At 73.2% G+C, this 115343-nt stretch carries 94 protein-coding genes and 5 pseudogenes (1 of these 99 cut by a window edge); 48 read left to right on the top strand and 51 right to left on the bottom strand.

What is annotated here, in order from left to right; genetic code table 11:
* On the bottom strand, positions 1-367 hold the start of the coding sequence (locus ACIGZJ_RS26220) for a response regulator transcription factor (protein ID WP_396459513.1). It extends 494 nt beyond the left edge of the window; 367 of the gene's 861 nt are visible here — the first part of the coding sequence; its start codon is at positions 365-367; the stop codon falls past the left edge of the window.
* Between the two features lie 155 nt (positions 368-522).
* Positions 523-783 (bottom strand): annotated as a pseudogene (locus ACIGZJ_RS26215) (SAM-dependent methyltransferase); the annotation flags it as partial.
* A 325-nt stretch (positions 784-1108) separates the two neighbouring features.
* Here ACIGZJ_RS26215 and ACIGZJ_RS26210 point away from each other — a divergent pair.
* Entirely contained in the window at positions 1109-1465 is a 357-nt protein-coding gene (locus tag ACIGZJ_RS26210) for a PRC-barrel domain-containing protein (protein WP_396459512.1), read from the top strand.
* A gap of 499 nt (positions 1466-1964) precedes the next feature.
* Positions 1965-3326 carry a cryptochrome/photolyase family protein gene (locus ACIGZJ_RS26205; protein WP_396459511.1) on the top strand — a complete coding sequence of 454 codons (1362 nt, stop codon included), beginning with the start codon at positions 1965-1967 and terminating at the stop codon, positions 3324-3326.
* A gap of 145 nt (positions 3327-3471) precedes the next feature.
* Here ACIGZJ_RS26205 and ACIGZJ_RS26200 read toward each other — a convergent pair whose 3' ends face one another.
* Positions 3472-3885 carry a GNAT family N-acetyltransferase gene (locus tag ACIGZJ_RS26200; protein ID WP_396459510.1) on the bottom strand — a complete coding sequence of 138 codons (414 nt, stop codon included), beginning with the start codon at positions 3883-3885 and terminating at the stop codon, positions 3472-3474.
* Between the two features lie 208 nt (positions 3886-4093).
* Here ACIGZJ_RS26200 and ACIGZJ_RS26195 point away from each other — a divergent pair, with 208 nt between their 5' ends.
* The 3 genes from ACIGZJ_RS26195 (at position 4094) to ACIGZJ_RS26185 (ending at position 5730) form a co-directional block, all read left to right on the top strand.
* Entirely contained in the window at positions 4094-4492 is a 399-nt protein-coding gene (locus tag ACIGZJ_RS26195) for a lipocalin/fatty-acid binding family protein (protein WP_053648780.1), read from the top strand.
* A 72-nt stretch (positions 4493-4564) separates the two neighbouring features.
* Positions 4565-5245, top strand: a complete 681-nt coding sequence (locus tag ACIGZJ_RS26190) for a transposase (protein WP_396459509.1) — start codon at positions 4565-4567, stop codon at positions 5243-5245.
* Positions 5246-5328: 83 nt separating this feature from the next.
* Positions 5329-5730: a hypothetical protein gene (locus tag ACIGZJ_RS26185; RefSeq protein WP_396459508.1), complete on the top strand. Its 402-nt coding sequence runs from the start codon at positions 5329-5331 to the stop codon at positions 5728-5730.
* 60 nt (positions 5731-5790) lie between these two features.
* On the opposite strand, the gene ACIGZJ_RS26180 is transcribed toward ACIGZJ_RS26185, so the two are convergent.
* Both ACIGZJ_RS26180 and ACIGZJ_RS26175 read right to left on the bottom strand, forming a co-directional pair.
* Positions 5791-7065, bottom strand: coding sequence for an MFS transporter (locus ACIGZJ_RS26180; RefSeq protein ID WP_396459507.1), 1275 nt, complete (start codon positions 7063-7065; stop codon positions 5791-5793).
* Positions 7066-7067: 2 nt separating this feature from the next.
* Positions 7068-8009, bottom strand: a complete 942-nt coding sequence (locus tag ACIGZJ_RS26175) for a RimK family alpha-L-glutamate ligase (protein WP_396459506.1) — start codon at positions 8007-8009, stop codon at positions 7068-7070.
* A 286-nt stretch (positions 8010-8295) separates the two neighbouring features.
* Between ACIGZJ_RS26175 and ACIGZJ_RS26170 the strand changes: the two are divergent.
* Positions 8296-8704, top strand: a pseudogene (locus ACIGZJ_RS26170) (transposase); the annotation flags it as partial.
* The gene (locus tag ACIGZJ_RS26165; RefSeq protein WP_396459505.1) at positions 8701-8997 is read left to right on the top strand and encodes a barstar family protein; all 297 of its coding nucleotides are present in this window, start codon (positions 8701-8703) and stop codon (positions 8995-8997) included. The pseudogene ACIGZJ_RS26170 and the gene ACIGZJ_RS26165, both read left to right, overlap by 4 nt.
* Positions 8998-9339: 342 nt before the next feature.
* On the opposite strand, the gene ACIGZJ_RS26160 is transcribed toward ACIGZJ_RS26165, so the two are convergent.
* The 7 genes from ACIGZJ_RS26160 to ACIGZJ_RS26130 all read right to left on the bottom strand — a co-directional run bounded on the left by ACIGZJ_RS26160 (position 9340) and on the right by ACIGZJ_RS26130 (position 17998).
* Positions 9340-9732: a winged helix-turn-helix domain-containing protein gene (locus ACIGZJ_RS26160; RefSeq protein WP_396459504.1), complete on the bottom strand. Its 393-nt coding sequence runs from the start codon at positions 9730-9732 to the stop codon at positions 9340-9342.
* On the bottom strand, positions 9729-10562 hold the full coding sequence (locus tag ACIGZJ_RS26155) for a hypothetical protein (protein ID WP_396459503.1): 834 nt from the start codon (positions 10560-10562) through the stop codon (positions 9729-9731). The genes ACIGZJ_RS26160 and ACIGZJ_RS26155 overlap by 4 nt, the downstream gene beginning before the upstream one ends.
* Before the next feature lie 178 nt (positions 10563-10740).
* Positions 10741-12861 (bottom strand): xanthine dehydrogenase family protein molybdopterin-binding subunit, encoded by a 2121-nt coding sequence (locus ACIGZJ_RS26150; protein ID WP_396459502.1) that lies wholly within the window; start codon positions 12859-12861, stop codon positions 10741-10743.
* Positions 12858-13853, bottom strand: coding sequence for an FAD binding domain-containing protein (locus ACIGZJ_RS26145; protein WP_396459501.1), 996 nt, complete (start codon positions 13851-13853; stop codon positions 12858-12860). The genes ACIGZJ_RS26150 and ACIGZJ_RS26145 overlap by 4 nt, the downstream gene beginning before the upstream one ends.
* Entirely contained in the window at positions 13850-14416 is a 567-nt protein-coding gene (locus tag ACIGZJ_RS26140) for a (2Fe-2S)-binding protein (RefSeq protein WP_396459500.1), read from the bottom strand. The genes ACIGZJ_RS26145 and ACIGZJ_RS26140 overlap by 4 nt, the downstream gene beginning before the upstream one ends.
* 236 nt (positions 14417-14652) lie before the next feature.
* Positions 14653-16290, bottom strand: a complete 1638-nt coding sequence (locus ACIGZJ_RS26135) for an amidohydrolase (protein WP_396459499.1) — start codon at positions 16288-16290, stop codon at positions 14653-14655.
* 97 nt (positions 16291-16387) lie between these two features.
* Positions 16388-17998, bottom strand: coding sequence for an APC family permease (locus ACIGZJ_RS26130; RefSeq protein WP_396459498.1), 1611 nt, complete (start codon positions 17996-17998; stop codon positions 16388-16390).
* Positions 17999-18113: 115 nt separating this feature from the next.
* Here ACIGZJ_RS26130 and ACIGZJ_RS26125 point away from each other — a divergent pair, with 115 nt between their 5' ends.
* Positions 18114-18815 carry a TetR/AcrR family transcriptional regulator gene (locus tag ACIGZJ_RS26125; RefSeq protein ID WP_396459497.1) on the top strand — a complete coding sequence of 234 codons (702 nt, stop codon included), beginning with the start codon at positions 18114-18116 and terminating at the stop codon, positions 18813-18815.
* Between the two features lie 37 nt (positions 18816-18852).
* On the opposite strand, the gene ACIGZJ_RS26120 is transcribed toward ACIGZJ_RS26125, so the two are convergent.
* Together ACIGZJ_RS26120 and ACIGZJ_RS26115 are read right to left on the bottom strand one after the other, a co-directional pair.
* Positions 18853-19329, bottom strand: a complete 477-nt coding sequence (locus ACIGZJ_RS26120; RefSeq protein WP_396459496.1) for an ATP-binding protein — start codon at positions 19327-19329, stop codon at positions 18853-18855.
* A 165-nt stretch (positions 19330-19494) separates the two neighbouring features.
* Entirely contained in the window at positions 19495-20313 is an 819-nt protein-coding gene (locus tag ACIGZJ_RS26115) for an arylamine N-acetyltransferase (RefSeq protein WP_396459495.1), read from the bottom strand.
* A gap of 447 nt (positions 20314-20760) precedes the next feature.
* On the opposite strand from ACIGZJ_RS26115, the gene ACIGZJ_RS26110 reads away from it, so the two are divergent.
* Entirely contained in the window at positions 20761-21978 is a 1218-nt protein-coding gene (locus ACIGZJ_RS26110; protein WP_396459493.1) for an alpha/beta fold hydrolase, read from the top strand.
* 144 nt (positions 21979-22122) lie between these two features.
* On the opposite strand, the gene ACIGZJ_RS26105 is transcribed toward ACIGZJ_RS26110, so the two are convergent.
* Entirely contained in the window at positions 22123-23898 is a 1776-nt protein-coding gene (locus tag ACIGZJ_RS26105) for a choice-of-anchor A family protein (protein WP_396459492.1), read from the bottom strand.
* A 190-nt stretch (positions 23899-24088) separates the two neighbouring features.
* The gene (locus ACIGZJ_RS26100; RefSeq protein WP_396459491.1) at positions 24089-24904 is read right to left on the bottom strand and encodes a maleylpyruvate isomerase family mycothiol-dependent enzyme; all 816 of its coding nucleotides are present in this window, start codon (positions 24902-24904) and stop codon (positions 24089-24091) included.
* 304 nt (positions 24905-25208) lie between these two features.
* Here ACIGZJ_RS26100 and ACIGZJ_RS26095 point away from each other — a divergent pair, with 304 nt between their 5' ends.
* The 3 genes from ACIGZJ_RS26095 (at position 25209) to ACIGZJ_RS26085 (ending at position 29245) form a co-directional block, all read left to right on the top strand.
* A complete protein-coding gene (locus ACIGZJ_RS26095; RefSeq protein ID WP_396459490.1) occupies positions 25209-26654 on the top strand; it encodes an endonuclease/exonuclease/phosphatase family protein in 1446 nt (481 codons plus the stop codon).
* Positions 26655-26668: 14 nt separating this feature from the next.
* Positions 26669-28645: a phosphocholine-specific phospholipase C gene (locus ACIGZJ_RS26090; protein ID WP_396459489.1), complete on the top strand. Its 1977-nt coding sequence runs from the start codon at positions 26669-26671 to the stop codon at positions 28643-28645.
* 126 nt (positions 28646-28771) lie between these two features.
* Positions 28772-29245 carry a VOC family protein gene (locus tag ACIGZJ_RS26085; protein ID WP_396459488.1) on the top strand — a complete coding sequence of 158 codons (474 nt, stop codon included), beginning with the start codon at positions 28772-28774 and terminating at the stop codon, positions 29243-29245.
* A gap of 61 nt (positions 29246-29306) precedes the next feature.
* Here ACIGZJ_RS26085 and ACIGZJ_RS26080 read toward each other — a convergent pair whose 3' ends face one another.
* Both ACIGZJ_RS26080 and ACIGZJ_RS26075 read right to left on the bottom strand, forming a co-directional pair.
* A complete protein-coding gene (locus ACIGZJ_RS26080; RefSeq protein WP_392938384.1) occupies positions 29307-30563 on the bottom strand; it encodes an aromatic acid exporter family protein in 1257 nt (418 codons plus the stop codon).
* A gap of 156 nt (positions 30564-30719) precedes the next feature.
* On the bottom strand, positions 30720-31460 hold the full coding sequence (locus ACIGZJ_RS26075; RefSeq protein ID WP_396459487.1) for a polyprenol monophosphomannose synthase: 741 nt from the start codon (positions 31458-31460) through the stop codon (positions 30720-30722).
* 393 nt (positions 31461-31853) lie between these two features.
* Between ACIGZJ_RS26075 and ACIGZJ_RS26070 the strand changes: the two genes are divergently transcribed.
* On the top strand, positions 31854-33821 hold the full coding sequence (locus ACIGZJ_RS26070) for an amino acid transporter (RefSeq protein WP_396459486.1): 1968 nt from the start codon (positions 31854-31856) through the stop codon (positions 33819-33821).
* Positions 33822-33848: 27 nt separating this feature from the next.
* Here the strand turns inward: ACIGZJ_RS26070 and ACIGZJ_RS26065 are convergent, their stop codons facing one another.
* The 5 genes from ACIGZJ_RS26065 to ACIGZJ_RS26045 form a co-directional block, all read right to left on the bottom strand.
* A complete protein-coding gene (locus tag ACIGZJ_RS26065; protein ID WP_396459485.1) occupies positions 33849-34118 on the bottom strand; it encodes a GlsB/YeaQ/YmgE family stress response membrane protein in 270 nt (89 codons plus the stop codon).
* 106 nt (positions 34119-34224) lie between these two features.
* On the bottom strand, positions 34225-35421 hold the full coding sequence (locus tag ACIGZJ_RS26060) for an ABC transporter ATP-binding protein (protein ID WP_396459484.1): 1197 nt from the start codon (positions 35419-35421) through the stop codon (positions 34225-34227).
* A gap of 71 nt (positions 35422-35492) precedes the next feature.
* Positions 35493-36326 (bottom strand): carbohydrate ABC transporter permease, encoded by an 834-nt coding sequence (locus ACIGZJ_RS26055; protein ID WP_392938372.1) that lies wholly within the window; start codon positions 36324-36326, stop codon positions 35493-35495.
* Positions 36323-37321, bottom strand: a complete 999-nt coding sequence (locus ACIGZJ_RS26050) for a carbohydrate ABC transporter permease (protein ID WP_396459483.1) — start codon at positions 37319-37321, stop codon at positions 36323-36325. The genes ACIGZJ_RS26055 and ACIGZJ_RS26050 overlap by 4 nt, the downstream gene beginning before the upstream one ends.
* Positions 37318-38607, bottom strand: coding sequence for an ABC transporter substrate-binding protein (locus tag ACIGZJ_RS26045; RefSeq protein ID WP_396459482.1), 1290 nt, complete (start codon positions 38605-38607; stop codon positions 37318-37320). Before ACIGZJ_RS26045 ends, ACIGZJ_RS26050 begins: the two co-directional genes overlap by 4 nt.
* Before the next feature lie 308 nt (positions 38608-38915).
* Between ACIGZJ_RS26045 and ACIGZJ_RS26040 the strand changes: the two genes are divergently transcribed.
* From ACIGZJ_RS26040 to ACIGZJ_RS26015, 6 genes are all read left to right on the top strand, one after another.
* A complete protein-coding gene (locus ACIGZJ_RS26040) occupies positions 38916-42038 on the top strand; it encodes a phosphocholine-specific phospholipase C (protein WP_396459481.1) in 3123 nt (1040 codons plus the stop codon).
* Positions 42039-42183: 145 nt separating this feature from the next.
* Complete coding sequence (gene zapE / locus ACIGZJ_RS26035; protein ID WP_396459480.1) at positions 42184-43257, top strand: cell division protein ZapE; 1074 nt, start codon at positions 42184-42186, stop codon at positions 43255-43257.
* A gap of 178 nt (positions 43258-43435) precedes the next feature.
* Positions 43436-43801, top strand: a complete 366-nt coding sequence (locus ACIGZJ_RS26030) for a hypothetical protein (protein WP_396459479.1) — start codon at positions 43436-43438, stop codon at positions 43799-43801.
* Between the two features lie 145 nt (positions 43802-43946).
* Positions 43947-44342 carry a hypothetical protein gene (locus ACIGZJ_RS26025; protein ID WP_396459478.1) on the top strand — a complete coding sequence of 132 codons (396 nt, stop codon included), beginning with the start codon at positions 43947-43949 and terminating at the stop codon, positions 44340-44342.
* A gap of 144 nt (positions 44343-44486) precedes the next feature.
* A complete protein-coding gene (locus tag ACIGZJ_RS26020) occupies positions 44487-46604 on the top strand; it encodes an MMPL family transporter (RefSeq protein WP_396459477.1) in 2118 nt (705 codons plus the stop codon).
* 60 nt (positions 46605-46664) lie between these two features.
* On the top strand, positions 46665-47177 hold the full coding sequence (locus ACIGZJ_RS26015) for a MarR family winged helix-turn-helix transcriptional regulator (protein WP_396459476.1): 513 nt from the start codon (positions 46665-46667) through the stop codon (positions 47175-47177).
* 47 nt (positions 47178-47224) lie between these two features.
* On the opposite strand, the gene ACIGZJ_RS26010 is transcribed toward ACIGZJ_RS26015, so the two are convergent.
* Entirely contained in the window at positions 47225-49129 is a 1905-nt protein-coding gene (locus ACIGZJ_RS26010) for a hypothetical protein (RefSeq protein WP_396459475.1), read from the bottom strand.
* Between the two features lie 137 nt (positions 49130-49266).
* Positions 49267-50772 (bottom strand): SDR family oxidoreductase, encoded by a 1506-nt coding sequence (locus tag ACIGZJ_RS26005; RefSeq protein WP_396459474.1) that lies wholly within the window; start codon positions 50770-50772, stop codon positions 49267-49269.
* A gap of 369 nt (positions 50773-51141) precedes the next feature.
* Between ACIGZJ_RS26005 and sigK the strand changes: the two genes are divergently transcribed.
* Both sigK and ACIGZJ_RS25995 read left to right on the top strand, forming a co-directional pair.
* Positions 51142-51726, top strand: coding sequence for an ECF RNA polymerase sigma factor SigK (gene sigK, locus ACIGZJ_RS26000; protein ID WP_396459473.1), 585 nt, complete (start codon positions 51142-51144; stop codon positions 51724-51726).
* Positions 51723-52505, top strand: coding sequence for an anti-sigma factor domain-containing protein (locus ACIGZJ_RS25995; protein WP_396459472.1), 783 nt, complete (start codon positions 51723-51725; stop codon positions 52503-52505). Before sigK ends, ACIGZJ_RS25995 begins: the two co-directional genes overlap by 4 nt.
* Positions 52506-52574: 69 nt before the next feature.
* Here the strand turns inward: ACIGZJ_RS25995 and ACIGZJ_RS25990 are convergent, their stop codons facing one another.
* The gene (locus ACIGZJ_RS25990) at positions 52575-53474 is read right to left on the bottom strand and encodes a DNA/RNA non-specific endonuclease (RefSeq protein ID WP_396459471.1); all 900 of its coding nucleotides are present in this window, start codon (positions 53472-53474) and stop codon (positions 52575-52577) included.
* A gap of 243 nt (positions 53475-53717) precedes the next feature.
* On the opposite strand from ACIGZJ_RS25990, the gene ACIGZJ_RS25985 reads away from it, so the two are divergent.
* Together ACIGZJ_RS25985 and ACIGZJ_RS25980 are read left to right on the top strand one after the other, a co-directional pair.
* Positions 53718-54392, top strand: a complete 675-nt coding sequence (locus ACIGZJ_RS25985) for a CBS domain-containing protein (RefSeq protein ID WP_396459470.1) — start codon at positions 53718-53720, stop codon at positions 54390-54392.
* A 133-nt stretch (positions 54393-54525) separates the two neighbouring features.
* Positions 54526-55176 (top strand): beta-glucanase, encoded by a 651-nt coding sequence (locus ACIGZJ_RS25980; RefSeq protein WP_392938334.1) that lies wholly within the window; start codon positions 54526-54528, stop codon positions 55174-55176.
* A gap of 78 nt (positions 55177-55254) precedes the next feature.
* Here the strand turns inward: ACIGZJ_RS25980 and ACIGZJ_RS25975 are convergent, their stop codons facing one another.
* Both ACIGZJ_RS25975 and ACIGZJ_RS25970 read right to left on the bottom strand, forming a co-directional pair.
* The gene (locus ACIGZJ_RS25975) at positions 55255-55644 is read right to left on the bottom strand and encodes a hypothetical protein (RefSeq protein ID WP_396459469.1); all 390 of its coding nucleotides are present in this window, start codon (positions 55642-55644) and stop codon (positions 55255-55257) included.
* 796 nt (positions 55645-56440) lie between these two features.
* Entirely contained in the window at positions 56441-56851 is a 411-nt protein-coding gene (locus ACIGZJ_RS25970) for an organic hydroperoxide resistance protein (protein ID WP_392938330.1), read from the bottom strand.
* A 122-nt stretch (positions 56852-56973) separates the two neighbouring features.
* Between ACIGZJ_RS25970 and ACIGZJ_RS25965 the strand changes: the two genes are divergently transcribed.
* The 3 genes from ACIGZJ_RS25965 (at position 56974) to ACIGZJ_RS25955 (ending at position 59178) form a co-directional block, all read left to right on the top strand.
* Positions 56974-57453 (top strand): MarR family winged helix-turn-helix transcriptional regulator, encoded by a 480-nt coding sequence (locus ACIGZJ_RS25965; protein WP_396459468.1) that lies wholly within the window; start codon positions 56974-56976, stop codon positions 57451-57453.
* A 337-nt stretch (positions 57454-57790) separates the two neighbouring features.
* Positions 57791-58396: an RNA polymerase sigma factor gene (locus ACIGZJ_RS25960; protein WP_396459467.1), complete on the top strand. Its 606-nt coding sequence runs from the start codon at positions 57791-57793 to the stop codon at positions 58394-58396.
* Positions 58393-59178, top strand: coding sequence for a hypothetical protein (locus ACIGZJ_RS25955; RefSeq protein ID WP_396459466.1), 786 nt, complete (start codon positions 58393-58395; stop codon positions 59176-59178). The genes ACIGZJ_RS25960 and ACIGZJ_RS25955 overlap by 4 nt, the downstream gene beginning before the upstream one ends.
* Before the next feature lie 147 nt (positions 59179-59325).
* Here the strand turns inward: ACIGZJ_RS25955 and ACIGZJ_RS25950 are convergent, their stop codons facing one another.
* Positions 59326-59736 carry an SHOCT domain-containing protein gene (locus ACIGZJ_RS25950; RefSeq protein WP_396459465.1) on the bottom strand — a complete coding sequence of 137 codons (411 nt, stop codon included), beginning with the start codon at positions 59734-59736 and terminating at the stop codon, positions 59326-59328.
* 213 nt (positions 59737-59949) lie between these two features.
* On the opposite strand from ACIGZJ_RS25950, the gene ACIGZJ_RS25945 reads away from it, so the two are divergent.
* Complete coding sequence (locus tag ACIGZJ_RS25945) at positions 59950-60843, top strand: RNA polymerase sigma-70 factor (protein ID WP_396459464.1); 894 nt, start codon at positions 59950-59952, stop codon at positions 60841-60843.
* 51 nt (positions 60844-60894) lie between these two features.
* Positions 60895-61668 carry an SDR family oxidoreductase gene (locus ACIGZJ_RS25940; protein ID WP_396459463.1) on the top strand — a complete coding sequence of 258 codons (774 nt, stop codon included), beginning with the start codon at positions 60895-60897 and terminating at the stop codon, positions 61666-61668.
* Between the two features lie 40 nt (positions 61669-61708).
* Here the strand turns inward: ACIGZJ_RS25940 and ACIGZJ_RS25935 are convergent.
* The 4 genes and pseudogenes from ACIGZJ_RS25935 to ACIGZJ_RS25920 form a co-directional block, all read right to left on the bottom strand.
* Positions 61709-61834 (bottom strand): annotated as a pseudogene (locus ACIGZJ_RS25935) (MFS transporter); the annotation flags it as partial.
* A 114-nt stretch (positions 61835-61948) separates the two neighbouring features.
* Positions 61949-63373 carry a non-reducing end alpha-L-arabinofuranosidase family hydrolase gene (locus ACIGZJ_RS25930; RefSeq protein ID WP_396459462.1) on the bottom strand — a complete coding sequence of 475 codons (1425 nt, stop codon included), beginning with the start codon at positions 63371-63373 and terminating at the stop codon, positions 61949-61951.
* Positions 63374-63473: 100 nt separating this feature from the next.
* On the bottom strand, positions 63474-64946 hold the full coding sequence (locus ACIGZJ_RS25925) for an endo-1,4-beta-xylanase (protein WP_396459461.1): 1473 nt from the start codon (positions 64944-64946) through the stop codon (positions 63474-63476).
* 517 nt (positions 64947-65463) lie between these two features.
* Entirely contained in the window at positions 65464-66489 is a 1026-nt protein-coding gene (locus ACIGZJ_RS25920; protein WP_396459460.1) for a LacI family DNA-binding transcriptional regulator, read from the bottom strand.
* A gap of 157 nt (positions 66490-66646) precedes the next feature.
* Here ACIGZJ_RS25920 and ACIGZJ_RS25915 point away from each other — a divergent pair, with 157 nt between their 5' ends.
* The 5 genes from ACIGZJ_RS25915 to ACIGZJ_RS25895 all read left to right on the top strand — a co-directional run bounded on the left by ACIGZJ_RS25915 (position 66647) and on the right by ACIGZJ_RS25895 (position 73529).
* Positions 66647-67942, top strand: coding sequence for an ABC transporter substrate-binding protein (locus ACIGZJ_RS25915; RefSeq protein ID WP_396459459.1), 1296 nt, complete (start codon positions 66647-66649; stop codon positions 67940-67942).
* Between the two features lie 11 nt (positions 67943-67953).
* Positions 67954-68892, top strand: a complete 939-nt coding sequence (locus ACIGZJ_RS25910; protein WP_396459458.1) for a carbohydrate ABC transporter permease — start codon at positions 67954-67956, stop codon at positions 68890-68892.
* On the top strand, positions 68892-69710 hold the full coding sequence (locus tag ACIGZJ_RS25905; protein WP_392938301.1) for a carbohydrate ABC transporter permease: 819 nt from the start codon (positions 68892-68894) through the stop codon (positions 69708-69710). Before ACIGZJ_RS25910 ends, ACIGZJ_RS25905 begins: the two co-directional genes overlap by 1 nt.
* Positions 69707-72079 (top strand): glycoside hydrolase family 3 N-terminal domain-containing protein, encoded by a 2373-nt coding sequence (locus tag ACIGZJ_RS25900; protein WP_396459457.1) that lies wholly within the window; start codon positions 69707-69709, stop codon positions 72077-72079. Before ACIGZJ_RS25905 ends, ACIGZJ_RS25900 begins: the two co-directional genes overlap by 4 nt.
* Before the next feature lie 61 nt (positions 72080-72140).
* Positions 72141-73529 carry a PHB depolymerase family esterase gene (locus ACIGZJ_RS25895; protein ID WP_396459456.1) on the top strand — a complete coding sequence of 463 codons (1389 nt, stop codon included), beginning with the start codon at positions 72141-72143 and terminating at the stop codon, positions 73527-73529.
* A gap of 108 nt (positions 73530-73637) precedes the next feature.
* On the opposite strand, the gene ACIGZJ_RS25890 is transcribed toward ACIGZJ_RS25895, so the two are convergent.
* On the bottom strand, positions 73638-75803 hold the full coding sequence (locus ACIGZJ_RS25890) for a glycoside hydrolase family 9 protein (protein ID WP_396459455.1): 2166 nt from the start codon (positions 75801-75803) through the stop codon (positions 73638-73640).
* A gap of 653 nt (positions 75804-76456) precedes the next feature.
* Here ACIGZJ_RS25890 and ACIGZJ_RS25885 point away from each other — a divergent pair.
* From ACIGZJ_RS25885 to yjfF, 4 genes are all read left to right on the top strand, one after another.
* Positions 76457-77440 (top strand): ABC transporter substrate-binding protein, encoded by a 984-nt coding sequence (locus tag ACIGZJ_RS25885; RefSeq protein ID WP_396459454.1) that lies wholly within the window; start codon positions 76457-76459, stop codon positions 77438-77440.
* Positions 77441-77538: 98 nt separating this feature from the next.
* A complete protein-coding gene (locus ACIGZJ_RS25880) occupies positions 77539-79062 on the top strand; it encodes a sugar ABC transporter ATP-binding protein (protein ID WP_396459453.1) in 1524 nt (507 codons plus the stop codon).
* Complete coding sequence (locus ACIGZJ_RS25875) at positions 79059-80150, top strand: ABC transporter permease (protein WP_396459452.1); 1092 nt, start codon at positions 79059-79061, stop codon at positions 80148-80150. Before ACIGZJ_RS25880 ends, ACIGZJ_RS25875 begins: the two co-directional genes overlap by 4 nt.
* Positions 80147-81118: a galactofuranose ABC transporter, permease protein YjfF gene (gene yjfF, locus ACIGZJ_RS25870; protein WP_392938286.1), complete on the top strand. Its 972-nt coding sequence runs from the start codon at positions 80147-80149 to the stop codon at positions 81116-81118. Before ACIGZJ_RS25875 ends, yjfF begins: the two co-directional genes overlap by 4 nt.
* Positions 81119-81210: 92 nt before the next feature.
* On the opposite strand, the gene ACIGZJ_RS25865 is transcribed toward yjfF, so the two are convergent.
* From ACIGZJ_RS25865 to ACIGZJ_RS25840, 6 genes and pseudogenes are all read right to left on the bottom strand, one after another.
* Positions 81211-81690: a substrate-binding domain-containing protein gene (locus ACIGZJ_RS25865; RefSeq protein WP_396459451.1), complete on the bottom strand. Its 480-nt coding sequence runs from the start codon at positions 81688-81690 to the stop codon at positions 81211-81213.
* An 89-nt stretch (positions 81691-81779) separates the two neighbouring features.
* Complete coding sequence (locus tag ACIGZJ_RS25860) at positions 81780-82694, bottom strand: carbohydrate ABC transporter permease (protein WP_396459450.1); 915 nt, start codon at positions 82692-82694, stop codon at positions 81780-81782.
* A 17-nt stretch (positions 82695-82711) separates the two neighbouring features.
* On the bottom strand, positions 82712-83713 hold the full coding sequence (locus tag ACIGZJ_RS25855) for a carbohydrate ABC transporter permease (protein ID WP_396459449.1): 1002 nt from the start codon (positions 83711-83713) through the stop codon (positions 82712-82714).
* A gap of 146 nt (positions 83714-83859) precedes the next feature.
* The gene (locus ACIGZJ_RS25850) at positions 83860-85161 is read right to left on the bottom strand and encodes an extracellular solute-binding protein (protein ID WP_396459448.1); all 1302 of its coding nucleotides are present in this window, start codon (positions 85159-85161) and stop codon (positions 83860-83862) included.
* Positions 85162-85567: 406 nt separating this feature from the next.
* A pseudogene (locus ACIGZJ_RS25845) lies at positions 85568-85783 on the bottom strand (substrate-binding domain-containing protein); the annotation flags it as partial.
* Between the two features lie 142 nt (positions 85784-85925).
* Positions 85926-87383: a GH1 family beta-glucosidase gene (locus ACIGZJ_RS25840; protein WP_396459447.1), complete on the bottom strand. Its 1458-nt coding sequence runs from the start codon at positions 87381-87383 to the stop codon at positions 85926-85928.
* 361 nt (positions 87384-87744) lie between these two features.
* Here ACIGZJ_RS25840 and ACIGZJ_RS25835 point away from each other — a divergent pair, with 361 nt between their 5' ends.
* Positions 87745-88767 carry a LacI family DNA-binding transcriptional regulator gene (locus ACIGZJ_RS25835; RefSeq protein WP_396459446.1) on the top strand — a complete coding sequence of 341 codons (1023 nt, stop codon included), beginning with the start codon at positions 87745-87747 and terminating at the stop codon, positions 88765-88767.
* A gap of 273 nt (positions 88768-89040) precedes the next feature.
* Here ACIGZJ_RS25835 and ACIGZJ_RS25830 read toward each other — a convergent pair whose 3' ends face one another.
* From ACIGZJ_RS25830 to ACIGZJ_RS25805, 6 genes are all read right to left on the bottom strand, one after another.
* Entirely contained in the window at positions 89041-90792 is a 1752-nt protein-coding gene (locus ACIGZJ_RS25830; protein WP_396459518.1) for a glycoside hydrolase family 6 protein, read from the bottom strand.
* A gap of 44 nt (positions 90793-90836) precedes the next feature.
* The gene (locus ACIGZJ_RS25825) at positions 90837-92393 is read right to left on the bottom strand and encodes a cellulase family glycosylhydrolase (protein WP_396459445.1); all 1557 of its coding nucleotides are present in this window, start codon (positions 92391-92393) and stop codon (positions 90837-90839) included.
* Positions 92394-92651: 258 nt separating this feature from the next.
* Complete coding sequence (locus tag ACIGZJ_RS25820; protein ID WP_396459444.1) at positions 92652-92852, bottom strand: hypothetical protein; 201 nt, start codon at positions 92850-92852, stop codon at positions 92652-92654.
* A 391-nt stretch (positions 92853-93243) separates the two neighbouring features.
* A complete protein-coding gene (locus tag ACIGZJ_RS25815; protein WP_396459443.1) occupies positions 93244-94029 on the bottom strand; it encodes a hypothetical protein in 786 nt (261 codons plus the stop codon).
* On the bottom strand, positions 94026-94556 hold the full coding sequence (locus tag ACIGZJ_RS25810; protein WP_396459442.1) for a SigE family RNA polymerase sigma factor: 531 nt from the start codon (positions 94554-94556) through the stop codon (positions 94026-94028). The genes ACIGZJ_RS25815 and ACIGZJ_RS25810 overlap by 4 nt, the downstream gene beginning before the upstream one ends.
* A gap of 131 nt (positions 94557-94687) precedes the next feature.
* On the bottom strand, positions 94688-95743 hold the full coding sequence (locus tag ACIGZJ_RS25805) for an expansin EXLX1 family cellulose-binding protein (RefSeq protein ID WP_396459441.1): 1056 nt from the start codon (positions 95741-95743) through the stop codon (positions 94688-94690).
* A 569-nt stretch (positions 95744-96312) separates the two neighbouring features.
* Between ACIGZJ_RS25805 and ACIGZJ_RS25800 the strand changes: the two genes are divergently transcribed.
* Both ACIGZJ_RS25800 and ACIGZJ_RS25795 read left to right on the top strand, forming a co-directional pair.
* Positions 96313-96915 carry a carbonic anhydrase gene (locus tag ACIGZJ_RS25800; protein WP_396459440.1) on the top strand — a complete coding sequence of 201 codons (603 nt, stop codon included), beginning with the start codon at positions 96313-96315 and terminating at the stop codon, positions 96913-96915.
* Between the two features lie 135 nt (positions 96916-97050).
* Complete coding sequence (locus ACIGZJ_RS25795) at positions 97051-98538, top strand: SulP family inorganic anion transporter (protein ID WP_396459439.1); 1488 nt, start codon at positions 97051-97053, stop codon at positions 98536-98538.
* A gap of 190 nt (positions 98539-98728) precedes the next feature.
* Here the strand turns inward: ACIGZJ_RS25795 and mmsB are convergent, their stop codons facing one another.
* The 3 genes from mmsB to chvE form a co-directional block, all read right to left on the bottom strand.
* Positions 98729-99964, bottom strand: a complete 1236-nt coding sequence (mmsB, locus tag ACIGZJ_RS25790) for a multiple monosaccharide ABC transporter permease (RefSeq protein WP_396459438.1) — start codon at positions 99962-99964, stop codon at positions 98729-98731.
* A gap of 3 nt (positions 99965-99967) precedes the next feature.
* Positions 99968-101515 carry a multiple monosaccharide ABC transporter ATP-binding protein gene (gene mmsA, locus ACIGZJ_RS25785; protein WP_396459437.1) on the bottom strand — a complete coding sequence of 516 codons (1548 nt, stop codon included), beginning with the start codon at positions 101513-101515 and terminating at the stop codon, positions 99968-99970.
* A 127-nt stretch (positions 101516-101642) separates the two neighbouring features.
* Positions 101643-102737 (bottom strand): multiple monosaccharide ABC transporter substrate-binding protein, encoded by a 1095-nt coding sequence (gene chvE / locus ACIGZJ_RS25780; protein ID WP_396459436.1) that lies wholly within the window; start codon positions 102735-102737, stop codon positions 101643-101645.
* A gap of 1349 nt (positions 102738-104086) precedes the next feature.
* Between chvE and ACIGZJ_RS25775 the strand changes: the two genes are divergently transcribed.
* From ACIGZJ_RS25775 to ACIGZJ_RS25755, 5 genes and pseudogenes are all read left to right on the top strand, one after another.
* Entirely contained in the window at positions 104087-105118 is a 1032-nt protein-coding gene (locus ACIGZJ_RS25775) for a LacI family DNA-binding transcriptional regulator (RefSeq protein WP_396459435.1), read from the top strand.
* Positions 105119-105429: 311 nt separating this feature from the next.
* Complete coding sequence (locus tag ACIGZJ_RS25770) at positions 105430-107127, top strand: ribulokinase (protein WP_396459434.1); 1698 nt, start codon at positions 105430-105432, stop codon at positions 107125-107127.
* Entirely contained in the window at positions 107124-107792 is a 669-nt protein-coding gene (locus ACIGZJ_RS25765; RefSeq protein ID WP_396459433.1) for an L-ribulose-5-phosphate 4-epimerase, read from the top strand. The genes ACIGZJ_RS25770 and ACIGZJ_RS25765 overlap by 4 nt, the downstream gene beginning before the upstream one ends.
* Positions 107793-107803: 11 nt before the next feature.
* A complete protein-coding gene (araA, locus tag ACIGZJ_RS25760) occupies positions 107804-109312 on the top strand; it encodes an L-arabinose isomerase (protein ID WP_396459432.1) in 1509 nt (502 codons plus the stop codon).
* Positions 109313-109483: 171 nt separating this feature from the next.
* A pseudogene (locus ACIGZJ_RS25755) lies at positions 109484-110510 on the top strand (aldose epimerase family protein).
* A 55-nt stretch (positions 110511-110565) separates the two neighbouring features.
* Here ACIGZJ_RS25755 and ACIGZJ_RS25750 read toward each other — a convergent pair.
* Positions 110566-110958, bottom strand: a complete 393-nt coding sequence (locus tag ACIGZJ_RS25750) for a hypothetical protein (protein ID WP_396459431.1) — start codon at positions 110956-110958, stop codon at positions 110566-110568.
* Positions 110959-111096: 138 nt separating this feature from the next.
* On the opposite strand from ACIGZJ_RS25750, the gene ACIGZJ_RS25745 reads away from it, so the two are divergent.
* Positions 111097-111429, top strand: coding sequence for a hypothetical protein (locus ACIGZJ_RS25745; protein WP_396459430.1), 333 nt, complete (start codon positions 111097-111099; stop codon positions 111427-111429).
* A 236-nt stretch (positions 111430-111665) separates the two neighbouring features.
* Here the strand turns inward: ACIGZJ_RS25745 and xylA are convergent, their stop codons facing one another.
* Positions 111666-112838, bottom strand: a complete 1173-nt coding sequence (gene xylA, locus ACIGZJ_RS25740) for a xylose isomerase (protein WP_396459429.1) — start codon at positions 112836-112838, stop codon at positions 111666-111668.
* A gap of 96 nt (positions 112839-112934) precedes the next feature.
* Here xylA and xylB point away from each other — a divergent pair, with 96 nt between their 5' ends.
* Together xylB and ACIGZJ_RS25730 are read left to right on the top strand one after the other, a co-directional pair.
* Complete coding sequence (gene xylB, locus ACIGZJ_RS25735; protein WP_396459428.1) at positions 112935-114365, top strand: xylulokinase; 1431 nt, start codon at positions 112935-112937, stop codon at positions 114363-114365.
* 12 nt (positions 114366-114377) lie between these two features.
* Positions 114378-115343: ROK family protein (locus ACIGZJ_RS25730; protein WP_396459427.1), on the top strand; the 966-nt coding region annotated here is incomplete at its 3' end.

The following is a 115343-nucleotide window of genomic DNA, read 5'->3' as shown; positions in this document are numbered from 1 at the left end:
CGGCCTGCAGTCCGGCGACCCGGTCGGCGGGTTCGTCGAGGGCGGAGAGCATCAGGACGGGTATGTCGTCGCCGCGCGCCCGCAGCGTCCGACACACCTCGGCGCCGCCGATACCCGGCATCGACACGTCGAGCACCAGCACGTCGGGTGCCGACTGCGGGGGAGTGGCGGAGACCGCCGGGAGCAGCCGGTCGAGCGCCGCCTCGCCGTCCTCGGCGAGGGACACGCTGAAGCCGCTCAGCCGCAGCCCGCGCTCCAGGGTGCGCCGGATCGCCGCGTCGTCGTCCACCACCAGGACCCGACCGGCGGTGCTGCCGGTGCCCCCGCCCGTGGGCCCGGCTCCGGTTCCCGACCCGCTCCCGTACATCGGCGCCTCCTCGCATTCGGGCCGCCGACTCTCTCACACCCGTGCCGGGCACCCGGCAGAGGGGCGCCGGCTGGAGCGCAGGCGGGGACGGTGACCGGACCGACCGCCGACCGGGGCCCCGACCGACCCGCCGCGCCGCCCGGCCGCCGCTCCGCTCAGCCCTTGCGCGCCACGGCGCCGTACATGCTGACCCGCTCCGCGCCCGGGCCGGGCGCGTCCTCGGGCCGCCAGAGCGGGACGGTCACCACGCCGGGCTCCAGGACCTCCAACCCGTCCAGGAACGCCCGCACCTGCTCCCGGCTGCGTCCCACCAGCGGGGCGGTGGCCCTGTTGTACACGCCGGTGACCCGGTCGCGGACCTCGGCGGGGATGAAGTCGGCGGTGCCGTGCGACAGGATCAGGTGACTGCCGGCTGGATTGGGTGCCTTCTCGTGGTTGACGTACCTTCAGCGGCCTCCAGCGGCGTCGGTTTCCGTTCCGTTCACGCTTAGGAGGGCTCTCGATCCGGATGTGTGTTCGGGTGACTCAAGGTAGCCTCCTGCTTGCACTGTGCGCACGCGATTTTTCCGCTTTCACCCGATCCGGTGAACGGGGCCCATCGGGCGGGCCGGGCCCGCCGGTCGCAGGATGGAGATGCTCGCGGCACGTGCGGACACGGCATCTGCGGACACCGCACCCGTGGACGCGTCACCTGTGGCCGCGGCACCCCTGGACACGACAGCCGGACATTGGGAGGTCGCGGTGATCGCTTCCGCTGACATCAGGGAGTGGCGGGGCCAGTCCGTGGTCGACGAGAAGGGCCACCGGATCGGCTCGCTGGAGGCCGTCTACGTGGAGACCTCCAGCGACGAGCCGTTCTTCGCCACCGTCACGGTCGGCCTGCCCTTCCAGCACCGCCTGGTGTTCGTGCCGCTCGACGGCGCGGTGGTCGGGCCCGGCTATGTGAAGGTGCCCTTCCCCAAGGGCCAGGTCAAACAGGCACCGTCGATCGGCACCGACGACGTCCTCCCCGCCGAGGACGAACCGGCGGTGTTCGCCCACTACGCCCTCACGTACGCCGTGGGTTCCGGCGGCGAGCGCAGGCTCGCCCGGCGCTGACGGCCACCGGACCCGCGCGCCGCCCGGAGGACCCCGTGCCGCCCGGCCCCCCGGCCCGCCGGAGACCCGCACTGCCGGAAACCCCCACCCCCTGTGCGGCCATTCGGGTGAACCCGCCTCGCATCGACATCCGCACGCCCTTGGCCTCCGAAGAGTCGGTGTCCGCCACCCGGCGCTGTGGGAGGCGCCGAGGCGGGCGCAGGGCGGGAGCGCACCCCTTGTGTCGGCGCCCCCGCCCCTCCCCACCGCCCCGAACCAGGCTCCGCTCCGCCGCCCCGACCGCCGCGGTACCAAGACCCACCAGCCCACCTCCCCTCACACCCATCCGTACCGCCCGCAGCTCCGAACACCCCCGGACCGCGCCGACGGCCGCGCGTCGACCCGGCGCGCCGCACGCCCGCGCAGCGCTCCGAAATGGGAGGCTCGCCCCTTCCGCCAGCCGCCGACCGCCGTTGCCATCCTTTCCATAGCGACCACCACGACCCCCGGGCCACCACTGATGACCGTTGCCATCGCCCTGCTCACCCAGGACCTGCGCCTGCACGACAACCCCGTGCTGCGGGCCGCCGCCGACGCCGCCGACCAGGTCGTGCCGCTCTTCGTCCTCGACCCGGACGTCGCCGCCACCGGCTTCGCCCCGCCCAACCGCGCCGCCTTCCTCGCCGACTGCCTCACCGACCTGGACACCGCACTACGCGCCCTCGGCAGCCGACTGATCCTCCGCGCCGGACCGGCCCCCACCGCCACCGCCCGCCTCGCCGCCGAGGTCGACGCCGTGTCGGTGCACGTCGCGGCCGGCGTGAGCGCCTTCGCCCACCGCCGCGAACGGGCCCTGCGCGAACTCCTCGGCGGCCGCCTGCACGTCCACGACGGCTCGCTCACCGTGGCGGTGCCCGGCGCCGTCACCCCCGCCGGCAAGGACCACTACGCCGTCTTCACCCCGTACTTCCGCGCCTGGCAGCAGGCCCCGCGCCGGACCGTCCAGCGCGCCCCCCGAGCGCTGCACACCCCCGAGGGCATCGCCGGCGAACCCGTTCCCACCGCCGTCCCCGACTCCCCGGCCCTGCCGAAGGGCGGCGAGCGCATCGGCCGCCAGCTCTGGAAGGGCTACGCCCTCGACCAGTACGACGAACTCCACGACGACCTCGCCGCCGACGGCACGTCACGCCTCTCCCCCTACCTGCACTTCGGCTGCCTCTCCGCCGCCGAGCTGGTCGCCTCCGCCGAGCGGCACGGCGGCAGCGGCGCCGAGGCGTTCGTCCGACAGCTGGCCTGGCGGGACTTCCACCACCAGGTGCTCGCCGCCCGCCCGGAGGCGGCCCACCACGACTACCGCCCCCGCGGCGACCGCTGGTCCACCGCACCCGGGGGCGAGCCGCCGCTTGACCCCCCGGACGACGAGGAGTGCGAGGCCTGGCGCCAGGGCCGCACCGGCTTCCCGCTGGTGGACGCGGGCATGCGCCAACTCGCCCACGAGGGCTGGATGCACAACCGCGCCCGGCTGGTGACGGCCTCCTTCCTCGCCAAGTCCCTGTACAAGGACTGGCGGATCGGAGCCCGCCACTTCCTGCACCTGCTGGTCGACGGCGACCTGGCCAACAACCAGCTGAACTGGCAGTGGGTGGCCGGCACCGGCACCGACACCCGGCCGAACCGGGTCCTCAACCCGCTCACCCAGGCCGACCGGCTCGACCCGGACGGCGCCTACGTACGCCGCTGGGTCCCCGAACTCGCCGACCTCCCGGGCCGCACCGCCCACCGCCCCTGGCGCCTGGACCGCACGCCCCCCGACTACCCCGCCCCGATCATCGACCCCGACACGATCTCCACCCGGCTGCGCCGCGGCCGCGGCCTCGACTGAATCCCGCCCGGTTGACCGGCCGCTTGATCCGGCACGGCGACTCAGCCTGCAGAGACGACCCGCTCGACAAGCCGGACGGACGGCCGCATCCGAGCCCGCAACCAAACTGCTCGACCCAGTCGCCAGATCTACGAGGGGAGTCCACTCAGAGCCGCATGAGGCCAGCGGCGGTCGGCCGGAAGCCGCACTGGCCGTAGAAGGACTCCAGGTGCGGCTCGTAGTCGACGTGCAACCACTCGGCACCACGCGCCTTCGCCTCCTCGGCGGCCGCCTGCACCAGCCGGATCCCGAGCCCCTTACGGCGCTCCTCCGGGTGCACGGTCGTGTCCAGAATGAACGCGTGCGCGCCCCCGTCGCCGACGACGTTGACGAACCCGACCAACCGGCTCCCTCGACGCGCCGCGATCCAGGCCAGACTCCGCGACAACATCGGTGCGAACGAGGTCGGACGATGGCCCGGCCACGACGCACTGAACAACTCGTTGAGCTCGGCGTCCGTCAGATCAGGACACGCCACCAAAACCTCGTCGCCGACCTGCGACGAACCACTGATCACCATGCCTGACAGCCTGCCACGCACCCACGGCTGTGATCATCCCCCCGCCACGATTTCCAGCGGAGCGGCGCTAGAAGGCTGATGAAGATCGTGCCCAGGTCGATCCTTGGAAAACCCCTCCTTCCGCTGACCTGCGCCTCTAACGTGATCAACGACGGCCGCGCGCCTTCCGCGCGACGATTCCACACATCAGGACGGGAGCGACACAACCATGGGCAGTGCCTCGGGCAAGTACGAGTTGGCCAGCAGTGATGACAACTACGACGCCTACCTCAAGGCGATCGGCGTGGGCCTGATGCAGCGCAACCTCGCGCTGAAGGCCAAGCCGACCGAGGAGATCACCGAGGTCTACGGCCGCTACACGTTGAAGACCCTCACCGCGCTGAAGAACACGGAGATCAACTTCGTTCTCGGGGAGGAGTTCGACGAGGAGACGTTCGACGGCCGCAAGGCCCGCACCACGGTGACCCAGGACGGGGACAAGTTCGTCCAGGTGCAGAAGTACGGCGACGTTGAGGCCACGATCGTGCGGGCCTTCGCCGACACGAGCATGGAGGTCACCTACTCGGCCAAGGGCGTGACCTGCGTCCGGAGCTTCCTCCGGCTCTGAAAGCCTGGTGGGTCGGGGATCCCCGACCCACCAGGATCAAGGTCCGCGCCGCGCCAAACTCGGCTAGGACTGATGAAGATGTGGGTTCTGGCCCTGCCGCGTGAGTGGTGGGGTCAGACTCGTTTCGTGGCGATGGGGGAATGGGCCGGGGAGACGGTCGGGCCGGATGTGTGGGAGACCTGCCGGGATCTGATCCCGGCGGCGATGTTCGCGGACCTGTACCCCTCCGCGAACGGTAGCCCCGGTATGCCGCCGCAGATGCTGGGCGCCGCGATCACGTTGCAGGCCCTGCACGGACTGTCAGACCTCGAGACGGTCCAGGAACTGCGCTGTGATTTGCGGTGGAAGGCCGAGTGCGGGCTGGGCCTGAACGACACCGCGTTCGACCCGTCGCAGCTGGCCTACTTCCGCCGCCGGCTGGCCCGCTCCGCCCGGCCGAACCGCCTCTTCGACGCCGTGCGCGACATCGTCGACGCCACTGGGGTGCTCAAGGGCAGGCCCCGTTTCCTCACGGACCGGCTGGACGGCTTGGGCGACGCACCCCGCCCGGGCCGGGAGCGGACGGTCATCGACGAGCAGGTCGCCGAGCTGGTCCGGATGACGCTGGAGACGAAGCCGAAGGCCGATGAAGATCTTGCTGACACTGCGGGCAGCGTGTCGGCGGCACGTGGCGTAGCTGTGGGCGGCCCCGGTGGCCGGCAGCCACGGAGGGTGCTTGTGTGGGTACGAAAGGTAGCTGTGGGGGATTGCTGACGATGGGATCTTCGATGCGACGGCTGTCTGCTGGTGCTCGTTCTGCTTGTGCTCTGGCTCTTGCCGGGGCGTTGGGTGTGGTGGTGCTGGCCGTGCCGGCGGGCGCGGCCACCGGCAACACGTGCGGTGGTGCGGTCTCGGACTGGGTCGGCGAGAGCGAACTCGACAAGGCGTTCGAGGGGAGTGTGACCTTGCCGGGCGGGTCGACCCGGGCCATCTCGATCGCGCCGCAGGCTCTGGGGAGCACGCTGGTGAGGACGGAGGTGACGGCTTCGGCCGATGAGTCGCGTGCGGCGGTGGGGAACTTCGTCCTGCGCATCAACAGCCTGGGGCGCGGGCAGATCACCTTCCCGACCTACGCGGGGGAGAGCGGCGTCACCAACGGGACGCTCTGCCCCGTTGGCACCCGGGTCACCAAGATCACGGGGAAGGTCTCCACTGCCGGGGTCGAGGGCAAGCTCGACTTCACCGCCTCCCGGACCTGACCCCGGGGCGCTGACGCGTCCGGGCACCGGCCCTGCCGGCGTGCGGCTCCTCGGAGCCGGTCACGCCGGCAGGGCCGCGGTCGTGGTGGGCCGGGTCTTGGGGCGTCGGCCGAGCAGTACGCCCGTCCCGACGGCGGCGAGCGCCGAGACGGTGCCGCCGAGCAGGAGTCCGTAGCGCGGGCCCGCCGCCTGGCAGAGCCAGCCGATGCCGGGTGCGGCCAGCGGGGTGGTGCCCAGTGAGGCGAGCATGTAGAGGCCCATGACCCGGCCGCGCAGCGCGGGGGCGACGGCGAGCTGCAGCCGGGCCTTGGCGGCCGTCATGAAGAGCAGCAGCGCCGCTCCGGTCGGCACCAGCGTCATGGCGAAGGCGCGGAAGTCGGGCATCAGGCCGCTCGCGGCCTCCAGCGTCCCGAAGGCGAGCGCGTAACCGGCCGTGCGCCGCCATCCGCAGGGGCGCGTGCGGGCGGCGAGCAGTGAGCCTGCCACCGCGCCCACGGCGAGCGCGGTGGAGCCGATGCCGAAGGCGGTGTCCGGGCAGTGGAAGACCTGGGCGGCCATCAGTGCGGTGGTGATCTGGAAGTTCATCCCGAAGCCGGCGACCAGGGCCACCAGCACGAGTGTCAGGCCCAGCTCGGGGCGCTCGCGCACGTACCGCAGCCCGGCCCGCACCTGCCGCCCGGTGCCTGCGGGGGCCGGTGCCGGGCGCAGCGCGCGGGTGTCCATGCGCAGCAGGGTGGCCAGGACCACGGTGTAGGAGAGGGAGTTGAGGGCGAAGGCCGGGGCGGCGCCGAAGGCGGCGATGACGGGGCCGGCGAGTGCGGGGCCGGCCACTCGGGCGAGGTTGAGCACCGCGCTGTTCAGCGCCAGCGCGCTCGGCAGGTCGTCGGGCTCGACGGCCTCGGCGATGAAGGCTTGCAGGGTGGGCTTGTCGACGACCATGGTCAGGCCCAGCGCGAGGCAGAGCGCGTAGACGGTGCCCAGGGTGGCGGACCCGGTGGCGGTGAGCAGGGCCGCGGTGAGGGCGAGCGTGCCGTGGAGGGTCTGGGTGAGCAGCAGCAGCCGGCGTTTGGGGAAGCGGTCGGCGAGCGATCCGCCGCAGGCGCCGAACAGCAGTATCGGCAGCAGTTGCAGGGCGGTGGTGATGCCCAGCTGTGTGCCGTCGCCGTGGGACAGTTGCAGGACGAGCCAGCCCTGGGCGATGTTCTGCATCCAGGTGCCGGTGTTCGACACCGCCTGGCCGATCGCGAGGAGGCGGTAGTTGCGTCGGCGCAGCGGCGCGAGGGCCGATGTCCGCGCGGGTGGGGTGGGTGCGGAGGGTGCCCGGGGGTGGGACATCGCTACACCCGGGCGGTCAGCCTGGCCACGCAGGCGGCCACGACGGCCGGGGTGACCTCGCTCATGTGCTCGCGCCAGCCGACGTTGGCGTTGACCTCGCAGATCGTGAACCCGCCGTCCGCTTCGAAGAGCAGGTCCACGCCCGCCACCGCCAGGCCCAGCGCCTGGGCGGCACGGACGGCCAGTGCCTCGCCCTCGGGGTGCAGGCCGGGGCAGAGCACGGAGGTTGCGCCGAGCGCCAGGTTCGACCTCAGCCCGCCGTCGACGGCGGAGCGGACCTGGGCCGCGACGGCCCGGCCGTCGACCACCACCACCCGCAGGTCGCGGCCGTGCGAGTGGGAGACGTACCGCTGGAACAGGTACGGCGACTCCGCCCTGAGGCTGCCGTGGACCTCCAGCAGCATCCGGGCGTCGGGGGCCAGGAACACCTGCCCGCCGCGCTGGCCGCGCACCGACTTCACCACCGACGGCACGGAAACCCCGGCCGCGATCACGTCCTCCAGCCCCGCGTGCGCGTAGCTGCGGGTGTCGGGAACGGGAAGACCCGCCAGGGCCAGTTGCTGCAGCTGCCAGAACTTGTTCACCCCCGCCAGCACCGCCTCCAGCGGGTTGAGCAGTACCGTGCCCATCGCGACCAGATGACGCAGCAGCGTGCCCTCCCGGTCGGTGCTCAGACTCGGGGACGCCAACCGGGCGTAGACCACCCCCGGTGCCTCCAGCAGGCAGCCGCCCAGATCCCGCAGGGTCAGCCTGCCACCCTCGATCCCGAGCAGCAGCTCGTCGGTGCGCCACACGGCGAACCGACCGGGCAGCGCATCCCCAAGAGCCGTGGTGAGGCCGCCGACGATGCCGTTCTCCAGCAGCCCCGGACCGGTCAGCAACCAGCACTGGTCGCCTGTCCGGCCGCCGAGCCGTCGCCGCGCCGGGGCATCACTCACCGTCACCGCAGCAGCTCCTCGCCTGGCCGTACCGACAACCCTGCGATGCTGACACCCGACACCCGGCAGGGCCGGGCATTGGGCCGGACAGCGGCGCGCCACGGTGACCACCGGACCCGGGCAGCTTCCGCTGCGACAAGTAGGCAGCGCCCGCGCGTGTCCGCCGGTGCCACCGCTTCGTCGTGCCGCGACGGGCGGGGCCTCTGCCGGCACACGCGGGACTTCGCCGGCCGATCACGTGACGCCACGCCCGCTGGGGGCAGCCACCGCGCCGGAGTGGACTGCCGGCAGTTTCAGACCGTTGCTGGAGAAGATCCGGGTGCGCGGCCCGGTCGGCCGGCCGCGCACCCGGCCGAACGCGGTGGCCGCCGACCTTCACCTCCCATTGGGCCTACTCCTCGAAGGCCAACCGCGCCTGCCTGCGCAGACGCGGGATCATCGCGGTGATCCCAGAGAAGGCGGACCAGACGGCCAACCGGAAACGGAAGGGCTCTGCTGGCGGTCGACCGGTCACCTTCAATCCCGACCGCTACAGGCAGCGCAACCACGTCGAGCGGTGCTTCCAGAAGATCAAGACCTGGCGCGGCCTGGCCACCCGGTACGACAAAAGCCCGGAAAGCTACACGGCAGGCCTGCACCTTCGCGGATCAATCATGTGGTTGAAGTCCCTGACTCAGCTCCTAGCTAGTCTGCTGCGATGACGAACAACGAGTTGGTCGTTGACCTCCGAGGCCGACCGGTCGAATCACTCGACGACTTCTGGGACGCGGTCGCCGGGCCGTGCGGGCTGCCGACCTGGTTCGGCCGGAACCTGGACGCGTGGGCGGACACGATCGGGGCCCGTGGCATCTCGGAGGTGATCGACAGCCACGAGCTCCTGGTCGTGCACGTCGACGAACGGGGGCTCTTCGCGGGGAGCCGCCCGGACGCCCGGGCCCTGGCCGACACCTTCGACGGTGAGCGGAACCGGCTCGTCGTCCACGCGGTGGCCTGAGGGGCCCGTCCGACGCCCACCGTCTGCGGCGGTTCAGCCGGACGCGGGCACCTGGTCGCGCGGCTCGCGCGGAGGCCGCTCGTCCGCACGGGGAGGCGCCCACTGGGCCCAGGCCGGTTGGATACCGGCCGCAACGGCCGGACGGCGCAGCGGATCGGGCGCCGAGACATCGGAGACACACCCGGGACGGCCGGTCGCGCACGCTGTCGGTGAGGGTGTGGGCCGCCCGTCGGCGGCCGGCTCGATCGGCGGGGCAGGCCGCGGTGCCGGAGGTGATCGGGGAGGCGGTGCCGTCGGCGGTGGCCCGGAAGGCCGGGCCGTCGGGGGCTCGCGGCCCGGCCGTCACGCCTCGGACGGGTCCGGCGGCGGCCGGCGGGAGTCCAGGCGCTGGACGAGTTCGCGCAGTGCCCGCAGCTCCCGGTCCAGGGCCTGGGCGCCCGGGGCGGTGAGGGTGACCCAGGTCCGCGGGCGGCGGCCGGCGTAGCCCTTGGCGACCGCGATCAGGCCCGAGTCCTCCAGTACCTTCAGGTGGCGGGAGAGGTTGCCGTCGGTGACGCCGAGCTGTCCCTTCAGGAAGCCGAACTCGACGCGGTCGGCCTCCCGGGCGATGGTCAGGACTCCGAGCCGCACCCGCTGGTGGACGGTGTCGTCCAGCTCCTGGGTCGGGTGCCGGCCCGCACTCCCGTCCTTGTCCTCTGCGCCGCCCCGTCCCTCGGGCGCGTCCACTGCGTTCATGCGCCGACCGTACTCGACGCGCCGGGGCGCACCGCGGCCCGGCGGCGGGCCGCCGCCAGCCGGGCCAGCCCGGCGGACAGCAGGATCGCGGCGAGCAGGAACGCCTTCAGCTGCGGGCCCGCCGACCACCCGGTGTCGGCCGCCCGCACCCACGGGATCCAACCGCTGTCCCAGGAGGCCCCCAGGTAGGCGGAGAGCAGCGCGGTGTGGGCGAGCGCCGCGCCCGCGACGACCGGGTCGCGCTCGACCAGTCCGAGAACCAGCAGTCCGATGCCCACGGCGTACCACGGCGAGGCGTAGGAGTTCTCCAGCAGGGCGATCGTGAACGGCTGGTCCCGCAGGACGAGCAGCGCGAGCAGTCCCAGCACGATCACGGCGGCGGCGCCGAGGGCGGCGGCGATCCAGGAGGTGCGGCGGGGCACGATACCCCGTTCCTCGCCGCGCAGCCGGTACCAGCGGGCGAGGGCGAGCCAGGCCAGCGGGAGCACCGCGAACCAGATCCCCCAGCCGGCGAAGCGGAGCGTCGCCCCGTCGAACTCGCCTGCCAGGCAGGGGGCGTCCGGCGCGTGCGGGACGCAGAGGCCGGTCAGTTCGGCATAGGCGAAGGCCGGGTAGGAGCCGATGCTGCGCGCGTTGGCCCCGAAGTTGAACGCCTGGTGGGCGAAGGGCACGGCCGCCAGTCCGAGCAGGCCGAAGGCCAGCAGGGGCACCCCCGAACCCCCGAGCCGGGTGCGGGCCCGGGCGCGGAGCCCTTGTGCGTCGGCCAGTAGTTGTGCCGGACCGGCCTGGCCGCCGGGCCCTGTGGTGATGCTCGTGTCGGACGTTCCCATGACCCACCCCTTGCCTGTCGCGCCGGGGGCGCCGTCCGCGACGCCGCCCGGGGCCGTGCCCCCGACAGCGTCTGGGACGGCACCCCGAACGGCACCCTGAACAGCGCCCGCAGCGGCGCCGAGAAGACGGGCGCTCCCCGGCGCCCGGGTTAACTTTGCATCGCAAAGTACATGGCGGTCAAGAGTTGATGGTGTGGCAAAGTCCATCCGGGACGGGCAGTTGCGCCAGCAGGGACTCCGGGCGTACCGGAAGCTCTCGTACCCGCACACCGGTGGCGTGGTGGACGGCGTTGGCGATGGCGGCGGCGGTGCCGACGATGCCGATCTCGCCGATCCCCTTGGCGCCCATGGGGTTGAGCCGGGTGTCGTGCTCCTCGATCCAGTACGCCTCCACGGCGGGCACGTCCGCCTGGACGGCCACGTGGTACGAGGCCAGGTCGCGCTCCGCGTGGTCCCCGAACTCCGGGTCCAGAGTGCTGTGTTCGAGCAGCGCCATGGAGAGCCCCATGATCATCCCGCCGACGAGCTGCGAGCGCGCGGTGCGGGCGTTGAGGATCCGACCGGCCGCGAACACCCCGAGCAGCCGGCGCACCCGCACCTCCCCGGTGTCCACGTCCACCGCCACCTCGGCGAACTGGGCGCCGAACGCGTGCCGGGCGAACTCCCGCCCGGCCCGGACGGCCTCGGCGGTGTCCGCGCGGTGGCACAGCCCCTCGGGCGGGATCGGCCGGCCGCCCCGGGCGGCCAGCTCGGCCCGCAGTCCGGTGCAGGCCTCGTGCACCGCCCAGCCCCAGGACGCCGTCCCGGCCGAACCGCCCGCCATCGGGGCCCGCGGCAGGTCGCTGCGCCCGATCTCGACGGTGACCCGGTCGAGCGGTACGGCCAGCGCCTCGGCGGCGACCTGCGCCAGCACGGTTCGGGCGCCGGTGCCGATGTCGGTGGCGTTGGTGCGCACCAGGAAGGTGCCGTCGGGGCGGGCGATCGCCTCGGCGCTGGACGGGCCGACGAGGACGGGATAGGTCGAGGCGGCGACCCCGCTGCCGATCAGCAGGCGGCCCTCCCGAGCCCGGCCCCGGGCGCGGTGGTGCCGCCAGTCGAAGCGGCGGGCGCCCTCGCGCAGGCACTCCACCAGGTGGCGGCTGCTGAACGGGCGGCCGCTGTCCGGTTCGGCGGGCGGCTCGTTGCGGATCCGCAGCGCGACCGGGTCCACGCCGCAGGCCTCGGCGAGTTCGTCCATCGCGCACTCCAGGGCGAACATGCCCGGGGCCTCGCCGGGGGCCCGCATCCAGGACGGGGTCGGCACGTCCTGGCGCACCACCCGGTGGGTGGTGCGGCTGTGCGGCGAGGCGTACATGACGCGGGCGGGCACCGCGGCCTGCTCGACGAACTCCCGCAGGGTCGAGGAGCGGGTGGTCACCTCGTGGGAGAGCGCGGCGAGTTCGCCGCCGGCGGCGGCGCCGAGCCGGACCCGGTGCACGGTCGGCGCCCGGTGTCCGGTGAGGGCGGACAGTTGGGAGCGGGGGAGCGCGAGGCGTACGGGCAGGCCGGTCTCGCGGGCGGCCATCGCGGCCAGGACGACGTGCGGGCGGGCGGTGCCCTTGCTGCCGAAGCCGCCGCCGACGTGCTCGCTGACCACCAGGACGTCCGCGGGGTCGAGTCCGAAGAGCGCGGCCAGGGACTCCTGGACGGTGGTGGTGCCCTGGCTGGAGTCGTGCACGGTCAGCCGCCCGCCGGCCCACTGCGCGGTCGCGGTGTGCGGTTCCATCGGGTGGTTGTGCAGCGGGCCGACCCGGTAGGTGCGGTCGATCCGGACGACGGCCCGGCGGTAGGCGGTGTCGAAGTCGCCGCGCTCGCGGACGGCCGGGTGGCCGCCGTTGGCCAGCTCGGGCGTGTACAGGCCGGGGTGGTCGTCGGTCAGGACGACGTCGTGCGGCTCGGCGGCGTAGCCGATTCCGACCGCCTCGGCGCCGGCCCGGGCGTCCTGCACGGTCCGGGCCACCACCAGGGCGGCGACCTGGCCGCGGTGCGCGATCCGGGGGGACTGCAGCACGGCCAGCGTCGGGTCGCCGTCCTCGGGGAGGCGCAGGACGGGGGCGTTGCGGTGGGTGAGCACCGCAAGGACGCCGGGGAGCGCCAGGGCGGCCTCGACGCGGACGGCCGTGATGTCGCCGCGGGCGATGGTGGCCGGTACGGGCCAGGCGTGGGCCAGCCCGTCGGGCAGGTGGTCGCCGGCGTAGCGGGCCGCGCCGGTGACCTTCTCCCAGGCCTCCAGCCGGACCGGGGCGGGGGCGGTGCTCATCGGGTCTCCTGGGCGTCGGTGAGCCGGACCAGCTCGCGCACCGCCAGTCGGCGGGCCAGTGGCAGCTTGAACGCGTTGTCGCGCAGTGGCCGGGCGGCGGCCAGCTCGGCGTCCAGCGCCAGGCCGAACGCCTCCTCGTCGGCCGGGCCGCCACGCAGCGCGGCCTCGGCGGTCAGCGCCCGCCACGGTTTGGGGGCCAGGGCGCCGAAGGCGAGCCGGACCGTCTCGACCCGGCCGTCCCGGACCGCCAGCAGTGCGGCGAGCGAGGCGGTGGCGAAGGCGAAGGAGGCGCGGTCGCGGACCTTGCGGTAGACCGAGCGGACGGCGGCCGGCGGCGGGGGCAGCTCGACGGCGGTGATCAGTTCGGCGGGAGCCAGCTCGGTGTCGAGGTCGGGGGTGTCGCCGGGCAGCCGGTGGAAGGAGGTGAGCGGCAGCGCGCGGTCCCCGTCGGGGCCGGTCAGGTGCAGGACGGCGTCCAGTGCCACGAGCGCCACCGCGAGGTCGGACGGGTGCGTGGCGACGCAGTGCTCGGAGGTGCCCAGCACGGCGAGGTCCCGGTGGACGCCGGTGCGGGCGGGGCAGCCGGAGCCCGGCCGGCGCTTGTTGCACGGCTTGGTGACGTCCTGGAAGTACAGGCAGCGGGTGCGCTGGAGCAGGTTGCCGCCGGTGGTGGCCACGTTGCGGAGCTGGCCGCTGGCGCCGGCGAGCACGGCCTGGGAGAGCACCGGGTAGCGGTCGCGGACCAGCGGGTGGGCGGCGAGGTCGCTGTTGCGGACGGTCGCGCCGATCCGCAGACCGCCGCCGGGCGTGGGTTCGATCCGGTCGAGCGGCAGGCGGGCGATGTCCACCAGCAGCGCCGGCCGCTCGACGCCCAGCTTCATCAGGTCGACCAGGTTGGTCCCGCCGGCCAGGGCCCGGGCGTCCGGCGCGGCGGCGAGCAGGGCGACGGCGGACGCCACGTCGGCGGCCCTGGTGTAGCCGAGCGGCCTCATCCGGCGGCCCCCGCCCGGCCGTCCTGCACCTGTCGGACGGCCCGGACGATTCCGCCGTACGCCCCGCAGCGGCAGATGTTGCCGCTGAGCAGTTCGCGGATCGCCGCCTCGTGGGCGGCCTCGTCGGGACCCCCGCCCGGGCCGACGGCGCCCGCGTCCGTGCCCGCGCCCGTGCCCGTCTCGGCGAGTTCCGCCAGCAGGCCGACCGCCGAGCAGAGCTGGCCCGGTGTGCAGAAGCCGCACTGGAAGGCGTCCTGCTCGACGAACGCCCGTTGCAGGGGGTGCGGCCCGTCCGGCCCGGCCAGCCCCTCCACGGTGGTGACCGCGGCGCCGTCCTGGGCGACGGCCGGCAGCAGGCAGCCGTTGACCCGCCGCCCCTCCACCAGCACGGTGCAGGCGCCGCACTGGCCGTGGTCGCAGCCCTTCTTGGCGCCGGTCAGGCCGAGCTGTTCGCGCAGGACGTCCAACAGGGTGGCCCGGTGGTCGACGGTCAGGGTGTGCGGCCGGTCGTTGACCGTCAGCGCGATGGCGCTGCTGGTCGGCACGGTGTCGGTGGCGTTCATGCGCCCACGCATTCCACCCCGGGCCCGCCCGGACACCCGGGGGCCGGGAGGACCACCGTTTGGCCGCAGGCCCGACCGGGCCGTGGGCGGGCCGGATCGTGGCACCGGTAGGGCCCCGCCCCCGGGGTGACCGGAGGCGGGGCCCGTGCTGGCCCGAGAGGCTCGTGGCCCCGGAAGGCCATGGCGGGCCGGTGACCCGACCGCCCGCCCCGGCGGCCGAATCACCGCCCCCGGGGTCAGGCGGCGGAGTACACCAGCCGCCCGCCCACGTAGGTCTGCTCGACCCCGGCCGACGCGATCTCCGCGGCCGGCGCGGCGAAGAGGTCGCGGTCGAGCACCACCAGGTCGGCGAGGTTCCCGACCCGCAGGCTGCCCGCGTCGTCGAAGCCGTTCACATGGGCCGAGCCGGCCGTGTAGGCGGCGATGGCGGTGGCCAGGTCCAACCGCTGCTCGGGCAGGAACACCCGGCCGTCGGTCGCCTCGGGCTCCATCCGGTTGACGGCCACGTGGATGCCGGCGAGCGGGTCCGGGCTGCTGACCGGCCAGTCGCTGCCCGCCGCGAGGGTGGCCCCGGCGCGCAGCAGGTCGCCGAAGGGGTACTGCCAGGCGGCCCGCTCGGGGCCGAGGAAGGGGATGGTGAGCTCGTCCATCTGCGGCTCGTGGGCGGCCCAGAGCGGCTGGATGTTGGCGATCGCGCCGAGCCGGGCGAAGCGCGGCAGATCGCTCGGGTGGACGACCTGGAGGTGGGCCAGGTGGTGCCGGGTGCCGCGGTGGCCGTTGGCGGCGCGGGCGGCCTCGACGGCGTCCAGCGCCTCGCGCACCGCGCGGTCGCCCAGTGCGTGGAAGTGCACCTGGAAGTCCAGCGCGTCCAGCTCGGTGACGAAGCCGCGCAGGGCGTCCGGGTCGACGAAGCTCAGGCCGCTGTTGGCGGTGGCGCAGCCGCAGCCGTCCAGGTAGGGGCTGGTGAGCGCGGCCGTGAAGTTCTCGGCGATCCCGTCCTGCATGATCTTCACCGCGCCGGCCCGGAACCGGCCTGCGTTCAACTCCTCCCTCCGGGCGACGAGTTCGGGGATCTGCTCGGCGCCGCGGGAGCGGTCCCACCAGAGCGCCCCGATGACCCGGGCGGTCAGTGTGCCGGCCCGGGCGGCCGCGAGGTAGGCGTCGGAGGGGTCCGGCTGGCCGTTGAACTCGCCGAGCAGGGCGTCCTGCCAGCCGGTGACGCCGAGCGAGTGCAGCAGGTGCTGCGCCCGGAGCAGCCCGGCCAGCCGGTCGGCGGCGCTGGTCGGCGGGACGTGCCGGGAGACCAGGGCGGTGGCGCCCTCCTGCAGCATCCCGCTCGGGGTGCCGTCCGGCTCGCGCTCGATCCGGCCGTCGGCGGGGTCGGGGGTCTCCCGGGTGAGGCCGGCGAGCTCCAGGGCGCGGGTGTTCGCCCAGGCGCCGTGGTGGTCGCGGTTGACCAGGTAGACCGGGCGGTCGGCGACCACCGAGTCGAGCAGCTGCCGGGTCGGCAGCCCGCCGTCGAAGCTCTCCAGCGACCAGCCGCTGCCGGTGATCCAGGGCCGGTCGGGGTGGGCGGCGGCGAACCCGGCGACGCGCTGCAGGTAGTCGCCGACCCCGACCGTCTCGCTGAGGTCGCACTCGGCGAGCTCCGTCCCGCCGTAGACCGCGTGGACGTGCGCGTCCTGGAAGCCGGGGATCAGCAGCCGGCCGGCCAGGTCGACGACCTCGGTACCGGGGCCGATCAGCTCGCGGACCTCGTCGTGTCCGACGGCGGTGATCCGCTCGCCGGTGACGGCGAGGCTGCCGGCGCGGGTGCGGGCCGGGTCCCCGGTGTGGACGGGACCGTTGGTGAAGACCAGGTCGGCCTTGGGCATGGGTGGTGCTCCTGGGGGTGTCGGTGGCCGGTGCGCGGCGGGGGTGGGGCCGGTTCGCGGCCGGGGTGCGTTCGGTGTGCGGTGCGGTGCGATCGGCCTACCTGGCGCCGCGGGGGCCGGAGCCGCCGGGGTCGGTGCCGATGCGGGCCCCGACCGCGGCCCCCGCCCCGACGCCGGTGCCGGCCCCGACGGCGAACGCGGTGCCGAGCGCGGTCGCGGCCTCGGCGGCCGGGGTCCGCAGGAAGTACGGGGACCGGCGGTACCAGCGGGCCCAGGCGGCGGCGACCAGGCCGGTGCCGATCATCAGGACCGGTACGGCCAGCTGGAACCAGCCGTTGTCGGCGGAGAGCTCGAAGTGGTCGGCGGAGTCGTAGCACGTCCAGGCGAGGTAGCCGCCGACGGTCAGCAGGACGGCGGCGCCGACCAGCGGGGCGACCACCGCGCGCAGCCCCTCCAGCGGCGCGGTGCGCAGCAGGTGCCGGAAGCGTACGGCGGCGGCGAGGGCGACCAGCGCGTAGTAGAGCGCCACCACGATGCCGATCGCGTTGACGGTGGCGGAGATCAGGTCGTTGACGGTCGGGATGACCAGGGAGAGCACGGCGAGCACGACGGCCGCACCGGTGATCAGCATGGTCCCGGCGGCGGGGGTGCCGTGCCGGGGGTGGATCCTGGTCCAGACCGGGCCCAGCGTGCCGTCGCGGCCCATCGCGTACATCCCGCGGGCGGTGGGGATGACGGAGGCCTGCAGCGAGGCCGCCGCCGAGAAGGTGAGCGCGACCAGCGGCAGGGCGGCCAGCGGCTGGTGGGCGATCCGCTCGCCGAAGTAGGTCAGCCCGTGCGCCCCGTTGTCCGCCAGCTCGTCGAGGGGGAGCACCCGCTGGAACGCGGTGCCGGCGAGCAGGAAGAGCAGCAGCATCGAGATCAGGGCGATGAACCCGCCGCGGGAGGCGTCGCGCGGGTTGCGGACCTCCTCGCCGACGCTGAAGACCGACTCGAAGCCCCAGTAGCAGAAGACCGCCAGCACCATGCCCTGGGCCAGCGCCGCGAACGAGGGGATGCCGAACGGGTTGAACCACTCCAGCGAGAACGGCTGCCCGCCGACGAACAGGCCGTAGCCGCAGAAGCCGAGCAGGACGGCGTACTCGAAGACCAGCAGGTACTTCTGCAGCCGGGCCGCGAGGTCGAGGCCGCGGACGGCGACCAGGGCGGCGGCGATCAGGACGCCCAGCCCGAGCAGGGTGGACTGGAGGGTGGAGTCCGCGTCGAGCCGCAGGCCCGCCAGGGTGCGCAGGCCGGCCTGGTCGGCCAGCTGGATCAGCGCGGAGCCGGTCACGGTGGTGGTGTAGGCCATGAACACCACGGTGCCGACGGTGTTGACCCAGCCGGTGAGGAAGCCCAGCCAGGGGTTGAGCACCCGGCCGACCCAGGTGTAGCTGCTGCCGGCGTCGGGTTCGACGGCGTTGAGGCGCCCGTAGGCACCTGCGATGCAGAGGACCGGGAGGAAGGCCAGCAGCATGATCGCCGGCAGGTGCAGGCCGACCACGCCGGCCATCAGGCCGAGCCCGATGCCGATACTGCTGGTGGCCGCCGTGCTGGAGGCGGCGAGGACGATGCCGCCGCCGACCCCGAGTGACCTGCGCATCGCGCCGGAGGAGTCGGACACGCCTGTTCTCGGGGTGTCGCCGGGGTCCTTGACCGTCGATGCCAACGGATCACCGCCTTGATCGTGGGGGGGATGAGGGGTGTCGGCCGTGCAGGCCGTGGCGGCCATGAAATCGTCGACCCCTTCACACGTCAATGGTGTTGTCATAAGCTCCCGGGTCATGACGGAACGCGTGGTGCCCGAACCGCAGCGGCGGCGCAGGAAACCGACCAAGCAGGGCATGGTGCTGTCCGAGCAGGTCATCGTCGAGACCGCGCTGCGGCTGATGGGCCAGCACGGGGCGGCCGCGCTCACGGTCCGCCGCCTGGGAGCCGCCCTGGGCGCCGATCCGAGTGCCCTCTACCGGTACTTCCGCAACACCGACGACCTGCTGCTGGCCATCGCCGACGAGCTGATCGGCCGCGCCCAGCAGGGCTGGTGCTCCACCGGGGACTGGCGCGCCGACCTGCGCGACATCGGGATGCGCATCCACACCGCCTACCAGGCACACCCCCAGGCCGCGATGCTCGCCGCCTTCCGGACGACCGGGCGGGACAACGAGGTGCGGGCGGTGGAGAGCATCCTCGGGGTGCTGCGCGGCGCGGGCTTCCCGGACGAGGAGGCGGTGCGGATCTACCACGCCTTCGTTGACCAGTCGCTGGCCTTCGCGGCCCAGGACGCGGCCGCACTCGCCCTGCCGGCCCCCGCCCTGGCCGCCGACGCCGGGGTGTGGCGGGTCCGCTACGGCCGCCTGGGGGCCGACACCCACCCCAATATCGCCGCCACCGCCGGCCTGTTGATCGCGGACATGCGCGGCAGCGGTTACCCGTTCGCGCTCGAGCTGCTCCTGGAGGCCGTCGCCGCCCGGCGGCTCGCCCTCTGAGCGACCACCGGCGTACCAGGTCGCCCGGGTCGGCCGGTCAGCCCGCGGGGGCCGGCCGCCGGGCGTCGACCTCGGCCCAGACCGCCTTGCCCCGGGCGTGCCGCGACGCGCCCCAGCGATCCGAGGTCCGCTGCACGATGAACAGGCCGTGGCCGCCGGCCCGGCCCGGCCGGTGCGGCAGCCGGGGCTCGGGCAGGGCGGCTGCGCCGTCGCTCACCTCGATCCGCAGGCGCTCGGCGGAGGCGTCCAGGACGAGCTCCAGCGGGCCGCCGCCGTGCACGACCGCGTTGGCCACCAGCTCGGCGACGAGCAGCACCACGTCGTGGACGACAGCCGGGCCGGCGCCGTCCTGCGGCGCCGGCCACGACCAGTCGGCCAGGGCCTGCCGGGTGAACGCACGGGCCCTGGTCACCGGCGTCGGGAGGCCGGCCAGGGGCAGCCGCCGGCGCCGCCCGGCCGGCCGCGGGCCGACGTCGCAGCGGTGGTCGTCCACGGCACCCCGGCCCGTCCTCATCTGCGGTTCACCTCTTCACACTGGTCGCGGTGGCATGGTGTCCGATCGGATGCCCGGGCGGCGCCGGGTTATTCCTGCGGAGGGGCCTCCGCGGCCGCGACGGCGGCTGCGGCCCCCGCCTGCGGTCCTGCCCGGGGCAGGCTCGGGGCGCGCTGCGCCGGGGCGTCAGCCCGCCGCCACCGGCAGCCGGTCCAGCTCGATGCCGAACACCGACCGGTAGGCCTCCAGTGCGCCGGCCTCGCCCAGCTCGCGCTCCTCCCGGTTGCCGTCGGCCGCCGTCCGGATCAGCCTGGTCCCGCTGAGCGTGACCCGCCCGCCGTCGGCGGTCGGCAGCGAGCAGGTCGTCGACCGGGTGAAGTGCGAATCCGGCGAGGTGGTCTGCCACCAGCAGGTCGGTACGAAGTCGGCCAGCGCGTAGGGCCGCAGTCCGAGCCGGTACTCCGGTCGGCCGTCCATGGCCACGTCGAGCTCGTCGCCGTACGGGGTGAGGGTGAACACGTCGGCGCCGTCGGACTGCTCCCCGTAGGCGTGCAGGCGCAGCGGCCGCAGGCTGAACCGTCCGAACCCGACGTCGACCAGCCACGGCTCGTCCAGGTCGACCCGCAGCGCCAGGTGGTCGAACGGCGGACCGGCCTTCGCCCCGTCGAACACCCGGGCGGCGAGCAGCGCCACCCGGAAGCCCAGCGCCCGCAGCAACTCGGCGAAGGAGCCGTTGAGTTCGTAGCAGAATCCGCCGCGGCGACGGGTGACGACCTTCTCGAAGAGCGCCCCCGGCTCCAGCACCAGGGGCTCGCCCAGGTGGATGCTCAGATTCTCGAAGGGCACCGATTCCAGGTGCGCGCGCTGCAGGTCCACGAGGGCCGCGAGGTCGGCCCGCCCGGGCCGTGCGGCGCCGATCCTGGCCAGATAGGCATCGACCTGACGGCTGGTCAGGCCGTCGGCGGGCGTCGGGGTCGACGGAGATGTGTGATCCACACCGCCCATTCCACCACCGCCGGGGGCCGCCCGCCCATCGGCCGATCGACCGAGGCCGGGTCGGGCGGGAGTCGGAGGCCCCGGGGTGGCGGGCGGGCAGACCGGCGCCGTCGCACACCGCGCGGTGTGGGGCGGGCACTTGGCGGGAATCCTTGGCATGCACGCCTGGACACTCACGTCGACCGCGACCGGTACCGAAGTGACCACCGAGGAGTCCCGGGCGGGCCTGCCGGTCGAGGACGACCCGGAGGAGCACACGGGCCGTCCTCGAAGGCTCGGCCCGGGCCTGGCTCGACGCCCTCGAACACGCCGCCGGGCGCACTGGCCGCTGCGTCGCGTCCGGGACCACCCACCCGACGATATCCGCGAGTTCGACGACCCCGGTCGCGCCCGCTCGCGCCCGGACCTCTCCCGCCGGCCTGCCCGCGTGATCGATCCCGCACCGAGGAGACCCCCATGAAGCCCCTGTTCTTCGCGGACGACCCGCAGTTCTGGTTCGAGACCCTGCGGGCCCTGGGCCACGCCGCGTACGGCGGTGCCGAGCCCGGCGAGGTGCTCGCCACCGCCGAGCGCATCACCGCGGGCGACTACGACAGCTGGTACGACGAGTGGTCCGCCACCGCCGCCCACACCGCCCAGGCCGGCGCGATCGCCCTGGCCGCCGGCCACCCGGTCACCGCGCGGGACGCCTACCTGCGCGCCAACAACTACTTCCGCGTCGCCGAGTTCTTCCTGCACGGCGACCCCCGCGACCCGCGCATCGCCACGGCGTACGAGCAGGCGGTGGACGCCTTCCAGACGGCGGCCGAGCTGTTCGAACCGCGCGTCCAGCAGGTCGCGATCCCCTTCGAGGGCCACCTCCTGCACGGCTACTACTACCGGGCACCCGGCGACGCGCCGGCACCGGCGGTCATCATGCACAACGGCTTCGACGGCTCCGCCGAGGAGATGCACTTCTTCGGCGCCGCCGCCGCCCTCGAACGCGGCTACCACGTCCTCACCTTCGACGGTCCGGGCCAGCCGTGGGCACGCTTCCGGGACGGCCTGCCGTTCCGCCCGGACTGGGAGAACGTCGTCACGCCGGTGCTCGACTGGCTCGTCGCCGGACACCCCGAGGTCGACCCCGGGCGGGTCGCCCTGCTCGGCCTCAGCATGGGCGGCCTGCTGGCGCCCCGGGCGGCCGCGTTCGAGCACCGGCTTGCCGCCGTCATCGCGGTGGACGGGGTCTACGACCTGGGCGAGGTCAGCCGGGCACTGCTGCCCGCACTGACGCCCGAGCAGGCCGAGGCGAGGCTGCGCGCCGAGGAGGCGCCGGAGGTGGACGCCGCCATCGAGGCCCTGATGAAGGTCAACCCGACCGTCCGGTGGGCGGTCACCCACGGCTCCTACGTGATGGGCGTGCAGACGCCCCGCCAGTTCGTCGCCGCGTACCTCGACTACTCGCTGGCCGACGGCATCGCCGAACGCATCACCGCCCCGACCCTGGTCTGCGACGCCGAGGAGGACCTGTTCTTCGCCGGGCAGGCCCTGCGGCTCTACGAGCACCTCACCTGTCCCCGGACGCTGCTGCGCTTCACCGTGGCCGAGGGCTCCGGCGCGCACTGCCACGCGGGAGCGCAGCGGCTCGCCTTCGGCCGGATCTTCGACTGGCTGGACGCCGTCGTCCGGCCCTGACCCCGGCCGCCGCGGCCTGCGGTGGCCGCGGCCGGGCGTGCGACAGCGGAGCTCCCGCGGTGAGGGCGTCCAGGAGGGACGGACCTCGTCCGCGGCAGCTCCGCTGTTCACCGGACGGTGCTGTCAGACCGTGTCAGACACGGCTCAGCAGTCGTCGCGGTCGCGCTTGTTGGTCAGGGTCACGGTGACGCAGTCATCGGCGTCCAGCGTGTACGGGCCGGTCACCGCGTTGTGCGGGAGCTGGTAGCCGGGGGGTGCGGCGGTCTCCCGCAGGTAGTAGTCGCCGCTCTGCAGGTGGGTGAAGGCGCACCCGCCGTCCGCCCTGGTGGTGCAGTCGGACCCCGTGTCGGTGTCGGGGTTCGGGCCGGAGGTCTGCAGGCCGGGGACACCGTTGGTCTCCCGCCAGAGCTGGAACTTCGCGCCGCCCAGCGGCTTGTCGGTCCAGGCGTCCTTCTTGGTCAGGTGGATCGAACCGCCGGCCGGCGGCTTCGGCGACGGGCAGTCACGGGCCGTGATCTGGATTCCGGTGGTGGCGTTCTGGGGGGTGAGGATGAGGGGGCCGAAGACGGGGTTGGCGGGGAGGTCGTAGCCGGTGGGCGGGGTGGTTTCGCGCCAGTAGTAGGTGCCGGTTTCGACGGTGCGTCGGCAGATGCCGTCGGCGGGGGTGGTGCAGGTGGCGCCGTTCCGGGTGTCGGGGTTGATGCCGGTGGTCTGGAGGCCGGGGATGCCGTTGGTCTCCTGCCAGAGTTCGAAGACGGCGCCGGGGAGCGCGGCTCCGGTGTTGGCGTCGGTCTTCAGCACCCGGACCTCACCCGTCACCGGGGTGGTGCCGCAGGTGGGGAGGTCGCCGTTGAAGGGCCACGAGTGGAACTCCTGGCCGCCGCCCCCGACCGGGAGGCTGGTGTGGGTGAGCGAGCCGGTGGTGAAGAAGCGGCCGTTGACACCCGCGAGGGTGACCGTGGTCAGCGAGGCCTGCTCGCCGATCAGGAAGCTGCCCTGGAACTGGCCGGTGCCGGCCAGGGTGACGGCGGTGGAGTCGGGGAAGTTCCACAGCAGGTGGTCGCGGTAGGCGTTGAGCGGGTCGTCGGTGTCGTTGATGCCGCCGCTGTAGGTGTTCAGGGCCCGGGCGGCGCCGAGCACGTTGACCAGGATCGTGGCGCCCGAGGGGATGTTGGCGAAGACGATGCCCTGCTGGCCGCCGGTCGGGCCGGTGAGGTCGAAGTCGACGTTGAACACCTGGAGGGCCGAGGCGCCGTCGCCGGTGAACAGGGTCTGTCCGCCCTGGTTCACCGCCGTGCCGGTCGGCGTGCGAGGCATGCCGTTGACGCGGGCGTAGCAGTCGGACGCGGCGGTGAGCTGGTCGCGCAGGCCGCTGTAGGGCTGGACGGCGTTGGCGTCGGTGACCAGGGTGCCGGTCACCGTGCCGCTGACCGCGCCGGCGTGCCGGACCACACCGCCCTCGGCGACCAGGCTCTGCCCGGGGGCGATGGTGATGCCGCCGCCGGTGGTGAGGAAGTCGGCCCCGTCCGGCGGGGGGACCCGGGAGCCGACGCCGGCGATGCCGATGTTGTAGATGGAGCTGACCCCGGCCTCCTTGGCCTGGGTGAAGCCGTCGAGGACGACCACCCGTCCTTCGGCCTCGGCGGCGCGGCCGGTGACCAGGAACTGGTTGCCGACGAAGATGTTGACGCCGTTGTCCCGGCCGGCGAACGGGCCGTTGTTGATCGAGCTCGGGAACGGGTCCGGGCAGCTGCCCGGGACGCACGGCCCGAGGCCGCCGGGCAGCGGTGCGGCCACGGCCTGGACGGCGCCCGGCCCGAGGGCGAGGACCGGGACGAGCGCCGAGATCACGGTGCAGGGGAGGGCCAGTGCTCCGGCGCGTCGGCGGACGCGGGTGAGCAGCCGGTTGAAGGAAGCCATAGTCGAAGCGTCCGGCAGTCTGTGCGAATCGGGTCACCGGTGGACTGCCTGCCTACGCTGATGCGGTGACCGGGCGTACCCGCTCAGACCAACCGTCACCTGGGCGGCGGACAAAGGCGGACAAAGGCGGACAACGGCGGGCAGTTGCGGCCGGGGTGGCCGCCGCTGCCGTACCACCCCGGCCCGGCCGCTACGGCGCCTTGAACAGCAGCGGGAACCCCAGCGCGAGCCAGGGCCGGCGGCCCCAGGCGAGGACCTTGCCGCGGGCCAGCGCGGCGAGCGGGTTGCACCGGCCGAGGGCGAGCAGCAGGAACGCCACCGGCTCGGTGAGGATCGTGCAGTCGGGCCGGGCGGCCGGCCCGGGGGAGACCTCGACGGCGCCGTCGCGGAAGGTCACCGTGAAGCGGGAGCCGCCGCGCAGCCGGAGGTCGTAGCAGGCGGTGTGGCCGGCGGCGGAGCGGGCGTCGAGGACCCGGGGCATGGCGGTCATCAGGAACGGCAGGGTCAGCTCCACCCGGTGGCGGTCGACCATGTGCGGCCGCCGCAGGGCGACGGCCAGGTCGTACCCGTGGCCGAGGATGTGGGTGAGCAGGTACGAGGCGAACGTGTCGAGGTCCATCGGCCCGAGCGGGGTGAGCACCGGCTCCGACGCCGCCCGGTCGGCGCAGGTCTCGGTGAAGGCGCGGGCGTGCCGGACGATCGCCTCGGCGAGCACCGCCGGGTCCCGCTCGGGGTAGGCGGCCAGGGCCACTTCGTTGGCCGCGGCCAGGCTGCCCGGCGTGCCGTCCCCGTAGGTCTGCTGCCCGCCCGCGGCCAGGTCGGCCATCAGCTCGTTGACCAGGGCGAGATGGGCGGCGGCCTCGCCCACGGTCCACTGGGCGCCGGGGATCGGCGCGCCGGTGTCGGGGAGGTCGCGGAGCAGCGCCGCGGTGTCCTCGGCCGCACCGATGACGGCGTCGAGGAGCGCGGTGTGCACGGAGTCCAAGGGGACCAGGGGAGGGGTCATGGAGGTGAATCGTGGACCAGTCCAGCCCGGCTGTCCAGGGCGCGGGCAGCGCCCGGACGGCGCTCGGACGACGCCCGGGCGCCAGGTCGGTCCGGTGTGGCGGGTCGCCGAGTTCCCGAACCGCCCGATGTCCCGTCATGCGTCGTTCATGTCCCGGTTGCTGGCTTTCGGATGAATTGGGGCGCCCCCAGTTGTACAGCCAACTGTGGGAAGCCAACCCCTCAACCTCCGTGACCAGCCGCGGACGGAGCCCGGCCCCCGACCCCCCGCGGACCGGCTCCCGAGCGCGGCGGACAGGACAACCGTGGCCGCAGGCAGCGCCCTGACGCTCTCCTCACCCGCCAACCCCGCCGAAGGCGACCGCCTCACCTTCCACTGGAGCACCGACGCGCCCGACGCCAAGAACTGGGTGGGCATCTACGACGGCACCCGCCAGCCCGGCACCGGCTCCTCCCTGCTCTGGAAGTACACGCCGGGCGCCTCCGGTGACGTCCAGCTCGACACCTCCGCGCTCACCGGCGGCCCGTACACCGCGTACCTGCTGGCCAAGGACGGCTACGGCGTCCTCGCGCAGACCGCCTCGTTCTCCTTCCGCCCCAAGCCGGCCGTGGTGCGCCCGCACAGCGCCGTCGACGCGCTCACCGCCACCCCCGTCGCCCCCGGTGCCGCCGTGTCCGTGAAGCTCGGCGGACTCTGGTGCCGCCCGGCCGGGAACCCGGCGGGCACCGCGTCCTTCCGCAAGATCAGCGGCCCGGCCTGGGCCGCCGTCAGCGCGGACGGCCAGGTGACCGGCACGGCGCCCGCCACCGCGCCGAAGAACCCCGAGACCCTCGTCGTCGGCGTCAAGGACGGCGCGGGCGCCACCGACACGGTGACCGTTCAGATCCCGGTCGTCGACCCGGCCGCCCCGCTGCGGCTGAAGGCCGCCGCCTGGAACCTCGCCAACGCGGGCGCCGCCTTCACCGACGCCCGGGAGAAGCAGCTGCGGGTGGTGCTCGCCCAGGGCCTGGACGTCCTCGCCCTCCAGGAGACGGCCGGCGCCGCCGCCCAGGAGCTCGCCGACGCGCTCGGCTGGTACGCCTACCAGAGCGCGGGCAGCGTGGGCATCCTCAGCCGCTACCCGCTGAGCGCCGTCACCCCCGTCACGGCCGCGCTGCCCGCGGGCGGGGCCACCGTCCAGCTGCCCGGCGGCCGGACCGTCCGGTTCTGGGCCGCCCACCTGGACGAGGCCGACTACGGGCCGTACGCCGTCCAGGACGGCCGGAGCGCCGCCCAGGTCGAGGCCGCCGAGCGGGCCTCCGCCCGGTTCCGGCAGGCCGAGGCACTGGCCGCCGCGATCAGGGCGGACGCCGCCGGGCGCACCCCGGTGGTCCTGGCCGGCGCGCTCTCCTCTCCCTCGCACCTTGACTGGACGGCCGCCACCGCCGCCGCGCACGGCGGGGTCGGCCCGCTCGCCTGGCCGGTCACGACGGCCCTTCAAGGCGCCGGGCTGACCGACAGCTTCCGCGAGGAGAACCGCAACCCGGTGAAGGCCCCCGGTGCCACCTGGTCGCCGGTCCGCAAGCAGCGCGGCGCCAAGCCCGAGCCGCAGGACCGCATCGACTACGTCCAGTACACCGGCCCGCTGAAGCTGGTCGAGGCGCACACGCTCGTCGCCGACTGGCCGGCCACCGGAGCCGACCCGGACGCCGTCGCCGCCAACCAGTGGCCGTCCGACTGCGCCGCCGCCGTCGCCACCTTCCAGCTCTGAGAGGTCCGTTCCCCATGTCCGAGCTCTCCCGCCGCACCTTCGTCGGCGCCACCGCGGCCGTCGGCGCCGCCGCCCTGACCGGCCTCCCGGCCACGCCGGCCACCGCCGCGCCCGCCGCCGACCGGCTCACCGGCACCATCAAGGACGTCAAGCACGTCGTCGTCCTGATGCAGGAGAACCGCAGCTTCGACCACTACTTCGGCACGCTGAACGGCGTCCGGGGCTTCGGCGACCGGCAGGCGCTCCAGTTCCCGGACGGCACCGACGTGTTCCGCCAGCCGGACACCGGGCGCAGCGACGGCGGTGCGATGCTGCCGTACCGGATGGACACCGCGAAGTACAACGCGCAGAACGCCGGCGGCCTCGCGCACGACTGGGCGACCGGCCACCAGGCGATCAACAACGGCGCGATGAACAAGTGGATCGCCGCCAAGGGCGAGCGCACCATGGGCTACTTCACCCGCGCCGACATCCCCTACCAGTACGCGCTGGCCGACGCCTTCACCCTCTGCGACGCGTACTTCTGTTCGCTGGCCGGTCCGACCGACCCCAACCGCCTCTACCTCTGGACGGGCACCGCGGGTCCGGGCCGGGACGGCACCACCGGCCCGTGGATCGACAACACCCCCGTCACCGACAACCCGGTGGCGGACTGGACGACGTACGCCGAGCGCCTCCAGGCGGCCGGCGTCTCCTGGCGGGTGTACCACAACCCCAGCAAGGACGACCGCACCGGCGACTACGACGACAACGCGCTCTCCTACTTCAAGCAGTTCCACAACTTCCCCACCACCGACCCGCGTTACGTCAACGCGATGACGAAGTTCGACCCGGCCGCGTTCGACCGGGACTGCAAGGCCGGCACCCTGCCGACCATCTCCTGGCTGGTCGCGCCCTACCTGTTCTCCGAACACCCCACCGCCAGCCCGGACTACGGCGCGCACTGGGTCAACACCGCGCTGCAGTCGCTGATGTCCAACCCGGCGGTCTGGCAGCACACCGTCTTCCTGGTGATGTACGACGAGAACGACGGCTACTTCGACCACATGGTCCCGCCCACCCCCGAGCCGGGCACCCCCGAGGAGTTCACCCAGGGCCGGGCCATCGGCCTCGGCAACCGGGTACCGCTCTGGGTCGCCTCACCCTGGTCGCGCGGCGGATACGTCAACTCCCAGGTCTTCGACCACACTTCGGTCCTACGTTTCATGGAGCTGGTCACCGGCGTCGCCGAGCCCAACATCTCGGCCTGGCGCCGGGCGGTCTGCGGCGACCTCACCAGCTGCTTCGACTTCTCCTCCCCCGACTACTCGATCCCCGGGCTCCCCGACACCGTGGCCCTGATGGCCAGGGCGGACGCGGGCACCAAGCTGCCCGGCGTCCAACTCCCCGCCCTCGGCGCGCAGTCCATGCCCCTCCAGGAGCGCGGCGAGCGCCCGCACCGCCATCTCCCCTACCAGCCCTGGGCCGACGTGGAGGTGGACCGCAGGACCGGCAAGGTCACCTGCACCATGACCAACGACGGCACGGTGGCCTTCCCCTACACCGTCTATCCGAACATCCTGCTGCCGTTCGCCGGCACGCCCTACACCGTGGCGCCCGGGGCCACCGCGGGCTACGTCTGGGACGCCGCCCGCACCAACGGTCGCTACGACTTCACCGTGCACGGCCCCGACGGCTTCGTCCGCCGCTTCGCCGGCACCGTCATCCGCGACGGCCAGGACGGCCAGAACGACATCGGGGTGCCGATCGTGACCGCCGATCTGAGCAACTCCTCCCGGCTGACCCTCCAACTGGTCAACGACGGCCTCACCGACCTCGGCTTCACCGCCGCGCCCAACGACTTCGCCGGCACCGCCCAGACGGTGTGGGTCAAGCCGGGCAAGCAGGTCAACCTGGCGTGGCCGCTGGACCGGCAGGGCCGCTACGACGTCGTCGTGACGGCCGGCACCGGTCTGCGCTTCACCCAGCGCTACGCAGGCTGGGTGCACTGACGCGGTGCACCGACACGCTGCACTGACACGGTGTCCTGACCGCAGGCCGCGGCCGGGGCGCCGAACCGGTGACCCCCGGCCGTGGCGCCACCGCCCGGCCGGGGGCCCGCCGCTACCGTCGGCTCCATGCAGAACATCACCCCATGCCTGTGGTACGACGACCAGGCCGAGGAAGCCGTCCGCTTCTACACCTCGCTCCTCCCCAACTCCCGGATCACCGGGATCACCCACTACGGCGACGCTGGCCCCGGTACCCCCGGAAAGGTCCTGACCGTCGCCTTCGAACTCGACGGCCGGCCGTTCGTCGCCCTCAACGGCGGCCCGCTGTTCCCGTTCACCGAGGCGGTCTCGCTCCAGATCGAGTGCGACGACCAGGCGGAGGTCGACCGGCTCTGGAGCGGGCTGATGGAGGGCGGCGGCGAGGAGAGCCAGTGCGGCTGGCTCAAGGACCGCTGGGGCTTCAACTGGCAGGTCACCCCGCGGGTGCTGCTCGACCTGGTCGCCGACCCGGACCGGGCCAAGGCCGACCGGGTCTTCGCCGCCATGATGCAGATGCGCAAGATCGACATCCAGCAGCTGCTCGACGCAGCCCGGGGCTGACCGCCTCGGCCCGCCCACCCGTCCGGCCCGAGGGGTCCGGGGGTGCGGCGGGTCCGGCCGTTCAGCCTCGCCGGCGCCGCAGCCAGGAGGGCCGCAGCCGGTCGGCCCGCAGGCGCTCGCCCCGGGCCAGCCGGCGCAGCCGGGCGAGCCGGGTGAACCGTTCCCGGCTCGCCACCGAGGCCCGGTCCAGCTCCTCCATCAGCCGCCGGCCGCGGTGCTCGAGGTCCAGCTCGTCGAGGATCCGGTCCACCTCGGCCAGCAGCGCGCCGTGCAGCTGCCAGGCCTCCGGATGCTCCTGCACCCGCCGCAGCAGCAGCTGGGCGACGTTCTCCCGGCTCGCCCAGGCCGCCGCCAGCTCGGCGGTCAGCCGCTGCTCGGCCTCCTCGGCGTTGCGGCTCACCTGCGTGGTGACCAGCACCGCGAAGCTCACCAGCGCACCCCCGATGTGGCCCAGCAGCTCCTCCAGCGCCACCGCCACGTCCGGCGGGAACAGCCGTTCGCCCGGGGCGCGCCGCTTGGCCAGGTCGGTCAGCGAGCGGGCCAGTACCCGGATCACCACCACGCAGATCTCCAGCGTGTCCAGACCGGTCCGCAGCACCAGCCGGGAGAGCAGCCCCTCGCTGATCCGGGGGTTGAACCGCAGGCTGTCCTCGGCCTGCCGCAGCGCCCCGTCCACGTCCGCGATGGCCTGGTCCAGCCGGCGGGCCTCGTGCAGCCGCTCGGCGGCGCGCTCCACCGGGGTGGGCCGGCCCAGCTCCTCGGCGATGCCCAGCAGCAGGTGACGGGCCCGCCGGGCCAGGTCCTCGATCGACTCGCCCGCCGTGTCCACCCAGACCGGCGGGGCGAACAGCAGGTTGAACAGCAGGCCGACGACGGCGCCGATCAGCGTCTCCAGCACCCGGTCCCAGGCCTGCGAGGCCACCTGGGTGACGCCCAGGATGAGCATGGCGCTGATCGCCACCTCCTGGACGAACTCGTCCACCCGGACGAACTGGCCGATCGTCAGCGAGGCCAGGATGATCAGCCCCAGGCTCCACCAGGACAGTCCCATCACGGAGCTGAACCCGATCGCGATCAGCACGCCCACCACCACCGAGTTGACCCGGCGGATGCTGGTGGTGAGCGTCGAGTAGAGCGTGACCTGGACGACCAGCAGCGCGGTGAGCGGCGCGGTCAGCGGGGCCGGCTCACTGCTGAGCTGCAGTGCCACCGCGTAGGAGAGGGTCGCGGCCACCGTGGCCCGGATCGTCTGGACGACGGCGGGCTCCCTGGCGCCGCGGCGCACCGTGGCCGAGAGGGACTCCGGGAGAAGGGACATGCCGCCCTTCTTTCCCCACCGCCGCCCTTCACACCGCCGAACCGCCGGACCGGCACCCGAATGCCCCCACCCGGACCCACCCGGACCCACCCGGATCCGCCGGGCCCGCCGGGCCCGCCGGGCCGACCCCGGCCCGCCCGGACGGACAGGCGGCCGCTACGGCTTGCGGCGGCCGTCGCGCAGCAGCTTCCAGGGCGCGAGCGCCGACTCGACCTGCACCCCGAGGCTCATCTTGGACGCGCCCTTGATCCGCTCCTCGAAGCGGATCGGAACCTCGCGGATGGTGTGGCCCCGCTTGACGGCGCGGTAGTTCATCTCGACCTGGAACGAGTACCCGTTGCTGTTCACCGAGGGCAGGTCGATCGCCCGCAGGGTGTCGGCCCGCCAGGCCTTGAACCCGGCGGTGGCGTCCTTGACCCCGAGGCTGAGGATCGTGTTGACGTAGAAGTTCGCCCAGGCCGACAGCGCCTTGCGGTGCCAGGGCCACTCCGCGGCGGTCGAGCCGCCCGGGACGTAGCGGGAGCCGAGCACCACGGAGGTGTCGCCCTCCAGCAGCGTCTCGATCATCACCGGGACGACCGAGGCCGGGTGCGACAGGTCGGCGTCCATCTGGATCACCACGTCGGCGCCCTCCTCCAGGGCCCGGGTCATGCCCGCGATGTAGGCCCGGCCGAGGCCGTCCTTCTCGGTGCGGTGCAGCACGCCGACCGTGCCCGGGGACTCCGCCGCGAGCTTGTCCGCGACCTCGCCGGTGCCGTCGGGGGAGTTGTCGTCGACGACCAGCAGATGCAGGTTCGGCAGCGTCAGCTCCGCGAGCAGAGCCGCGAGAGTCGGCAGGTTCTCCCGTTCGTTGTACGTGGGTACGACGACAACGACCTTGGGGGAGGCCTCTACCATGTTCAATCCCTCGCGCGATTTCCAGCCGGGCCCGCGACAGCGGCGCCCGTGCCCTGTAGGACAGTTGTCCACTTCGGTCGTGGAAGTCTAGCGGCGGTCCGCGCACGTCCGTTCAGCGGCTCCGCCCCGACCGGGCGCGGGCCTCCGCTGGGCCGTCCGGGGCAGCGGACGGGTGACGCGCACCCGGTACCTGCGGTGCTCGCGCGCCACCGGCACCCCGCTCGCATAGCCTGCGCTCGGACGGCCGTCCCCCACCCCCCCGCGGCCCGGCAGCCGGCCCGGCAGCCGGCCCGGCACCGAGGAGGGGGGCCGCGGAGCGGATGGCCGGCAGACCGGCGGTCCGGGCAGACCGGCAGACCGCCGGACCCGGCAGACCAGAGGACAGGGGAGTACGTGGGCTCGTCAGCTTCGGCCGCACCAGGGCCCGCGCCGTCGGCCCGTCAGCGCCTGCGGGCCTGGCTGCTGGAGGGCCTGGTCGACCTGGCCAAACAGCACCCCGGCCCGCACGCGCAGGCCCCCGCGCACAAGGGCCAGCGCTGGTGGCGGGTGATGTGCCTGACCGGCCTGGACTACTTCTCGACCCTCGGCTACCAGCCTGGCATCGCCGCCCTGGCGGCCGGTCTGCTCTCTCCGGTGGCGACCATCGTGCTGGTGGTGGTCACCCTGCTGGGCGCGCTGCCGGTGTACCGGCGGGTGGCCCAGGAGAGCCCGCACGGCCAGGGCTCGATCGCCATGCTGGAGCGGCTGCTGTCGTTCTGGAAGGGCAAGCTGTTCGTCCTGACCCTGCTCGGCTTCGCGGCCACCGACTTCATGATCACCATCACCCTGTCGGCCGCCGACGCCACCGCCCACCTGGTGGAGAACCCGCACCTGCACAGCGCCCTGACCGGCCGGCAGGTGCTGATCACGCTGGTCCTGGTCGCCCTGCTCGGCGGGGTGTTCCTGAAGGGTTTCAGCGAGGCGATCGGCCTGGCCGTCGGCCTGGTGGCGGTCTACCTCAGCCTGAACGTGGTCGTGGTCGTGGACGGCCTCTGGCACGTCCTGCGCGACCCGGACCTGGTCACCGACTGGACGAGCGCGCTGACCGCCGAACACGGCAACGTGGTGGCGATGATCGGCGTGGCCCTGGTGGTCTTCCCGAAGCTGGCGCTCGGCCTGTCCGGCTTCGAGACCGGCGTCGCGGTGATGCCGCACATCGAGGGCGACCCGGACGACACCGAGGAGCGCCCCACCGGACGGATCCGCGGCGCCCGCCTGCTGCTCACCACCGCCGCGCTGATCATGAGCGTCTTCCTGATCACCACCAGCTTCATCACCACCCTGCTCATCCCCAAGGCCGCCTTCGAGCCCGGCGGCCCGGCCAACGGACGCGCCCTCGCCTACCTGGCCCACGAGTACCTCGGCAACACCTTCGGCAGCATCTACGACCTCTCCACCATCCTGATCCTCTGGTTCGCCGGTGCCTCCGCGATGGCCGGGCTGCTCAACCTGATGCCCCGCTACCTGCCCCGCTACGGCATGGCACCGGACTGGGCCCGCGCGGTGCGCCCGACCGTGCTGGTCCTCACCGGCATCGCCTTCCTGGTCACCTGGATCTTCGACGCGAGCGTGGACGCCCAGGGCGGCGCGTACGCGACCGGCGTCCTGGTGCTGATCAGCTCGGCCGCCATCGCCGTCACCATCGCCGCCCGCAAGGCGGGGCAGCACCGCTGGACCGCGGCCTTCGCCGTCATCGCGGCGGTCTTCCTCTACACCACGGCCGTGAACATCGCCGAGCGGCCGGACGGCGTCAAGATCGGCGCCTGCTTCATCGCCGCCATCATGCTGCTCTCACTGCTCTCCCGGCTCAAGCGGGTGTTCGAGCTGCGCGTCACCGACGTGTTCCTGGACGTGGTCGCCGAGCGCTTCGTCCGCGACTACGTCCACCGCCCGATCAGGCTGATCGCCAACGAGCCCAACAGCCGCGACCTCGCCGAGTACCGCGACAAGGCCCGGCAGATCCGGGAGGACAACGACATCCCCGCCGAGGACGACCTGGTCTTCGTCGAGGTGACCGTCCTGGACCCGTCCGACTTCGAGGCCGAACTGCGGGTCCGCGGCGAGGTGCTGCACGACCGCTACCGGGTGCTCTCGCTGGAGAGCTCCAGCGTGCCGAACGCACTGGCCGCGCTGCTGCTGGAGGTGCGGGACGTCACCGGGCAGCAGCCGCACATCTACTTCGAGTGGACCGAGGGCAACCCGCTCGCCCAGTTCCTGCGGTTCTTCCTGTTCGGCCACGGCGAGGTCGCCCCCGTCACCCGGGAGGTGCTGCGGGAGGCCGAACCCGACCGCACGCTGCGCCCCCGGGTCCACGTCGGCTGAGCGCCGCGGGGCGCCGCCCGGTCCGGTCTACCGGCTGGGGTGGGATCTGCTCCAGGCGGGGGCGACGAAGGCCACCAGGGCGACGGCGAAGCCGAGCTGCAGCGCGTGGCGGATCCAGTCGATCCCGCTGGTGTGGGCGACGCCGATCCAGCCGGCGACCGCGTTGCCGAGCCAGGCGCCGGCGGCGCCGAGCAGCATGGTCAGCCACCACGGGATCGACTGCGGCCCGCGCAGGATCAGTTTGGCGAGCAGACCCAGTACGAAGCCGATGAGCAGAATCCACAGGAGCTGGAACATCGCGGTCGACCTTTCCGTGGGCGGGGCGCCGGCCGCACAGGGCGCGGCCTCCCCATGATCGCCCCAATCGGCCGAACGGGCACGTCGGGAGCGCGCCGGGTGCGGCTCAGCTGCCCGGGTGGGTGAGGTTGGCGCCGGTGGCCGGGTCGAAGACGTGCAGCCGGTCGGTGTCGAGCCACAGCTCCAGCGGCGAGCCCTCGGCGGCCCGGGTGGCGGTGCCGATCCTGGCCACCACCTGCCGCCCGCGCGCGCCGGTGTCCGCCGCCCCGCTGTCCACCGCGAGCTCCGCCAGGCCGCCGGCGGCCGGTACCGCCTCGCCCTCCACCGTGAAGTGCACGAAGACGTCGGAGCCCACCGACTCCACCACCTCGATGTCGACCGTCGCCGTCCGGCCGCGCTGCGGGCGGCCGGTCTGCGGGGGCGCGAGCAGCGCCGCGTCCTCGAAGTCCTCCGGCCGGACGCCGACCACCAGCCGGCGCGGCGCGTCGGCCCGGGCGAGCCGCCGGCGGGCCCGGTCGTCCAAGGGCAGGTCGCCGAGGGCGGTGCGCAGCACGTCCTGCTCCAGCGAGGCGTCCAGGAAGTTCATGCCCGGCGAGCCGATGAACCCGGCGACGAACAGGTTGACCGGCTCGTCGTACAACTGCTGTGGCGAGCCGACCTGTTGGACGACGCCGCCGCGCATCACCACCACCCGGTCGCCGAGCGTCATCGCCTCGACCTGGTCGTGGGTGACGTAGACGGTGGTGGTGCCGAGCCGGCGCTGCAGCCGGGAGATCTGGGTGCGCATCTGCACCCGGAGCTTGGCGTCCAGGTTGGACAGCGGCTCGTCCATCAGGAAGGCCTTGGGGTCGCGGACGATCGCCCGGCCCATCGCGACGCGCTGGCGCTGGCCGCCGGAGAGGTTGGCGGGCTTGCGGTCCAGGTGCTCGGTGAGGTCCAGGATCCGGGCCGCCTCCTCGACCTTGGCCCGGACGACGGACTTCTCGGTCCTGGCCAGCCGCAGCGCGAAGCCCATGTTCTCCCGGACGCTCATGTGCGGGTAGAGCGCGTAGCTCTGGAACACCATGGCGATGTCCCGGTCCTTGGGTGCGCGGTCGTTGACCACCTGGCCGCCGATCCGCAGGGTGCCCGCGGTGATGTCCTCCAGGCCCGCGATCATGTTGAGGGTGGTGGACTTGCCGCAGCCCGAGGGCCCGACCAGGATCACGAACTCGCCGTCCGCGACGGTCAGGTCGATGTCGTGGACGGCGACCGAGCCGTCCGGGTAGCGCTTGGTGATGCCGTCGAGGACGATCTCGGCCACGCTCTGCCTTCCGCTCTGCCCGCCGGGGGCGGGCTCCTCCGGTGGACCCGCGGTGCGGGTGCCGGGTCTGTCTAGCCCTTGACCGCGCCGGCGGTCAGGCCGGCCACGATGCGCCGCTGGAACAGCAGCACGAACACCACGATCGGCACCGTGATCACCACGGCGGCCGCGGCGATCGAGCCGGTCGGCTGCTGGAACTGCGAACTGCCGGTGAAGAAGGCGATCGCCGCCGGGACGGTCCGGGCCGCGCTGGTGGAGGTCAGCGAGATGGCGAACAGGAAGTCGTTCCAGCAGAAGATGAAGACCAGGATCCCGGTGGTGAACACACCCGGCGCCGCCAGCGGCGCGATCACCAGCCGGAACGCCTGGGCGGGGGTGGCGCCGTCCACCTTGGCGGCCTTCTCCAAGTCCCACGGGATCTCCCGGAAGAAGGCCGACAGGGTGTAGATCGCCAGCGGCAGCGAGAAGGTCATGTACGGGATGATCAGACCGGGCCAGGTGTCGAAGAGGCCGAGCACCCGCTCGATGTTGAACAGCGGTGAGACCAGCGAGATCGGCGGGAACATCGCGATCAGCAGGGACATCCCGATCAGCAGCCGCTTGCCGGGGAAGCGCAGCCGGGCCACCGCGTAGGCGGCCATCGTGCCGAGCACCACGGCGATCGTGGTGGCGATCACCGCGATGCCGATCGAGTTGACCAGGGCGCGGGTGAACTCGGAGGTCCGGAAGATGCCGCGGTAGTTCTCCAGCGTCCACACCCGGGGGACGAAGTTCCCGTCGGAGAGCGTGCTCGGGTCCTTGAAGGAGAGCGCGGCGATCCACCAGACCGGGAACAGCGCGTACAGCACCACCAGCAGGTTGACCACGGCCCAGCCGCTCGCGGCGCGGGTCTGTCGGGCGGTCATCGGCGCTCCGTTTCGCCACCGGGCGCCGAGGCGCCGAACACCGTGATGAAGACCAGCGCGATGGCCGCCACGCAGAGGAAGATCAGCACCGAGATCGCCGAGCCGATGCCCAGGTTGAGGGCCGTGAACAGGTTGTCGTAGCCGAGGATCGACACCGAGCCGGTGTTGTTGGAACCGCCGGTCAGCACGTAGATGTTGTCGAAGACCCGGAACGCGTCCAGGGTGCGGAACAGCAGGGCGACCAGGATGGCCGGCTTCATCAGCGGCAGCACCACCAGGCGCAGCCGCTGGCCGAAGGTCGCGCCGTCCACCATCGCGGCCCGGACGGTCTCGCCGGGCACCAGCGCCAGCCCGGCCAGCAGCAGGAGGGCCATGAACGGGGTGGTCTTCCACACCTCGGCGAGGATGATCAGCCCGATCGCCTGCCAGTGGTCGGTCAGCGGCGCACTGCCCTCCGGCAGCAGGGCCGCGAGGTAGCCGGTGCCCGGGGTCCAGGCGTACTGCCAGGAGTAGGCGGCGACGACGGTGACGATGCCGTACGGGACGAGGACGGCGGTGCGCACCAGGCCCCGGCCGAACACCGCCCGGTGCATCACCAGGGCCAGCGCCAGGCCGAGGACCAGCTCGATCGCGACCGAGACCGCCGTGATCACCACCGTCACCCAGAGCGCCTGCCACCAGTACGGGGAGGACAGCACGGCGGCGTAGTTGGCGAACCAGACGAACCTGGCGTCCTGGGGGAAGCGCAGGTCGTAGCGCTGGAGGGAGAGGTAGACGGCGTAGCCGACCGGGTAGGCCGTCACCGTCGCCATCACCAGCACCGCCGGGGCGCAGAGCAGCCAGCCGAGCCGGCGCTCCTGGCGGGAGCCCGCGGAGAGCGCCTTCGGCGCCGCCCGGGCGGGGGCGGACGGACCGGCGGCGGGCGGGCCGCCCGTGGGCGGCCCGCCGGTGGGTGGGCCGCTGTCGGACGGCCCGGTGTCGGACGGACTGGTCACGGGATCAACCCCTTCGAGCCGAGCGCGTCCCTGAGCCGCCCGTCGAGCGAGGAGACGGTGCTCTCCGGCCGGACGGCCGAGGGCGGGGAGAGCGCGTGCGAGATGGCGATCGAGACGTTCTGGTAGGCGGGGGTCTGCGGGCGCACGGAGGCGGTGTCCAGGGCCGCCAGCACATCGGCGGCGAAGGGGTAGCTCGCCGTCAGCTCGGCGGCGGTGTACAGGCTGCGCAGCGAGGGTGGCAGACCGCCCTTGAGGGCGTTGACCAGCTGGTTGTCGCGGTTGCGCAGGCAGAGCGCGGCCTCCTGGGCGAGCTCGGGGTGGCGGCTGTAGGCGCCGACGGCGAGGTCGATCCCGCCGATCGTGACGGTCGCCGGGCGGTCGGCGGTCACGGCCGGGTAGGGCGCCCAGCGGAAGTGCGGGAGGAGGTCCGGCCGGTTGGCCTTCATGGACGGGTAGACGAACGGGTAGTTGAGCTCGAAGGCGGCCGTCCCGGACTCCATCGCCAGGCGGTTCTGGTCCTCCATCTGGTTGGCGAGCGAGGGGTCGGCGGCGGGGGAGTGCGCCAGGTCCCTGATCACGCCGGCCGCGGCGACCGCGGGCGGGCCGAGCGAGGGGGCGGTGGCGTCCGGGGTGAGCACCGACCCGCCGGCACTGGTCACCAGGGTGTTGAACCAGACCGTCAGCCCCTCGTACTGGGCGCCCTGCACCTCGACGTAGTGCGGCCTGCCGGCCTGGGCCAGGGCGTCCGCCTGGGCCAGCATCTCGGCCCAGGTACGGGGCGGCACGGGCACCAGGTCGTCGCGGTACCAGAGGAGTTGGGTGTTGGAGTTGTACGGGGCGGCGTACAGCCGGTCCTTCCAGGTGGCCGTCCGGACGGCGGCCGCGAGGGTGTCGGCGGTGGCCTGCTCGCGCATCGCGCCGGTCCACTCGCGGATCCAGCCGGCCTCGGCGAACTCGGGGGCCCAGGTGACGTCCAGGCCCATGATGTCCACGCCCGCGTCGTGCGCGGCCAGCCGGCGCACGAGCTGCTGGCGCTGGCCGTCGGCGGTGCGCGGCAGCCTGTCGTAGCGGATCGTGTAGCGGCCGCCGGAGGCCCGGCCGCAGGCGTCGGCGGCCTGCTGGAGGGCGCCGGAGTCGTCGGGGAAGTTGTACCAGTCGAGGGTGGCGGGGCCGGTCGACGCCCCGCCGCTGCCGCAGGCGGTGAGCGCCAGTGCCAGCACCAGCGCGAGCGCGGCGGTCCGGACGGTCCGGCGGGGACTCCTGCGGCTGCTGCGTCTCCTCGGCATCTCACTCCTGAACTCGCCGTCCGCACGGCCGGATTCGGGGCCCTGAGGCTGGACACGCTAGGGGGTCGTCCGGGTGCGGAGTGTGACCAAGGGTGCGACACGCTGGGCCGCACCCGGGGAGGGTGACCTCGCGGTCGGCCGGTCCATCGTCACCCGACCGTGAAGATGTCCATACAGCTTCGGGTCGACGGCCCGTCACCGACCCGCCATCCAACACCCGGGCGCCGTCCATCTGGGCCACGTACACATAACTGGTCTGGGCCACCTCAGCCCCCGCCCAGCGCCCGTGACCAAGGAGCCACCCCCCGATGAGCCCGATGCCCGAACTGTCGCGCCGCACCCTGCTCGGCGGCGCGGCGGCGGCCGCCGTCCTGTCCGCCCTCCCGCTCAGCGTGCGCGAGGCGCTGGCCGCGCCGGCCCGCCCCGGCAAGCTGGCCGACATCCAGCACGTCGTGGTGTTCATGCAGGAGAACCGCGCGTTCGACCACTACTTCGGCACGCTGCCCGGCGTGCGCGGCTTCGGCGACCGGACGGCGGTGCGCGGGGTCAACGGGCGCTCGGTGTTCCACCAGCCCGACCCGGGCCGCAAGGAGGGCCACCTGCTGCCCTTCCCGATGAACGCCGCACACACCAACGCCTACCAGCAGGGCGCCCCCGCCTTCGGCTTCGTCGACTCGATGAACGCCTGGAACGACGGCCGCGCCGACGGCTCGGTCACCCGCCGCTCCAGCGGCTGGCTCGGCCAGGGCTACTACGAGCCCGCCGACATGCCCTTCTACCACGCGCTGGCCTCGGTCTTCACGACCTGCGACGCCTACTACGCGTCGGTCCAGTGCAACACCAACACCAACCGCGAACACCTGATGACCGGGACCAGCGGCGGCACGGTGCGGGACACCCCGGTGACCGACAACACCGAGATCCCCGGCGGCTACGAGTGGACCACCTACGCCGAGCGGCTGCAGAAGGCCGGGATCAGCTGGAAGACCTACCAGGCGCTGGACAACTTCGACGACAACGCGCTCGCCTGGTTCACCCCCTTCGTCAAGTCCAAGCCGGGTGAGCCGCTCTACGAGCGCGGCATGCGCGCGGTCGGCGACCCGGCGAAGAAGAACGACCCCTTCGCGATGGGCGACGCCCTGGTCGAGGCGTTCACCGCCGACATCCAGGCCGACCAACTGCCCCAGGTCTCCTGGCTGATCGCGCCCGCCGCGCTCTCCGAGCACGCCAACTACGCCCCGCCGAACGGCGAGCACCTGACGGCCCGGCTGCTCGCCGCGCTCGCCGCCAAGCCGGAGGTGTGGGAGAAGACCGTCTTCATCCTCAACTACGACGAGCACGGCGGCTTCTTCGACCACAACCTGCCGCCCGTTCCGCCGCTGGCCGCCGGGCGCGGCAAGTCGACCGTCTCCGTGGACGGCGAGGTCGTCGTCCGGGTCTCCAAGGGCGGTTCGACCTACCACCGCGTGGTGAGCCAGGACGGCAAGTACCGGGTGAAGGCCGCCGACGGCTCGCTCACCTGGTCCGACACCCTGCCCGCGGGCGAGACGGTCGTCTCCGGCCCGTACCCGATGGGCCTGGGCGTGCGCGTCCCGATGGTCGTCGTCTCGCCGTGGACGCGCGGCGGCGTGGTCGACTCCACGGTCTACGACCACACCTCGGTGCTGCGCCTGCTGGAGCAGCGCTTCGGCGTCGAGGAGCCCAACATCAGCCCGTGGCGGCGCGCCGTCACCGGCGACCTCACCAACGTGTTCGACTTCTCCGGCCGCGACCCGCTCTGGCCGCAGCTGCCCGACACCAGCGGCAACCGGCAGAAGGTCGTCGACACCGGCAAGCTGCCCGCGCCCACCGTGCCCAACCCGCAGGTGTTCCCGCAGCAGCAGCGCGGCACCCGGGCCGCCCGGGTCAGCCCGTACAACCTGCTGGTCAAGCCGAGGCTGAAGGGCGACGAGCTGACCCTCGACTTCATCAACCAGGGCCGCCAGGGCGCCGTCTTCGCGCTCTACCCGGCCCCAGGGTCGGCGCCGCGGTACTACACGGTAGGCGCCAAGAGCCGGATCTCCGACGTCTGGAAGGTCGGCGCCGAGGGCTACGACCTGCGGGTGCACGGCCCGAACGGCGCGCTCTGGCACCTGCGCGGCGACGCCGCCTCCGCCTACGAGGTCTCGCTCTCCGAGGAGCAGAACGGCAAGGTGCTGGAGGTGGACGTGATCAACCGCTCGCGCACCGCCCAGACCTTCCTGGTCGGCGACCTCGCCTACGGCGACGGGCTGCGCGAGGTGCGGGTCGCGGCCGGCGACGACAAGACCGTCAACGTGAAGGTCGGACCGGAGGGCTGGTACGACGTCGCGGTGGGCGTCCGCGGCGAACTCGGCTTCCGCCGCCGGATCGCCGGGCGCTTCCCGTGGGACGGCGAGCACCTGCTGACCGACCCGGCGATGGGCCTGGCCGACCCGCTCGCCCTGGACGTCACGCTCAAGGCCGCCTCCACCACCATCGACGAGGCGATCCTGCTGCCCGGCCGCCCGGCCCGGGTCGCCGCCCGGTTCACCGCGACCGCCGCGCTGACCGCGATCGAGGCGCAGCCGGCCGTGCCGGCCGGCTGGACGGTCACCGCCGTCACCCCGCCGCCCGCCTCGCTCGCCGCCGGCGCCACCGCGACCGCCGAGTGGGAGGTCACCCCGCCCGCCGTGCTGCCGGACGGTGCCACCCACCGGATCCTGGTCACCGCCCGCGCGTCGGCCGGGGACCGCTTCGCCCTCGCCGACGGAGAGATCGCGGCCCGCACCGCCCCGGTGATGGCCGGTCACCTGCTCGGTGAGGACTTCGAGTCGCTGGCCGGCGCGCTGCAGCCGATCGGCGGCGTCCTCGGCTGGACGCCGCAGGCCCCGCAGGGCTGGTCGGTGGTCAACGCCCCCGGCATGCCGCAGGGCACCGTCCGGCTCCAGGGCTGGACCTTCCACACCAAGCGCGCCTGGTCCACCCCGGCCGGGCAGGACCGCGGCAACTTCGCCCGGGGCCTGGGCATCCTCGCGGTCGCCGACCCGGACGACTGGGACGACACCGGCGCGCCGTCGGGCAAGGGCAGGTTCGACTCCACGCTGGTCTCGCCGGTGGTCCAGATCCCGGCCGGCACGGCCACCCTGCACCTCGGCTTCGACTCGCACTACCGCCAGGAGGCCCCGCAGAAGGCGGCCGTCACCGCCGTGTTCGACAACGGCACCGAGACCCGCCTCGTCTACTACAGCAGCGACGCCACCGGCAACGACAACGCCGGCAAGGACGTCCAGAACACCTTCGTCACCCGGCAGTTCGCCGTTCCGGCGGGCGCCCGCTCGGTGACGCTGAAGTTCCGGATGTTCGACGCGGGCAACAACTGGTTCTGGGCGGTCGACCACGTCCGCCTGGACGTGCGGCCGATCGCGGGCTGACCCCCTCCGTCGGGTTCCGTCGAGGGACGGGGCCCGGCGGACGGGCCCGGCTCTCCCCGGTTGCTCCGGCCATGATGTGATCTGCTGTCAGCAGTGATCATCCGATGGTCGGGGCGGCCGGGTGGCCGGACGGGGGAGTGCGGGGATGTCGGCGGATTTCGAACGGGCGGCACGGCGGGACGGCCTGGTGCTGGACGAGGGGCAGCAGGCGGTCGCGGCCAGGCTGGCGGAGCTGGGCGAGGCCCTGGCCGCGGTCGGGGAGCCGGGCCGGCGGCGGTGGTTCGGCCGGGCGCGGGCCGAGCCGGTGCGCGGGGTCTACCTGTGGGGCTCGGTCGGGCGCGGAAAGAGCTGGCTGGCCGACACCCTGTTCGACACGGTGCGCGTGGACGGCAAGCGGCGGCTGCACTTCCACGACTTCTTCCGGCAGTTCCACGCCGCCTACGCCCGGCACCGGCACGAGCCGCGCGCGGGCGAACTCGCCGTCGCGGAGCTGCTGGGGGAGAGCCGGTTCCTCTACTTCGACGAGTTCCACGTGCACGACGCGGGCGACGCGATGCTGATGGGCCGGGTCGTCGAGGCGCTGCTGGCGCGCGGGACGGCGCTGCTGGCCACCTCCAACTACCCGCCGGCCGGCCTGCTGCCCAACCCCGTCTTCCACCAGATGTTCGAGCCGACCATCGCGCTGCTGGAACGCTCGCTGGACATCGTCGAGCTGACCGGCGGCCGCGACTACCGGGCCGCCCGGGACCCTCAGGCGGCGCGCTCCGGCTTCGCGGCCGGCCGCTACCTCTGGCCGGGTGACGAGCGGCAGCTCGCCGACGAGGGGCTGCGCCCGCCGGCCCCGGCCGAGCGGCGGACCGTCCCGGTCGGCCACGGCGGGGTCGAGGCCCTGGCGGTCCGTGAGGAACTGCTCTGGTTCGACTTCGCGGCCCTCTGCGACCGGCCGAACTCGACCATCGACTACCTGACCCTCGCCGACGGCGGACGCCCCTGGGTGGTCTCCGGCCTGCCCCGCCTCGCGGACGCGGGCCGCGACGCCGCCCAGCGCTTCGCCAACCTGGTCGACGTGCTCTGCGACCGCGGGGTGCGGCTCACCCTCGTCGGCGGGGCGCCACTGGCCGAGGTGCTCTCGGGTGACGGGCTGCCGCAGGACGTCAACCGCACGGCCAGCCGGCTGTCGCTGCTCGCCCAGGACGCGGCCCCGGCACCCCGGCACTGAACCGCCGCCGGCCCCGGACCTGGACCCGGGCGCGGGTGCCCGGGGCCGGGCTCTGCAAGGGGGAGATTCGCGCCGGGCGCCCGGTTGATCGGGCCGGAAACCCACTGTGCGCTGACGGCCCGTCACGAAAGGATTGCGTTGGCGCGGACATGCCGCGCCGGTGAGAGGAGCTGATCCCGTGACCCGTCTCCGGAACGTGGCCCTGACCCTCGGCTGTGCCGCCGCGGCCCTGACCCTGTCGATGACGACCGCGCAGGCGGCGCCGGGCGACACGACCGCGATCTGCGCGAACACGCTCACCCCGAGCGGCTGGGCCGACGTCCAGTGGTGGAACGACTACGGCTGCGGCTCCGGCTTCAACCCGAACATGAAGCGGATGATGCAGCTGACCGGCTACCCGGTCGGCACCGTTGTCAACGTCTGCGCCTCCTCGCTGCCGCCCGCCGGATGGCAGGAGGTCAGCACCTTCTACAGCGCCGGCTGCCGCTACTCCGCGGTGCCCAGCTTCAACAACAACTCCTGGCAGATCAAGCGCGTCTACTGACGGCCGCTCAGCCGGGTCGGCCGGGCGGGCGGCCGGATCGCCCGGATCGCCCGCCGCGGCGATCCGGGCGATCCGCCCGGGAGGACCCGTCCGCCCCGGGCGTGGCTCCGAACCACCGGTGCCACCGACCCGGGAGACTCCCCCCATGCACCCGCCACTGCTGCGCCTGACCGGCGCCGCCACCGCCGTCTACGGCCTCGCCGTCACCCGGCGCCCCGCCCTGCTGGCCGCGCCCTCCGGACTCAACGGCCCCGACGGCGCGCTGCCCGCACCGGTCGCCGCCTGCCTGCGCCCGCTCGCCTTCCGGGACGCCGCCTGCGGTCTGGCCATGCTCCTCGCACCCGACGACTCCGCGCTGCGGACGGCGACCCTCCTGCGGATCGCCGCCGACCTGGGGGACGCCGCCCTGCTGGCCACCGTGCTGCCGAAGCGCCGACACCGCGTCATGGCGGTGTCGGTCTCCGTCGGCTGGGGCGCGCTGTCGGTCGCCGGGCTGCTCCTCGGTCGCAAGCGGCCTACCACCGGGACCGATGGGCCGTGACGTGCGGTGGCACGCCGCGTCCGGCAGCTCCGGTAGCCGAGGCGACCGACGGCTCGCCGGGTACCTCCCTCACGGGATCTCTCAATCATTGAGAGATATGATCCGGCTGTCCGTCACCCGCCCCGCTACGAAGGGCGCTCCACGATGCTCACCGGCAGCCCCACCGCCCGGCGCCGCACCCGGTTGCTGATCCCGCTCGCCCTGCTGGTCGTCTGGCTCGGCCTGGGCGGCGCCTTCGGCTCGTACGCGGGCAGGCTCTCCCAGGTCTCCACCAACGACCGGGCCGCCTTCCTGCCGCGCAGCGCCGAGTCCACCGAGGTCGCCCGGCTCGGCGAGGGCTTCCAGACGGTCGGTGCGCTGCCGGTGATCGTGGTCTGGGAGAGCCGCGGCGGCGCCGTCGGCGCCGAGCAGCGCGGCGCCGCCGAACGGGCGCTGCGCGCGGCCGCCGGCCTCCCGGGCGCCACCGGACAGGTGTCGCCCGTCGTCCCCGCCGCGGACGGGCGGGCCCTGCAGGGAGTCGTCCAGCTCCGCTCCGACCTCGGCCGTGCAGTGGGCGACAGCATCCGGGACATCCGGCAGCTGGCGCAGCAGGTGCCGGACACCACCGTCGGCCTGACCGGGCCGGCCGCGATCGGGGCCGACCTCGGGAGCGCCTTCGCCGGGATCGACGGACTGCTGCTCGGGGTCGCCCTCGGCGTGGTGCTGCTGATCCTGCTCGCCGTCTACCGGGCGGTGCTGCTGCCGCTGCTGGTGATCCTCGGTGCGGTGTTCGCCCTCGGGATCGCCTGCGCGCTGGTCTACGTGCTGGCCGACCACGGCGCCGTCCGGGTGGACGGCCAGGTCCAGGGCCTGCTGTCGATCCTGGTGATCGGCGCGGCCACCGACTACGGCCTGCTGCTCTCGGCCCGGTTCCGCGAGGAGCTGCACCTGCACGGCGACCGCTACGCGGCGATGCGCACCGCCTGGCGGCAGTCCGTCGAGCCGATCGCCGCCTCCGGGACGACGGTCGCCCTCGGTCTGCTCGTGCTGCTGCTCTCCGACCTGACCAACAACCGGGCGCTCGGGCCGGTCGGTGCGATCGGGATCGGCTGCGCGGTGCTCTCCGCGCTCACCTTCCTGCCCGCCGCGCTGGTGCTGCTCGGCCGGGCCGCGTACTGGCCGGCCCGGCCCGCCGCAGACGGCAGGGCCCCGGTGCACGGCGTGTGGCGGCGGGTCGCCGCACTCGTCGGCCGGCGGCCCCGCGCGACCTGGGCGGCGAGCCTCGCGGTGCTCGCCGCCCTGGCGGCCTTCGCGCCCGCCCTGGACTCCGGCGGGGTGCCGCAGACCGAGCTGTTCATCAAGGAGCAGCCCTCGATCGTCGGCCAGCGGCTGCTCTCCGCACACTTTCCCGGCGGTTCCGGGAACCCGGCCGTGGTGGTCGCCTCGGCCGACCACGCCGAGGCCGTCGCGGTGGCCGCCGCCGTCCCCGGGGTCGCGGGCGTGCGTCCGTACACCGGCGGCGCGCCCGGCGGACCGCCGAAGGTGGTGGACGGGCGGATCCGGCTGGACGCCACGCTCGCCGACCCGGCCGACAGCGACGCGGCCGTCGCCACCGTGCGGCGCCTGCGGGCCGCGGTGCACGCCGTCCCGGGGGCGGACGCGCTGGTCGGCGGGTACACCGCGCAGCAGGGCGACACGAGGGCCACCGCGGAGCGCGACCGGGCGCTGATCGCGCCGGTGGTGCTGCTCTGCATCCTCGCCGTGCTGGTCCTGCTGCTGCGCTCGCTGCTCGCCCCGGTCCTGCTGGTGGCGACCGTGGCGCTCTCCTACCTGGCCACGATCGGGGTGAGCGCGCTGGTCTTCCCGCACGTGTTCGGCTTCAGCGCCACCGACCCCTCCGTCCCGCTGTACGGGTTCGTGTTCCTGGTGGCGCTCGGGGTGGACTACAACATCTTCCTGATGACGAGGGTGCGCGAGGAGTCGCGGCGGGTCGGCACCCGGGAGGGCGTGCTGCGCGGGCTGACCGCGACCGGCGGGGTGATCACCTCGGCCGGGGTGGTGCTCGCCGCGACCTTCGCCGCGCTCGGGGTGATCCCGCTGGCGTTCCTCGCCCAGATCGCCTTCATCGTCGCCTTCGGCGTGCTGCTGGACACCCTGCTGGTGCGTTCGCTGCTGGTGCCGGCGCTGGTCCGCGACCTGGGCGACCTGGTCTGGTGGCCCGCCCGGCCGCGCCCGGTGACGGTGCGTCCGCCCGCTCCCGAGCCGGTGGGCGATCATGTCTGAGCCGCCGCCCCGGTTAGGCTGAACGGGTAACAGCGCCGTACTCGACCGGAGAAGGTGACCTTGTCGGAGCAGTCGGAGCAGGAACCGCACCCGACCCCGTCGGCTCCGGGGCCGCCCGGGACCAGGACGCTCGGCGGACTCCTGCAGGGCCTGGCCTCCGAGATGAACCTGCTCGGCCACGGCTTCGCCGCCGCCAGCGGGCTGCACGCCACCGACGTCCAGGCGCTGCTCGCCGTGATGCGCGCCGGGTCCGGTGGGCCCGGCGACCCGGGCGGGATCACCCCGGGCCGGCTGCGGGAGGAGCTCGCCCTCACCTCGGGGGCGGTCACCGCGGTGCTGGACCGGTTGGAGCGGGCCGGGCACATCCGGCGCAGCCGGGACGCGGTGGACCGGCGCCAGGTGCTGGTGCACTACCAGCCCGGGGCCGGGCGGATGGCCGCCCAGTGGTTCGCGCCGGTGGCGCAGCGCACCGAGGCGGTCCGCGGCGAGTTCACGGTGGACGAGCTGGACGCGGTGGCGCGCTTCCTCGGGCGGATGACCGGTGAGCTGGAGGACCTGCGCCGCTCGCGCTGAACCGGGGGCGCAGGCCTACCCCGGCCGGCTTCCTGCCCGGCGGCCGCTCAGCGCATCGGCGTGATCCTGCTGCCGCCGTCGAGTACCGCCTCCACGCCGACGGTCGCGCGGGCCGGGCGCTCCACGGCGAGGGTGCGGTCCGGGGTGGGGCGGTCGGTGGACCAGTCCGGGCCCTTGACGGCGATCCTGGTCACCCGGCGGCTGCCGGCGGCGAGCAGGAACTCCGTGCCCTGCGGGGAGCGCCACCAGGTGAACCCGACGGTGTCCTGTTCGAACCGGCTGCACGCCCGCCCCGGTCCGCCGCCGGTGCGCTGCGCAGTCCGGGCGCCCGGCAGCAGCACGGCGCCCATGGCGCTGCCCTCGCCGTTCCAGCGGTCGGCCCGCAGGCAGACCCAGGACGCCGCGCCCGCGTTCTGCGGGAGCTGCTGCACGGCGAAGGCCCACAGGTTGAGCTGCTTGACGCCCGGCGTGCCGTCCGGCACCGTGCAGCCGCCGCGGGCCCAGGCCTGCAGCGCGTCCGGCCCGACCGCCTCGCGCGGCTCGCGCGGCGGCTGGGTGCGGTCCGGCGGCGGGGTGTAGGTGAGGTGGGCGGGGACGAGCCCGCCGAGGTCGGCCAGCAGGAAGGCGTGCTTCTCGGCGACGACGGGGGAGGAGCGCAGCTGGAGCACGGTGGCGCCCCGGCAGTCCGCGAGCGCCCCGACGGGGACGGCGGCCGTGACGCCCTCGGCGCGGTCCAGCGGCTTGGCCGGTGCGTCCGGCTGGTCGATCCGGCGGGTCTCGGAGCCCTCGACCCACGGCGCGAGCAGGTAGCGGGCGGCCGTGCCCTGACGGCGCAGCACCACCGCGGCCGCCGTGGTGACGTCGGAGTCGTCGGCCCGGGCGAGGTCCAGCCCGCCGCCGGGCCCGTCCGTGAAGCGGGCGAGGCGCTGCCCGTCGTACAGCACCACCACGGCCGTGCCGTCGACCGTCCCGGCGAACAGCAGCTGCGGCGGCCCGGCGGGCGGCGCGACGCCCGCCCCGGCCTCGGCCCTGGTCTGCGGACCGGCCTGGGCCCACGCCGCGAGGGCGCGGCCGAGCAGCGCGCCGTCCGTGCGGCGGTCGCCCCGGGCGGGCCAGGCGGCGAAGCCGAGCCGGGCCGTGTGCTGCCACTGGTCGGCGGCCACCCGGACCAGCCCCGCCTGGTCCGCCGCGGTGCCGGACGGCGGGGCGGGGAGCGGGTGGCGGGCGCCGGTGGCGGGCGCGCCGCCGTCCGAGCCGGCCAGTACGGCGGCTGTGGTGGTGAGCGCCAGCGCGGCGACGGCGAGCGAGGCGCCGAGGGTGCGGCGGCGGCGCAGCAGGTCGGTCGGCTGGACGCGCACCGCGCAGGGGTCGAAGGCGGGGAGCTCCGGATCGGGGCCGGCGGACAGCCGGGCGGCCTCGTCCACGTACTGGTCGGGGTACGCCACCCCGGCCTGCTGCAGCACCCCGGCGGCCCGGCCCGCCGGCAGCCGGTCGACCGTCAGCAGGGCGAAGGCGGCCCGGCCGGGCGGGTCCAGCGCGGCCAGCGCGCGGTCCAGGGCCGCGTCCTCCTCGCCGCCGCCGGGGGTGAACAGGCGCAGCCCCCAGACCCGCGGTGCGAGCAGCCGGTGGACCGGCCGCGGCCGGAGCACGGCCCGCAGCACCCGCAGCCGCAGGGCGGCGTACACCGGGTCCTCCTCGGGCTCCGGCGGCCCGTCCGCCCGCGGCCGGTCCGCCCGCAGGCCGTCCGCCCTGGTCCAGCGGGACGGCAGGGACCGCTGGACCACCGCGTGCGCGGCCAGCACCCGGCTGTGGCGGTCCCGGTCGGCGGGCAGCGCCAGGTAGGCCAGCCGGACCAGTCGGCGGTAGTGGCGGACCAGGGCCGCCTCGGCCCGCGCCACCGGACGCACGGACCCGGCCCGCTGCGGTGATCCGCCGCCGGTCTGTCGCGCCAACGGGACCTCCCCTGATCCGTGAGTTGAGTGATGGCGGACAGTCCAACGAGTCGATCATGTGATGGTTGCGCCGTCCGGGGCGCGCGTCGGGCCCGGGCTCGGAGCGCGACGTCGGGACCCGGCGTCGGGGCGCGGGCTCAGGACGCCGGCTCGGCCAGGGCGCGCTCGCTGATCCGACGGGACATCCCGCCGAAGACCACGGCGTGGAACGGCGCGACCGCCCACCAGTAGGCGTGTCCGGCCAGCCCGTGCGGGTGGAACAGCGCCCGCTGCCGGTAGCGGGCGCCGCCGCGCCCGTCCGGGGCGACCGACAGCTCCAGCCAGGCCAGGCCCGGCAGCCGCATCTCGGCGCGCAGCCGCAGCAGCCGGCCCGGCTCGATCTCCTCCACCCGCCAGAAGTCCAGCGAGTCGCCGACCCGCAGCCGCTCCGGGTCCCGTCTGCCCCGGCGCAGGCCGACGCCGCCCGCCGCCCGGTCCAGCCAGCCGCGCAGCGCCCACGCCAACGGGAAGGAGTACCAGCCGTGCTCGCCGCCGATGCCCTCCACCACCCGCCACAGCCGCGCCGGATCGGTCTCCACCGCCCGCTCGCGGACGTCCTGGTAGAGGCTGCCGCCGGCCCAGTCCGGGTCGGTGGGCAGCGGGTCGCTCGGCGCTCCCGGCAGCGAGGCGGACGACCAGCGGGTCGCCACCTCGGCGTCCCGGATCCGGCGCAGCGCCAGCCGCACCGCCTCGTCGAAGCCGGTCGGCCCGCCCGGCGGGTCCGGCACGTAGCGGGCGATGTCGTGCTCGGAGCAGACCACCTCGTGCCGCAGCGACTCCACCAGCGGCCGGGCGAGCCCGTTCGGCACGGGTGTCACCAGGCCCACCCAGTGGCTGGACAGCCGCGGCGTGAGCACCGGCACCGGGACGATCAGCCGGTGCGGCAGCTCGGCGACGGCGGCGTAGCGCTCCATCATGTCCCGGTACGTCAGCACCTCCGGCCCGCCGATGTCGAAGGTCCGGTTCACCTCCGGCGGCAGCGACAGCGCCCCGGTGAGGTAGCGCAGCACGTCGCGGACGGCGATCGGCTGGATCCGGGTGCCGACCCAGTTCGGGGTGACCATCACGGGCAGCCGCTCGGTCAGGTACCGGAGCATCTCGAAGGAGGCCGAGCCCGACCCGATGATCACTGCGGCGCGCAGCTCGGCGGTCGGCACCCCGCTCGCGCGCAGCACCCGGCCGACCTCGGCGCGCGAGCGCAGGTGCGGCGACAGCTCCTCCTGCGGGACCCCGGCCGGGGTGAGACCGCCCAGGTAGACGATCCGGCGGACCCCGGCCCGGGCCGCCGCCTCGCCGAAGGCCTGCGCGGCCGCCCGGTCGGTGGCCTCGAAGTCACGGCCGGTGCCGAGCGAGTGCACCAGGTAGTAGGCGGCGTCGATCCCCGCGAAGGCCCCGGTGAGGGTGTCGGGTCGGGTGACGTCCCCGGCGGCGGCCTCCACCCGGGCCCGCCACGGGTGGTCCCGCAACCGCCCCGGGTCGCGGGCCAGGCAGCGCACGGTGTGCCCGGCGGCCAGCAGCTCCGGGACGAGACGGCCGCCGAGGTAGCCGGTGGCGCCGGTGACCAGGCAGTTCAGGGCGGCGACGGGGGTGTTCGGGCTGTCCATGGCCGCTCCAGGGGCGCGTCGGGGCTGGTCGGGTGGACGGCCGCGCCCGGTCGGTCCGCCGACCCTCTCGCAGGATGCCGGGCGGGCGGCCGGGGTGCACCTCGGGGCCCCAGGCCCGGCGCGGCGCCGGCTGTGCGAGGCTGCGCCCGGCAGTGCGGCAGCGGCCCGGACCGTGGCAGCAGCCCGGACTGCGGCCAATCCGGCGGGGCACCGGCTCCGAACACCCGGTGCCCACGCCCGTACGACCCCCCGGTGCGCACCGCCGACCGGGGCGCTGGAGGACCGCATGTCAACGAACCGCCCGCCCGGGAGGCGGCCCGCCTGCCCCCGCCGCCGGGCCCGCGCCCTCCGTCACCGGGGGGCGCCGGCATGAGCAGCGTGGTGCACCTGGCCGCGCCGCAGCGCCGCGGACCGGACCTCAAGGAGCTGGTGGCCAGAACGGCGTTCGGCGACCAGGACGCGTTCGCGGCCCTGTACGACGCCGTGGCCGGCCAGGTGCTGGGGCTGATCCGCCGGGTGCTGCGCGATCCGGCGCAGTCCGAGGAGGTCGCCCAGGAGGTGATGCTGGAGGTCTGGCGCACCGCCGCCCGCTACCAGCCGGACCGCGGTGAGGTGCTGGCCTGGGTGCTGACGATGGCGCACCGCCGGGCGGTGGACCGGGTCCGGGCCGCGCAGGCCGCGGCCGACCGGGACCAGCGGGCCGCCGCCAAGGCGCACACCCCGGTCTTCGACGAGGTCGTCGAGCAGGTCGAGGGCCGACTGGAGCGCGAACAGGTCAGACGCTGCCTGCGGATGCTCACCGAGCTCCAGCGCGAGTCGGTCACCCTCGCGTACTACCGCGGCTTCTCCTACCGCGAGGTGGCCGACCTGCTCGCCACCCCGCTCGGCACCGTCAAGACCCGGATGCGGGACGGCCTGATCCGCCTGCGCGACTGCCTGGGGGTGGCGTCATGACCATCGCACCCGATCTGCACACGCTCACCGGGGCCTACGCCGCCCACGCGCTGCCCGCACCCGAGCGGGAGGCATTCGAACGCCACCTCGCCCAGTGCGGGGCCTGCGCGCAGGAGGTGGCGGAGTTCGCCGCGACGCTGGCCAGGCTCGGCGCCGCCGAGGCCGTCACCCCGCCCGCGGCGCTCAGGGCCCGGGTGCTGGCCGGGATCGGATCCGTACGACAGCTCGCCCCGAGCGGCCCGGCCCCGGACGGCACCGCGCCCACCGGGCGGACCGGGTGGCGCGGCCGACGCGGCCGGCTGCCGCGCCGGTGGCCCGGGCTCGGCCTGGCGGCCTCCGTCGCGCTCGCCCTTGCGCTCGCCGCCGCGCTCGGCGGCCTCGCCGTGCAGCAGCACGACCAGGCCCGGCAGGCCAGATCGCAGACGGCCCGGCTGCAGGAGCAGCAGGCGGCCCTCGGCGCGCTGATCACCGCCCCCGACGCCCGGACGGCCACCGCGGCCTCCGGGACCGGCGCGGGCGCGGTGATCTGGTCGGAGAGCAGGGACCAGGCCGGGTTCCTGGCCACCGGGATGCCCGCCCTCGCGGCCGGCCGGACGTACCAGCTCTGGTTCGACGACGAGGGCACGATGCGACCGGCCGGGCTGCTCCCCGGTGGCGACGGCGCCGTCCTGCTGACGGGCGGGATCAGCGGCGCCGCGGGCGTCGGGGTCACCGTCGAACCGGCCGGCGGCTCGCCGCACCCGAGCGGCCCGCCGGTGATGCTCCTGCCGTTCGGCTGACGGCTCCGCCGGGTGGACGATCCGGCTGACGGTCCCGCCTGCCGGTCCGCGCCCGCGACCGGCGGCGGGTCAGCCGCCCGCGCCCAGCACGATGTCCTCGTGCCGCTGAAGCTCCCGCCAGCGCCCCGGCCCCGGCTCCCCACCCGGGGCCGGGGGCGCCGGAACGGGCGGGGCCGGCAGCCGGTCGACCGCCGGGAGCGGACCCAGGTCGAGGCCGGAGATCTGGGCCACGTCGTGCACCGGCACCTGGAACGTCCGGTACGCACCCAGCGGCGGCGGCTGGTCGGCGGCCTCAGCCGCGGCCAGCGCGGCGGCCGAGTCCGGCAGGTCCGGGCTCTGGTCCAGCACGTACGCGGTGGAGGCCAGCGCACCGTCCTGGAGGAAGCCCGTCACCTTCCAGAACGCCAGCGGGATCTGCACCCCCCGGTACCGCGGGTCGTCCGGCCGCAGCACCGGGCCGGTCAGCACGACCAGCCGCCGGTCGGACTGTGCCGCGTTGGCCAGCAGGTAGTCCTCCAGGCCGGCCCAGAGCAGCTTGCCCTGGTTGAAGGCGGAGTGCTGCGGGGCGGCGTTGGTGAAGTGGAAGGTGTCGGCGTTGGCGGTGCGGACGTCGGCGTCGGCGCCCCAGACCGGGTCGAGCCGCCGGACCAGGTGGCCGCGGTCGAAGTCGTTGTCGGCGTAGAGCTCCTTGCCGGCCTGCTGCGCCTTCGGGACGCGCGGGTCCAGCCGCCACTCGCCATCCCGGTGGAGGTCGACCAGCTGAGCGCCGTCGATCGCCACCGCCGTCGCGGCGGCCAGCCTGCGGTCGGGTCTCAGCAGTACCGTGAAGTGCGTGTACGGGAGCGCGATCACGGCGATGCCCGGGTCGACGGGGAGCGGCAGCGGGACGACCGGCCCGAGGAACGCGGGGTCGTATCCGGCCCGCCCGTCCAGGTGTTCCGGAGCGGGTTCGGGAGAAGGGGTTGCCATGTGTCGATCTGTACCGGCCGTAGGCCCGGCGCGCCGCCGCGCCTACGCCGTCCGGGCGGCGGGGCCGACGGGTCCGGCGGGTCCGGCCGGGGTGGGCGCCGGGGGCCGGTCCGTGTGGTGCGTGTTCCCCGGCAGGGCCGTTGGTCCCGGGGATCCGGCCCCTTGGCCTCTGGCGGCGCCAGCGCCGGCGGGGGATGCTCCAGGGACCCGGCCGGACGACAGGTGCCCGGTCGGACGACGATCGTGGACGAGGTGAACGGCGTGCACCATGCCAACGTCGAATCGGTGATGACCAGCCCGGTGGTCGGGGTCGCCCCCGAGACGGGCTTCCGGGAGATCGTCGCGCTGCTGGCCGAGTACGACATCACCGGTGTCCCGGTGCTGGACGCCGACGGGCGGCCGCTCGGGATCGTCTCCGAGGCGGACCTGCTGCGCACCCTGGCCGCCCAGGAGGACCCGGGCAGCCTGCTGCCGGCCCCCGAGCTGCCGCAGAGCGGCCCGGACGGCGCCGTCACCGCCGCCGACCTGATGACCGGACCGGCCGTCTGCACCACGCCGGACGTCAGCGTGGTGGGCGCGGCCCGGCTGATGAGCCGGCACGGCGTGAAGCGGATCCCCGTCCTGGACGAGGAGGGCCGGGTGTTCGGCATGGTCAGCCGCGGGGACCTGCTCCGGGTGTTCCTGCGTGAGGACCGGGTGATCCGGCGGGAGATCGTCGAGGAGGTGCTCGGCCGGATCGAGGGCGTCAGCCCGGCGGAGGTCGGGGTCGAGGTCGACCAGGGCCGGGTGGTGCTCAGCGGGACGGTGCCGGAGCCGCACCTGGTGCCGATCGTGCTGAACCTCTGCCGCTCGGTGGACGGCGTGGTCTCGGTCACCGACCGTCTCGGCGGCAGCGGCGCTCCGGTGCCGGTGGCCTGACCCGGCGCGCGGCGCCGGGCCCGCGCGGATCCGGAGGGTCCGGTTCGCATACTGCGCAGCGTGGCGGGTAAGTGACCCTGCGTGTGCACCGGCGTCGGGCCGACGGCACGCAGGGGCACCCGGGGAGGCGGCCGTGGCAGTCGTATTCGATGCGGACTTCACTTCGACCAGGCAGTGGGTGGCGGGCCGCAGCAGCGCCTATCCCCGGATGGGGCCGACCAACCGGGGCGACCACAAGCTCGACTTCCTCAGCCGCGCGTACTGCCCCGGCGGCGTGTTCACGGCCACCCGGCGGCACGGCGGTGACCTGTGGACGTGCAGTCTGCTCACCACCGAGGGCAGCCCAGAGGGCTTCCAGGTGCGGACGGGGGACGCGCTGTCCGCCCGGATCACCCTCCCCGTGGAGCTGGGCGCCTGGCCGGCCATCTGGACCTGGCGGGACGGCGGCAACGAGGTGGACGTCTTCGAGTACCACCCCAACCACCCGGACCTGCTGGAGGTCTCCAACCACGTGCGCGGCGGCTTCCGGTACTGGCACGGCGCCGACTTCGGGATAGCCCCGGGCGCGACCTTCGACCTGCGGACCGTCCTGGGCGCGCGCTCGGTGAACTGGTACGTGGACGACACCCTCATCCACGCGGACCGGCGCGGGGTCGGCCAGGACTGGCACGCCTACCTGATCGTCAACCTCTCGGTGTCGGACGGCACCTACCACGACCGCCCGCCGCAGGACGGGCCGGACCGGCTCAGCTGGGCGTGCCACAGCCTGCAGGTCGAGCGCTGAGCGGCCCGGCGCGGGCGCGGCGCGGCGTGCGGGTCGGCCCGGTGGGGGAACGGCGCGGCGTGCGCGGTCGGCCGCGGGTCAGTACGGGGCGGGTCCGGCGGAGTCGGGCGGGAACGTCGCCGTGATGCTCCCGCGCGGGCCCGTCCGCTGGAACCAGACCACCCGGCGGTGCGAGCCGATGTACGCGGGGTGCGCCACGTAGAGGTCGTTGCGCGGGGCCCGCTCGTTGCCGGGGGCCAGGGCGGCGTCGACGGCGTCGGAGGCGATCTGGCGCAGCAGCGCGGTCGCCGTCGCGGTGGCCGCGGCCGGTGCGATGGCCAGGGCGGCGAGCTCGGCCCAGAGCCGCTCGGAGACGAAGGAGACCGGTGAGTTCCCGAGCGCCGGGTGCGGGTGCGGGTCCACGTACCGGCGCAGCACACCGGCCGCGACCAGCTGCTCGCGGTCGTCGGCCGGCCGGTGGGGGTCCATGCCCGCAACGCTACCCCGGTGCGGACGGCGGCCGGGGTGGTCACGCCCTCCGGGCGTCCTCCTCACGGCTCTTCACGCCGACCGTACCCCCGCGGGCGCACGATGGTGGTAAGGCCCTGCCCGGCCGATCCTGCCGGGCGCGATCGACCGGACGGGACCTGAGGCGCTGATCCCCTCGGCAGGCCTGGTCGGCCTGCGCTCCCTACGGAGGAGGCCGTGATGAGGAACTGGTACGGGCGTGGCCACGGCCACGGCATGAGCGGTTGGGGCTTCGGCCTGACGCTCGTCCTGATGCTGCTGGTCCTGACGGTGCTGGTGCTGGCCGCCGTCGCCCTGTTCCGCTATGTCTCGCGTACGCCTCGGCACGGGGCACCCGGTTCACCCGGTTCGGCCGGGGGCCCTGGGGCTCCGGGGCCTTGGGGAGTTCCTGGGGCGTCCGGGACTTCCGGGGCGTACGCCGAGTACCGTGCGCCGGGCGGCGCGCCCGGATGGCCCGGCGCACCGCCGCCGGAGCAGGTGCTCGCCGACCGGTTCGCGCGTGGGGAGATCGACGCGGAGGAGTACCGCCACCGGCTGGACACCCTGCGCTCCGCGAACGGCCCATGGCCTGGACCTTCTGCGCCTGGACCTTCTGCGCCTGGACCTTCTGCACCGGGACCGGCCGGGCCCGGGGCTGCGGGGCCCGGGGCATCCGGCCCCGGCTCCGGGGTGGGGCCGGGCGAGGGGTGAACCGCGGGCCGGGTCCGCCACACGAGCGTGCGGCGGACCCGGCCTGGAAACCACCCGATGCGGGGGTTTACTCGACCACGAGCTCCACGGGGATGTTGCCCCGGGTGGCGCGGGAGTACGGGCAGACCTCGTGCGCCTGCTTGACCAGCAGCTCGCCGTTCTCGCCCGCGAGGGAGTCGGGCAGCTCGACCCGCAGTACGACCGCCAGGCCGAAGCCGGCGCCGTCCTTGCCGATGGAGACCTCGGCCGTGACCGAGACCTCGCTGGTGTCGACCCGGGCCTGTCGGCCGACCAGGCCCAGGGCGCTCGAGAAGCAGGCCGCGTAGCCGGCCGCGAACAGCTGCTCCGGGTTGGTGCCCTGCCCGCTGCCGCCGAGGGCGGGCGGCATCGCCAGCGCCAGGTCGAGCTGGCCGTCGGAGCTGACCGCCCGGCCCTCCCGGCCGTTCGCCGTGGCCACCGCGGTGTAGAGCGCGTCCATAGGTCCGTTCCCTTCGATCCTGTCCTCGGCGGCCACCCGGGCCGCCCTTCGAGAGCAATTAGAGCACGCAATTCAATTGCGCACAACTGAATCGCGTGCAGGGCGGTCGGTACCATGGGGGCATGACCACGCTCCCGCAGCTGCCCGACGAGGAACTGCTCCGTCTCGACCAGCAGATCTGCTTCTCGCTGAACGCCGCCTCGCGCGCCTTCGGCGGTGTCTACCGGGTGCTCCTCAAGGACCTGGGGCTCACCTACCCCCAGTACCTGGTCATGCTGGTGCTCTGGGAGCACGGCGAGCTGCCCGTGAAGCGCATCGGCGAGCGCCTGCGACTGGACTCCGGCACGCTCTCCCCGCTGCTGAAGCGGCTGGAGGCGGCCGGCCTGGTCCGCCGGGAGCGCAGTCCCGAGGACGAGCGCTCCGTCACCGTCAGCCTCACGGTCGAGGGTGCGGCGCTGCGCGAGCGCGCCGGCCAGGTGCCCCGTCGGTTGCTCGCCGCCACCGGGCTGCCGGTCGAGGACATGGCCGCCCTGCGGGTCCTGCTGGACCGGGTGACGGGCGCCCTGGACTCGGCCCTGCTGGAGCCCCCGGCCGCCGACTGACGCCGGGCCCGTCGGGCGCGCGGGCCGCCGGTCGGACGGGACGCCGGTCGGGCGGGCGGCCGACGGGCACGGGTCGCCCGCCGCCGTCAAATCGAGCTGCCACGACACGGCCGATCGGTGTGATCTGCGTCACTCCACCGTGGCTCGCGGGGCGGGTGCCCACTCGAATCCGCAGGTCGCCGCGGGTGGGCGGAAACGGGCAGAAGCGGTCATTTTTTGCTCCCGGGATCCGGTCAACAATCCCCGCCCGCAGGACGGTTACACCACGAGCCCCTCCAGGGGCCGCCGGTGCGCCGCGCGGTGCGCCGGCCAGCTGACCCACGGAAGGGGGAGGCGTGTGGTGAACACCCCCGGGCCGGGCGAGGAGCAGGGCCTGCGAGCGGACCCGCTCGACGGACTGCCGGTCGACTTCGCGGTCTTCTTCACCCAGGAGAACCCCGGCTACCTCCGGTACGCCCAGCAGCGCCTGCGGCACCGCGAGGACGCGCAGGACGCCGTCCAGAGCGCCGGCGCCGTGCTGTACAAGAACTGGCGGCGCGCCCTGTCCAGCGCCGACCTCAAGGCCTTCGCCTTCAAGATCGTCAAGGACGCGGTGACCGACGTGCTGCGGGAGCGGCGCCGCACGGAGCGCAAGCGGCTGCGGGTGATCGCCCAGTTCCGGCCCGACACCGGCCACGGCGAACTGGACGAACTCGCCGAACTCGACGCCCTGGACTGGGCCATGGAGGAGCTCGCGCAGGCCTCACCGGTCCAGGCGGACGTGGTGCGACTGCGCCAGGCCGGCCAGTCCTACCCGGACATCGGCCGGGCGCTCGGCATCGCGCACACCACCGCCCGGACGTACTACAGCCTCGGCCGGCGCCACCTGGAGTACCTGCTGGAGACCGCGGACCGGCTGCCGGAGCCGGCCGCCGGCGAGAACGAACAGGGGAGGCCCGAGTGAACCTCGCCGAGCTGCTGCGCACCGACGTCGACGCGCTGGCACGGGAGTTCCGCGACCATGACCCGGTGGCCTTCACCCGCCGACTCGCCGAACGGATCGGGGGCGGGTCCGGGGCTCCCGGTCCGCCCCCGGCCGGCCCGTCCGTGCCCGCCCAGCGCACCGCCGCCGGCCGGGCCGAACGCCCCCCGTCGGCCGCCCGGCGGCAGCCGCCCCCCGCGGCCCCCGACGGCCACCCCCGAACGCGCACCGAACCGGCGGCCCTGGCCGCGCTGACCGCCGCCGGCCGCGCCGAACTCCGCCGCGACCTGCGGTACCTGTGCGGCGGGATCGCGGCGGCGGCGGACGTGAGCGAGCTGGCGCTCGACCTGGAGCTGGCCGAGAAGGCCGCGTTCCGCACCCTCGGCTGCGTGCTCTACGGCATGGGCCGGGCGGCGGACGGGGTCTTCTGGTGGCGGATCGCCGCCCAGCTCGGCGACCAGCTGGCCGTGCACTGCCTCGCCGTCCACTACGCGGCGGAGGGCGACCAGCGCGACGCCGCGCACTGGGGGGCGCTGGCCGAGGACCTCAGCGCCCCCGACCGGTTACCCGCCGTCGCCCTCGGCACCTGCCCCGGCAGACCCGCCGACATGGTGCGGACGCTGGCCCTGGAGTGCGACGGCGAGATCGTGCTGACCCTGCGGGAGGCCGTCGCCGGGACCCGGCCGGTCGCGGTGCAGACCGCTCCCCGGCCCGGCCGGGGCCGGGCCCCGGCCACCCGCCGTCGCCCGGCCCGCTCCCGCTGAGGAGGGGCGAGGGCCGCCGGGGCCCGGTTGGAACGTCCCGGCGGCCCTCGCCGCGGTCCGGGCCCGCCTGCTCCGGATGGGTGAGGCCCGGGGCCTGCGCCGACCGTTCCGGCACAGGCCCCGCGTCAGGCGAGGCGCAGCCCCGCGTCAGGCGAGCAGCTTCTCCTTCGCCTTCTGGAACTCCTCCTCGGTGATCGCGCCGCTGTTCCTGAGATCCGCCAGCTTGGCCAGCTCGTCGACGTGGCCGCCCGCCCCGCCACCGCCGCCGGGCTGGGTGTCGGCCGCCTCCTTGATGTACGCCTTGAAGGCGGCGTCGGCCTGCCGCGCCTGCTCGACGTCGCGTTCGCCCATCGAGCGCCCGCGCGCGATCAGGTACACGAAGACGCCCAGGAAGGGCAGCAGGATCACGAAGATCACCCAGCCGGCCTTGCCCCAGCCGCCCATGTCGTGGCTTCGGAAGATGTCCGAGATGATCTTGAACAGCAGAAAGAACCAGAGGACGAACAGGAAGAACTCCAGCATCGTCCAGAACAGGTTGAGCATTGGATAGTCGTCCACGATGCCCTCCTCATGGCGGCCGGCCGAACACCGTCGGCCGCACGGCGACCCGCGGCGCCCGGAAGTGGACGGCGGTCAAACGAGTCATATCATCGCAATTCGCCCTCCGCGCGCCGGGCCTGCGGGGTTCGGCGGGTGGGACCGGACACGTCCTGGCGCCGACCACCTGACCTGGGTTGTCGCCGAGGTGATCACCCGTACTACCGTTGCGCGGTGGACAAGGCTCAGGAGTTCGAAACCCATCGACCCCGGCTGTTCTCGCTCGCCTACCGGATGCTCGGGTCGGCGGCCGAGGCCGAGGACGCCGTGCAGGACGCCTACCTGCGCTGGCACGGCGCCGAGCGCGAGCAGATCGCGGCTCCGGGCCCCTGGCTCGCCAAGGTGCTCACCAACCTCTGTCTCAACCGGCTGACCTCGGCGCGGGTGCAGCGCGAGGAGTACGTCGGGCCCTGGCTGCCGGAGCCCGTACGGACCGAGGGCGGTGTGCTCGGCCCGATGGAGACAGCCGAGCAGCGGGAGGCGGTGTCGATGGCCGTCCTGGTGATGATGGAGCGTCTTACTCCGGCCGAGCGAGCCGTGGTCGTCCTCCGCGACGCCTTCGACTACGGCTACCGCGACATCGCGGGGGTGCTGGACTCCACCGAGGCGAGCGCACGGCAGATCTACCGCCGGGCCAGGCTCCACCTGGCCGAGGGGCGGTCCAGGTTCGAGACCTCCGCGCAGCCGCGCACCGACCTGCTGACGCGCTTCCTGGAGGCCGCGGCCCTCGGGTCGCTGCAGCAGTTGGAGGCGCTGCTCGCGGACCAGGTCGTCGCGTGGTCCGACGGCGGCGGCAAGGTCCGTGCGGCACTGCGCCCGGTCAGCGGCCGGGACAAGGTGGCCCGCTTCGTCCTGGGCCTGTTCACGCGCTGGGTCGGGGAGATGGAGATCGAGGTCGCCGAGGTGAACGGCGCGCCGGTGGCCCTGGGCTGGGAGGCCGGGGAGCTGGTCGCGGTCGGTGTCGTCGAGGGCGGCGAGGACGGGATCACCGGGATCCGGATCATCCGCAACCCGGAGAAACTGAGATTTCTCGCGAATCAGTCCCGGGGACTGTCACAGAACGCGTAGCTGGCCGGTTCTTCCTCTGTGACAGGACGAACGACACGGAGGACTGCAGCGATGGACAACGTGATCATGGTGACCGGGGCGACCGGCGTACTGGGCCGCGAGGTGCTGGAGCGGGCGCTCCGGACCGGGCTGCCGGTGCGGGCGCTGACCCGCCGGACGGACCTCCCCGCCACCCCCGGCGTCTCCTGGTTCACCGGCGACCTGACCACCGGCACCGGTCTGGCCGAGGCCTTCGCCGGAGTCCGCACGATCATCCACTGCGCGAGCGACGTCCGCAGGTTCAAGAACGACATCCCCGCCTTCCGGCAGCTGCTCGCCGCCGCCGAGCGGGCCGGGGTCGAACACGTCGTCAACATCTCGATCATCGGCGTCGACCGGATCCCGTACCCCTACTACCGGATCAAGCTGGAGGGCGAACGGCTGCTCGCGGAGTCGGGGATCGGCTGGACCAATCTGCGGGCGGCCCAGTTCCCCGACCTGCTCAACACGGCGCTGCGGGTGCTGGCCAAGTCCCCCGTCATCCCGATGCCCTCCGGCACGGCCTGCCAGCCGGTGGACCAGGGCGAGGTGGCCGACCGGCTGGTCGAGTTGGCGCAGGGCGGGCCGGCCGGCCGGGTGCCGGACATGGCCGGGCCGACGGTGTACTCGGCCGTCCGGCTCGCCAGGGACTGGACGAGGGCGGCCGGCAAGCGCCGGATCGTCCTGCCGGTCTTCGTTCCCGGAAGGATGGGTGCGGCGTTCCGCACCGGCGCGCTCACCGCGCCGGACCGGGCGGTGGGGGTCCGTACCTGGGAGGAGTACCTGGCGGCCGAGGTCGCCCGCTGAGCCCGCCGGACCGGGGGCGCCGGCGCCCACTCGCCGGCGCGCCGCCGGTCACCAGGCCGACGACACGTCCGCGCCGGGCCGGTGGGGCCGGTGCCGCCGCGAAGGCCAGCAGCGTCTGGGTGACCACTGGGAGAAGCCCCATCGCGGCCATGCCCGGGCGGAGAACGCACGGGCCTCGCCGCTTCCGACGGGGAGGAGGCGAGGCCCGCGGAGCCGTACGCTTCGACCGGCGGTCGAAGCGTACGGCTCGCGGTGTTGTGGCGGTGTCCTGGCGGGCGGGTCAGCGCCGCAGCGTCAGGAGGCCCGGCCGCCAGGGAAGTTGGTCGTAGGGGCCGGTCGCGGTGGGGGACTTGCCCTGGTAGAGGAGCTGCAGGTTGCAGGGGTCGATGGTCATGGTCTGGTCGGGGTTGTTGCGGACCAGGTCGCCGTGGCTGATGTCGTTGGTCCAGGTGGCGCCGCTGTTGGCCTTGCCGGCGAAGGGGTTGCTCTCGGTGGCGGCCTGCGGGGTCCAGGAGCCGTTGAGGCTGGTGGCCGTGAACGAGCGGAAGTAGCGTCCGTTCGCCCCCATGGCCTCGACGATCATGAGGTACTGGTTCTGGCCCTGGACCTTGTAGACCTGCGGGGCCTCGAAGAGGTTGGCCGTCGTGTCGCTCATGACCGTGGTGTACGAGGAGCCGAAGCTGCCGGGGAAGTTCCCGATCGGCATGCTCGCACGGTAGATGCTGCCGTTGTCGCCGGCGAAGAACAGGTACATGTTCTGGCCGTCGGCGATCAGGGTCTGGTCGATCGGCCCGGTGGCGGAGTTGGGGATGCCACCGGTGAACAGCGGCTGCGGCGCGGACCAGCCGTTGGGGTTGGTCGGGTCGCTCGACGTGCGGTAGATGAACGGCCACGCACCCCACTGGTACGCCAGCACCCAGATGTTCCTGGGCGCGAAGTAGAACAGCGTGGGGGCCACCGCGGCCTGGCTCATCCCGCTCTGGCCGGCCGACGCCATGTCCGACCAGTTCGTGAAGGGGCTGAACATCATCGAGCCGTACGACGACCCGTTCACGTTCGACGCGTAGACCAGGTGCTTGCCGTTGACCACCACGTCGGTGAAGTCCTTCACCGACGCCCATCCGTTTGCCGGCTGCGCCAGCGCGCCCGAGGACGACCAGCGGTACGCCGACGGCAGGGGGCAGTTGCCTCCCGGCGGGGTCGTCCCGGACAGGCCGGTCCACTGTTGGTTGCTGCGGCCGTTGCAGGTCCAGATCTCCACCGCCGTGCCGTTGGCCGTGGCCGCGCCCGTGACGTCCAGGCACAGCCCGGACTCGACGCCGACGATCGTGCCGTCGGCGTTCACCCGCCACTGCTGGTTCGCGCCGCCGCTGCACGTCCAGATCTGCACCCGGGTACCGGCCGTGGTGGCGTGGCCCGGCACGTCCAGGCACTTGTTGCCGTACACGGTCAGCTGGTTCCCGGACGTCGACGTCCACGACTGGTTGGTGCCGCCGGAGCAGTCGTAGATCTGCAGGGACGCGCCGTCGCTCTGGTCGGCGTTCGACACGTCGAGGCACCGGCCGGAACCCGCGCCGCGCAAGGCACCGCTGGTGTCCGCCTGGGCGGGGGTCGCGACGAGCAGCGCCGCGAGCGCCGCCACGGTCGCGACCACGGCGGTGAGCACCGCGGACAGCGGCCTGCGGCTGGAACTTCGTTTGCGCATGGGATCTCCTTCGTGAACGGATGGAGCTGCCACCCGGGTCTGTTGTCGCTCACATGCGCGGGCGCGCGCCTGCCGTGGGCGCGCGCCCGCACGGCTCAGCTCACTTGAGGTTCCAGTGCTGGTTGGCGCCGCCGGTGGAGTCCCAGATCTGGACGGGGGTGCCGTTGGCGGTCTGACCGCCGGGGATCTCCAGGGCCCGGCCGCTGGCGACGTTGGTCAGGGTGTAGGAGCCGTCGCCGTTGCGGCCGGCCCGCCAGTGCTGGTTGGCGCCGCCGTTGGAGTCCCAGACCTGCATCTTCGTCCCGTTGCCCGACTGGTTGCCCGGCTCGTCCAGGACCCGGCCGCTGGCGATGTTGGTCAGCGTGTAGGAGCCGTCGCTGTTCCGATCGGCCCGCCACTGCTGGTTCGCGGCACCGCCGGCGTCCCACACCTGGAGCGGGGTGCCGTTGCCGTTCTGACCCGCGGGCTCGTCGAGAACGCGTCCGGCGGCCATGTCGGTGAGCGTGTAGACGGTGCCGGAGACGATGCCCCCGCCCGGGTTGCCGTTGCCGCTGCCGCCGAGGGTGGTGAGGACTGCGCCGTAGGCGGCCTTCTTGTTGCCGTTGTTGTCGAACAGCAGGGGGTTCTCGCCGCCGCGCCAGGAGTCGCTGTCGCGGATGCCCCACACCGTGATGCCCGTGCAGCGGGCGACGTCGAGGCAGGCCTGGACGGTGTTGGCGTACGCGGTGGTGGACGCCTGGGCGATGTCGAGCTCGGTGAGCTGGACGTCCACGCCGAGCGCGGCGAAGCTGGACAGGGTGGTCCGGAGGTTGGACGGCGGGCCGCCGGCGCCGAAGTGGGCCTGGAGGCCGACGCAGTCGATGGGCACGCCGCGGGACTTGAAGTCCTTGACCATGTTGTAGACGCCCTGGGTCTTGGCGTCGGTCCAGTTCTCGATGTTGTAGTCGTTGTAGCAGAGCTTGGCCGAGGGGTCGACGTTGCGGGCGGTGCGGAAGGCCTCCTCGATGAAGCCGTTGCCCAGCACGTCCTGGAACACCGAGCCGCGGTGCTGGCCGCTGCCGCCGTCGGCGAACGCCTCGTTGACCACGTCCCAGGCGTAGATCTTGCCCTTGTAGTGGTTCATCTCGGTGGTGATGTGGTTGTTCATCACGCTGCGCAGGGTGTTGGCGTCCCGGATGGAGCCGACCCAGGACGGGAGCTGCGAGTGCCAGACCAGGGTGTGGCCGCGCATGCGCTGGCCGTGCGCGGAGGCGTGGTTGACGATCGAGTCGCCCGGCCCGAAGTTGAACGATCCGCGGGACGGTTCGATGGTGTCCCACTTCATCTCGTTCTCCGGGGTGATCATGTTGAACTCCCGGTCGAGAATGGTGGAGTACGTCGAGTCGCCGAGCCTGCCGGCGGCCACTGCCGTGCCGAAGTAGCGTCCGCTGTCGGCCGCTGCCGCGCCCAGCGTGGACGCCCCGGCGGCATGGGCCGCGGGGCTTGCGGTGACGGCGGTGGCCGAGCCGACGAGCAGGCATGCGGCCGCCGTCAGGGCCTTGCGGAGAATGGGCTTCGTGGTGAGCCATGGCATGACGGATCGTTCTCCTTGGGTGGGGGATGCCGGCGCACCGGTCGGGGGTCGGAGCGCCGTCCTGGCGGTTGTGCGTGGGCGGCTCGCCCGAGTGCTCTTCCGCCGGGCGGGGCGGGGCGCGTTTCCGGGAGGTGGTGCCTGTCGGCGCCGCCTGTTAGCGCTAACAATTCACGACGGAAACGTGCCCTGACCGGAGTGTCCGGACGATCGGCTTGTCGTCAACAAGATCGCGCCGGTGGGTGGTTGGCGCGCCAGGCCGGGGAGCCGGGGCCCCCGGGACTTGTCGACGGCGACAGTGTTGGCCTGAGCTCGACAAGTTGTCAACGCTTTCGACCGAAACAGCGACAGCTTCGACCGCTGCCGGGCCCACCCCGCCGGAGAACGCGCTGGCCAGACGCTTGGCGGTCGATTGCGAGGCCCGGGAACCCGATCGGGAGCCTCCCGACGCCCCCGCGAATCCCCCTGTGCGCGGGTCGCAATCAACGCAGAAGAACGGCGAAAGTTTCGCAATCCCTGTTCAGGGTCGACCGGGCGCCACGGCGCTGGAGCGCACCACCAGGGTGGTCGACAGTTCGAGGCGGGTGGGCGCTGCCGGCGCCTCCCCGGCGCGGAGGGAGAAGATCAGGCGCGTCGCCTGCTCGGCCATCTCCCGCAGGGGCTGGCGGACGGTGGTCAGCGCGGGGCTGGTCCACTGCGCGATGTCCAGGTCGTCGTAGCCCACCACGGACAGGTCCTCGGGGACGCGCAGGCCGCGGACCCGGGCGGCCTCCATGACGCCGAGCGCCTGCAGGTCGCTGCCGGCGAAGATCGCGGTGGGCCGGTCCGGGAGCTCCAACAGCCTTTCGGCCCGGGCGAATCCGCCCTCGGCGTGGAAGTCGCCGAAGGCGGTCAGCGCGGGGTCGACCGCCAGGCCGGCCATGGTCATCGCGGAGCGGTAGCCGTCCAGCCGGGCCAGGGAGCAGAGGGTGTCCTCGGGGCCGGTGACGATGGCGATGCGCCGGTGGCCGAGCTCGATCAGGTGCCGGGTGGCGGCGAGGCCGCCGGCCCAGTTGGCCGACCCCACCGAGGGAACGTCCGGGTCGGGGTTGCCGGCCGGGTCGACGATCACGAACGGGATGGAGCGTGCGCGCAGTTGGCGCTTGAACCCGGGCGGCAGGCTGGAGAAGACCAGCACGACACCGAGCGGGCGCCGGCGCAGCACCGCCTCGATCCACTCCGGTCCGGGGGCCCGGCGCGAACCGCTGTGGGTGACCACGACCGCCGCCCCGTGCTCGTTCGCCACGGCCTCGACGCCGCGGAGGAGCTCCATCGCCCAGAGGCTGTCGAGCTCGTGGAAGACGATCTCGACGAGGGGTGCTTCACCTCCGCTGCGTGCGGCTCGCCGGTAGTCGTGCTCGCTCAGGACCTGCTCGACGCGGACGCGGGTGGCCGCCGCCACGTCGGTACGGCCGTTGAGAACCTTCGAAACCGTCGAAACGGAGACCTCGGCCTCGCGCGCGATGTCCGCGAGGGTCACCCGTCCCAGTTCATCGCCCATTTCCATGGAGGCAGCATAGGGCACGGGCGGCGCAGGGCAGTTGGCGCACCACGCTCCGTCGGAAACCCCCGATCCGAGGGGTTGACCCGAGACATGTCCGCAACCTACCGTCCCGGCCATGCGCTTATTTCGAGAAACCAGTCGAAACTTTAGGGCAACCCCGATGAGGAGACGCGCTCTCGCCGTCGCACTCGGTCTGACCGCGGTTCTGGTGGGGACGACCGCCTGCGGCAGCGGCGGTTCCTCCTCCGCGGGCGGGGGCTCCGGCACGATCCACGTGCTGGTCTACGGGGATGCCGGCAACAAGGTCGAGAAGCAGCTGGTGGAGACCTTCAACAGGACGTCGAAGATCAAGGTCGTCCTGGACACCATCCCCGGCGCGGACTACCAGGCCAAGCTCAACACCGTCATCAACACCCCCCAGGCGCCGGACGTCTTCTTCAACTGGGGAGGCGGCAGCATCCAGTCCTACGTGAAGTCCGGCCTGCTGCTCCCGCTGGACGACATGATCGCCGCGGACCCGGCGCTGAAGAGCAGCTTCCTGCCGTCGGTGTTCAACACCGCGGTGATCGACGGCAAGTCCTACGGCATCCCGATGCGCGGCACCCAGCCCGTGCTGCTGTTCAGCAACAGGAAGGTGCTGGCCGACGCCGGCCTGAGCGCTCCGAAGACCTGGGACGACCTGCTGGGTGCCGTCCGGGCGCTCAAGGCCGAGGGCATCACCCCGATCGCCCTCGGCGGGGGCGACCAGTGGCCGACCCTGATGTGGCACGAGTACGTCTTCGACCGCGTCGCGGGCCCCGAACTGTTCCGGAAGGCGCTGTCCGGCGACCGGAGCGCCTGGGAGAGCGAGGACGCCAGGAAGGCCCTGGGCATGCTCAGGCAGCTGGTCGACGCCGGGGCGTTCGGCTCCAACTTCGACTCGGTCAAGTTCACCGACGGCGGATCCCCGGCCCTGCTGGCCAAGGGCAGGGCCGCCTTCGAGCTGATGGGCTCCTGGGAGTACGCCACCCAGCGGGAGGCCAACCCGGACTTCGCCAGGAGCGGCCTCGGGTACAGCAACTTCCCCGGTGTGGCCGGCGGCAAGGGCGACCCGGCCGACGTGGTCGGCAACACCAACAACTTCTACTCGGTGCTGAAGAAGAGCAAGCACCCCGAGGCGGCGGCCGCCTTCCTGAAGCTCATGTACTCCGACGAGTTCGTGAAGGCCCAGCTGGCGATCGGCAACCTGCCGACCACCACCAGCACCGAGCGGTTCCTCGCCGCCTCGGACAACCCCGACTACTCGAAGTACCAGTACGACCTGGTCAAGGCGGCCCCGTCGTTCCAGCTGTCCTGGGACCAGGCGTACCCGCCGGCCGCCAACGCGCCGATCCACACCGCCGTCCAGCAGTTCTTCAACGGCAAGCTCGACGTGGACGGCTTCATCAAGGCCATGCAGGCCCTGCCCGCCTCCTGAGACGGATTGCCATGAGTGCTTCCTCCTTGGCGTCCGGGTACGGTCGGCGCCTGCGGGCGCGGCCTCGACGGACCGGCGTCGGGGTGACCCGCCCGGGCCTCGCCTGGGCGCTGCCCGCGACCGTGTTCTTCCTGATGTTCGCGCTTCTGCCGCTGGTCCTGGTGGCGGTGCTCTCCTTCACCAGCTGGAACGGCGTCGACGCCCCCCGGTTCAACGGCCTCGCCAACTGGACCAGGCTGCTGCACGACCCGGTGATGACGCAGAGCGTCGGCCTGACCCTGGTGCTGACCGTGGCGGGCGTGGTCGTGCAGACTCCGGTGAGCATCCTGCTGGGCGTGTGGGCGGCCGGTCGCCAACGCAACCGAGCCGTGCTGTCCGCGATCTTCTTCGTCCCGCTGCTGCTGTCCGCGACCGCGGTCTCGGTGGTCTGGCGCGCCATCCTCGACCCCAACTTCGGGGTGCCCTCGCAGCTGGAACAGCTGTTCGGTGACGGCAATCTGATGGGTGATCAGAGCAGTGCCGTCGCGGTGCTCACCTTCGTCGGCATGTGGCAGTGGACGCCCATGCACGCACTCCTCTACCAGGGCGGCGCCCGGGCGATCCCGCAGGTGCTGTACCAGGCGGCGTCGATCGACGGTGCGGGCAAGGTGCGGCAGTTCCTCCACATCACCCTGCCGCAGCTGCGCAACACCATGATCACCTCGGTGATCCTGATGCTGGTCGGCGGCCTCACCACCTTCGACACCGTCCTCATCCTGACCCAGGGCGGCCCCGGCACCGACACCACCAACAGCGCCTACTACATGTACCAACAGGCCTTCAAGAGCTTCGACTTCGGCGCGGGTTCGGCCATCGCCCTGGTCCTCGTGGTGGTCGCAAGCCTGGTCTCGATCGCCGTCGTGCGCCTGTCCGGGTACGACAGGATGCGCAGCACCACGGAGGGACTGTGATGCGACGGCGTCCCAACCACCTCGCCGGGCTGGGCTCGCTGATCTGGCTGGCACTGGTCGGATTCCCGCTGTACGTCCTGCTGATCGCGACGTTCCGGACCCGATCCGACTACTCCACGCAGGGACCGCTCGCCTTCCCCGCGCAGCTGACCCTGCAGAACTACGTCGACGACTTCTCCAACGGCTTCGGCCGGGACTTCCTCAACACGCTCCTCGTCACCGTGAGCGTGGTCGCGATCGTGCTGCTCGTGGTGCCCCCGCTCGCCTACGCGATCGTCCGGGCCCGGGGCAGGACCATCGGCACGGTCTTCCGGATCTTCCTGCTGGGGTTGGCGATTCCGGCGCAGGCCGTGATCGTGCCGATGTTCTACGTGATCAGCAAGGCCGGCCTCTACGACAACCTGCTCGGCATCATCCTGCCCACCGCGGCGTTCTGCCTGCCGGTGTGCACGCTGGTCCTCACCGGGGCCATGCGGGACATCGCCGGCGAGCTCTACGAGGCCATGGCCATGGACGGCGCCACCCCCTGGCGGGTGTTCTGGCAGTTGGTGCTGCCGCTGTCCAAGGGCGGCCTCTCGTCCGTCGTGGTCTTCGCCGCGCTGCAGGCGTGGAACGGCTTCCTGTTCCCCCTGATCCTCACCCAGTCGGAGAGCACCAAGGTCATCACCCTCGGCCTGTACGAGTTCCAGACCGAGCACGGCGTCGACGTGCCCGGTCTGCTCAGTGCCGTCGTGCTGTCGACGCTCCCCGTCTTCATCGTCTACCTGTTCGCCCGACGCGCCTTGGTCCAAGGCCTGATGGGCGTCGGAGGAAAGTGACCGCCAACATGAACCCGGCCGTCCCGTCCGCAGCCCCGACCACCCGCTGGCACGACCGCGCGCTCGGACCCGAGGAGCGCGCCGAGGCCCTGCTCGCCGAGATGACACTGACGGAGAAGCTGGCCCAGCTCGTCGGTGTCTGGGTCGGCGCCTCCGACGAGGGCGGCGAGGTCGCCCCGCACCAGCACGACATGGAGGATCCGCCCGTCCTCGACGACCTGCTCCCCTCCGGACTGGGCCAGTTGACCCGGCCCTTCGGCACGGTGCCGGTCGACCCGGCGCTGGGCGCGCTCTCACTGGCCCGCAGTCAGCAGCGCATCGCCGCCGCCAACCGGTTCGGCATCCCCGCCCTCGCGCACGAGGAGTGCCTGGCCGGATTCGCCGCCTGGGGGGCCACCGCCTACCCGGTGCCGCTCTCCTGGGGTGCCACCTTCGACCCGGACCTGATCCGGCGGATGGCCGCGGCCATTGGTCGCGACATGCGCGCGGTCGGTGTCCACCAGGGCCTCTCCCCGGTCCTCGACGTCGTCCGCGACGCCCGCTGGGGCCGGGTCGAGGAGACCATCGGCGAAGACCCGTACCTGGTCGGCACGGTGGCCACCGCCTACGTGCAGGGCCTGGAGTCGACGGGGATCGTCGCCACGCTCAAGCACTTCGCCGGGTACTCGGCCTCGCGCGCCGGACGCAACCTCGCCCCCGTGGGCATGGGTACCCGCGAGCGTGCCGACGTGATCCTGCCGCCCTTCGAGATGGCGGTGCGCGAGGGCCGGCCCCGTTCGGTCATGCACGCCTACACCGACACCGACGGCGTCCCCTCGGCCGCCGACGAGGCACTGCTGACCGGGCTGCTGCGCGAGACCTGGGGCTTCGAGGGGACGGTGGTCGCCGACTACTTCGGCATCGCCTTCCTCAAGGTGCTGCACGGCGTGGCCGGAGACTGGGCCGAAGCCGCCGCCCTGGCCCTGGCCAGCGGCGTGGACGTGGAACTGCCCACCGTCAAGACCTTCGGTGAGCCGCTGCGGCGCGCCGTCGAGGACGGGACCGTGCCCGAGGCACTGGTCGACCGGGCGCTGCGGCGGGTGCTGGTGCAGAAGGCCCAACTCGGCCTGCTGGACCGGGACTGGGACGCCGTCCCGGCGGCGCTCGCCGGCCGGCTGCTCGACGACCCCGAGGAGCTGCGCGGCTCGGTCGACCTGGACCGCCCGGAGAACCGCGCCCTCGCCCGGGAGATCGCCGAGCAGGCCGTGGTGCTGCTGAGCAACGACGGCACCCTGCCGCTGCGCGGGCCCCGCCGGATCGCGCTGATCGGTCCCAACGCGGACACCCCGACCTCGGTGCTGGGCTGCTACGCCTTCCCGGTGCACGTCGGCGGCCAGCACCCCGGGATCCCGGTCGGCATCGAACTGCCCACGCTGTGGCAGGCGTTGACGGTCGAGTTTCCCGACAGCGAGATCCGGGCCGCGGCCGGGGCGAGCGTCGACGGGCCCGACACGTCCGGCTTCGCCGAGGCCGTCGAGGCGGCCAGGCAGGCCGATGTCGTGATCGTCGCCCTCGGGGACCGGGCGGGCCTGTTCGGGCGCGGCACCAGCGGCGAGGGCTGCGACATCGAGTCGCTCGAACTTCCAGGTGTGCAGCAGCAGTTGCTCGATGCTCTGCTGGACACCGGCAAGCCGGTCGTGCCGGTGCTGCTGGCCGGCCGCCCCTACGCGCTGGGACGCGCGGCGACCGAGGCGGCGGCCCTGGTGCAGACCTTCTTCCCCGGCGAGGCCGGGACCGAGGCGATCGCCGCCGTGCTCAGCGGCCGGACCAACCCCGCGGGCAGGCTGCCGGTCAGCATCCCGGCCCGCCCGGCCGTGCAGCCCTCCACCTATCTCGCCGCCCGCCTGGCCGGGCCGAGCGAGGTGTCCAGCACCGACCCGACCCCCGCGTTCGGATTCGGGCACGGCATCGGCTACACCACGTTCGCCTGGACCGACCTGGAGGTGGATCGGGCCGCCGCCGCGACCGACGGCGAGCTCGGCCTCGCCTTCACCCTGCGCAACACCGGTGCGCGGAGCGGCAGCGAGACCGTCCAGCTCTACCTGCACGACCCCGTCGCCTCCGTCGTCCAGCCGGTCCTGCGGCTGATCGGCTACCGGCGGATCACCCTCGACGCGGGCGAGCGGACCCGGATCCGGGTCCGCGTCCCCGCCGACCTCGCGTCCTTCACCGGACGCGACGGCCGACGCATCGTCGAGCCGGGCGAGTTGGAGCTGCGGGTCGCCGCCTCCAGCACCGACGTCCGGCTCACCGCCACCGTCCGACTGGACGGCCCGGTCCGAGTCCTGGACCACACCCGGCGCCTGCACGCGGACTTCAGGTGCACCTGACCCGCCTCCGCGCCAGCCGGAACCTTCCTCGCACCCCTGGCAATCCCGACGGAGAGGTCCCATGTTCCGATCCCGCTCGTTACCGTCCCGTCTCCTGGGCATCGTCGCCGCGATCGGCCTCGCGGCCGGCCTGAGCCTGCAGGCCGCCCCCCGGGCCGCCGCCGCCCCGCAGGCCTCCGCCGCTCCCCGAGCCGTCGCCGCCTCGCTGACGCAGATCACGAACTTCGGCACCAACCCGACAGGTCTGCTGATGCACCTGTACGTGCCGGGCAACGCCAGGGCCAACCCGCCGATCCTGCTGGCCCTGCACGGGTGCCAGGGAACGGGGCCCTACCTGTACTCCAGCACCGACTTCGGGTCGCTGGCCGACCGGTACGGGTTCCTCGTCATCTACCCCTCGACGAACCCGAGCGGAAGCTGCTGGGACGTCTCCTCGGACCAGGCGCTGACCCGCAACGGCGGCAGCGACCCGGTCGGGCTCATGTCGATGATCACCTACACGGAGCAGCACTACGGTGGCAACGCCAACGCCGTGTACGTGACCGGCGAGTCGTCGGGCGGGATGATGACGAACGTGATGCTGGCCGACTACCCCGATGTGTTCAAGGCGGGCGCGGCGTTCATGGGCGTGCCCTACCACTGCTTCCACACCGGCTCCGTACGGGGCTGGAACGCGGACTGCGCCCAGGGCAGGCTCTCCAGGAGCCCGCAGCAGTGGGGCGGACTGGTCCGCAACACGGGGTATCCCGGCTACACCGGTCCGCGTCCGCGGGTGCAGCTGTGGCACGGAACCGCCGACACGATCCTTAGTTACAACAACCTGGGTGAAGAGATCAAGCAGTGGACCGACGTCCTCGGCGTGAGTCAGAACCCGTCGGCCACGGACACCCCCACGGCCAACTGGAACCGTACGCGCTACGACAACAGTGCCGGCACCACCCAGGTCGAGGCGTACAGCATCGCCGGGGCCGGGCACCAACTGCCGGTCCAGGGCACCGCGATGGCCGCCGAGGCCATCCGCTTCATGGGCCTGGACGCGGGGCCCTCCGGCGGGGGTACGACCGGCGCGCTGCACGCGGTGGCCGCGGGCAAGTGCCTGACCGACGCGAACAACGCGACGCTGGGCACCCAGCAGCAGATCTACACCTGCAACGGCGGCGCCAACCAGGCCTGGACCCGTACGGCGTCCAACCAGCTGACCGTGACCGTCGGGGGCAGCACCCTGTGCCTGGACGCCAACGCCAAGGGCACCACCGACGGCACCAAGGTGGTCGTCTGGTCCTGCAACGGCCAGGCCAACCAGCAGTGGCGGCTGAACGCGAACGGCACGATCACCGGGGTGCAGTCGGGGCTCTGCCTGGACGTGGCCGGCCTGGCCACCGCCGACGGCACGCCCGTTCAGCTGTGGAGCTGCAGCGGCGGCAGGAACCAGCAGTGGACGCTCGGATGACCGGATGACGCCGCCTGCGGGCCGGTCGCGGTGACCTGCTCCAGCCGTGGCGACGCCGTCTGCCCGCCCAGCCGTGACGGCGGGGCGGGCAGACGGCCTGGACGGTGCTCAGGCGCAGTCGGCGCCGTTCAGGGTGAAGCGGGACGGTGTCGGGTTGGCGCCGGAGTACGTCGCCTGGAAGCCGAAGCTCGCGCTCGCGCCGACCGCCAGGGTGCCGTTCCAACCGGAGTCCCGCGCGCTCACGGAGCCGCCGGACTGGGTGACCGTCGCGTTCCACCCGTTCGAGATCCGCTGGTCACCCGGGAAACTCCAGCCGAGCGTCCAACCGGAGACGGTGGCGGTGCCGGTGTTCCGCACGGTCACCGTCGCGGTGAACCCGCCGCTCCAGGCGCTGTCGACCCGGTACGCCACCGCGCAGGACGCCGCGGGCGGCGTCGGCACCGTCCGCCGCTCGGCGGCGAACGCCGCGAGCCAGGCCAGCGAGGCGTTCCAGTTGATCGCCACCTCGTTGGTCGAGTACGAGCCGATGTCGTCGACGTAGCAGGCCGCCGGTGCGCAGCCCGTCAGCTGGGCCTTCGCCACCGGATCCTCCAGGGCGGAGTCCGGGCCGCCCGCGAAGGAACCGGCCGGCGGGTGCGGCAGCGCGGCGTCGTTCTGGTGCGCCCAGAACCGGTGGTGCTCGTTCTCCGAGGCCCGCTCGCCGTAGCCGCTCACGTAGGAGCGGTCCAGCGCGTTGCGTCCCAGCAGGTAGTCCATCGCCTCCAGCGCGCCGGTCCGGTAGCGCGGGGCACCGGTCAGCTCGTAGGCGACGGCCAGTACCATCGCGTTGTTGGCGACCGAGCTGTTGGACCCCCAGACGTAGCCGTCGGCAGGGATCGGCACCGCGTAGCCCTGTCCGGCCATGGTGGACAGGCTGCCGTCGGCGGCCGAGGTCAGCAGGCCGCGCAGACGCGTGACGTCGGCGGCGGGAAGGGCCACACCGGGCACGGTGGCCAGGGTGATCCGGCCGAGCGTCGCGGTGCCGCCCCACCAGAACGCGTCGACCGGCCTGCTGTGGTGCGGGGAGGAGGTGACCGCGTCCCGGTACTGTGACTCGCCGGTGGTGGCGAGGAGTTCGGCCGCGGCCCAGTAGAACTCGTCGGAGACGTCGGCGTCCTCGTAGGCTCCGCCGCCGGTGTTGTCGGTCGCCGGGGCGAGGACGGCCGGGTTGGCCCTGGCCGCCGTCCAGGCGCGGCGGGCCGCGTCCAGGCAGCGGGCGGCGAAGGCGGCGTCGTACGGCGCGTACACCCGGGCGCACTGGGCCCCGGTGGCGGCCAGGTTGAGCGTGGCGGCGGTCGAGGGCTTGTGTAACTCGCGCGGCTGGTCGTCGAGCTCGGGTCGGGTCGGCAGGCCGGTCCACTGCGCGTCATGCAGCTTGTGGAAGGCCATCCCGGCCGTCGGTCGGCCGGCCGGGACCTGCATCCGCATCAGGAACTCCAGTTCCCAGCGGGCCTCGTCCAGCACGTCCGGTACTCCGTTGCCGCGCTCGGGAACGCGCAGCGTGGAGTCGCCGACCGCCGCGTCGCCGCCCGAACGGTGCGCCCGTTCGAAGGAGTTGACCAGCTCCCAGGTCGCGATTCCGCCGTTGACCACGTACTTGCCCTGGTCCCCGGCGTCGTACCAGCCGCCGCGGACGTCCGAGCGGTAGTCGCACACCCCGGTCTGGCACGGCACGCCGGTGTCGCCCTGGTTCGGCGCCACGCCCAGGTGGCCGGCGGGGCGGGCGTACGCGCTGCCGGCCAGGGCCGCGTCGATGGCGATGCCGCTGCGCTGCTGGTAGAAGAACGACATGCTGTCGGCGCGCAGCCCGTCGTACAGCGAGGCCGAGATGTCGAACGGGTGGCTCGCCCGGCCGTCCACGACCAGGGTGAGACCGGTGCCGGTGCCGGTGTACGCGCCGAAGTCCACCAGGTGCGTGGACTGGCCGGACGCCTGGTCGGCGCCGTGCACGGTGGTTGTGCCGGCGGCGACCTGCGCGCCGGAGGCGTCGCGCAGCTGCCAGGCGAGCGGGGCGGTCGCGGAGCTGACCACGGTGGCCCGTTTGGGACCGTCCGGCAGGTAGCCGAGCTGGTTCACCCGGACGGGGAAGTCGGCGGCCGTGGTGGCCGTGGGCGCTGCGGCGGCGGTGGCCGGGGCGAACGCGGTGGCGGTCAGCGCGCCGGCGGCCAGGGCGAGGCCGGTCAGTACGGCGGCCGCGCGGCGGGGCGGCCTGCGGTCGGAGAGGGCGGGAGGCATGGGTGGGGCCTTCCTTCGGGGGATACGGAGTGGGCGATGCAGGGCGTGGGAGCCGGGAAACGGGTAGCCCGGAAACGGGGGCCCGCAAACGGGTGGCCCGCAAACGGGTGGCCCGCAAACGGGTGGCCCGGAAGCGCGGGAGCCCGGAAATGTGGTAGCCCGGAAGTGTGGGAGCGCTCCCATCGCCCCAATGAAGCCAGCCGTACGCGCGGCTCGTCAAGGTGTCGTGAACGACGGAGAGTTGACGCGCCATCAGATCGTGCGCAGGCCGCGAGGGTCCGGATGGCGGCGTCGGCCGCAAGGCGCGGGCACGGGGGTGGGGGTGGGGCCACCGGGGCCTCGGTGGCGACCTCCCGCCCTGGGATGATCTTCAATTCGTCTTGGCCGAAACCGGTGTTGACGGATGTTCAGGTGGGGATGCGGAGTACTGCCGAGGCTGGTCAAGATTGGATAACGGGCTGCAATGGAGCTTGTCGCGGCCGATGTGAGCGCTAACAATCGAGCGAACGGCGCCGCCCTGTCGCGTTCACGCGGACGAGACGGTGTGCCCCCCGCGGGCGCGCCCCGTCCTGGTCGTCCCGCCCCCCTGAGTCCGTGAACGCCGGCCGGTTTCGCCGTCCGTGCGATCGACGATCCCGAGAGGAAGTCCCCACATGTCCAAGAGAGCTGCGGCGGCCCTGGTGGCCGGTGCGATGGTCGGTGTCCTCGCCGCCTGTGGGTCCGGCGGAGGCGGGGGTCCTGCCGGCAAGGGCTCCGGTCACAAGCTCGTTGTGGGCTTCTCGCAGGTCGGCGCGGAGAGCGGGTGGCGCACCGCCAACACCAAGTCGATCCAGGAGTCGGCGAAGAAGGCCGGGATCGAGCTGAAGTTCTCCGACGCGCAGCAGAAGCAGGAGAACCAGATCAAGGCGATCCGCTCGTTCATCCAGCAGAAGGTCGACGTGATCGCCTTCTCCCCGGTGGTGGAGTCGGGTTGGGACACCGTCCTGAAGGAGGCGAAGGACGCGCACATCCCGGTCGTCCTGACCGACCGCGCGGTGGACTCCAAGGACGAGTCGCTCTACGCCTCCTTCCTCGGCTCGGACTTCGTCGAGGAGGGCAAGGAGGCCGGTGACTGGCTGGTCAAGGAGTACGCGGCCGGCGGTGGTGACGTGAACATCGTCCAGCTGGAGGGCACCACCGGCTCGGCGCCGGCCAACGACCGCAAGTCCGGCTTCGCGGACGCCATCAAGGTGCAGCCCAGGTTCAAGGTCGTCGCCTCGCAGACCGGTGACTTCACCCGTGCCAAGGGCAAGGAGGTCATGCAGGCCTTCCTGAAGTCCCAGTCGAAGATCGACGTGCTCTACGCGCACAACGACGACATGGCGCTCGGTGCGATCCAGGCGATCGAGGAGGCCGGCAAGAAGCCGGGCACCGACATCAAGATCGTGTCCGTGGACGGCGTCAAGGACGCGTTCACCGCGATGAGCCAGGGCAAGATCAACTTTGACGTCGAGTGCAACCCGCTCCTCGGCGACCAGCTGATGGACCTGGTGAAGAAGGTCAAGGCGGGTGAGCAGGTGTCCCGGCGGATCAAGACCGAGGAGGGAACCTTCACTCCCGAGCAGGCCGCGGCGGCCCTCCCGAACCGCCAGTACTGACCGACCCCGACCGGGCGCGGGCCGCCCGCGCGGTGCGGCCCGCCCGGACCGGACCGCGCGGGCGGTACGCGCCCGGGAGACACGAGAGGAGAACCGGGGTGCGGCAGCAACCGGTCCTGGAAGTCCGGGGGATCCGCAAGGAGTTCCCCGGCGTGGTGGCGCTGGACGGGGTCGACTTCCGGCTCTTCCCCGGCGAGGTGCACGCCCTGATGGGGGAGAACGGCGCCGGCAAGTCCACGCTGATCAAGGTCCTCACCGGAGTGCACCCGGTCGACGGCGGCGAGGTGCTGCTGGCCGGTCGGCGGGTGCGGATCACCGGGCCGGCGCAGGCCCGGCGGTCCGGTATCAGCACGGTCTACCAGGAGGTGAACCTCTGCCCGAACCTGTCGGTCGCGGAGAACGTCTTCATCGGTCGGGAGCCCCGCCGGTTCGGGCTGGTCGACTGGGCCGCGATGCGCCGCCGGGCCGCCGAGCTGGTCCGCGAACTGGACCTGGACATCGACGTCAGCGCGCCGCTGAACAGCTACTCCATCGCCGTCCAGCAGCTCGTGGCCATCGTGCGCGCGGTCGACGTCTCCGCCAAGGTGCTGATCCTGGACGAACCCACATCCAGCCTGGACCGCGACGAGGTGAAGCAACTCTTCACCGTGATACGTCGGTTGCGTGACCAGGGGGTCGCCATCCTGTTCGTCTCGCACTTCCTCGACCAGGTCTACGAGATCTGCGACCGGATGACCGTGCTGCGCAACGGAAGACTCGAAGGCGAGTACCTGACCAGCGAGCTGGACCAGACCCGACTGGTCTCCCGGATGATCGGCGCCGAGCTCGCCGGACTCGACCGGCTTGCTGGCGGCAAGCGGCGCGAACGCTCCGCACCGGTTACCGGAGCGGTGTTCCTGCACGCCGAAGGGCTGGCCCGGCGGGGCGCCGTCGAACCGTACGACCTGGCCGTCCGGTCGGGCGAGGTGATCGGACTGGCCGGGCTGCTGGGCTCCGGACGGACCGAGGCCGCCCGGCTGCTGTTCGGCGCCGACCGGAGCGACGGCGGCACGCTGCGGATCGAGGGCGCCGAGACCGCACTGCGCGGCCCGCGCGACGCGATCGCCCACGGCATCGCGTTCTGCTCGGAGAACCGCAAGACCGAGGGCCTGGTCGGCGAACTGACCGTCCGGGAGAACATCGTGCTGGCGCTGCAGGCGGCCCGGGGCTGGGCGCGCCCGCTGTCCCGCACCGCACAGGACGAGCTGGCGCTGCGCTGGATCCGCGCCCTGGACATCCGCCCCGGCAACCCCGAGGCGCTGGTGCGCAACCTCAGCGGCGGCAACCAGCAGAAGGTGCTGCTCGCCCGCTGGCTGATCACCGACCCCAGACTGCTGATCCTGGACGAGCCGACCCGCGGCATCGACATCGGGGCGAAGGCCGAGATCCAGAAGCTGGTGGCGAACCTCGCCGAGGACGGCATGGCGGTGCTCTTCATCTCCGCCGAACTGGAGGAGGTGCTGCGGCTCAGCCACCGGGTCGGCGTGCTGCGCGACCGCCGAATGGTCGCCCAGCTGGACAACGACGGCGAGCTCACCCCGGAGCGCGTCATGGCCGCCATCGCGAGCGGAGCGGAGCAATGAGCACGGCAACGGCGGCGAGCCCGGTGAGGGGCGTGAGGGCGGTGACCCGGTACCGGCTGTTCTGGCCGGCCGCGGTGCTGGCCGTGCTCCTGGCCGCCAACCTCGCCTTCACCCCCGACTTCTTCGCCGTCCACCTGCGGGGCGGCCACCTCTACGGCTCCCTGGTCGACATCCTGCACTTCGGCGCCCCGCTGATCCTGGTCTCCCTGGGCATGACCCTGGTGATCGCCACCGGGGGCATCGACCTGTCGGTCGGCTCGACCGTCGCGATCTCCGGCGCCCTGGCCTGTCTGCACATCAGCCGGTCCGCCGACCCGGGCGGCGTCGCCACCGTGCTGACCGCCGTCGGCTACGCCCTCGGCACCGCTCTGGTGCTCGGCCTCGTCAACGGGGTCCTGGTGGCCAAGGCCGGCGTCCAGCCGATCATCGCCACCCTGATCCTGATGGTCGCCGGGCGCGGTGTGGCCCAGCTGGTCACCGACGGCCAGATCATCACCGTCACCAGCGAGCCCTACAAGCTGATCGGTGGCGGCTACTGGCTGACCGTGCCGTTCGCGATCCTGCTCAGCGGCCTGATGGCACTGCTCACCGCGCTGCTCACCCGCTCCACCGCGCTCGGTCTGCTGCTGGAGTCGGTCGGCGGCAACCCGGTGGCCAGCCGACTGGTCGGCATCCGGGCGGCGCGCCTGGTCGGCCTGGTGTACGTGTTCAGCGCACTGTGCGCGGCGGTCGCCGGACTGATGGTCTCCTCCAACGTCTCGGCGGCGGACGGAAACAACGCCGGCCTGTGGATCGAGCTCGACGCCATCCTCGCGGTGGTGCTCGGCGGGACCTCGCTCAACGGCGGCCGGTTCTCGATCGGCGGCACCGTCCTGGGCGCGCTGATCATCCAGACCCTCTCCACCACCGTGTACACCGTCGGAATCCCACCGGAGACCACCCTGGTCTTCAAGGCGTTCGTAGTGATCACGGTGTGCCTGATCCAATCGCCCGCCTTCCGGGCCAAGCTCGCCGGCCGCGGCGCCCGGGCCCGGCACACCGCCCGGTCGCGGACCGCGGCCCCTACCGACCGGGAGCCCGGCGAATGAACGCGAACGCTCTGTTGACCCGCCTGCGTGGGCAGGTCCCGCTGCTGGTCACCGCGGTCCTGCTGGTGTCGATGTTCGGCGTCGGCTCGGCGCGCTACGACGGCTTCCTATCCGGCCAGGTCGTGCTCAACCTGCTGATCGACAACGCCTTCCTGCTGGTCGTCGCGGTCGGGATGACCTTCGTCGTACTGACCGGCGGCATCGACCTGTCGGTCGGCGCGGTGGTCGCGCTGTCCACCGTGGTCTCCGCCCGGCTGGTCGAACAGCACGGCTGGCCGCCGGTGCTGGTGATCCCGCTGGTGCTGCTGATGGGCACCGCCGGCGGCTGGCTGATGGGCTGGGTCATCCACGTCTTCGAGATCCAGCCGTTCATCGTCACCCTGGCCGGCATGTTCCTGGCCCGGGGCCTGTGCTACACGATCAGCATCGATTCGATCTCCATCACCGACCCCCAGTACACCGCCATGGCGCAGACCCGGATCCCACTCGGCAGCGTGTTCGTCTCGCCGAGCGCGGTGATCGCCCTGCTGGTGGTCGCCGTCGGGTTCGTGGTCCTCCACTTCACCCGGCTCGGCCGCAACGTGTACGCGCTCGGCGGCAGCGAGCAGTCCGCGCTGCTGATGGGCCTGCCGGTCCAGCGCACCAAGACCACCGTGTACGCGATCAGCGGCTTCTGCTCCGCGCTCGGCGGCGTCCTGCTCACCTTCTACATGCTCTCCGGCTACGGCCTGCACGCGGTCGGCCTGGAGCTCGACGCGATCGCCGCGGTCGTCATCGGCGGCACCCTGCTCACCGGCGGATCCGGTTACCTGCTCGGCACCGTGCTCGGCGTGCTGGTGCTCGGGCTGATCCAGACCGTGATCAGCTTCCAGGGCACCCTCAGCTCCTGGTGGACCCGGATCGTCATCGGCGGCCTGCTGTTCGTCTTCATCGTCCTGCAGCGCCTGGTCACCGCCCGGCGGCGCTGACCGCCCGCCGTCTCCGGGACAGAGCGGTGCACCGCGCTCTCCCGGCTCGGCATCGCCGCCCTCGGGTGTGGCGGCCCCGGTGCGCGGCCCGTTCAGCCCGACGCCCGGACGACCAGCCGGGTGGGCAGCACCACCGATTCGCCGCAGGCCGGGTGGCGCAGCAGCAGATCCATGGCACGGGAGCCGAGTTCCTCCACCGGCTGGCGGACGGTGGTCAGCCCCGGCCGGCACCGCGCCGCGAGGGGGGAGTCGTCGAAGCCGACCAGCGCGACGTCCTCGGGGACCCGCAACCCCTGCCGCCGCAGGGTCCTGAGGGCTCCCGCGGCCATCTGGTCGGAGGCGGCGAACACCGCGTCGACGTCCGGGCGCTGGTCCAGCAGTCGCTGCATCGCGTGCTCACCGGAGACGCAGCTGAAGTCGCCGTACGCCACGGCCGGCCGGGCCGCGGCCATCGCGGCAACCGTCCGGCGGTAGCCGGCCAGCCGGTCCGCGCCGGCGGCGGTGTCCGGCGGCCCGGCGATGCCTTCGCCCGGCTGTTCCCGACGGTGAACCCGGGCAGCTGAGCAGCCCACCGGCCCCGGCCCCGTGTGCGTGCGCGGGGCCGGGGCCGGACGTGCTCCGACGGGATGCGGTGACCACCGGGCCCCGGCCCGGCGGTCGGTCAGCCCTTCAGCGCGCCCTGGGTGATGCCGCCGACGATCTGCCGGCCGAAGAGGGTGAAGACCAGGAGCAGCGGCGCGGTGCCGATGAGCGCGCCGGCGGTGATGACGGACCAGTCGGTGGACCAGCCGGTGCCGAGCCCGGCGAGGGCGACCTGCACCGTGGGATTGGTGGCGCCGTTCATCGCGATGACGGGCCACAGGAAGTCGTTCCAGGACTGGACGAAGACGAGCATCCCCAGCACGGCCATGGCGGGCCGGGCGATCGGCAGGACGACGTGCCAGACGACGCGCAGCGAGTGCGCGCCGTCCACCCGGGCCGCCTCCAGGAGTTCGGTGGGCAGGGCCTGGGTGAGGTACTGGCGCATGAAGAAGACACCGAAGGCGGTCACCAGGGAGGGCAGGACCAGGGCGCCGAGATGGTTGCCGAGCCCCAGGTGCCGCATCAGGATGAACAGCGGCACGACGCTGACCTGGGCGGGCACGGCCATGGTGGCGACGACGAGGGCCATCAGCGCGCCGCGACCCCGGAAGCGCAGCTTGGCGAACGCGAAGCCGGCCAGGACGGAGAACGCCACCGTGCTGAGCGCGACGGTGCCGGCGACCAGGGTCGAGTTGAGCAGCGCGACGCCCATGCCGCGCGCCCCGGCGTTGTCCCACACGTAGCCGAGGTTGTGGAACAGGTTCGGGCCGGGCACCAGCGGCGGGGGAGTGGAGACCACCCGGTGGCTGTCGGTCGACGCCGCCACGAGCGTCCAGTACAGCGGGAACAACGAGACGAGGGCGGCCAGGACCAGCGTCGCCACGGCGAACGGCCCGGCCCGGTGCTGGCCGCCCGCGCCCGGGGAGCGCAGCCGGCTCCGGCGCCCGGGTCTCCGCCGCGCGGTGGTGGGGTCGGGTGCGGGGATGGTGGTCATGGAGTCGTCCTTCCCGGTCACTTGGCGGCGCGCAGGCGGCGGGCGATCAGCGTGTTGGCCAGGCCGACCAGCAGGAGTAGGCCGAACATCAGCCAGGCGATGGCCGAGGCGCGGCCGAGCAGGCTGTAGTGGAAGCCCTGGTCGTACATGAGGATGCCGAGGGTTTCGTACTGGTGGTTGGTGCCGCCCTGGTGGCCGCTCTGCCCGCCGAACAGGTAGGGCTCGCCGAAGAGCTGGGTCGATCCGATGAACGAGACGACGACGGTGAACAGGATGGTGGGGCGCAGTTCGGGGATCGTGACGTGGCGGAACTGCTTCCAGCGGTTGGCCCCGTCGATCGCGGCGGCCTCGTACAGCTCGCGGGGGACGGCCTGCATCGCGGCGAGGTAGATCAGCGCGTTGTAGCCGGTCCAACGCCAGATGACGATCACGGAGACGGCGATCTGGGAGCTCCAGGCGCCGGACTCCCAGCGGATCGGTCCGGCGCCCACGAGGCCGAGCAGCCAGTTGGCCATGCCGCCCTCGGGGCTGAAGATCAGCGCGAAGACGAGGGTGGCGGCCGCCACCGATGTCGCGTACGGCGCGAGCAGCGCCGTGCGCAGGAAACCGCGGGCCGGGAGGCGGTAGTTGAGCAGGTGGGCGAGGCCGAGCGCGATCAGCAGCTGGGGGACGGTGGACAGCACACCGAGGCTGACCGTGTTGCGCAGGGCGCGCCAGAACAGCTCGCTCGCCGGCCCGATCAGCAGGTCACGGTAGTTCTGGAGACCGACCCAGTCGGTCTGGTCCACGTTGTAGAGGCTGACCTGGTGCAGGGACAGCCAGCCGGTGTAGAGGAGCGGGAAGAGCCCGAAGATCGCGAACACCAGGAAGAAGGGCGCGACGAACACGTAGGGCGAGCCGGTGTGGTCCCAGCGGCGCAGTCGGGTGCGCAGACTCGTCGGCGCTCCGCCGTGCCCCGGCGGACTCGTGGCGGGCGGGTCGGCCGGTTCTCTCAGGGTGGCGCGGGTCGAGGTGGCCACAGGTCCTCCGTACCGGGTTGACGGCCGGCTGGGGTCGTCGGTCGTTGTGGACGGGTTTCGGTCGGTCTCGGCTGTGCGCGGGCCGCGGCCGTACGGACAGCGCCGGGGGTGGGGGTGGCGCGCGGTCCGCACGGCCCGGCCCGCGGCTACTGGACGGTGCTCCCGATCTGCTTGACGGTGGAGGCCCAGGCCTCCTCGGAGCTCAGGTGGTTCTGCTCCATCAGCTGCACGCCGTTGCCGAACGCCCCGTGGAAGTCACCGTGGTGCGGCCCCGTCTCGGCCGGCTGGATGGCCTTGGCGGCGGTGGAGAAGATCTGCCCGGTGGGGGCCTTCGGGCCGATGTACGGGTTGGTGAATTCCGTGACGCCCGGGAGCGCGTACGCCTTCTGGTTGGAGGGGATGTTCCCGACCTTCTGGAAGACCTTGGCCTGCTGCTCGGGGGCGGTGAGCCAGACGGCCAGTGCCTGGGCCTGGGCCACGTGCTTGCCGGAGGCCGGCACCGTCAGGAACGAGCCGCCCCAGTTTCCAGCGGCGGGGGCCTGTGCGATGTTCCACTTGCCGGAGTTGCCCGGGCCGGAGTACTTCTCGATGTTGGCCTGCTGCCAGGACGGGCAGACGGTGGTGGCGAACGTGGAGTTGGAGAAGGCCGTCTGCCAGGGGGTGTCGAACTCCTTGAGCCCCTGGGTGATGCCGGCCTGGACCGCCTCGGAGGCCAGCTTCCAGCCGTTCTTCACACCGGCGGAGTCCTGGTAGACGGCTTTGCCGTTCCTGTAGTACTGCTCGGTGCCGGAGGAGACCACACCGTTGTACAGGCCGGTGGCGGTGTCCATGAAGAAGGTTCCTTTGGGGGCCTTGGCCTGGTACTGGCGGCCGGCCTCGACGTACTTCGCCCAGTCGCCCGCCCACAGGGCACTGACCGCCGCGGGGTCGTCGGGCAGGCCCGCCGCCTGGAAGAGGTCCTGCCGGTAGCAGATCGCCATCGGGCCGACGTCGGTGCCGAGGCCGACGGTCTTGCCCTGGGCGGTGGTCGCCTGCTTCCACTTCCACGGCAGGTAGGCGTCCTTGTCCACGCCCTGGGCGCGTGACAGATCGCTGAAGGCGCCGCTGAGCTGGTCGGAGGTGGCGAGCGCGATCCGGCTCACTTCGAGGGCCTGGATGTCGTCGAGCCCGCCGCCCGACAGCCGGGTCTGCAGGGCGGTCCAGTAGTCGCCCTCCACCGTGGTGGCGTTCTCCTTGATGGTGATGTTCGGGTGCGTCTTCATGTACTCGTCGAACAGCCCGGACTCCTTGTAGCCGAAGGTGCCGAAGTCGCCCACGGTGAGAGTGATCTTCGCGTTCGGGTCGTCCGAGCCGGACCCTCCGGAGGAGCATCCGGTGACCAGGGCCGCGGTGGCGGCGGCGGCCGACAGGAGTGCGGGGGCTCTGCGGGAACGGCTGCGCAGGAACATGGGCTTCTCCAGGAGCGGTAGAGGGACGCGGGATGGGCCGCGCTCGCGACGCCGGGAGCGACGCCGGGGGCGGGGCCGCGAGTGGTCGCGCGGGGGTGCGTGAGGACGTGCGTGAGGGGCTGCGTGAGGGGCTGAGGTGAACTCGGCCCGATGGGGGCTCCGGAGCTCCGACCGAGGCGTGGGAGCGCTCCCAACCCGGAACCCTGCTCCCTCGGCGAGAGACTGTCAAGGGGTGGTGCAGCAGGGGAAGTTGAGTCGGTTCGCCGGCTGGGGCGGGGTCGATCGCCGCCCCGAGGCCCGGTCGCCCCCGGCAGGCTCGGCTGCGGCGCGCGGATCGCCCGTCGGTCGGGGCCGACGGCGGAGGGCGGGGCAGGCGCGTTCGGGGCGGGGCCCGTTTCGGGTGGGGTCAGCCGGCGGTCGGGGGCGCGGACTCGCGGACGGTCAGGCGGGTGGGGAGGACGAGGGGGCTCGGGTCCCGGCCGTCGATGACGGCCACGAGCATCCGTGCCATCTCCAGTCCGAGTGCGCGCACCGGCTGGTGCACGGTCGTCAGCGGCGGGTCGGCGTACAGGGCGCCGGCGAGGTCGTCGAAGCCGACGACCGCGACGCCAGCCGGACGCCCGGTAGCCGGGGCGACGGGCAGCAGCCCGCGCGGAGCGGCCGGCCGGGACCTCCTGGTGTGGAACGCAGCCGGGCACCACGCGGCCGGTGCCGGGCGGTCTGCCCGGTACCGGCCGCGTCCGCACGGCTCCTTCGCGGAGGCGCTACCCGTCGGCGCCGGACGGCGGGTGCAGCTCGCCGGTCCGGGCCACCCGGGCGTACCAGCGTGCGCTGGACTTGGGGGTGCGGGTCTGGGTGGGGTAGTCGACGTGCACCAGGCCGAAGCGCTTGTCGTAGCCGTACGCCCACTCGAAGTTGTCCAGCAGGGACCAGGCGAAGTAGCCGCGCACGTCCGCGCCGTCGGCCGTCGCCCGGTGGAGGGCCGCCAGGTGGGAGTGGAGGTAGGCGGTGCGTTCCGGGTCGTGGACCGTGCCGTCCGCGCCGACCTCGTCCTGGCAGGCGGCGCCGTTCTCGGTGACCATCAGCGGCAGGTCGGGGTGGCGGCGGGCGAGGTCGGTCAGCAGCTGGTGCAGGCCGGTGGGGTCGACGGCCCAGCCCATCGCGGTCCGCTCGCCCGGCGCCGGATGGAAGCCGACCCGGTCCGCCCCCGGCCAGGGCGAGGACGAGCCGCCGCCGTGGCCGTCCTCGCGGTCGGGTGAGGCGTCCTCGGCCGTCGCGGAGACGACGGTGGGCGTGTAGTAGTTGACGCCCAGCCAGTCCAGCGGCCGGTGGATCTCCTTCTCGTCGCCGGCTCGGACGAAGGACCAGTCGGTGAGGTGGGCCGTGTCGGCCAGCAGGTCCTCCGGGTAGGCGCCCTCCAGCATCGGGTCGAGGAAGACCCGGTTGCCGACGGCGTCGATCCGCCGCACCGCGTCCTGGTCGGCGGCGGACGGGGTGAGCGGGCGCAGCGCGTGCAGGTTGAGCGAGACGGACACCTGGGCGTCGGCGGGCAGCACGCCGCGCAGCGCCGAGACGGCGAGGCCGTGACCGAGGTTGAGGTGGTGGGCGGCCCGCAGGGCGGCCACCGGGTCGGTGCGGCCGGGGGCGTGGACGCCGGAGCCGTAGCCGAGGAAGGCACTGCACCAGGGCTCGTTGAGGGTGGTCCAGTGGCCGACCCGGTCGCCGAGGGCCTGACCCACCAGCGCGGCGTACTCGGCGAACCGCTCGGCGGTCGTGCGTTCGGGCCAGCCGCCGGCGGACTCCAGCTCCTGCGGGAGGTCCCAGTGGTAGAGCGTGGCGACGGGGACGATGCCGTGCGAGCGCAGTTCGTCGGCGAGGCGGCGGTAGAAGTCCAGGCCCCGCTGGACGCCCGGGCCGTGGCCGGTGGGCTGGACGCGCGGCCAGGAGACGGAGAAGCGGTACGCGGTCAGCCCGAGTTCGGCCATCAGCCGGACGTCCTCGCGGAAGCGGTGGTAGTGGTCGACCGCGATGTCGCCGGCGTGGCCCTGGAAGACCTTGCCGGGGGTGCGGCAGAAGGTGTCCCAGATCGAGGCGGTGCGGCCGTCCTCGTCGACGGCGCCCTCCACCTGGTAGGCGGAGGTGGCCGCGCCCCAGAGGAAGCCGGCCGGGAACCGGGGCGGGGTGGTGGCGGCCGGGAGGGGACGGGAAGGGGGAACGGGCACGGGCTGCTCCAACGGTGAGGAGGTTCGGCCTTCGGACGTGGTGGAGATCACGCCGATGGTGAAGGTGTTACCGAGGGCGTTGCGGAGGAAGCCGTTGTTCCCACGGGTCGGAGGTGGCGGGACCACCGGTGGCGGCTCCCGGAGGCAGGTGTGGGAGCGCTCCCACTCCATATCCGGAAGGTTCCTGCCTCAGCTGATCCGATGTCAAGAGAAGAGGCCGAAATGCCCGGAGGCGCCGGCGGTCGGCCGGTCGACGCGGCCCTGAACCCGGACGGTCCGTGGCGGTGCCGGGCTCAGGTGACCTACGATCCTCTGCCAAGCGGGTGCGAGACCGGTGGCGGCGACAGAAGGCGCGTGGGCAGTGGGCGGACGGCAGACCGGAAGGCCGACCCTGGAGGAGGTCGCGGCCCGGGCCGGGGTCGGGCGCGGCACGGTGTCCCGAGTGATCAACGGCTCGTCGCGGGTGAGCGAACAGGCGAAGGAGGCGGTGGGCCGGGCCATCGCGGAGCTGGGCTACGTGCCCAACCGGGCGGCCCGGGCGCTGGCCGGCAGTCGGACGGACGCGGTCGCGCTGGTCGTGCCGGAGACGGAGGCCCGACTGTTCGCGGAACCGTACTTCCTGGACATCATCCGCGGCGTGAGCGCCGAACTCGGTGCGGCGGACAAGCAGTTGCTGCTCACCCTGATCCGCACCGAGCAGGAGCGGCAGCGCTTCGAGCAGTACCTCGCCGCCCAGCGGGTGGACGGCGTGCTGCTCGTGTCCGTCCACCGGGACGACCCGCTGCCGGACCAGGTGCGCGCGCTGGGCCTGCCGACCGTGCTGAACGGACGCCGTTCGCCCCAGGAGCCGGTGGCGTACGTCGACTCCGACAACGTGGGGGCCGGCCGTTCGGCGGTGGAGCACCTGGCCGGGCGTGGGCGGAGTCGCATCGCCACCATCACCGGCCCGCCGGACATGGACGCCGCCGAGGGCCGGCTGGCCGGCTACCGCCAGGGGCTTGCGGCGGCCGGCCTGCCGGTGGACGAGGGCCTCGTCGCCGCAGGGGACTTCACGGAGGAGGGCGGCCGCCGGGCGATGCGGGAACTGCTGGATCGCCGCCCTGATCTCGACGCGGTGTTCGCGGCCTCGGACCTGATGGCGGTCGGGGCCCTCGCCGTCCTGCGGGCCAGGGGGCTGGACGTGCCCGGCGACGTCGCGCTGGTGGGCGTCGACGACTCGCCGGTGGCCCGCCACCTCGACCCGCCGCTGACCACCGTCCGCCAGCCGATCGAGCAGATGGGCCGCATGATGGCCGGGCTCCTGCTGCGGCAGATCGCGGGCGAGGAGGCGGAGCCGTCCCGGCTGGTGCTGCCGACGGAGCTGGTGGTGCGGCAGTCCTCCTGACCGGCCCGGAGCCGCGCTGAGCTGCGTTGGGCCGTCCGGAGCCGCGCTGAGCTGCGTTGGGCCGTCCGGAGCCGCGCTGAGCTGCGTTGGGCCGTCCGGAGCCGCGCTGAGCCGCGTTGGCCGCCCGGAGCCGCGCTGAGCCGTCCTGAGCCGCCGGCCGTCCGGAGCCGTCCTGAGCCGCGTTGGCCGTCCGGAGCCGCGCTGAGCCGTCCTGAGCCGCCGGCCGTCCGGAGCCGCGCGGGGCTCCGGACGGCCGGGGTGCTCAACTCCGCGTCACAGCGCCGGGTAGGCGTTCTTCAGCAGCTCCTGGAACTGGGCGGAGAACCACTCGCCGGACAGCGGCGCGTCCGGCAGCGCACCGGACCTGTGGTTGTTGTTGCGCGGGTTGCCGGTGTACGCCGGGTCGCACATCCCGTCGAAGCCCTTGCCGTCGTTGTTGGGGATCTGCTTGCTGGCCCCGTCCGACTCGCCCGGAGGCTTCATCCAGACGTACGCGTCGATTCCCGGGGCCGGGGCCGCCTGCGGCCGCTCCCCGAGGCCCGCGCCCGCCTGGTTGCACCAGTTCCCGGTGTTCAGCCGCCGGTCGTAGCGCCCGCCGTCGACATAGGCGTCGACGCCGGTCCGCGGCCCGGGCCCGGCCGGCCGGGCGGTGCCGCCCCAGCCGTTGCGCGAGGTGTCGATCAGCATGCCGAGCTTGGGGTCGAAGCCCAGCGAGACCAGCTTGGCCCGCAGCCCCTGCGCGTAGGAGAGCTCGTCGACGTAGCGGTTCCAGTCCACCCACGAGGACTGGCGGACGGAGGTGCCGTTGACGCTGTCGTCGATGGTGAAGTTGTTCTCCTTGAGCGTGCTGTAGTTCGCGGTGTTGACGATGAAGCCGTGGACGTTGGCGACGGTGGAGCCTTCGGCGGTCGCCGCCTGCTTGAACAGCTCGGCGGAGGGGCCGAGGTTGTCGTCCCAGCCGAGCCAGCCGTGGTGGCCGGCGTCGGCGTAGTTGTACACGTTGGGGATGGCGCCGAGCTTCTTGAGCGCGTAGCCGATGCCCTTGATGTAGTTGCCGTTGGCCTTCATCACGTCGCAGGTGGGCGTGGCGGTGGCCCGCGGCGTGGTGTTGGTGACCAGGTTCGGCAGCGAGTCGAGTTCCACGGTGGTGACGATCCGCAGGCCGGCGTACTTGGGGTCGGCGAGGACGGCCGCGATCGGGTCGATGAACTCCGTCCTGTACCGGTCGATCTCGGCCGGGCCGAGTTCGCCGTTGGAGGAGAGGGCGGCGCAGTCCCGGCCGGGCAGGTCGTAGACCACCAGCTGGACGACGAGTTCGCCGTTGCCCTTCTGGCGCAGCGCCTCGTCGAGGTGGGCGCGCAGCCCCATCCTGCCGTTGGCGCCGGCGATCGTGGCGATCCGGTCCAGCCAGATGCCGGTCGCCTGGCCGGCGACCTTGGCGCCGCCGGGCTCGGCGGCGGCGTGCGCGGACCACTCGGGGTTCACGTAGACCTTCGCGCCGGCGTACGGGTTGTCGACGCGGGTGCCGGTCGGGGTGGTGGGCGTGCCGGTCGGGGTGCTCGTGGGCGTGCTCGTGGGCGTATCGGTCGGGGTCGTCGTGGGCGTCGTGGTGGCGCCGTTGCAGGGCACGCCGTTGAGCTTGAAGGCGGTGGGGACGGGGTTGGCGCCGCTGTAGGACCCGTTGAAGCCGAAGGAGGTGGAACCGCCGGTCGCCAGGCTGCCGTTGTACGAGACGTTGCGGGCCGTGGCGGCGGCCCCCGACTGGCTGATGGTCGCGTTCCAGCCCTGGGTGACCTGCTGGTTGCCGGCGAAGGTCCACTCCAGGGTCCAGGAGCTCAGCGGGTCACCGGTGTTGGTGACGGCGACGTTGGCGCCGAAGCCGGTGTCCCACTGGTTGGACACCTGGTAGTCGACCTTGCAGCCGGCCGAGGCGGCGCCCGCCGAGGTGGACAGCACGGTGGCGGTGGCGCCGGTCGCGGTCAGCAGGCCGAGGGCGGCGAGCAGGGCGGTCCGGCTGCTGCGCATCCGGTGGAGAGTGGGGCGGGTGGGGTGGCTCATGGGAGTCCCTTTCAGTGTCCGTCGAGGGCGCGAAGGTGGTCGCGCAGTCCGAGGCCGAAGGCGGTGGGGGTACCGTCGTAGCCGCTGATCAGGGCAGGACCGGAGGTGCAGTTCCAGGTGTTCCAGGTCCAGCCCAGGTAGGAGAGCCCGCGGTCGTCGGACCACTTCATGACGCGGTCGACGAACCCGTGCCCGCAGGTGTTCTCGCCGATCTCGCCCGCCACGAGCGGGACGCGGGCGGCGACCGGCGCCAGAGTCGAGCTCCAGCAGGTCTCGTCGGCACAGGAGTTGAAGTTGTAGACGTGCCAGGCGGCGGCCAGCTGGCCGGTCGGGTCGGAGGGCGCGTGGGCGAGCCAGCCGCTCAGGTCGTTGGCGTAGGCGATCCCGGGGACGAGCACGACGTTGCGGGAGCCGGTCGCCCGGACGGCGTCCAGGAGGTCCTGCATGCCGGCCACCTCGTAGCCGATGCCCGGGCAGGTGCCGCCGTCGCGCCAGCAGGTCCAGGCCTGCTCGGCGGTGGCGGTGGCCCGGTCCGGGTAGGGCTCGTTGAACAGGTCGAAGACCACCCGGGGGTCGTCCTTGAAGGTGTTCGCCACCGAGGTCCAGAAGGCCGGGGTGTAGCGGGCGTCCGGCATCGGCTTCTGGCAGGAGGCGTGCACGTCCGAGCAGCCCGCCGAGTTGCCGGTGTACTGGCCGTACGTCCAGTGGAGTTCGACGACGGGGGTCATTCCGTGCGCGAGGACGCGGGCCACCAGCTCCTTGACGGCGCCGACGTAGGCGGCGCCGCGGTACTCGGGCCGGATGTTGTCCAGGCCGAGCCAGCACTCCTCGTTGAGCGGGATGCGGACGGCGTTGGCCTTCCAGTCCGCGATGGCCCGCACGGCGGTGTCGTCCACCGGGCCGTCGAAGATTCCGTGGCCCTGGACGCACATGAACTCGCCGCCGGAGCGGTTGACGCCGAGCAGGCGGCGGGTGGCGCCGCTCCGGTCGGTCAACCGGGTGCCGCTGACGCCGAGTTCGGGCGCGCCGACGGGCTGGGTGGGGGTGGTGGTGGGGGATCCGGTCGGGGTGGTGGTCGGGGTCGGGGTGGTCGGGGTCGAGGTGCCGGTCGGGCTGGGGGTGCTGGTCGGGCCGGTGGATGATCCCGAACCATCGGAGCAGGGAAGGCCGTTGAGGGTGAACCCGGTCGGCGCGGGGTTGGCGCCGGACCAGGAGGCGGTGAAGCCGAGGCTGACGCTCGCGCCGGCCCCGAGCGAGCCGTTCCAGCTCTCGTTCGCGGCCGTGACATGGGCGCTGGACTGGGACCAGGTGGCGCTCCAGCCCTGGGTCAGGTGCTGGCCGCCGGTGAAGTCGAAGCCGAGGCTCCAACCACTGGTCGGTGCAGCGTTGTTGGTGATGACGACGGATGCCTGGAAGCCGCCGTCCCACTGGTTGACCGTGGAGTAGGCCACGGAGCAGCCGGGCGGAACGGCGGTGCCCTGGCCCGCACCCGCCGCGGCGGAAACGGCACTCACCAGGGTGAGGACCGCGCCGCCCAGCAGCGCCGTGAGGGGTGGGGGGTGTCGCATGAGCGACTCCTTACAGCGAGGACACGCCGTTCCCGGCGCGCCGACTGATGGAACCGCTCCCACTGGTGGGCACCGACCGTAGCGCCAACTGCCGCCAAGGAAAAGAGGAGTTGCCGGGATTCGTGGGCGGAGGCGTTCAACTCGTCAAGCCTCTTGACCGGTTCACGGCGATCCCTCACAGTGGGAGCGCTCCCACTGGTCAAGCACTGTCGTGGAACGTCCGCGGCCACCCGTCGCACAGCCACGGGTGGCCGCTCCTCACTGCGGCAGGCGGGGGCCGATCCGTGCGGTCAGAGGGCCGAGCCGCCCGGGATCGATCGTTCCCGAGGCCTCCGCGAGGGTCAGCACCCAGATACGGGAGCCCGAGTGCCACACGAGACAGGCGATGCTTCGGCGTTGTCGCAGGAACTGGTCGCTTTCGCTGGACGCGCCCCGCCCGACCTCGGCGGCCTCGATCACCCGTACGTCCCGCCTGCCGCCCGGGGCAGGGGCGCGGACCGTCCGAGCCGGCCGCCTTCGGCGCCGGGCCGGGTTCGGCTGCACGGTCTGTGCCGTGGCGCCAGGACCCGTTGGCCGCCCCTGGCGGCCTGCCGATGGCACCCGCCTTCGCGATCGGCGCCCACCGGATCGCCGCAGCCCCGTTCATGCCGGGGCACTCCGACCGGACCTCCTCCGGACTTCCTTGCCCGGCTCGGCGGTGGTGTCGTTGCGGATCGGAAGGATCTTCTTCGCCCCCTGTTGCCGTGTACGCGCTCACACGCCCGGAGCGGCCCGTGTGCACGCTCACACAGCCGGAAGCGGCCCGTGTGATCGCGCACCCGGGCCGCTTCCGGAGTGGACGTTCGATCCCTCAACGGCCCGGCGGGAAGCCTCCCCAGGCGGAGGCGGGGCCGCCCGCGGACTGGGCGTCGACGCGGTAGCCGTCGTTCGCGGTACCGCGCACGCCGGTGGCGTGGTTGTACTGGGCGGCGAACTCGTGCTGCCCGGCCGGGACGGTACGGCCCGGCTTGAGCACCCAGCGGTAGACCAGTGCGCCGCCGCTCTCCTGGACGGTGATGGTGAAGTCGTCCACGGGCAGGGTCCGCCAGTTGCCGGTGTCCCGCACGTCGCCGGTCTGCGCGATGCGCAGTTCGACGGTGAGCGAGGTGAGCGGCCGCGTGGTCCTGAGGGTGAGGTTGCTCTGGGCCCAGTAGACGGTGCTGTGCGGGTCGATCGACCCCTCCGACCACAACGGGCCGTTCTGGGGCCGGCTGCTCGCCGACGGGGTCGGGCGAGGGCTCGCCGGGGTGGCGGTGGGCGGCGCGGTGGTCGCCGGTGCCGGGGCGGCGCTCGGGGGAGCGGACCGCGTCGGCGTCGGTGTGGCCGTCGGCGAGGGGGCGGCCGGTGCGGTGGTGGCGGTGTCCGGCGGCGGGGTCCAGGGGGCGATGCCGGCCACGGCGAGTCCACCGGTGGCCAGGGCACAGGCGGCGGCGAGGGCGGCGAACGCGACCCTGGGCCATGACCGCAGGCCCGATCGTGCGCGGTGACGGACGGCGGGACCGGCCGCGCCGCGCTGCACGCGGGCCAGCATCCGTGCACGGTCGGGCTGGTGGGCGTCGGCGGCCTCGCGCAGCTGCCGGGCGATGTGCTCGTTCACCGGTTCCTCCTTCCTGTCGTCAGTTCGCCGACCGCTCGTGCGCCGAGTGCTCTTTCCAGCTCGGCCATCCCCTTCGAGGTCTGGCTCTTCACCGTACCGACCGATATGCCCAGCGCCGCGGCGGTGTCCTTCTCCGAGAGGTCGAAGGCGTGCCGCAGCACCACGCACGCCCGCTTGCGGAACGGTAGCCGGGCGAGCGCCGCACGGACGTCCAGCACGGCTGCCACGTCCGGTCCGTCGGCCTTCTCGGGGCCGCGGGTCCAGAACAGCAGGATCCGGCGCCGTTCGCGGACCGCGCTGCGGATCCGCTCCCGGGCCATGTTGGCGACCACCCCGCGGGCGTAGGCGATCGGGTGGTCGGCCGCGCGGAGCCGGTCCCAGCGTTGCCACAGCGCGATCAGGGCGTCCGCGGCGAGGTCGTCGGCCGCGTCCGCCTCGCCGGTGAGGAGGTGGGCGAGACGGGCGAGTTCGGCGTAGTGGCGGTCGAAGAAGTCGTGGAACTCCGCGGACGTGTCATCGAGGAGCATTTCCCCCGGTCGTCCTCTCCCTGCAATGTGAGCGTTAACAATCGGCGTGAGCCTAGCAGTGCCCGTTTCCGGGGCGGGGCCGTGCCCGCCCCGGAGCGGCACGACCGGGCGCCGGGGCGCGACGGGGGCGGTCAATGCCGGGCGAACTGCACGCGGGTCGGCTGGACGACGTCCGGCTTCACCGTGAGCCCGTCGACGGTCAGTTGCTCACCGTAGAGGTCGGTGACCCTGATCGATCCGCCGCATCCGGTGCCGTCGGGGGAGAGGAAGTAGTTGTACTCGGTGCGGGGCAGCTGCCGCCAGCCGCCGCCGGTCCGCACCTCCAGTGTGGCCACCGGGTTCCGGTGGCCGATCACCTGGATCCCGCACCACCACTGGCTGGACCCGTCCTTGTACCGGATCGACATGGTGTCCGGCGCCGTTCCGGGGCTCAGCAGCGTCCAGGTGATCGGGAGCCGGCCCACCGAGAGCTCGGCGAGCTTGGAGAAGGCCTCGTGGCTCAGGTCGAGCTGCCCGGGCGCGCAGGGCAGCGGGCACTCGTTGACGATCCGCACCGTGATGCTCGCCCCGTTGGCGGCACGGACGAGCACGTGGGCTCCACAGGCCCGGGACGACTCGTAGTCGGTGTGGTTCATCGCCGCGACCATGAGATCGCCGGACGGGCCGAACGAACAGGCGCCGTTGCCGTCGGCCGCGTCGTAGGACGTGGCGATGCCGGGGTGGCTCGTGCCCGGCTTGATCCGGCCGGCCGGGGAATCGGCGGAGGGAGCCGTGCGGGCGCTGCTGGTGGCGGCGGAGGGGGACGGGGTGGCGGCCGACGGCCGCGCCGCGGGGGTGGCCGCGGGGGTGGCCGACGGCGACGGCGACGGTGCACCGGTTGCCGAGGGAGGGAGGCTGGTGACCGGGGACGGCGGCGCCGAGGGCGTGGGGTTGGTGCCCGCCGAGGGCGCGGCCTCGGCCGGGGCAACGGTGCCGGGCGGTGCGCTCGCCCCGGGGGCCGCGCCGGTGGCCGCGCCGGAGGCGGCGACCGGTCGCGCGGCGTCGGTGCCGGGACCGCCCCCGTTCCCCGGGAGGAGCGCGAGGGCCAGGCACACCAGCGCCCCGACGGCCGCCAGTACCAGCGGAATGCCCACGGCAGGTCCATGCCTTCGCCGCGCCCGCGGGTCGGCGTGCTTCGTTGCCCTCATGTCCGTCCAATTCGGTAGATCGACTCGACGTTGCACCACTCAGTGGCCGCCGAAGCCGGAAAGGTTGCCGCTCCGGCGCTGATTGCCCGGGTTGTTTCCGCGACCGGCCTGCGACCGGCCTGCGACCGGCCCGCGGGCGGGGCGGCGACGGCTCCGCCGCCCGCTTTCGGTCGAGCTGGGGATCGTCGGCCCGGGAGGACCTCCGGGACGGCTCGCGCGTCTGGCTCGCGCGTCTGGCTCGCGCGTCTGGCTCGCGCGCTCGGCTCACGTCCGGACGTCGGCTTTCCAGAGCGGAAGGCGCCATGCCGGTCAGGGCAACAGGATGTTAACGAGATCGGCACAAATTGCGCCCGGAACGCTTCTTTACTCTTCCCATGTCCGTGCTTTACTCGTTCTTGACGAACCATCAGGTCGCAGTAAACGGCCCCGATGGCGACGCGGCCCAGCGGCGTGCTGCGCCCGTCGTACTGACGCACCCTTCAGCCCGGAGCGCACGCTTCCGAGGCACCGCCCCGTCCACCGCCCCTCCGGCCGAAGCCGCCGGGGACACGAAGGAGGCAGCAACCCCCATGGATCCGCTCATCGACCGGGCCCGCGCCTTCCCGCAGCGCGCCGGCGACACCGGCCGGGAACTCACCGGCCTCGCCGCCGGCCAGGCACCCCAGGCCCTCTTCATCACCTGCTCCGACTCGCGCGTGGTGCCCGCGCTGATCACCAACGCCGACCCCGGCGACCTCTTCGAGCTCCGCACCGCGGGCAACATCGTCCCCGCCTACCAGGACGAGCCCGCCTCGGGCGAGACCGCCACCATCGAGTACGCCGTCGAGGTGCTCGGCGTCCGCGACATCGTGGTGTGCGGCCACTCGCACTGCGGTGCCGTCGGCGCCGTGGTCCGCCGAGAGGACCTCAGCGTCGTGCCCGCCGTCCGCGCGTGGTTGCGCCAGGCCGACCCGGCCGAACTCGGCGCGGACGGGACCGACGTGTTCGATCCCACGGTCGCCGGGCCCGTGCAGCGCCACGTCCTCGCCCAGTTGGACCGGCTGCGCGGCTACCCGGCCGTGGCCCGGCGCCTGCGGGAGGGCGGGATCCGGCTGCACGGCTGGTTCTACGAGATCCACACCGGGCTGGTGCTCGCCCACCGGCCCGACACCGGCCTCTTTCTCCCGCTGTGAAGCCGCAGTGAAGCCGCCGCGACCCGAAGCCGCGCCGGTGAACGCTCACACTCCTGCCCGCCCCGCGCGCCGCGGCGCCGCCACCACCACCCTCCGGACCGACACCGTCCGCACCGCTACTCTCCCGAGGACCCGATGACCCGTCGTCCCGCCCTTCGGCTGAGCACTCTGCGCTCCGACCTCCCCGCTTCCGTCGTCGTCTTCCTGGTCGCGCTCCCGCTGTGCGTGGGCGTCGCCGTCGCCTCCGGCGTGCCGGCCGAACTCGGCCTGATCACCGGCATCGTGGGCGGCGTGGTGACCGGGCTGATGCCCGGCAGCAGCCTCCAGGTGTCCGGCCCCGCCGCCGGCCTGACCGTGCTGGTCTTCGCCGCCGTCCAGGAACACGGCCTCGCCACCCTCGGCCTCATCACCGCCGCGGCCGGCCTGCTCCAACTCGCCATGGGAGCGGCCCGACTCGGCCGACTGTTCCGGGCGATATCCGTCTCCGTCGTCCAGGGGATGCTCGCCGGGATCGGCCTCGTCCTGATCGCCGGTCAGCTCTACGCCCTGGCCGACGCCAAGGGCCCCTCCGGCGGCCTGGCCAAACTGGCCGGCCTCCCGGGCCTGGCCGCCGAGGTCGCCAGGAGCCCGCACGCCCTCGCCGCCGTCGCGATCGGCGCCGGGACGGTGGCGGTCCTGCTGCTCTGGCCGCGCCTGCCCGCCCGGGTCCGGACGGTGCCCGCACCGCTCGCCGCCGTCGCCGCCGCGACGGCCGCCACCGCCCTGTTCGACCTGCCCGTCGCCCGGGTCCGGGTGGCCGGCCTCGCCGGGGTGGTCCACCTGCCCGGCGGCTCCGACCTCGCGGCGCTCGGCAGCGTCGGGGTCCTCGGCACGGCGCTCGCGTTCGCGCTGATCGCCTCCGCCGAGAGCCTGTTCAGCGCGGCGGCCGTCGACCGCCTCCACGACGGCCCGCGCACGGACTACGACCGTGAACTGCTCGCCCAGGGCGTCGGCAACACCGTCTGCGGACTCCTCGGCGCACTCCCGATGACCGCCGTGATCGTGCGCAGCGCCGCCAACGTACAGGCCGGCGCCCGCACCAAGGCCTCCCGGGTGCTGCACGGACTGTGGCTGCTGCTCTTCGCCGCGCTGTTCCCGGCCGCGCTCTCCGCCATCCCGCTCGCGGCCCTGGCCGGCGTGCTGGTGCACGCGGGCGCCAAGCTGGTCCCGGTCCGCACGCTGCGCCCGCTCTGGCGGGCCGATCGTGGCGAGGCGGCGATCCTGACGGTCACCGCCCTGGCCATCGTGGTGACCAACCTGCTCGAAGGTGTGCTGCTCGGCCTGCTCCTCGCGGTGCTCAAGAGCGCCTGGGACACCTCGCACCTGCAGATCGCGGTCACCGATTCGGCCGAGGGTGTCGTCCGGGTGACCCTGCACGGGAACGCCACCTTCCTCCGGCTGCCCCGGTTGCTGGAGACCTTGGAATCCCTGGAGGAACTGCCCGCGGACCGCCCCGTCAGGCTCGACCTCTCCGGCGTGCGCCACCTCGACCACGCCTGCCGCAGCGCCCTGGAACTGTGGCAGGAGCGCCACAACCGCAGCGGCTGCGCCGAGTTGGTGGGGCTCCCGGCCGTGGCGGCCTGAGCGGAGGACCGCCGCCGGCGTGTGGGCGGGCCGTCCGGTGCTGTGGACTGACGGTTCGGCAAGGGGCCCGCTGAATCCCGAACGACCGTCCGGCAAAAGGGGTGCCCCTCGCCGAGAGGCACCCCTTCGGCCTTCCCGCGACCGGGTGTCGTTTCCGCCCGCGCTCAGGGGCGGATCGGGTCCGGGCTGGTCAGGAACCGGCCTTGCGCTTGTTGTAGACGTCGAAGCCGACGGCCGCGAGGAGCACCAGACCCTTGATGACCTGCTGGTAGTCGGTGCCGACGCCGACGAGCGACATCCCGTTGTTCAGCACGCCCAGGACCAGGCCTCCGATGATCGCGCCGAGGACGGTGCCCACGCCGCCGCTGGCGGAGGCGCCGCCGATGAAGGCGGCGGCGATGGCCTCCAGCTCGAAGTTGATGCCGGCCTGCGGCGTGCCGGCGTTGAGCCGCGCCGCGAAGACCAGTCCGGCGAGTGCCGCGAGCACGCCCATGGTGGTGAAGGCGAGGAAGACGACGCGCTTGCTCTTCACCCCGGACAGCTTGGCCGCGGCCTCGTTGCCGCCGATCGCGTAGGTGTGGCGGCCGATGATCGAGTTGCGCATCAGGTAGCCGAAGCCGACCAACAGGGCGCCGAGGATCAGCAGGACGATCGGCACGCCGTGGTAGCTGGCCAGCAGCAGCGTGAACGCCAGCACGGCCGCCGTGATCACGGCGAGCTTGGCCAGGAACAGCCCGAGCGGGAGCACCTCCAGCCCGTACGAGGCGGTCTGGCGCCGCCCGCGCAGCTCCTGGAGGACGGCGACGGCGAGCACCGCGAAGCCCAGCAGCAGGGTGAGGTTGTGGTAGTTGGTGTGCGGGCCGACCTCGGGGAGGAAGCCGCTGCTGATGTTCTGGAAGCCCTTGGGGAACGGGGCGACCGACTGGCCCTGCAGGATGATCTGGGTGCCGCCCCGGAACAGCAGCATGCCCGCCAGGGTGACGATGAAGGAGGGGATCCCGAGGTAGGCGATCCAGAAGCCCTGCCAGGCGCCGGCGAGGGCGCCGATCACCAGCGCCACGAGCAGGGCCACCGGCCAGGGCATGTGGTGCTTGACCATCATCACGGCGGCGGCGGCCCCGACGAAGGCCGCGAGCGATCCGACCGAGAGGTCGATGTGCCCCGCGATGATGACGATCATCATCCCGATGGCCAGGATGAGGATGTAGCCGTTCTGCTGGATCAGGTTGGTGATGTTGAGCGGCTGGAGCAGGATGCCGTCCGTCCAGATCTGGAACAGCAGCACGATCAGCGCGAGGGCGACGAGCATGCCGTACTGGCGCACGTTGCCGCGCAGCGCGCCGGCCAGGGCGGAGCCGATGGAGGGGCTCGGGCCGGCCTGCGGCGCCTTCGGGGACGAATCCGGGATGATCTCGGTCGGGGCCATGCCTCACACCTGCTCGTTGCTGGATGCGGTGCTCATGGTCATGAGCCGCATGAGGTTTTCCTGGGTGGCGTCGGCGCGGGCGACCTCGCCGGTGATCCGGCCTTCGGCCATGGTGTAGATCCGGTCGCACAGGCCCAGGAGTTCGGGGAGTTCGGACGAGATGACGAGCACGGCCTTGCCCTGGGCGGCCAGCTCGGCGATGACGGTGTAGATCTCCGCCTTGGCGCCGATGTCGATGCCCCGGGTGGGCTCGTCGAGGATCAGCACCTCCGGTTCGGCGAAGATCCACTTGCTGAGGACGACCTTCTGCTGGTTGCCGCCGCTGAGGGTGCCGGTCCGGGTGAACACCGTCGGGGCCTTGATGTTCATCGTCCGCCGGAACGATTCGGCGACCTTGGTCTCCGCGTGCCGGTCGACCCGGCCGAACCGGGCGACCTTGCCGAGCGCGCTCAGCGAGATGTTCCGGCTGATGTCGTCGATGAGGTTCAGGCCGAGGTGCTTGCGGTCCTCGGTGACGTAGGCGAGGCCGTGCCCGATCGCCTCCGGCACCGTCCGGGTGCGGATCTCCCGGCCGTGCAGCCGCACCCGCCCGCCGCTCCACCGCCCGTACGAGCGGCCGAAGACGCTCATCGCGAGTTCCGTGCGGCCGGCGCCCATCAGCCCGGCGATGCCGACGATCTCGCCGCGCCGGACGTTCAGCGAGGCGCCGTCCACCACGGTGCGCTGCTGGTCGATCGGGTGCCGGACGGTCCAGTCCTCGACCTCGAAGGCGATCTCGCCGACCTCGGGAGTGCGTTCGGGGTAGCGGTGTTCCAGGTCCCGGCCGACCATGCCGCGGATGATCCGGTCCTCGGAGATGCCCTCCGGGCCGATCGCGATGGTCTCGATGGTCCGTCCGTCGCGCAGGATGGTGACGGCGTCGGCCACCCTGGTGATCTCGTTCAGCTTGTGCGAGATGATGATGCAGGAGATGCCCTGCGCCTTGAGCTCCAGGATCAGGTCGAGGAGCTTGCGGCTGTCCTCGTCGTTCAGCGCGGCGGTCGGCTCGTCCAGGATGAGCAGCTTGACCTTCTTGGCGAGCGCCTTGGCGATCTCGACCAGCTGCTGCTTGCCCACGCCGAGGTCCGCGACCCGGGTGTGCGGGCTCTCGGCCAGGCCGACCTGGCGCAGCAGTTCGGCGGCGTGGGTGAGCGTGCGGTGCCAGCTGATGATGCCCCGGGTGGCGTGCTCGTTGCCCAGGAAGACGTTCTCGGCGATGGACAGGTACGGCACCAGGGCCAGTTCCTGGTGGATGATGGCGATGCCGCGTTGCTCGCTGGCCCGGATGTCCTTGAAGCGGCAGGGCTCGCCCTCGAAGAGGATCTCGCCCTCGTAGCCGCCGTGCGGGTAGACGCCGCTGAGCACCTTCATCAGGGTGGACTTGCCGGCGCCGTTCTCGCCGCAGATGGCGTGCACCTCACCGGCGGCCACGCTCAGGTTGACCTCGGAGAGCGCCTTGACGCCGGGGAACGACTTGCTGATCGACCGCATTTCGAGAACGGGTCCAGCCATGGTTGTGCGTCCGTATCGTTCGGGGCGGTGCGGTGGGGGAGGGGGCCCGGGCGAGCCCGGGTCGCGGGGCGCTCCCGGGTGCCGCACCGCCGGTTCGGCGTGGGGCCCGTCGACCGGGCCCCACGGGCTACTTGAGCTGGTCCGCGGTGTACTGGCCGCTCTCGACCAGGACCTTCTGGTAGTTGTCCTTGTCGACACTGACCGGCTGGAGCAGCTGCGCCGGGACGGTCTTGACGCCGTTGTTGTACTGGCTGGTGTCGTTGACCTCGGGCTTCCCGCCGGTCAGCAGCGCGTCGCCCATCTGGACGGCGGCCCTGGCGAGTTGGCGGGTGTCCTTGTAGACGGTCTGGGTCTGCTCGCCCGCGATGATCGACTTCACCGAGGCCAGCTCGCCGTCCTGGCCCGTGACGACGGGCAGCGACTTGGCCGTGCCGTAGCCGACGGCCTTGAGCGAGGAGAGGATGCCGATCGAGATGCCGTCGTACGGCGACAGCACGGCGTCGACGTCGGTGCCGGTGTAGGCCTTGCTCAGCAGGTTGTCCATCCGGGACTGGGCGAGGGCGCCGTCCCAGCGCAGCGTGGCGACCTGGTTGAAGTTGGTCTGGCCGCTCTGCACGACCAGCTTCTTCTGGTCCAGGTACGGCTTGAGGACGCTCATCGCCCCGTTGAAGAAGAAGGTGGCGTTGTTGTCGTCCGGCGAGCCGGCGAACAGCTCGATGTTGAACGGGCCCTTGCCGTCCTTGAGTCCGAGCTTGTCGGCGATGTAGCTGCCCTGGAGGACGCCGACCTTGTAGTTGTCGAAGGTCGCGTAGTAGTCGACGTTCTGGGTGCCCCGGATCAGCCGGTCGTAGGAGATGACCGGGATGTGCGCGTCGGCGGCCTTCTGCAGCACGTTGGTGAGGGAGGAGCCGTCGATGGCGGCGATCACCAGCAGCTTGGCGCCCTTGGTGATCATGTTCTCCACCTGGGAGACCTGGTTCTCGACCACGTTGTCGCCGTACTGCAGGTCGGTCTTGTAGCCCTTGGCCTGGAACTCCTTGACCATGTTGGTGCCGTCGTTGATCCAGCGCTCCGACGACTTGGTCGGCATCGCGATGCCCACGAGCCCGCCCTTGGCGTCGCCCTTGGACGTCCCGTCGCCGGCGCCGTTGGCGCTCTGGCCGCAGGCCGCGAGCGAGAGCGTCAGGCCCGCCGCGACGAGGCCCGCTGAAAGCTTCCGCACAAGTTCCTCCAGTGATGATGTTCCGCGACCGGCACAGGGCGGCCCTGGTCGGGCGACCGGGAGCGGTCGGGCGGGGGCCGGCCGGAGCGGTTCCCGGTGCTGTGGAATAGCGGGCTGCGGTAGCTCTGGCCTGGCGTGACATGAAGTGTTAACGCTCACAAGGGCGGCGTCAAGAGGTGCGGGATCATTGTTGGGTCCCGGCGTTCCGTCGGCCGGTCCGGCCGTGTGTGTGCCCGCCGGAGAGGTGGCCGCCCTGCGGCGATCGGGTGGATGACCGGTGAATTGCGAGGGAATGTCGAGTTCGCGATCGAGGTGACCGCCCCGACGCGCGGTGGCCCGGGCGTCCGTGATGTCGGATCCGGCAGGGGCTGGTCGTCGGCCGGCGGCGGAGCGGTTCCCGCGGGTGCTGCGCGTCCGGATCCATGCTGCGGATCCGCGCGGCGGGAATGCCGCTGAATGGGCGCCGAGGCGGAAATTCGGCGGACGCTCGAAATGGCGTCGACGTCCGGGGAAAGGGGAACCCTTCCGGTCGCCGCCGGGGGAGAGAGCGGCCGCCTGCCTTCTCGCGCGACCGGGGGGTGGCGGGAAAAGGCTGACGAGAGACCGGAAGGGCCCCGGATTTCGGCCCGGCGGCCACTTTCATGGAGAGCCGCTCGGGATCATTTCGAAGGAGGTCGGAAGTTCACCTCGCCGACGACTGTCGGGAGTGGCAGTACCATGGCGATGCGATGCATTGTTATCGCTAACATCGCCGATGTTTCGCCGCGGCCTTCTCGGGTGAGGCGGCCGGTATGCCGTGCTCGGATCGGTGCGCCGCGGGGGTTCGGGGGTGCGGTGCGGTACTCGCGCCGTGGCGGCGGCCGGGTAGCGGCGTCGTGGTGGCGGCGGTCCGGGGCGTACCGGATCCGTTCCGGCGCGAATGCCGGGGGCGAATCCCGCCTCGGTGACCGGCGCAGTACGTCCCCCTCGCCCGGCGGGGTCGTGGACCGCGCGCGGTGGATGCCGCCCCGCGCGGGGAGGAGGTGGTCCCGGAGCGGAGGTCGAACGCCTTGGCGTGGCGGCCCGTCGCCACGGGGCCGGCCCGGCGGCGCTGCCGCCCACCGCCCCGCTCCCGGCCCGAACGCGCTGGGTGTCGGACCGCTCACCGGGTGCCGTCGAGGTGGGGGTGCGGGCCGGTGATCTCGGCAATCACCTCCATGGCGCGGCTGTGAGCGTTAACTTGGCAATGTCGGCAGATGTGAGTGCCCGGTGGGGCTGGTATCAAGAGAAGCCGCCGGTTGGACCGAGGGTGACGGATTGGCCTGGACCTGGTCGCGTACTGTGGTCCGCAGCCGAGGAGGGGACTGCGAGTGGGAACCGAGAGCGCCGGGACGGAATCACGGCAGCCGGTGATGGCGGACGTGGCGAAACTGGCCGGGGTGTCCCACCAGACGGTGTCCCGGGTGCTCAACGGCGCCCCGCACGTGCGGCCCGACACCCGGGACCGGGTGCTGGCGGCCATACGGGAGCTCGACTACCGGCCCAACTCCGCCGCCCGTGCGCTGGTCACCCGGCGCTCGCAGACCCTCGGGGTGGTCAGCTTCGACTCGGCCCTGTACGGCCCGGCGTCGATGCTGGACGGCATCGAGCGGGCCGCGCGCAGTGCCGGGTACTTCGTCAGCGTGACGAGCCTGCGCTCCCTTGACGGCCGTTCGGTCCAGGAGGCCGTCGACCGGCTGCGCGACCAGGGGGTGGAGGGCGTCGTGGTGATCGCGCCGCAGATCTCCGCCGTCAGCGCGGTGGCCCGGCTCTCCAGCTCCGTGCCGCTCGTCGCGGTCGGTTCGGGCAATCAGACCCGGGTGCCGATGGTGTCGGTGGGCAACCGCTACGGTGCCGGCGAGGCCACCGGGCACCTGCTCGACCTGGGGCACCGCACGGTGCACCACCTGGCGGGGCCGGCCAACTGGCTGGAGAGCCAGGACCGGGAGGAGGGGTGGCGGCTGACGTTGCGGGCGGCCGGAGCCCCCGTGCCCGAGGTGGAGCGTGGCGACTGGAGCGCCCGCTCGGGCTACCAGGCGGGGCTGCGGATCGCCGGACTGCGCGACGTCACCGCCGTCTTCTGTGCGAACGACCACATGGCCCTCGGCCTGTTGCGTGCCCTGCACGAGGCCGGCCGGTCGGTCCCGGACGAGATCAGTGTGGTCGGCTTCGACGACATTCCGGAGTCCGCGTACTTCATTCCGCCGCTGACCACCGTGCGCCAGGACTTCGGCGAACTCGGCAGACGGGCCCTGGAACTGCTCGTCGGGGAGCTGGAGGGTGCCAGGCCATCGTCGGCCCATGTGCAGATCTCCCCGGAGCTGGTGCTGCGACGCAGCGTGGGCCCGGTCATCGGGAGCTGAACGGGCAGCCGGGATCCGGTCCGCGGTGCACACGCGCCTCGAAGGCCGCGCTCCGACCGCGCAGAACCTCCCTTGACAGCACGTTTGTTAGCGCTAACAATTCATGTGAGCGTTAACAGCAACGCTTTCCCCGCTCCGTCGGCCGGGCCACCCATCCCGCTTCTGTGCGCCCGGCCGACGGACACCCGTTCCGGCCTCCAGAGGGAGAGGCAGCGGAACGACGCCTGTCGCCGGCGCGAACCGCCCTGCCCTGGTTGAGACCGCACCGGCGACAGGCAACAACGCAGGCCTCCCGTACGAAGGATGAGGAAGTGACCGTGATCCCTGCCGCCCCCGACCCGGACCGCTACGTCGTCGGCGTCGACTTCGGTACCCTCTCCGGCCGCGCCGTGGTGGTACGCGTCCGGGACGGCGAGGAGCTGGGCACCGCCGTCCACGACTACCCGCACGCCGTCATCGAACGCGAACTGCCCGGCACCGGCCAGGCGTTGCCGCCCGACTGGGCGCTGCAGCACCCGGCGGACTGGCGCGAGGTGCTGCGTACCGCCGTCCCGGCCGCGCTCGCCGCCGCCGGCGTCGACCCCGCCCACGTCATCGGCATCGCCACCGACTTCACCGCCTGCACCGTCCTCCCCGTGCTCGCGGACGGCACCCCGCTGGCCGAGACGGACGCCTGGGCGTCCCGCCCGCACGCCTGGCCCAAGCTCTGGAAGCACCACGCCGCGCAGCCCCAGGCGGACCGGATCAACGCCCTGGCCCACGCCCGTGCCGAGAAGTGGATCTCCCGCTACGGCGGCCGGATCTCCGCCGAGTGGCAGTACGCGAAGGCCCTCCAGGTACTGGAGGAGGACCAGGCCGTCTACACCGCGACCGCGCGCTGGATCGAGGCCGCAGACTGGATCGTCTGGCAGCTCACCGGCGCCGAGAGCCGCAACACCTGCACCACCGGCTACAAGGGCATCCACCAGGACGGGAGTTACCCGAGCGAGGAGTACCTCGCCGCGCTCCACCCGGACTTCGCGGACTTCGCCCGCGCCCGCCTGGAGCACCCGCTCTCCCCGCTCGGCTCCCGAGTGGGCGGGCTCACCGCGCAGGCCGCGGAGTGGACCGGTCTGCCCGCCGGCACGCCCGTCGCCGCCGGCAACGTCGACGCCCACGTCGCCGCGCCGGCCGCCCGGGCCGTCGACAACGGCCGACTCCTGGCCATCATGGGCACGTCCACCTGCCACGTCGTCAACGGTGCCACCCTCGCCGACGTCCCCGGCATCTGCGGAGTGGTCGAGGACGGCATCGTCACCGGCTCCTACGGCTACGAGGCCGGCCAGAGCGCCGTCGGCGACATCTTCGCCTGGTGGCTGCGCCAGGGCGTGCCCGCCGACTACCTGGCCGAGGCCGAGGCGAACGGCGAGGACCTGCACCGGCTCCTCACCCGCAAGGCCGCCGGCCAACCCGTCGGCGCGCACGGACTCGTGGCGCTCGACTGGATGAACGGCAACCGCTCCACCCTGGTCGACCACCACCTGTCCGGAGTGATCGTCGGACTCACCCTGGCCACCCGCCCCGAGGAGATCTACCGCGCCCTGCTGGAGGCCACCGCCTTCGGCACCCGCGTCATCGTCGAAGCCCTGGAACAGGGCGGCGTCCCCGTCACCGAGTTCGTCGTCACCGGCGGCCTCAAGAAGAACGCCCTGCTGATGCAGATCTACGCCGACGTGCTGCGCCGCCCGGTCTCGGTCGCGGAGTCCGAGCAGGGGCCGGCCCTCGGCTCCGCGATCCACGCGGCCGTCGCCGCCGGGGCGTATCCGGACGTACGGACCGCGGCCGATGCGATGGGCCGGGTGCAGCCGGGCGCCTACCGGCCGGACCAGGCCGCCGCGGACACCTACGACCTGCTCTTCGCCGAGTACCGCGCCCTGCACGACCACTTCGGCCGGGGCGCCGACAAGCTCCTGCACCGCCTGCGCGACATCCGGAACGCCGCCCTCACGACCACGAGCGAGGCCTTGTGAACGCGACCATCGACGCCGTCCGCCGCCAGGTCGGCGACCTCCACCAGGAACTGGTCCGCTACGGCTTGGTGGTCTGGACCGCCGGCAACGTCTCCGCCCGCGTCCCCGGCGAGGACCTGCTGGTGATCAAGCCCAGCGGCGTCTCCTACGACGACCTGTCGCCACAGAACATGATCGTCTGCGACCTGGACGGCAACGTCGTCGAGGGCGACCACGCGCCCTCCTCCGACACCGCCGCGCACGCCTACGTCTACCGCCACCTGCCCGAGGTCGGTGGCGTGGTCCACACCCACTCCACCTACGCCTGCGCCTGGGCGGCCCGCGGCGAGGCCGTGCCCTGCGTCCTCACCGCGATGGCGGACGAGTTCGGCGCCGAGATCCCGGTCGGCCCCTTCGCCCTGATCGGCGACGACTCGATCGGCCGGGGCATCGTGGACATCCTCAAGGGCCACCGCTCGCCCGCCGTCCTGATGCAGAACCACGGTGTCTTCACCATCGGCAAGGACGCCAAGGCGGCGGTCAAGGCCGCCGTGATGTGCGAGGACGTCGCCCGGACCGTCCACCTCTCCCGCCAGCTCGGCGAACCGCTGCCGATCGCCCAAGCGGACATCGACCGTCTCAACTTCCGCTACCAGAACGTCTACGGCCAGCCCCAGGGCCGGTGAGGAGCCACCCCATGACCAAGCCACTCGAAGGCCGCGAGGTCTGGTTCCTGACCGGCAGCCAGGGCCTGTACGGCGAGGACACGCTGCGCCAGGTCGCCGAGCAGTCCCAGCGGATCGCCGAAACCCTGAACCGCGACTCCGCCGTACCGGTCGAGATCGTCTGGAAGCCCGTCCTCACCGACGCGGGCGCCATCCGCCGAATCTGCCTGGAGGCCAACTCCGCGGACGACTGCATCGGCCTGATCGCCTGGATGCACACCTTCTCCCCGGCCAAGATGTGGATCGCCGGGCTCGACGCCCTGCGCAAGCCGCTGCTCCACCTGCACACCCAGGCCAACGTCGAACTGCCCTGGCAGTCCATCGACATGGACTTCATGAACCTGAACCAGGCGGCCCACGGCGACCGCGAGTTCGGCTACATCCAGTCCCGCCTCGGAGTCGCCCGCAAGACCGTCGCCGGACACGTCAGCGAACCGACCGTGGCCGCCAGGGTCGCCGCCTGGGTCCGCGCCGCGGCCGGCCGCGCCGAACTCGCCGGCCTCAAGCTCGCACGCTTCGGCGACAACATGCGCGACGTGGCCGTCACCGAGGGGGACAAGGTGGAGGCCCAGCTGCGGCTCGGGGTCTCCGTCAACACCTACGGCGTCAACGACCTGGTGGACGCGGTGGACGCGGCCGACGAGGGCGACGTCACCGAACTGACCAAGGAGTACGAGGACGGCTACCGCCTCGCGCCCGAACTGCGGGCCGGCGGGGAGCGCCACGAGTCACTGCGCTACGCCGCCCGCATCGAGCTCGGCCTGCGCGGCTTCCTGGAGCAGGGCGGATTCAAGGCCTTCACCACCAACTTCGAGGACCTCGGCGGGCTGCGCCAGCTGCCCGGCCTGGCGGTGCAGCGGCTGATGGCCGACGGCTACGGCTTCGGCGGCGAGGGCGACTGGAAGACCGCGACCCTGCTGCGCACCCTCAAGGCGGCCGCCGCCGGACTGCCGGGCGGCACCTCGTTCATGGAGGACTACACCTACCACCTGGATTTCGGCAGCGAGCTGATCCTCGGCGCGCACATGCTGGAGGTCTGTCCGAGCATCTCCGCCGGCACCCCCTCGTGCGAGGTCCACCCGCTCGGCATCGGCGGGCGCGAGGACCCGGTCCGGCTGGTCTTCGACGCCGAACCCGGCCCGGCCGTCGTGGTCGGCCTCGCCGACCTGGGCGACCGCTTCCGGCTGGTCGCCAACGAGGTCGACGTCGTTCCGGCACCGGAGCCGCTGCCCAACCTGCCCGTCGCCCGGGCCGTCTGGAGGCCGCGTCCGGACCTGCAGACCTCTGCCGAGGCCTGGCTGACGGCCGGCGCGCCGCACCACACCGTGCTCTCCGCGGCACTCGGCACCGAGGAGCTCGACGACCTCGCCGAGATGCTCGGAGTCGAACTCCTGGTGATCGACGACGACACCACGATCCGCCGCTTCACCAAGGAGCTGCGCTGGAACCAGGCCTACCACCGGCTGGCCCGGGGTCTGTGATCCTTGCGGTCCCCTGCGCGACGACGCCCGCCGGCCCGGCGGGCGTCGCCCTTTTCCGTGCCCCCTTCCGCACCCCTTTCCCACACTCCCTCGAACGGAGCGAAGCCCGTGCCCAGAGACACACTCGTCTCCTCCGGTGACCTGACGGTGGCCCAGGAGGTCGCCGCGGCCATGCCGGACGGCCGGCGCATCACCCGCTGGACGTTCGGTTCCCGGACCGGGGTGACGGCCGAGGTGCTCAGCCTGGGGGCCCGCCTCCAGACCCTGAACGTGCCGGACCGTGCCGGGCGGAGGGCCAATGTGGTCCTCGGCGGCGGCAGCGTGGAGGACCTGCTCGGCCGGGCGGCGTACCTAGGCGCGATCGTCGGCCGCTACGCCAACCGGATCGCCGGCGGTGTGCTGCCCCTCGACGGCACGACGCACCGGCTGGCCACCCAGCCCACCGGGCACACCCTGCACGGTGGTCCGGACGGCTTCGCCACCCGCCTCTGGGACGGTGTGCCGGTCCGGGCGGACCGGCGGGTCGGCGTCCGCTTCCGTACCCGCAGCCCCGCCGGGGACCAGGGGTTCCCGGGGACCGTCACCGCCGATGTGACGTACCTGCTCGATCCCGACGGGGAGCTCTCGATCACCTACGGCGCCGTCACGGACGCCCCCACGGTCGTCAACCTCCACCAACCACGCCTACTTCAACCTGGCGGGCGAGGGCAGCGGCACGGTGCTCGACCACCTGCTCCGGGTCGAGGCCGGCAGGTACCTGCCCGTGGACGGGGAGCTGATACCGCTCGGCCCGGTCGAGCCCGTGGCCGGCACGCCGTTCGACCTCCGCCGGGCCCGGAGGCTCGGCACCTGCATCGCCGAGGAGCACGGGCAGATCCACCGGGCCGGCCGCGGTTTCGACCACAACTGGGTGCTCGACGGCACCGGGTACCGGCGCGCCGCCATCCTGAGCCACCCGGCCAGCGGCCGCCGCGTCGAGTGCATGACGACGGAGCCGGGCATCCAGGTCTACACCGGCAACCACTTCGACGGCTCGCTGTCGGGCCGCTCCGGCCGCCCGTATCCCGCCCACGCGGGCATCGCGCTGGAGACCCAGCACTTCCCCGACTCGCCCAACCGGCCCGAGTACCCCTCCACCGTCCTGCGTCCGGGGGAGCAGTACCGGTCGAGGACGGTGTACCGCTTCTCCGCGGAGTAGGGGAGAAACGAACGGGGGCGGCGGGCCGACCGGGCCCGCCGCCCCCGTTTCGTGCTCAGGACGCGACGAAGACCCGGACGTCCCAGGCACCGAGGTCGACCGGCCCGCCGGCGGGCACCGAGGCACCGCCCAGCACGTCGGTCAGGTCCACCGGGGCCTGGTCCCGGGTGGGCTGCCGGCTCCAGTCGTGCACCACGTGGACGCGGCGCCCGTCCGGGGCCGTCCCGGTGGTCGTGGTGACGGACGCGGGCAGGTCGCGCCAGCCACTGGCGGGCGCGGGGGCCAGCCAGGCGGCCAGCGCCCGGGCCAGGTCGCGCCCGGGCACCGTTCCGACGCACGTCACCCGGCCGGCGCCGTGGGCCCGGGTGGTGACGGCGGACCAGCGGCCGAAGTGCGGGTGGTCGTAGCCGGCCGGCTCGATGGCATCGGTGGCGGTGAGGCCCTCCACCCAGCGGGTCGCGGTCGCGCCCGCCGGAAACGCCGGCGGACCGCCGGGTACGGCACGCAGCGGGAGGTCCGCGGGCAGGTTGCCGAACTCGTCGTACCACGCGCCCGCGGCCGCCGTCAGGCGCGGCGGGGCGGTCTCGTGGCGTTCATCGTCCTGTCCGTCCCGGAGGGGGATCGTTGGGACAGGTCGGAGCAGCTTCCCGCCGGAACGGAGGCCCTGCTTCGCCGAAGACTGGGCGCGATCACCGCGCGGCTGCACACCCTGGCCCCGGAGGACGGCCGCTTCGGGTACCCGGCCACCGAGTCCGGCCTGTCCGCCGCCGACTGGCGGACGGCGTTCACGGCCATGGCCGACGCGCTCCTCGACGACGCCGACCACTGGCGGTCGCCGCTGGACGTACCGCCGCAGCCGGACGCCCCTCGGTGCCGGAGAGAGCGTCATCCTCATCGGCTTCGGCTTCCGCACGCGTGATCAGGCTTCGCGCATGGTCACGAACCTTCCGCCGGGCTCCGGCGAGCCCCCGACGCTACGTGCTCAAGCAGGCTGCGCAGGGTACGGACCTGCGAGAACTCGCCCGGGGGAGCTGCCGGGGCGTCACCGGCGTCCGTGCCGGGCCCGCTGCTCCGTCCGATCGGAGCGGCGGGCGGCGTGGCAGCGAGAGCCGGGCCGTGCCGGTGGAACAGCCCGGCTCGGCGGGTGCACGTGGTTCAGCGGGCGCCGAGGAGGTGTTCGAGGGCCAGCTGGTCCAGCTGCTCGAAGGCCATGCCGCGCAGGGCGGCGGCGTCGACGTCGAACTCCTCGAAGGCGGAGGTGTCCGCGAGCAGCCCGGCCAGGCCGTCCTCGGCCGTGGGGAGGGCGAGTTCGGGCAGCCGGGAGGCGGCGAGCGCGGCCTGCACCTGCGGGTCGGCCCGGAAGGCGCGGGAACGCTCGGCCAGCAGCAGGTAGTTGCGCATGCAGCCGGCCGCCGAGGCCCAGACGCCGTCGAAGTCCTCGGTGCGCGGCGGCTTGAAGTCGAAGTGCCGCGGGCCGTCGTAACCGGCGGACTCCAGCAGGTCGACCAGCCAGAAGGCCTGCCGCAGGTCGCCCGCGCCGAAGCGCAGGTCCTGGTCGTACTTGATGCCGGACTGGCCGTTGAGGTCGATGTGGAACAGCTTGCCGTGCCACAGGGCCTGGGCGATGCCGTGCGGGAAGTTGAGCCCGGCCATCTGCTCGTGGCCGACCTCGGGGTTGAGACCGACCCGGTCGGGCCGCTCCAGAGCGTTGATGAACGCCAGGGCGTGGCCGACCGTGGGCAGCAGGATGTCGCCGCGCGGCTCGTTGGGCTTGGGCTCGATCGCGAACCGCAGGTCGTAGCCCTGCTGCTCGACGTACTCGCCCAGCAGGTCGAAGGCCTCCTTCAGCCGGTCGAGCGCGGTGCGCACGTCCTTGGCCGCGCCGGACTCGGCACCCTCGCGCCCGCCCCAGGCGACGTAGACCGAGGCGCCGAGCTCGGCCGCCAGGTCGATGTTGCGGATCGTCTTGCGCAGCGCGTAGCGCCGTACGTCGCGGTCGTTGGCGGTGAAGGCGCCGTCCTTGAAGACCGGGTGGGTGAACAGGTTGGTGGTCGCCATCGGGACCGTCAGCCCGGCGCCGTCCAGCGCGGCGCGGAACCGCTTGACGGTCTGCTCGCGGGTGGCCTCGCCGGCTCCGAAGGGGATCAGGTCGTCGTCGTGGAAGGTGACGCCGTAGGCGCCGAGTGCGGCCAGTCGCTGCACGGTCTCGACCGGGTCGAGGGCGGGGCGGGTCGCGTCGCCGAAGGGGTCGCGACCCTGCCAGCCGACGGTCCACAGACCGAAGGTGAACTTGTGCGCGGGGGTGGGGGTGAGGGTGTCGCTGGACATGAAGCGGCTCCGGGTTCAGTGCCGAAGGGGTGTTTGTCAGGGCTCTCAACAAATTAGTATGCCGGAACGTCAGAAGGAACCCCACCGGAGGAACGCATGGCTGAACAGCGCGTCGTGATCGGCTTCGACAGCTCCACCCAGTCCACCAAGGCGCTCGCCGTCGACCTCGACACCGGCACCGTCCTGGGCCGGGGCCGCGCCCCGCACACCGTCAGCACGGGCGCCGGTCGCGAGAGCGGCCCCGAGCAGTGGTGGCAGGCGCTCGGGGAGGCCGCGGCGGGAACCGGCTGGGCGGACCGCGCGGCCGCCGTCTCGATCGCCGGCCAGCAGCACGGCCTGGTCACCCTGGACGCGGCCGGGGCACCGGTCCGCCCGGCGCTGCTCTGGAACGACGTCCGGTCCGCCCCCCAGGCCGCCGGGCTGAAGGCCGCGATCGGTGCCGCGGAACTCGCCCGCCGCACCGGCAGCGTGCCCACCGCCGCCTTCACCGCCGCCAAGTGGGCCTGGCTGCGCGCCCACGAGCCCGCCGCCGCGGAGCGCACAGCGGCCGTCCGACTGCCCCACGACTTCCTGACCGAGCGGCTGACCGGGGCGGCGGTCACCGACCGGGGCGACGCCTCGGGAACCGGCTGGTGGGGTCCGGACGGCTACGACCGGGACGTCCTCGCCCGGATCGGCCTCGACCCGGGCCTGCTGCCCGAGGTCCTGGTCCCGGGCAGCCGGGCCGGTGTCGTGCGCCCGGGGACGCCGCTGCGCGAGGGCACACCGGTGGCCACCGGCACCGGCGACAACATGGCCGCCGCCCTCGGCCTCGGCCTGCTCCCCGGACAGCCGGTGCTCAGCCTCGGCACCTCCGGCACCGTCTACGCCGTCGGCCGGACCAGGCCCGCCGACCCGAGCGGCACCGTGGCCGGCTTCGCCGACGCCCTCGGCGGCTGGCTGCCGCTCGCCTGCACGCTCAACTGCACCCTCGCCGTCGACCGCTTCGCCGCCCTGCTCGGACGCGGCCGCGAGGAGGTCGAGGACGGCGGCACCGCGGTCGTCCTGCCCTACCTCGACGGCGAGCGGACACCGGACCTCCCGGACTCCTCCGGCCTGGTCCACGGGCTGCGCCACGACACCACCCCGGGGCAGCTGCTGCAGGCCGCCTACGACGGCGCCGCCCACGCCCTGCTCGCCGCCCTGGACGGCGTGCTGCGCGCGGGCGGCGCGGACCCGGCCGGCGACGAGCCGCTGCTGCTGATCGGAGGCGGCGCCCGCGGCCAGGCCTGGCAGCGGACCGTCCTGCGGCTCTCGGGCCGCGCGGTCCAGGTGCCCGACGCAGAGGAACTGGTCGCGCTCGGCGCCGCCGCCCAGGCCGCCGCGCTGCTCACCGGCGAGGCGGCCGACGCCGTAGCCCGCCGCTGGAAGACGGCGCGGGGCCCCGTGCTGGAGCCGGTGAAGCGGGACGAGGACGCCCTGATCCGGATCGGGGATACCCTGCGTCGGGCCGGGGCCTTGCAGGGCGCTCCGGCCGAGGACCGGTAGGAGGAGCGGCGCGTGACAGTGGTCGGCAAGGCGAAGAGCAGCCCGGGGAACGGGCCCGCGTCGCAACAGGACATGCGACGGCGGAACCTCTCGGTCGTCCTCGGCGCGGTGGCCGCGCACGGCTCGCTGTCCCGCCCGCTGTCCCGTGCGGACGTCGCCGGACGCGTCGGCCTGACGAGGGCGGCCGTCTCGTCGCTGGTCGACGAGCTGATCGGGCGGGGTGCGCTGGCCGAGGCGGAGATCCCGCCCGACGGGCGGGTCGGTCGCCCGGGACGCGCACTGTCGGTGATCGACGAGGGCCCCGCCGGTCTCGGCCTGGAGATAGGCGTCACCCACCTGGGCGCGTGCGTGGTGGACCTGCGCGGCGAGCCGCGGGTGTGGCGCCGGGTGGAACGGGCCAACGCGGGCCGGCCGGCCGGGCAGGTACTGGCGGAGGTCGCCGCGCTGGCCGCCGAGGCGGAGGCCGAGGCCGCCGGCCTCGGACTGCGGGTCGAGGGCCGCGTCCTGGCCGTGCCCGGGGTGGTGCCCAACGGGCCGGGCGCACTGGTCGAGCGCGCGCCCAACCTCGGCTGGCACGGCGTCCGGCTCACCGACCACTGGCCCGACCCGGACACCGTGCCCGAACCGGAGAACGAGGCCAACCTCGGGGCGCTGGCCGAGTACTGGAGCGCCGAGCCGGCCGTGGAGACCTTCGTCCACGTCTCCGCCGAGACCGGGATCGGCGCCGCCCTGGTCATCGACGGGCGGCTGTTCCGGGGCGCCCGCGGCTTCGCCGGCGAACTCGGCCACATCCCCATCCGGCCGGACGGCGTCGAGTGCGCCTGCGGCGCCCGCGGTTGCCTTGAGCAGTACGCGGGCGAGGCGGCCGTGGGGGGGGGGGCCGGGCCACCGGCCCCCCGCCGCGGCCGCCCGGGCCGGGCCCGCACCGGCGGCCCCGGGCCCCGCGGCAGCGGGGGGCCCGCGGCCGGCCCCCGGGCC

Source organism: Kitasatospora sp. NPDC052868 (genome assembly GCF_044547105.1).
Classification (GTDB): domain Bacteria; phylum Actinomycetota; class Actinomycetes; order Streptomycetales; family Streptomycetaceae; genus Kitasatospora.
Note: the sequence above shows the minus strand (reverse complement) of the source record. Positions and strands in the feature narration are given on the sequence as shown.

Coding starts and splice junctions, on each gene's coding strand:
- ACIGZJ_RS26205 (WP_396459511.1), top strand. CDS start 1,965: ATGACCGTTGCCATCGCCCTGCTCACCCAGGACCTGCGCCTGCACGAC.
- ACIGZJ_RS26200 (WP_396459510.1), bottom strand. CDS start 3,885: ATGGTGATCAGTGGTTCGTCGCAGGTCGGCGACGAGGTTTTGGTGGCG.
- ACIGZJ_RS26195 (WP_053648780.1), top strand. CDS start 4,094: ATGGGCAGTGCCTCGGGCAAGTACGAGTTGGCCAGCAGTGATGACAAC.
- ACIGZJ_RS26190 (WP_396459509.1), top strand. CDS start 4,565: ATGAAGATGTGGGTTCTGGCCCTGCCGCGTGAGTGGTGGGGTCAGACT.
- ACIGZJ_RS26180 (WP_396459507.1), bottom strand. CDS start 7,065: ATGTCCCACCCCCGGGCACCCTCCGCACCCACCCCACCCGCGCGGACA.
- ACIGZJ_RS26165 (WP_396459505.1), top strand. CDS start 8,701: ATGACGAACAACGAGTTGGTCGTTGACCTCCGAGGCCGACCGGTCGAA.
- ACIGZJ_RS26160 (WP_396459504.1), bottom strand. CDS start 9,732: ATGAACGCAGTGGACGCGCCCGAGGGACGGGGCGGCGCAGAGGACAAG.
- ACIGZJ_RS26155 (WP_396459503.1), bottom strand. CDS start 10,562: ATGGGAACGTCCGACACGAGCATCACCACAGGGCCCGGCGGCCAGGCC.
- ACIGZJ_RS26150 (WP_396459502.1), bottom strand. CDS start 12,861: ATGAGCACCGCCCCCGCCCCGGTCCGGCTGGAGGCCTGGGAGAAGGTC.
- ACIGZJ_RS26145 (WP_396459501.1), bottom strand. CDS start 13,853: ATGAGGCCGCTCGGCTACACCAGGGCCGCCGACGTGGCGTCCGCCGTC.
- ACIGZJ_RS26140 (WP_396459500.1), bottom strand. CDS start 14,416: ATGAACGCCACCGACACCGTGCCGACCAGCAGCGCCATCGCGCTGACG.
- ACIGZJ_RS26135 (WP_396459499.1), bottom strand. CDS start 16,290: ATGCCCAAGGCCGACCTGGTCTTCACCAACGGTCCCGTCCACACCGGG.
- ACIGZJ_RS26125 (WP_396459497.1), top strand. CDS start 18,114: ATGACGGAACGCGTGGTGCCCGAACCGCAGCGGCGGCGCAGGAAACCG.
- ACIGZJ_RS26120 (WP_396459496.1), bottom strand. CDS start 19,329: ATGAGGACGGGCCGGGGTGCCGTGGACGACCACCGCTGCGACGTCGGC.
- ACIGZJ_RS26115 (WP_396459495.1), bottom strand. CDS start 20,313: ATGGGCGGTGTGGATCACACATCTCCGTCGACCCCGACGCCCGCCGAC.
- ACIGZJ_RS26110 (WP_396459493.1), top strand. CDS start 20,761: ATGAAGCCCCTGTTCTTCGCGGACGACCCGCAGTTCTGGTTCGAGACC.
- ACIGZJ_RS26105 (WP_396459492.1), bottom strand. CDS start 23,898: ATGGCTTCCTTCAACCGGCTGCTCACCCGCGTCCGCCGACGCGCCGGA.
- ACIGZJ_RS26100 (WP_396459491.1), bottom strand. CDS start 24,904: ATGACCCCTCCCCTGGTCCCCTTGGACTCCGTGCACACCGCGCTCCTC.
- ACIGZJ_RS26090 (WP_396459489.1), top strand. CDS start 26,669: ATGTCCGAGCTCTCCCGCCGCACCTTCGTCGGCGCCACCGCGGCCGTC.
- ACIGZJ_RS26085 (WP_396459488.1), top strand. CDS start 28,772: ATGCAGAACATCACCCCATGCCTGTGGTACGACGACCAGGCCGAGGAA.
- ACIGZJ_RS26080 (WP_392938384.1), bottom strand. CDS start 30,563: ATGTCCCTTCTCCCGGAGTCCCTCTCGGCCACGGTGCGCCGCGGCGCC.
- ACIGZJ_RS26075 (WP_396459487.1), bottom strand. CDS start 31,460: ATGGTAGAGGCCTCCCCCAAGGTCGTTGTCGTCGTACCCACGTACAAC.
- ACIGZJ_RS26065 (WP_396459485.1), bottom strand. CDS start 34,118: ATGTTCCAGCTCCTGTGGATTCTGCTCATCGGCTTCGTACTGGGTCTG.
- ACIGZJ_RS26055 (WP_392938372.1), bottom strand. CDS start 36,326: ATGACCGCCCGACAGACCCGCGCCGCGAGCGGCTGGGCCGTGGTCAAC.
- ACIGZJ_RS26045 (WP_396459482.1), bottom strand. CDS start 38,607: ATGCCGAGGAGACGCAGCAGCCGCAGGAGTCCCCGCCGGACCGTCCGG.
- ACIGZJ_RS26040 (WP_396459481.1), top strand. CDS start 38,916: ATGAGCCCGATGCCCGAACTGTCGCGCCGCACCCTGCTCGGCGGCGCG.
- zapE (WP_396459480.1), top strand. CDS start 42,184: ATGTCGGCGGATTTCGAACGGGCGGCACGGCGGGACGGCCTGGTGCTG.
- ACIGZJ_RS26025 (WP_396459478.1), top strand. CDS start 43,947: ATGCACCCGCCACTGCTGCGCCTGACCGGCGCCGCCACCGCCGTCTAC.
- ACIGZJ_RS26020 (WP_396459477.1), top strand. CDS start 44,487: ATGCTCACCGGCAGCCCCACCGCCCGGCGCCGCACCCGGTTGCTGATC.
- ACIGZJ_RS26005 (WP_396459474.1), bottom strand. CDS start 50,772: ATGGACAGCCCGAACACCCCCGTCGCCGCCCTGAACTGCCTGGTCACC.
- sigK (WP_396459473.1), top strand. CDS start 51,142: ATGAGCAGCGTGGTGCACCTGGCCGCGCCGCAGCGCCGCGGACCGGAC.
- ACIGZJ_RS25995 (WP_396459472.1), top strand. CDS start 51,723: ATGACCATCGCACCCGATCTGCACACGCTCACCGGGGCCTACGCCGCC.
- ACIGZJ_RS25990 (WP_396459471.1), bottom strand. CDS start 53,474: ATGGCAACCCCTTCTCCCGAACCCGCTCCGGAACACCTGGACGGGCGG.
- ACIGZJ_RS25975 (WP_396459469.1), bottom strand. CDS start 55,644: ATGGACCCCCACCGGCCGGCCGACGACCGCGAGCAGCTGGTCGCGGCC.
- ACIGZJ_RS25970 (WP_392938330.1), bottom strand. CDS start 56,851: ATGGACGCGCTCTACACCGCGGTGGCCACGGCGAACGGCCGGGAGGGC.
- ACIGZJ_RS25965 (WP_396459468.1), top strand. CDS start 56,974: ATGACCACGCTCCCGCAGCTGCCCGACGAGGAACTGCTCCGTCTCGAC.
- ACIGZJ_RS25940 (WP_396459463.1), top strand. CDS start 60,895: ATGGACAACGTGATCATGGTGACCGGGGCGACCGGCGTACTGGGCCGC.
- ACIGZJ_RS25930 (WP_396459462.1), bottom strand. CDS start 63,373: ATGCGCAAACGAAGTTCCAGCCGCAGGCCGCTGTCCGCGGTGCTCACC.
- ACIGZJ_RS25925 (WP_396459461.1), bottom strand. CDS start 64,946: ATGCCATGGCTCACCACGAAGCCCATTCTCCGCAAGGCCCTGACGGCG.
- ACIGZJ_RS25920 (WP_396459460.1), bottom strand. CDS start 66,489: ATGGAAATGGGCGATGAACTGGGACGGGTGACCCTCGCGGACATCGCG.
- ACIGZJ_RS25915 (WP_396459459.1), top strand. CDS start 66,647: ATGAGGAGACGCGCTCTCGCCGTCGCACTCGGTCTGACCGCGGTTCTG.
- ACIGZJ_RS25910 (WP_396459458.1), top strand. CDS start 67,954: ATGAGTGCTTCCTCCTTGGCGTCCGGGTACGGTCGGCGCCTGCGGGCG.
- ACIGZJ_RS25905 (WP_392938301.1), top strand. CDS start 68,892: ATGCGACGGCGTCCCAACCACCTCGCCGGGCTGGGCTCGCTGATCTGG.
- ACIGZJ_RS25895 (WP_396459456.1), top strand. CDS start 72,141: ATGTTCCGATCCCGCTCGTTACCGTCCCGTCTCCTGGGCATCGTCGCC.
- ACIGZJ_RS25890 (WP_396459455.1), bottom strand. CDS start 75,803: ATGCCTCCCGCCCTCTCCGACCGCAGGCCGCCCCGCCGCGCGGCCGCC.
- ACIGZJ_RS25885 (WP_396459454.1), top strand. CDS start 76,457: ATGTCCAAGAGAGCTGCGGCGGCCCTGGTGGCCGGTGCGATGGTCGGT.
- ACIGZJ_RS25875 (WP_396459452.1), top strand. CDS start 79,059: ATGAGCACGGCAACGGCGGCGAGCCCGGTGAGGGGCGTGAGGGCGGTG.
- yjfF (WP_392938286.1), top strand. CDS start 80,147: ATGAACGCGAACGCTCTGTTGACCCGCCTGCGTGGGCAGGTCCCGCTG.
- ACIGZJ_RS25860 (WP_396459450.1), bottom strand. CDS start 82,694: ATGACCACCATCCCCGCACCCGACCCCACCACCGCGCGGCGGAGACCC.
- ACIGZJ_RS25850 (WP_396459448.1), bottom strand. CDS start 85,161: ATGTTCCTGCGCAGCCGTTCCCGCAGAGCCCCCGCACTCCTGTCGGCC.
- ACIGZJ_RS25830 (WP_396459518.1), bottom strand. CDS start 90,792: ATGCGCAGCAGCCGGACCGCCCTGCTCGCCGCCCTCGGCCTGCTGACC.
- ACIGZJ_RS25825 (WP_396459445.1), bottom strand. CDS start 92,393: ATGCGACACCCCCCACCCCTCACGGCGCTGCTGGGCGGCGCGGTCCTC.
- ACIGZJ_RS25810 (WP_396459442.1), bottom strand. CDS start 94,556: ATGCTCCTCGATGACACGTCCGCGGAGTTCCACGACTTCTTCGACCGC.
- ACIGZJ_RS25805 (WP_396459441.1), bottom strand. CDS start 95,743: ATGAGGGCAACGAAGCACGCCGACCCGCGGGCGCGGCGAAGGCATGGA.
- ACIGZJ_RS25800 (WP_396459440.1), top strand. CDS start 96,313: ATGGATCCGCTCATCGACCGGGCCCGCGCCTTCCCGCAGCGCGCCGGC.
- ACIGZJ_RS25795 (WP_396459439.1), top strand. CDS start 97,051: ATGACCCGTCGTCCCGCCCTTCGGCTGAGCACTCTGCGCTCCGACCTC.
- mmsB (WP_396459438.1), bottom strand. CDS start 99,964: ATGGCCCCGACCGAGATCATCCCGGATTCGTCCCCGAAGGCGCCGCAG.
- mmsA (WP_396459437.1), bottom strand. CDS start 101,515: ATGGCTGGACCCGTTCTCGAAATGCGGTCGATCAGCAAGTCGTTCCCC.
- araA (WP_396459432.1), top strand. CDS start 107,804: ATGACCAAGCCACTCGAAGGCCGCGAGGTCTGGTTCCTGACCGGCAGC.
- xylA (WP_396459429.1), bottom strand. CDS start 112,838: ATGTCCAGCGACACCCTCACCCCCACCCCCGCGCACAAGTTCACCTTC.
- xylB (WP_396459428.1), top strand. CDS start 112,935: ATGGCTGAACAGCGCGTCGTGATCGGCTTCGACAGCTCCACCCAGTCC.